This window comes from Enterobacter sp. EGD-HP1 (assembly GCF_000733275.2).
Lineage (GTDB): Bacteria > Pseudomonadota > Gammaproteobacteria > Enterobacterales > Enterobacteriaceae > Enterobacter.
The window spans coordinates 1-98,248 of the sequence record NZ_AVOP01000008.1; the positions used below are offsets into that span (position 1 = coordinate 1).

The window sequence follows — 98,248 nt, forward strand, 5'->3', positions numbered from 1 at the left end:
GAATGCTTTTGAAACCGGCGATGATCTTGGAATTTTGCTTCACTTAAATGTGAGCGCTCCTCACTTCGCACCGCAGGGTCAGCTCCCACTAGGTATGTAAGATTGCGTTAAATATTCGAAGCCGCAGCAGCAGTTTTTTGTAAAAAAACGCTCTATTTAACATATTGTACGTTGCGAGAACCTGTGGTTTTTCCCAGATAAATGCATTTCACCCGTTTGAGAAAGTCGATATCCATAGCGCTGGCAGTCTCTGCAACAGTGTAGTTATTGCCAGGGCCACTTAAACGGATTCGCGTTTAAATGATGCATTGAAACTTCTTCTTTTCATTGAGGCTACTGTCATGTCCAGAGATGAGCATATTACCTTTGTTAAGGTGGCCAAATTATGTGGATCACTAAAGTTAGGCGCCAAAAAATTCTCGATGCCGATACCTCCCTCCCCTTCTCCGCGATTCTTAAAATGCTCAGATGACTAAGCGGAGGCCCCTCAAGAAAGTGCCAATTGCGATAACGGCAACATTCCTCATTTCGGAGAAATGTGCGTACCCGATCAACAGGACGTTGCAACGGGAAAATGAATGAAGGTGTGCGATAGCTCATTATTGAATCAGATATCGAGAAACTAGATGTTGCTTATAAACTCAAATCATTTCGTACTCACAGGCTTCTTTGCTTAAGTGATTTCATGATTCTATAATCATATAATCTCACACTCATTTAATCACAGAATCATTTACTGCAGCCTACACTTCGTAACGGACACAAGCTTGTTTGCCAATTACACTGATCGACCATAATAAACAAGTATGTTGGGTATTCTTTCATTTACACATGCGTGTTTTAGTCGACCGCGCAAGGCATAACGACAGTAGGGTCTCGATTCGGTAATAAAAAGCATCGTTTCTGTGATGCGAGCAATCTCTGAAATGTATTGCCCAAAATAATACTGATATGCTCATGTAATCACATGATTATATGAGCATATAAGCAATACCTTCTGATGCACTGACAGATGTAATGCTGCAAGTCACAGAATTAGTTATAACCAGGCCGGATCGCCGCCCATAGCTTTAACTAAACGACAGAGCATGGTATCACCACCCCTGACTCCCCTTTTATCATTTATTCAGAACCATGCCCTTGTGGCATAGCAACTCCACGTTATGCAAAGTTGCCGTAGTTGTGCTCAGGTAATTTATTTCCAAACACTATGATTGGTTTTTAACCACGGGATAACCTACGCAACCTATAGCGGCAGAAAGCTACCGTGACCAGAGCAAATCAAATCTTTTGATGCTATTGAATCCGAACAGCTTCTTACATATCCCCGCCATCTCATAGAGTAAGTGATTTACAACACAATCACTTTTACGCCGCAAATATGCCGCATGAAGTGGGTTCAAGAAAGAGCCTATACGCAAATATGACGCAAGAACAGATGTACAGCACTGGTAATGTTTGCTAAATTACAAATCATACTCAAAATTGCCGCACATATGACGCAAATGTGCGTATGTAAAATTTTCGGGAGTGAAACGATGAAGATTTTTATGGATGATGGCTCTACCAACATCAAAATGCTTTGGACTGATTCTGACGGCACCGAACGCCGACACATTAGCCCTAATAGTTTCAAACGAGGCTGGTCTGCAAGTTTCGGTTCAGGGAAGGTTTATAACTACGTTCTTGATGGCGAGAAATACTCTTACGACTTGGTTAGCCCTTCAGCTCTTGAAACGAACAATGTCTCCTGGCAGTACAGTCCTTTAAACGTTATTGCTGTGCATCATGCGCTTCATACCAGTGGCATTGCTCCTCAGCCAGTTGAAATCGTAGTGACTCTGCCACTAGCAGAATTTTTCGATACAGATGCGCAACCGAATATGGATAACATCAACCGCAAAAAAGAAAGCCTGATGCGCGCGGCTGAGCTTAATAAGCAAGCAGGTTTTATAATAGAAAAAGTAACGGTTCGACCTGAGTCTATCCCAGCAGGTGTTGGTCTGGCCGACGAACTAAGCACATCTCATTCTATGCTTATCATCGACCTAGGCGGCACGACCCTGGATGTGTCATTGGTTGTGGGCAAAATGACGGGAATCTCTCGTGTCTATGGTAACTCAGAACTGGGTGTTTCACTGGTAACATCAGCCGTTAAACAGGCTTTGGCTAGCGCAGAGACAAAAACATCCAGCTTTAACGTCGATAATCTGATCATTAATCGTCATGATGATGCTTATCTATCCGATAATATCAACGAGATTGAAGCTCTCGATGATGTCAAAAAGGCCATGACTCAAGCCATCTCTCGCCTGCAGCGCCGCGTTCTTGACGTTGTAGCAGACTTTGATGGTTATACACATATTATGGTCATTGGCGGCGGAGCACCGCTAATTGCGGACGCAATTCGCGATAACACTTCTATCCGGCAGGATCGCTTCTTTGTTTCGAACGACCCGCAGTTTGACTTGGTCACCGGGCTGAAGGCTATAGGATAAGAAATGAGGGGCTAAAAGCCCCCTTTTTTAGAGGAGGTCAACTTGACGGATAAAACTGAGCGTAAGGCTCCAGGACGTAAAAACACGTCTGCAGCAGAAGTACGTAAAGACATTCGTTTCTACCTTCGCCCGACAAAAGCTGTTAATGAGCAATACGCCGCTGACAAACTCAGCGAGTTGCCGGGTGAAACCCAAGATCACATGCGACAGTTTTCTCTTGCAGGTCTGGCGCTCGCTGAAGTCGATAGCCGACTGCCAGCAGTTTTGGCTTCAATGCTCAAGCCGGGAGTAACTGGTACAGAGATTGAAGCGGTTCTTAGAGCTTTCCTCAGCATGGACCTATCGCTACAGCCACAAGTAGTAAAATCCGAAGAGTCTTCCAAAACGATCGGCTCTGCCAGGAACCTACGCAACATGCTCCCAGACTAACCTCTAGCTGCTCGTCCAAGCTGCTCCCCCTATATGAGTAAAAGATTATATGATTACAAAATCATATAATCTTTTTATTCCATGCATACATGATTCCATGTTGCTTTGCTCATGCTCGCCGATTAATATTCACACATACGATGTGATTATGTATGCAAACACTCAAATGATTACATAATCATATAGTCAAACAATCATGTGAGGATGTATGGCTAAGATTATCGCGATTCTGAATGGTAAGGGCGGTGTAGGTAAAACGACGTCGACTATCAACATTGCTACGGCTATCCAGCGCAAAGGGTTCTCTGTTGCCGTCGTAGATACTGATCCCCAGGGGAGCATTAGTAACTGGTTCGATGAAGAGAAGTGTGCATTTGACCTGACCGAAGCGGCCAGCGAGAAAGAGGTCTACCAGGTACGCAAATCCCTAAAATCATATGATTATGTAATCATTGACGGTGCAGCCGCTATCTCCGCCATTTCTTCTGCAGCGGTAATGGTTTCCGATCTGGTCGTTATCCCTGTGACCCCATCGCCACTTGACTTTGCCGCATGCGGTGCAATTCTGGCAGTTATTGAGGCTCGTCAGGACTTACAACCGGTGGAAGCTCGCTTCCTCATCACCAAGAAAATTCCGCACAGCAAAATGCTTGCTGTCCTGAAAGACTCGATCGAAGACACTGGCGTACCAGCCTTCAGAACTTCTATCTCTCAGCGTCAGGCTTACGTAAAAGTTATGCTCGATGGCAGTACCGTATTCGATACGGATGACGGCGCAGCAAAAGGTGAGATTGATGTACTGACGAACGAAATTCTGGAGATTACTGCATGAGCAAGCCCGCTATGAAAATGAAACTTGGCCAGAACCGTGCCACGCCAGCCGCCGTTGACGCCGTAATGAAGCCGTCTGTCATCACGAAACGACTGCAGATGAACATCCCTGAAGATCTCCATAAGGAGTTCAAGAAGGCTTGCGTCGATGATGACGTTGAAATGACTGACGTTGTCACTAAACTGGTAAGGGACTGGCTGAAGGGCAGGGCATAAACATATACTCACATGAGTACATGAGTACATGAGTACATGAGTACATGAGTACATGAGTATTTAATCATAGAATTCTAGGGTGTTATGAATTTGAAATGACGGACGTCGTAACTAAGTTGGTAAGGGACTGGCTGAAAGGCAGGGCATAAAACATAATCTCACAAACACATAATCATATGATTATTGGATTATAGAATTCCTGAATCTTATGCTGTTAAGATAAAACAAAAGCCCCGACTAGCGGGGCTTCTGTTTATTCGTCTTGGGCTTCGAATAATTCTTCTATCGATTTGGTTGGATAGAAGAGGGCGTTACTATTTTCGCGCTTGAGCAGGATGAAGCCAAGGCCAAGGTAGAATTTTTTGGCGTCGTCGCTGAGAGCTTCAACAAACATTCCATGTATTCCTACTGCCTGGGATGCGTGATACACAACCTTCATGGCATGTGTTACAAGCGTTTCTCCATACCCTTGACGTTGAATGCTACTGTCAATTGCCAAACGCGCCAGCGTTACACTGGGAACGTTTTTATAGGGCACACGTTTTTGCTGAGTCTTGCTCGGGAAATACTCTTTTTCGAAGCAGCTCCCAGACAATGTGTAGTACCCCAAAACCCGAGGTTTTTCCTCTCTCGTGACGAGCACATAACCACGCAAAAACTTACCAATGTGTTGGCGTTTCAGATGGTCTGTGAGAAAAGTATTAAGATACTCTTCACCGCAATCGAAGTTGCTTACATCATACTCAACTTCCTCAGAAAAAATTTCTACCTTTAAACCTCCCATGTTATCACTCCAAATTCTGGAGACGCTTAGCAGCTTTTTTCAGTCGGTCGTTCGGTGCTGTCGCGTTACTGATCGCTTCCATAACCGCGTTCCATGACTCCTCGTTGAGGATCAGGCGGCGGTGCTGGTTAATAATTTCCGCTGCACGTTCAGAGGCAGTGCTAACCATGAACTGTGAAATTGACTGGTTAGTCATTGCCGCGGCTTCTTCGATCATGCTCTTATCGCCTTCATTTAATCTAAGATCGATGCGCTGTTTCTTCTGTGCTGACATGGTCCTTCTCCTCGAACACCCGTGATGTAAAAAGGGCGGTAAACTCCTTTTTACGTGCGAGCCGATTGCTCTTAAATTTGTCTAGGCTTATCACCTGTAAATTGCCAGAAATCAAAACATGTACGGCATTTTACCGTACATAGATAATAAGGGCGGTAAATGAAGCTATCAACTACAAGTAGTATTCAAAGGCAGCTATCGTACGAAATGTTGTAGTTGCTGTGACCAGCTCCCCGCTGAAGTAAATACCCAAAAAACCTCATTAGAACCTTAATGAACTGGAGATTTAATGGGATGTGTGATTTACGAAGGTGCTCGCAAGTTTTTTCGGAGTTGAAGTGTGTTTGTAAAGCGGTTGTGTTTGTAATCCGGATCACAGAGAGGCATGGAGCAGAAGTGTGTTTATAAATCGGATCGTGTTTATAAAGCGGATCGATAAACACAAACGTTGAGCGTGCTTATAAACCGGATTTTCAGACAGCAGGGGAGAGCTAAAGGTATGGATATCACTGCATTCGTGTTTATAAAGCGGATGACAGGGCTATTTGAAGGGCTTAAAAACCCTCCGTACTACGCCAAAACGTGACTTCATCCGCCTTATAAACACATGTTTGGGTTACTCGTCTTCGTCCTGGTTTTTCTTATCCGCTTTATAACCACCAGGCACTGTCTTGATATCCGGGCGTGGCGTCCGGCTAGCGATGAGTAAGTGCCATTCACCGTCACGCTTCACAACATCACCATCAAGGTAGCCAACAGCTTTCAACTCATCTATCGCCTTGTTAATAACCCGGTTCTGCTGGTTATTAGGTGAAGTAAGCATCAGACGCCGCTTTATACGAGCAAACGAAAGAGGAATCGGCTTCTCGGGCAAACTTTCCAGGAACGTATAAAGAGCCTGTGCAGTACCTTTGTTGGCCAACTGCCGGAGTATAAACATCTGAATAAGAACCTGCCGATCAAACTGGTAGAGCTCCCAAAGCGACTCATCCGCAATGAGTACCATCGTGTCTTTTACTTCATCCCACTTACCACGGCTTAACAAACCGGACACGACACCTTGTTTATCACTCTCGGACGATAAGCGGATCGTCGTCCCACGCAAGCGGGCCAGAGAGTCCGCCAGACGCGTTCTAAGGCTTTTATCCTTGTCCTTGGGGAGATAACCGCAAAAGGTCGCGAACTCGCTAAATGGGAGCTCTACAGTGTTTCCATTTAGGCCATATTTAGAGAACGCGAGGATGATCCCAACCCAAACCTTAAAATCAGTCTCCATAGACAGACGTGGGCCACTGATCCGAATGTCGGTATAACCTTCAGCCCGGGCCAGCTCCAGGCTTTGAAGTTCTTTGCTGGCATCAATGTTGATATTACCGGTATCCTTACCCTTGCGTTTCAAAGAGGGTAAGAATAGCCCGAGGCGCATCAAAGCAACTGGTTGGACGGTAGCGTTTTTTGTGGGGATGAGTTTCTTATTTTCCCCAATGACCTCTAACACTGTTTCGAGAGAAAGTTCCTGTTCTTTCTTAGACATAGAGCGTATATCCACAGGTGCGAGCGGCTACGATCTTGTTTCAGCCACGGATCCGGTTTGTAAACACAGTAAAACCGATTTATAAACACGTTCACCCGCTTTGTAAACACATTAATCCGGTTTACAAACATATTTATCCGCTTTATAAACACGTTTATCCGGATTACAAACACAAAAAATGGCTCTCAGACCAGAGCTGGCGCGGCTCTCAGCGTACCGGGATCTGTTTGGTACTATTAGGATCAATTTAGGATCTTTAAGGGATCTGATTATTGGATCTACATTGTGGATAATGTGAATAACTACAACGTAACCTTAGGAAACATCTAAGAATGTTCTGCATACCTAACCGATCTCCCTCATCACGCCAACTGGCCAACAGTGCTCTCTTCATTAAACGTAACTAAATGAAGGTGGTTTCACTTAGAAAATTACATGCAATATCATCACTATTATCCTCGACATTATCAGCAAAACCCCGTCTCGATTTCAGAGCATTTCACAGAGTTTCCCCCCTACAGATAGGTAGATATGTGTGCTGTGTTCGAGCTTATTACTGCAATCATTAGTTTAGTTGCAGTAGTCATGTTACTTATCAACTGGGTCCTGCAACAGGAAACCTGTTCGGTATAACGGCAAGGTTTCTCGCAGTTCTTCAGGACCGTTCTTTATTATTCTCTCGAACGAAATCTCCGTATCCTATCAAGGGTATCTATGGCATCTTTCAACCTTCCGGTGCGAGGTTCGTCGCTGAAGTCACTAATACCCGGTAAGTCTTTATCCCTCTTGTGTTGCAGATATGCATATTTTCGAGCCAAGCGCTCAATTACTTCACGCTGCTGGTTGCGGTACTGGTTGACCAGGTGAGTGCGTTTGTTAGCTGCGGCAGCTTTTGAAGCAGCTATGGCATGCCACAGTTGCTTGCTGGTGACAACCGGCGACAACATTTTCGACTTACCCTGAATATCTCTTTTTGTTGTTCTTGAAGATGTTCTCTTATTCTTAGCTCTGTCATTTTGACAAGGGGAGGGGTGCTCATTTTGACAGGGGGGGCACAAAGCAAAAACCTGATCTACCAGCTGCTTCAGCTTACGCACCGGTGACGAAATTTTTAGCCCTGCGCTTATCAGTTTTTCCTTCACGCGCGACACGAACGCCAGAAAGCCTGGTGTAAACCGATACAGATTAGCCTTCCTCGCGTTTGTACGTTCATCAACAACGACGGTACAACTCAAAAGACCGCGACTAACCGCCTCACGGAAGGCTCGGAGGACCGTTGAAACGCTGTAGCCAGTTTCCTCTGCGATCGAACGGTGCGATTTATGAATGAAATAGTCGCTGGTGCAGGCAGCAAGATTAGCGCATTGTGCCAGAATGTACCCAGTGCTGCGCGACAAGCGAGAATGCCCGACGACAAACGCCAGCTCGTAGCCGTTAAAGGCTGCTGAATTAGTAGCTCTGCTCATGTAAAACCCAATCTTCAAATCAAAAGCACTCAAGCCCCTGCCATAGGACAGGGACATGTCTATTACTGCGCGGAGAAAACGCTACAATCGCTTCTACAGTAGTAGTCCGGATCAGATTTGAAGACGCAGATGACCATTTTGCTGACAAGAAACCGCTCAACATAGCCGTATGCTCCCACTCCAAACCAGACAAAAGGGTTTTCTGGCAGAACAAAGCGGTTATGAACCACGATGAAAAAAGCTCTGAAGAGAGTATGTCCTGAAGAGACAATATGAGTACTATTGAGATCAATCATGCGGTAGCCCCCTGCGTGAACCAGTAGTTCACTGGTGGGCGCTCAGGCGAAAAGCGGGAAGAGAAGATGCACGGCGAGTCAGGAAGCTGTGAACGGGCTTCAGATTCGGTCTGAGCAATGACCAGGTGATAACGACGTTTCTGGCAAGAGTAGAAGCGCCAGATGAATTCTGGGTGAGTTTGGGTAGTGATAGTAGCCATAATGACAGTCCCCCTTAGGCAAATTTAAGGGTCACCGCCTGAGTTTCCACGCTCTGTATGGCGGTGACGCTGATGGGGGTGGAAATACCGGCTGCCCAAGGAGGTTTTGACCGGCCCGACCAAAGTCGGCCCCACCAGCGTCACCATAGATTCAATACAGATATCGATATGGCTGTGCGTAGTGGATGACACAAAAAAAGACGCTATGGCGTCTGTGTCGCCTCAGGCAATTTATCCGGGTTTCCACGCCCGTCCGTAGGATTTACTACGACATAAAAATCATAAACGCTACAATCAGTTGGATTCAAGTAGTTTTTTTCTTCCTTCTCCGAGCTTCATACAGGTTTAATCCATAATTCAGCTCTTCACTTCATCGAGAAAAACCAGACAGCCATGTTTTTTATTATTAATTAATCCCGCCACCACTTATCTCATGACGTTCTCAGAATCCGTCTTTCATTCGCCGCTGCACAGAGAGCCAGGTGAGCTCTTCCAGCCCATCAGGGACGATCCGTTCCGGATTGGTGTATATGGCATTTGCATCCCCGGTCAGCCACCAGGAGTCGGTGGCCCGGATACGTTCGGCCACCGTCAGGCCGTCCCAGGTAACAATTAGCCAGGTGTTCACGCTCCGCTCATCCGGAGGGCGGAGCCAAAGCCGTTGATGGCCCAGTGCGGTCAACGCACGCCAGACAGTTTCAAGTGAAACCGGGACGCGCTCGCTTTCATGGAAAGATGTGTTCATGTGTAACAGTCACTCTTGGTTATTTTTTTGTGACATCCATGATGATGAGCGTCGTTAAATTACCCAGTAGCAATCATTACCTGTGTGATAGCAAGCCAGGATATTGCCACATCATTAAATTACCGGGAGCACGGTTCTTGGTGATCCGACTTTTCTGCTATCTCATAGTTTCCAGAAGTGTAGCACGCTAACGGAATAAGCAAAGCGTCGCTTTGTGGTGTTTAGAGATGGAGAGTGGGGGAACACAACATATAGAATTAATCTCAGCTGACCGAGTGGCACATATTGTGTTTCTGCGCCGCAGCACGACGGAGGTGAGGAAGAAGATCCGGAACTACCTTTTTTCGTATCTGATGTCAGAAAAGGAGATATTATTTACCAGGTTCCAACAGTAATGGATTAGTGTTGTGTTGTATGCAATAAAACAGGCCGAACACTTCCCACCATCCATTATGCTCTCTGTGGTAAAACATACCGGTCTTTTAAAACAGCATCTTTTCCGGACGCGGATGAGTATCTGCCATAGATCCGGTCCGGGTCGAATGAAGCGTTCAACTGAGAGGCTGGTTCACCAGACAGATACTGGGATGAAATGCTGCGGGGACATGTTTCTGAAAGTGGTGATGAAGCGCATCGATGAGTCGACCGTACGGTGTCGGCTCCGGGCGGGCAAAATAGTAGCTGTCACCTGTGGCCACTGCCTCACCAAAAGGCAGCGCCAGAAGCCCATCGGCAATAGCCTGACGGTTCAGCAGGAGATCAGCGATCGCAAAACCATACCCGCTGACGGCCGCCATGCTGGCCTGTTCAAGGGTGTCGAAGATTTTCCCGCCATTTAGGGCGGCCTCTGCGGCTCTGACCACACCTTCAAGCCACCGCCGCCAGTCCAGGCTGTCATGAGAAGGGTGGATGAGCTCACAGCCGGAAAGGGAATGGCGCACTCGGTCAAGCAGGGCGGGTGCGCATACAGGCACAAGCCATTCCCCGAAAAGTATCCGGCTTATTGTCTCCGGTCCGAACTCACCTCTCAGGTTATATAGAAAATAGACATTACTCATACGTTAATATAATTCACTAATAGTAAACTATGTCTTAATTTTAACAGTATTTCAGTAAATATGTCAGGTCTCTAAAATGGACAGAACACCAAGACGAGGAATAAAGAATGAAACTGACTAAAGTTGCTTTATCGATTGCCCCCCTTGCACTTATCGCTTCTGTTAATACATTTGCGAATGACGTGGTTTCCCTGAAATTCAGTGATGGTCGCCCAGATGTGAAAGGCGTTGAAGCGGTAAATGCCGTCCTGAATCCTGTCGGCATCAATGTGACCACACTAGATATACCTGAAACTGCAAAACCTGTGCTGAAGGTATCTGACAAACGCGCGCTGACCAAACCCGAACAGGACCTCCTTATTAAGGAATTTTATCTGAACCAGGAGCAACTCCTTGAACAGGTCAGCATGGCAGGCCGAACGCCAGCAGTTAAAGGCGGTGGAGTGTTAACGGAAGAAACCGGCTTTGGTCCATACCCGAAAGTGTATGACATGAAAGCGATGGATCAAAAAACGCATAAAGCGGTACTGGAAAAATATGGGCGCATGCACGTGAACTCCGCCGATGACGGAACCGATGTTGATGAAGTGATGACTGTGGTCAACGGCGGTCCTTTCCGCTGGAGTTTCCCGCTTAAAGATGGATCCACCGTACGCTTTCAAGTTGAGAAAGTTGGGTTAAATGATAAGGCTGTCCGTGTGAGTTACCACGGTCTCGGCATGCATGCTGGTATGATGGATCCGAAACAGGGTCTGATTGTTGCCTTTATTCATGGCCCGAAAGAGTTCACCATGCGTTACAAGGCTGACGTGCCACATCAGGAACTACTGGGCACTAACCCATGGGTCGACTTTAGCGGCAATTATCCGGTTGTTCTGGAAAAAGTGAAATAAATGCCAGTTGCTGGTTAGGCTTAGGACCACTCTACCAGGTCGTTACGTCTGGCCTTTCATCTGAAGAAGACAGTTTATAACCTTTGCCTTTATTACATACGCAATTTTGAGGTCCGGAAAACAGAGAACATCGCGCTCTGTTTCCCGGGCCTTTTGCTACGTATGTTTCCAGTTAATGTCTTCCACTAAACCTCGTACGATGTTTGCGAGCCGATTTCCTAATGTTGGTAGGCCGTTACAGCTACCATTGCGGCCAATAGTAGGTCCTTTCGCGCCAGCCTTTGGCATACATGCAGGCATCAATGGCTGCGTTTCGAGCGGATTCATTACGATCTGTCTGCACCGTTTTTATTGATGGTTTCTTGTTATAACGGTAGCCCGATGTGCAATCCTTTTTATTCTTCTGACAAGGGATGTATTTATTCTCATAGCTAAATTCCACATCTCTCACCACATCGGGCGGGAAACGATCAAAGCCATGGCTGCGGCATTCGGCATATTCTGCTTTCCTGGTACTATCAGCAACTCCTGGTTTTTCCCACTGTGTGCAGGCTGTTATAAGCAATAACGGTAATATAATCAGACTACGGCAAATTTTCATAGTTATCCCAAACTCTTGCACTATTCCTGGTAGAATTGATTGAAAATTATTCCTTGCCAATGAGGCCCAATCCGAGTGGATACGAAATTAGGCCTTTTATGATTTAGGTTATCAGGCCCAAATTCTTCATCCATACTGGACGCGGCCCCGCTGGTATAATACCAGCAGGATTGATATTACGATGCGACAGATAGTAATGCTGATGGATGTGGTGCATGTTCAAAGTCTGTCGGAAGTTTTGCCGGGTCAGCAGATTCAGCATGTACCTGTACAATGCCTCAAACGACTGCAATGGCCTGATATTTGCCCGAAAATGTACTGCATACACGGTTTCGAATCTAACCAGTGACGGGAACAGGAACAGGTCGGATAAACTCAGTTCATCACCGAAAAGATACAATGTCGTTGTCAGCCTTTTGTCTAACGTTTCAAGCGCATCAAACAGAGCGGCAATCTCTCTGTCGTAATCTTCCTGACTGGCCGCAAAACCTACCTGATAAACACGACGGTTAATGTTAGTGTGAAGCCAGATGTTCATTTCCCCAATCTCGCTAGCAAACGATGCCGGTAACAGCTCTGTTGCATTGCGTGCCAGGCTTTTCCAGTCGGTGGCAAGCGCCGCTGCAAGTTTAGCCGAATCGTTACAGACGATTTTTTCCTCCTGCCGGTCCCACAGTACTGGCACCGATACCCGGCCGGTAAAGTCCGATGCAGTCCGTACGTACAGCGAACGCAGCCAGGCTTCGTGATTCACCGGGTCGGGGCTTTCGCTACTGAAGGCCCAGCCATTGTCATCCCTGACAGCGGCCACGGATGAAACTGAAATAGCGTCATCAAGTCCGAGGGACTTAATAACCAGCCACGGACGGTGAGCAAAGGGGCAGGCACCGGAGACATACAGATGATAACGTCCAGCCTGCGGCAAAATCTCATTTGTAAAGGTATCTTCATGAGTCAGGGCATCTAGTGACTTATTCGCGTACCAGATGCCGTTTTCAAGCACAGCCATTTTGTACCTCCATGAGGTTACGGTTAGGATCATCAGGATAGTTTGGTCTGGCATATACAATCATGACAGATATTCGTACCGGACATGCTCGCAGAGAGCAAAAAAGGCTGCATATGCAGCCAATTAAATCCTAGTAAAATCAGAGCGTAAAGTGATAACAATGATGAAGAAAGTGCATCAGAGCTGAGACTCGAACGAGCTAACTATTTCTTCCAACGCTGCTTCGGTTTCTGTATCAAAGCAGCCATTATTGAATTTCTGATAAAACTCACCCACGCTGTAAGTTCCTGCCAGCACGCATCCCCACCACGGCAAGAGTTCCCCTATATACTTCAGGTTGGTTGCACCACCATTTTTTCCTGGAGAGGTACTCAGTAACAGTACTTTTTTACCCTGTTCGCCAAAGAAGGACTCGCCCTGCTCACGTATACGAGACAACCAGTCGATCGCATTCTTGAGGCAGGCCGGCATCAGCCCGTTGTGCTCAGGTGATACAATAACCAGAGCTGAGCAGTCTCTTACAAGGTCTTTGAGCCTGATAACTGACTCAGGTAATTCGTTATTTTCTAGCCCCAACTGATACATTGGTAGCGAATGCTCATAAAGGCTGGTCAGGACTACCTCATGACGTGAGAACTTGGTAGTAATCCTGGAAGCCAGTTGCCAGTTAATGGACTCTTCCGGCGTGCTGTTACTGCCATTCAGGATGAGAATTTTTTTCATTATGTTCACCTTCATACATTACATGCCGATAATGTAATGATTTACCGAAAGTGTATAAAGATAAGCTGGGTGATAAGATAATTTACCTTCGGTGAATTAAAGTGGTATTTTATGAACAGAATTATGGCACTTAACGTTTTTCGCAGGGTGGTGGAACTGGGCACCTTTAAGGCCGCGGCTAACGATCTGCATCTCTCGCAGGCCGCTGTCAGTAAAAACATTAATGAGCTAGAGAATCATCTCGGCACTGCGCTGATTAACCGTACCACACGGCGGATGAGCTTAACGGGATCAGGGCAGGCCTATTACCGTCAGATTTGCAGTATACTTGATGCGCTTGAGTCAGCCGATCAGTCCGTCATGGCATCCTCGTTTTCCCCGAAAGGTAAGCTTAGGATCTGCGCCCCTATGTCGTATGGCCTTATTAAAATCAACCCGATTATTTGCGAGTTCAGGCACCGCTATCCTGATATTAGTACTGAAGTCTTCCTAAGTGATACTTATGACGATCTCATAGAAAAAGGCATAGATGTCGCCATAAGGGGAGGCGGTGTGCTGAACGATTCCTCTATGCGTTCTCGGCTAATCTGTACGGTCCCCCGGATCCTATGTGCTTCACCAGCTTACCTTAGTCAGGTAGCACCTGTTGTACACCCAGAACAACTCAAAGAACACGACTGCCTGCTCTACAGCCTTTCCTCTTCACCAAGAAAATGGTTTTTTACTCGGGATAACGAAAACATTTCCGTTGAACTCAGGCCGGCAGATTATTCGGTAAATAACGGGATTGCATTAAAGCAGGCGGCTGTTCATGCTCTGGGCATTATCCTTATCCCGGAGGCGTTTGTCCGTCAGGAGATAGCCTCGGGTGAACTGGTAGAGGTCATGCCGGAATGGCTGCCGGACGCCCATGCACTCTATGCGGTATATCCGTACCATAAGGAGCAGTCGCAAAACGTCCGACTGTTTATCGATTTTGTTGCTTCATCATTCCGGGAGCAGGAATCTCACATTTGAATGAAAAATTATATCATTTTTCGAAAACGCCGTCCCTTACGGTTAATTTGACGTCATCAGTTTTGGGACCGGACGGTATCCGTACACTCTCAGGTCACGGCAACATTTTAAGGATCTACAAAAAACAGACATTAGTATTTGCCCTCTATAGACTTTGTTATTGCATGCTTCAAATATCACCTGTTTTTAACAGTTTCAAATGTCACATCAAGTGGCATACAGAACAAAAGTGAAGGTGGTTTTTGGCGGGAAAAAGCATGCATGAATGAGTCCATACCCGTGATTGGCAGGCTGTATAAGTGAGCGCTTATTCACATTTTTTATGGTCGTATTCCTTTATCCCAAGATTCCTGGGCTTATTCTCCGGTGTTAAATGCTGACGCTTTTCTTCTTTAGCCGCGATTTAGTAATTGATTTTGAACAGTTTTACTGCCTAAATCCTTACGGATTTAACATACATCTTGTGTGGGCAGTCAAACTGTAGGGCAGGAGCGTCTACCGGGGCGGGGTCAGTCCAGTTAGCCAACTTACTGGCGTGAATACCGATAATTATTGGGTTATTTGTCATATTGGTCTGCAGAATATTAACTGCAGACCTTTCTCGACTATACGGGCGAGTGAACAGCTCCTCTGGAGCGTAGCACTGCCAACCGAATAACACGTAACAGCCGATAGGGTTCAAGCGGTACGCTTAGATTTAATCAGCCCCTGAGAGTTCTTTTTTGGCGACACGTGCCAGCTGTTTTTCTATCAGGGCTTCCAGCTCGCGTTTGTCATCTTCTGTTCTTAGCGCAACACGATTTCCGTCATACCTGCCTTGGTCGTCCAGTGCTTACTATAAAGCATCTAGTCAAATTCCAATTAACTTGGGAGGATGGGGTGGCTCCCAAACTGACGCAGTCTCGTGTAACTGAAGCTTTTACTCTCGGTGAAGCTTTTACTCTCGGCTGGAGGAGTAGGAAAATTTTCTGATTTGTAAACGGAGGGGCATTGTAAAGGGAAAAAAGACGAGGGACTCTACAGGCGACATCACATCCCTCGACGAAAAATTCTCAACTGATTATAGTTAGTAGAGAACGGGAAGGAGAATTTAGGATTTTGCTCTATAAAACGCAACGGTAAAATGTAAAATTTTAGTTAACTGGCTATAATTCAATCTACACCAGTTGCCTTCGTCCGGCTTGACCCACCTTTTGATTACCTGGTAAATTATGGCAATGGTGAATCCCCCTAAGCGGTGGGGCGTTCCAGTCAACAGCTGTCTGCAGGTATGCGCGCGGCTTTACTGGCCAGGGGTAAAGTCACCGGGAGGCACCCGGCACCATGACAAAAACTACAACCAGTTTGAAATTCCTTGAGAGCCTGCCATAAAACGCAGGCCTTTTTTATTATTTTCCAAACTGCAGCTACCCTTTAAGTTGTGGGAAGTAACTGAATGCCTGACGGTTATCCCTAACCGATAGTGAATCAGCCGATACAGCTTAATTCCTGTGCATAGGTCTTGCTCACACCTACCTTACAAATAGTCAACTCATTAGCCCGCCCTCAAAAGCGGGCATTTTTTTATTCTTAATACAGCCCCAGCGTACAGCTGGGTGATAGTTTGTATCGAATGGACAAAATAACTACTGTCATTTCCTACGGCGTATCGGTACTGGTTCAGGAGGCTTATTGACGGTTAATCACCCGAAGAGTGGGCTGCTACAGTTGTGTTCGGTAGTTTATTGTTCGGCCTACTCACCCTTCTAATCAATCTCTGTTTCCAAATCAAAGCAGGCCGTCGAAGAACTGCGCGAGCTGAATGATGTCCAATCTGCGCCACTCATTTTCGAACAGTTCATCACGAGAAAGAGAGTAATGCGCTGATGGCGGTGGTGGATCCGGGTGGGGCTGCTCCTGGTGTCACGGTGTAACCGTTATTGCTGGCCTGCCAGTCACTCTCGTTAAGAGTTGCTCAAAAGCCTGCAGCCTTCAGAGCGATAGCGACGTTCTGCGAAGGGAAAACTCTTTACAGGGGTAGGTGTTCTCCACCCAGATATTCAAATTCAATCAGGTTGCAGAACATGCCTGGAGGCTTAAATTTCTGAGCAACATCAGCATTGAAGAAACTGTTATCGAATACCGGGAGATTCTCCACCTGCGATTTGTCTGTTCCTGCTGACACTGCAGGTGTGCTGCTCGAATACGCGTACCGTTTACGTTCCAGCGCAATCCGCATCTATACCAGCGGACCTGACGCAGCCGATGATATTACCGATGCCGCCACCTCTATAGCATACTGCAAGGCTTTGTTATGGATTAAGCCGCTGCTGGCCGTGATTGATAAAGGCAAAAAATACCAGCCCGGCATTCGGCAGATAGAGCTTAATACAAAGAACCAAGGATGGCTCGTCCTTGAGCACACGGGTATTTCTGAACGACGGCTTTACCTGACATAGCAAAGCACCATTTAATTGTAGAAAAAACTCAATATTAAACAAGCGAAGCGCTGCTTTGTCACAATGCCCCGCAGTACTGCTGTCCAGATATGTTGAGGCGACGTAACATATATCCGGAAAGGTAAACGCTGGGCGTACCTCTCTGTGGTTCTCGACCTGTCCGCGATTAAGCCAGTCTGCACGGTAATGTCGTTCTCAACAAACAGCAGACTCACCATGAAAGCGCTGGAAATCGAAGGGGAAAAGCGTGGCAAGCCAGTAGGGGTAATGTTCCGCGACGATCTGGGCTGTCAATTTATTAGTCAGTAGCACCACTGTAGCGGTATCTGTTCAAGCAAAGTATTAGCCGACTATCTCAAGCTCAGCTAATAGCTGACGGTGGTGCTGTAGTTTCTGCATCGTTGAAATAACGCGGCATCAGATATCTGTTTTAGACATCGAGCCTGGATTTTTTCCGGGTGGCGGCTAGCACCACCTTACCCGGCGTATAAAAGCGATATTTGCACAGTTTTATTGCAGAAAAGCGCACTCACGCATCCAGGCCTGCGATCCGCACCAGATGAACGGTAAGCCACAGCAGCTCATTGCCACCGAGAGTCATATCGAGCTGTGCTTTGACATAATCGCGGATGAGCAGCGCGCACCGGTATGCCTCCGGATATTCCTTAATCACCTGCACCAGCAGAAAACTATCCCGCGTGCCGTCAAGCTCGCCATCTTGCAAACGCTGTAGGAAAAACTGCATATGGACCAGAAAGCGCGAGTAGTTAATCGAGTCAGTATCTATCTGATGTTTAAAGTGATATTGCACGAGATTAAAAATATCCTTGAGCATTTTGACCGACTGCATGGTTTGCGCCACGTCGTCGCCCTCGCTCTGGCCGTTTACGAGATGAAAGGCGATATTCCCTGCCTCCTCCTCAGGCAGTTCAATTCCGTAATGCTGGCGAATAATCGTCACTGCCTCACTGGCGATGCGGAACTGCTGCGGATAAAACCGCCTGACTTCCGGCAGCAGGCGGTTTTGAATAATAATCCCTTTGCGGATGCGTTCGATCGCAAAGGTGAGGTGGTCGGCTAGGGTAAAGAAAATTTGCTCGCGAACCTTGCTGGCAAGCTGCATATTGGCGCGGGAAATAATCATCGACGCCATTTCGATCACCACGTCAGGAATGGCGGAAAGGGCTTCAAGATAGCCGCTACGAGCGCTAAGCTCCTTGGTCACGAACAACTTCTCAATCTTCTCCGGGGCGATCTCATCCCCGGGTCTGCTGTTGAAGCCAATACCTTTTCCCATGACGATAACTTCCCTGCTATCGTCATCCATGGAGAGCACCAGGCTATTATTGAGAACCTTCTGAACAATCATCTCTTCGACTCGTCGTGGTTGCCGTTTTGCGCGATGACATCCTTATACCACCAGAAGCTGCGTTTGCGGATCCTTTGTAGACTCTTCAGGTCATCCTCGCCGCGATCGACATAAATAAAACCGTAGCGCTTGGCGTATCCCTGATGGGTGCTGACCACGTCAATAGCCGCCCACGGGCAGTAGCCCATCAACTCGACGCCGTCGGCTATCGCCAGCCGCATTTGCTCAATATGCGCCTGTAAGAAGGTGATCCGATACTCGTCGTTTATCGTCCCATCAGGCGCTAACTTGTCCGGCGCGCCCATGCCGTTTTCGCTAATAAGAATCGGCAGGCCATAGCGTTCACACACTTTGCGTAGCGTCAGGCGCAGGCCCACCGGATCAACCACCCAGCCGTAGGGGGTTTTGCCAACCCACGGGTTTTCTGCAGGACGATAAACGCCCTTTTCGCCCAGCATAATTTGCTGATCGCCGGCTCGGGGCGCTACATCTCCGTCGTCCCCCCGGCTGGCGGCAATTGTTGCGGTTGAGTAGTAGTTAATCGCTATAAAGTCCGGCTTCCCCTGCTGCAAAATCAGCGCATCTTCCGGCTGCACCTCCGGCGTGAGGCCCCGATCCTGCATATAGGCCCACGCCAGGGAGTTGTAGCGGCCATGCACCGCTACATCCAAAAAGCTCCAGCAGCGCAGCGTCTCCCAGTTATGCGCGGCAATGGCGTCCTCTGGTTTACAGCTTTCGGCGTACATCGACGTGGTATTTATCGCCGGACCTATGCGTATTCCGGGAAAATCACGGTGGCAAAAGGCGAAGATCTGCGCCTGTGCCAGCATCATATGATGGTTCTGCTGGTAAAGCTCCTTCTTGTCCGGTAGTTCGCGATCTGCCGGCACGCCAATCGCACCGGGATGGAGGATCATTGTGTTCTGTTCGTTAATGGTCAGCCAGAGTCGAACTTTACCGGCAAACTCGCTTAACAAGAGCCGGGTATAGCGCACGAACGCATCCCCGGTTTTACGGTTAAGCCAGCCGCCTTTTAGCTCCAGCGCCCACGGCAGATCGAAATGGTAAAGCGTGACGATGGGGGTAATACCATGGCGTGTCAGCGCGTCGATAAGGCGGTGATAAAACGCCAGCCCTGCCTGATTCACCGGGCCATCCCCGTCAGGTATCACTCGGGACCAGGCCACCGAAAAACGATAGGCCTTCAGCCCCATCTCCGCCATCAGCGCGACGTCTTCCTCCATCCGGTGATAGTGGTCGCTGGCGATGCGGAAGTTCGCCGTTCCCGGCGGATGGCTGAGCATGTCGACCACCGAGGGACCTTTACCGTCTTCATTCCACGCGCCCTCAACCTGATAGGCTGAGGTAGAGGCTCCCCACAAAAATCCGTCCGGGAATCGGCCTTGCTGTTGATAAATCATACCTGCGCCTCCTTAGCGGATTGCACCATCAGTGTCTCTCCGTAATCTACCTGCGCGGCGGCGCTCAGGCGCAACGAGTGTCGCTCGTCACCGTTGATCACAATCACCGGTGTAATCAGGTCATACCCGGCCTTTTCGATGGCTTTAATATCAAAATGGATCAGGGCTTGTCCGGCTTCCACCCTATCACCCACCTTCAGCGTAGAGCTAAAGTACTGGCCGTTAAGATTGACTGTGTCTATACCAATATGTATCAGCAGCTCAAGACCGCTGTCGCTTTGTAAACCCACTGCGTGGCACGATGGCAGAAACATCCCCACAGTGCCGCTAAACGGCGCGCAGAGTACCCCTTCCTCAGGACGAATCGCCAGCCCTTCACCCAGCAGGCCACCGGAAAATACATCATCATTCACTTCGCTGAGCGCCACCACCTGGCCACGCAGCGGGCTGAATACTTCAGTCTCCCCCTCACTTTTCGGGCTCGTCGCAGGTTGAGCCGTCTCGTTCACTGCATCTTGTTCCTCATGAACATCTTTAAAAGCTATAAACCAGGTCAGGGTAAAAGTCACAATGATGGCGATCGCGCAGGTCGCCAGCGCATGGACGATGTTCATCGGGTTCTCGCCGATAAACGCCGGCAGCGCCGCGAGGCCTGGCGATACAAACGCGTAGCGCACCAGCCCGCTAATCCCGGCGTAGATTCCGGCGCAGCCGCCGCCAATCATCGCGGCAATCAGTACGCGACGGGACTTGAGTAGCACCCCGTATAGCGCCGGTTCGGTGATTCCCAGCAGCGCGGTAAAGCCCGACGAAGAGGCTAGCTGGCGCAGGTTGCTATTTTTGGTTTTAAGCGCCACGCACAGCGTCGCTGCACCCATCGCCACGTTGGATGCCAGCATTCCCGGTCCGTTAATCATCTCGTAACCGCTTTTGCTCAGTTGGCCGGTGGCGATCGGCGTCATCGCCCAGGCAGTACCGGTAATGATCAGGAAGGGCTGCAGGGTGCCCATCAGCATCGGGATTAACCAGCTGGCATGGCGGTCGATAGCGCCAGCACCGGCGGCGACCAGATCGTTAAGCAAAATGCCCGCCGGGCCGACCACTACCAGAGCCAGCGGAGCGGTAATCAGCAGTATCAGCATCGGTTTAACAAAAAATTTAATAATCGATGGAGACACTTTTTCGGCAAAGCGTTCCACCCAAGACATCAGCCACACGGTCAGAATAATTGGCAGCACAGAACCTGCGTAATCTGAAAGCAGGACGTTGATGCCGACAAAATCGATCGCTTTACCAGCCGTGAGCATCTGGCCAATGCCCGGATGCAGCAGTACGCCTGCGAGGGTCATCGCCAGAATCGGGTTGCATTCAAATTTCAGCGATGCGCCGTAGGCCAGCAATACTGGCAGGAAGAAGAAGGCGGCGTCAGCAATGATATTCAGCAACTGATACGTCGAGCTGGTTTCGCTAATCACCCCAGTGAGTTTGAGAATAGCCAACAGCGCTTTAATCATCCCGGCACCGGTAATCGCGGGGATCACCGGGGTAAAGGTGGTCGAAATGACACTGATAATCCGCGCCACGATGCCAGCCTGCTTTGCGTTTTTATCGTCGCCTGCCGGGCCTTTTTTCTCCGGCAGCGCCTTATTCAGCCGGCGGTAAACCTGCTGAACTTCGTTGCCGATCACGATCTGGAACTGGCCGCCATTCTCCACGACGCTGATCACGCCGGGGAGACTGCCGATCTGCGCATCGTTTACCTTTGAGCGATCATTGAACTCCATACGCAACCGGGTAGCGCAATGGGTGAGCATGCGGATATTTTCCGCACCGCCCACCGCGTTGAGGATTTTGTCTGCTGTTTCGTTATAGTTCATAGTGTTCCCTGGTGTTGGGGCAAAAAAAAAGACCAAAATAGAGATGCTTTCCCTTGGCGGGATAGCATTTCTATTCTGGTCTTGCCTGCTTTCGCAGTAGCACGCCATCATAAAAATGGGGTATTTCGACGGATTATCTTAGCGCTCTTGAGTAATGACAATGGCGGCCGAACAAAAGTGTGAGCTGTATTAAGTAAATTCTTATGAGGGACTGCTGGAGTAGCCGATTGTTTGCGGGCATATAGCTACCGTTCCTGCGCAGCGATCTTAACCCCGGCCATCATCAATTGCCGCATCGAAAATTTTTACAAGCTTGCCACTCTTCAGGCAGGGAGCGATTAGCTGCTCGCGCATTAGCGCAAAGCCCAGTCCTGCCGTACGACTGCCAGTGGCAACAGGCTATTTTCAAAGAGCGGCCCTGCACTTAAATACCTGCTCAGAAACTGTTGATTCCAGTTCGTTCGGTCCTTGTCGCGCAGCGGTGCCCTCTATATCAGTTAGCTTCACTGTTGGTTTAGTGATTGGTGTGGCTCCTGAAATTATCAATGCATATGGTGCGATTGGTTGGATGACTGGTGCGTGTTCATGCAAGCGGCGTCAACCCGATTGATTATAATTTCCTGTATTTTTCTACCTACAGTTAAATCATGTAAACTACTGAAATCGATATGATGCTGATTGGTTATGTACTGGAATCAACATATCGGGCTGCGACGTTATGTCTGATGCTTACAGGTGGATCCTGGCATCATCTCTGGCACACCAAAAAATAATGCAAGGTCAAGTCATGCAGATGAATCCGCTTCTTCGGCTCATAATCGCCCTGACGGTATTGATGGCCATTTTATCTCTTTATCGGGAGGATAAAGGGCTCGCCTGGTTGGCTTTGCTGTGGAATCGCTGAACATTAGTAACCCAGAGCAGCATGACCGAAATACTGTCATCATTCCAGGTTCTTCAGTAACAGACGAAGCTGTACTACCCTGTTTTACTGTCACAAGGATGTATGTGGGACATTATCTATGACGATGTTATTTTAACTTTCTGCCTTAACTGCAGACAGGAAAATATGAGTTCATCTCGTTCATATGAAAGTAATAAATTACACTGTGTTGATTTATCTAGAATTTGCTGAGTGGGAGTGTGACCTGGATGGTTCTCTGGTGGCATTCTTGCGCTCAAGAGGTTATACATCTCTTTCATCCTCTTCTGTTCATATATGCAGGTCTTTGCCGGACATGAAGACCAGGTCATGTCAAAATCTGAATCCGTAAATGACGGTGCGGGGTATCTCATAAAGAGACTGCAAAAACTGTTTAAGAAGGTGATGCAGGATCATCATTTTTCCTGCCAAATTTCACTTGTCATTTCACCCACTGATGTGACCACAACCTATATTCCGCGAAAGCGCGGTGGGCTAAGGTGCTAAAAGAAACATCGGGATTTCCCGTGACAGATTCAAATCAGACGTGCCATCAGTGATGAATGGCCGTATCTTATTGGAAGGTATCGTCGGTTTTTGAACAAACGAAAGGCTTATCAGTATGATTTCTCATTTAGACCATTTTGTTCTCACAACCCGCGATATGCAGGGTTGTGTCGATTTCTACTCAGACGTACTCGGGATGGTAGTTGTTCGATTCGGAGCGTGCAGGACAGCACTGAGATTTGGTCAACAGAAAATCAATATCCATGAATACGGGCGGGAAATAGAGCCCAAGGCGCATCTGCCGGTGCCCGGTTCGCTGGATTTATGCTTTATTGTTCATGGAACAATTGCAGAACTGATTGCCCACCTCAATGCTCACGATGTTAAGATTGAAGAAGGGCCTGTAAGAAGAACTGGTGCCAGCGGGGAGATTGAGTCCGTTTATCTTCGCGATCCGGATCTCAACCTCATTGAACTGTCTGTTTACCTTAACGGCTAAGCGAGCGTTGCAGTCCTGTTTTCTGGAACTGGTCAGTCATTGTCAGGCCTACCCAACAGAATCAGTTATGGAACAATACGTCTCCGTAATTCCACGCCTTCACCACACCATCTGGGGTTTCAAGCAGTATCCGGCCTTCCGTATCAGTGCCCCTACAGATACCGGAAACTATCTGCGTTTTTCCTGCATCAAGAGAAATCTCAGTCATTTGATTAAGCCCTTTCATTCTCCCTTCATAGCAACTCCGCAGCACGCTGAATCCATAAGTTTTCCAGAGAGAAAAATAGTCATCCCAGCGATGTAACAGGCTATGGAGGACATCCTGAGCATCTTTATCCGTGAAGCCAGCAAGTCCCGCAGCTATGTTTTCCAGACCCAGATTATCGGCAGTCATGTTAATGCCGATGCCTACATAAATGGCTCTTGGATCGGCTTCAATCAGTGTTCCACTAACTTTTGCTCCATTTATCAAGATATCGTTCGGCCATTTTATCTGCACGTCAGCATCACGAATAATAAGAGAAAGCGCATCATGTATGGCTATCCCTGCGACGAGAGAAAGCGTAGGTAGTGATGTCCTGTCATCCGGAAGAGGAACAACAATTGTGACCGCAATGTTCCCTGGTGCCGAAATCCATTTGCGGTTGTATCGCCCTTTACCGGCAGTCTGCTCGCGTGCGGAAAGCGCGAAACTCACTTTCCCGGTATGCTGGACGATCCGTCTCGCTTCATTATTAGTACTGTCAACCGAGTCAATTGTTATCAGCTCTGTCATTCTCATCTGTTCCGATAATTACCAGGTCGCCAATCCTAACAAACTCACCTGAACAGAGAAACATAGGCGACATGACTGGTAACAAAGGTCATCAGTTCCTAGGGGGATTGGGGAGCATGGGGTGAGAATGTTTACTCTCTGAAAATGAATACTTTGCGCGCAACTTTGCTTCATCAAAAGGAGTAAGCCAGTATTTAACAACCTACTAAGATTTCTGCTGCTGGGGAGAGGGGGTTAAAAAACCTAATCAGTTATGATTTATGGTTGTCGTTGTCGTTACATTAGCATTGCATAGTGGTTATAATTCTCCTCTGTTTTTACTAACACAATACCTCAATGTTAAAGAAATTATATTTCACTCTACCTATCGTTGCTATGGCCGGTGCTGTCGTATTTTGGCTTCAACCTCACTACTCTGCAGAAGAGGAAAGCTACTACCGCTCGGTCTTCTGTACCATTGATCATAACGATCAGGAAATGTTCTTGCGTGACATGGAGAAACTTGTGGAAGCAGGGAATTCTGAATATGCACTCCGTCAGTATCACTATATTCCTGAGCTCGGTGAAAAAATGTTCAATACCTGGAAGGAGCTTAGTATCCAGGAAAAAAATGCTTTAAGGGAGGACCCACAGCAGTGTCTCGCTATCATGAGCGAGAGACAACGATTGTAAGTACCGTGTTAACGTCAAGCTGTAATTTTCCCTTTGAACCATTCTAAAATGTCCCCAGGAGATTTCTGGGGGAAATTTCATGATCAAAGAGACAGTTACAATGAGCCATAAGGAACTCGACAGGCTTCAGAGTATTCAGGAGCCAGTCAGCCGTCACATCACCCAGGAACAAGCCGCGGTACGTATTGGGGTCTCAATCCGTTAGTTTAAACGCCTGTTGCATCAATACAGAAATGAAGGTCCTGTTGGTCTTATATTTCGCAGACGTGGAAAGCGTCCAAATAACGCTTTTACTCCCGCATTTAGAACGACGGTAATATCACTCCTCAAAGACCAGCTACGCTGGTTCTTGACCAACTCTTGCCTGTGCGAAATTACGCGAGATACACGGCTTGTCTTCATTTGTGGAAATTCTCATAAAGTGGATGGTAAAGGAGGGAATATGGTGTGAACGCCGTCGTAAACATGCCCGAATAAATCAACGCCGCATGCGACGTCCATCCTACGGTGAATTGATCCCGCCTCATTACTGATTTGAGGGCAGGGGGCCCAAATGCACACTGATAGTTTTTATCGATGATGCTATCAGCGCTCAGATGGTGCTGCTATTCGTTCCCACAGAAACAAACCTGGCTTACATGGAAACTCTTAGGGGTTACCTTAATGATCATGGCGTACCGTCCCGCTTCGCTTCTGGCACTGAGCGGACGTGTAACGGAGCTGAAGCTCTATTGTGAGCGAAGAGCGGACTTATCCGTAAAAGGCTTACCATCAGGAATGGAAGTTCACCCCAAAGGAAAACTCTCGGAAACTTTCTAGACAACCTTTTCCCGAGCATTTAGCCTGAATTAAAATTTTAATATCTTTCAGGCTAGTTCATTATGAAAAATGATATCAGAACCCTCGACCTTAACCTTCTTAAGGCCCTTGATGCATTACTGGATGAGAGAAGCGTTACTCGGGCTGCACAGCGCCTCTCCCTGACGCAGCCTGCCGTCAGTGGTATGCTTTTTCGCTTGCGTGATTACTTTGACGATCCACTCTTTGTTCGCACCAGCCACGGTATGGTCCCCACTATGCGGGCCAATGAACTTTCTGCGCCGGTAAAAAAAATCCTCACCGATATCGCTATCCTGCTGAAACCAAATAAATTTGATCCCATGACGGTGGAACTGACTTATACCATCGTCGCAACGGACTATGCACTTAAGGCTGTTGTCGTTCCGTTGATGTCTGAGCTGAAACAACGTGCACCGTATATTAAAATCGCCGTGCGGTCCGTGGACAATGAGCGAATGTATCAGCAGTTGTCTCGGGGTGAAGTTGATCTGGCTTTGGTAACACCGCAAACAACCCCCGAAGACCTGCATGGAAGAGCGCTCTATGAAGAACATTATGTCTGCGTAGCACGACGTCATCATCCTCTGGCTGCGAGTTCAAAAATGACGCTCGAACAATTTTGCAAGCAGGAGCATATTCTGGTGTCTTCGGACGGAAACTTCACGGGTGTTACAGATGAAGCACTGGCTAAGCTCAGTCTGACACGAAGAGTAGGGATGTCAGTTAATAGTTTTCAGGTGATTCCTGATATATTGCGAGTGACTGATATGATTGCTGTTGTACCTCACCGCATGGTCCTGGCTAACAACGATCTCATCATTCTCCCTTTGCCCCTGAAAGTTCCCGGCTTTACCAAGAGCATGGCCTGGCATGAGCGAACCCATCGTGATCCAAGTCATCAGTGGATTCGTGCTTTATGCGCAGAAGTAAGTCAACCTACCGCGCCCTGATATAATTTATCTTATTAAGAAGATAATGAATTACAATTCGCCTTATAACTCCATTGTGCCAATAATCACTGTCATCACGTTACTGCCGTAACGACAAACGTAGTGCACTCAACTTTAGCAAATGGAGAAATTTATGAACGCGATTAACTGGCCAGAAGGCTTTGTTCCCGGTTTTACCGATAACTTTGTTTCTAATGAAATGATCATCTCAGGTCTTAACGTCAATGATGTCTGGCCGCTCCTGAGTCAGCCATTGCTATGGCCGGAATACTATAAAAATTCCGCCGATGTGCGCTTTTATGACAACAAAGGTCCAGAACTGGAAAATGGTGTTCGCTTCTACTTCAGCACGTTTGGTTTCCCAGTTGAAGCACAGGTTGTGGAGTTTGTTCCACCCGCTGAAGGTAAACCTGCTCGTCTGGCATGGCACGGATGGGCCGGTGAAAAAGATACCGCTCAACGACTCGATGTCCATCATGCATGGCTACTGGAGGACCTTTCCGGTCACAGGATCCGTATCTTAACGCAGGAAACACAGAACGGTGTCCCCGCAAAAGATCTGGCAAATACCCGTCCGAACCCAATGCTTAATGGTCATCAGGAATGGCTTGACGGCCTGATTCGAGCAGCAAAGAAATAATAAACCGCTTTCCACAGCCATATCACTGAGGCTGCACTTCCCCGTAGCCTCAAGAATATTTTCCCGTTTGCTATTGCAATTGATTACATGTAAATCATGTAATCCCCTTTACTGGAGGCTAAAACGCAGATCTTGATGCTCAGGACACGCCTCTCCATTGGGCGCATTCGCCTGTCGGTGTGTGGTTCGTCGTGGGACTATAGGGAAGAGAAAAAGCGTTTAATAGGAGCAGAGGGATTACAGGTACCTTTTGGTGCGAGTGTATAGCGTTTGCTATACAATATCATTGTGATATGCTTGTAAAGCAATTGCTATACAAGGAGCACACTCATGAAATCAGATGTCCAGCTCAACCTCAGAGCCAAGGAGTCTCAAAGAGCACTTATCGATGCTGCTGCAGAAATCCTTCATAAATCACGCACGGACTTTATCCTTGAAATGGCGTGCCAGGCTGCTGAGAATGTGATCCTCGATCGTCGCGTATTCAATTTTAACGATGAGCAGTATGCTGAGTTTATCGATATGCTCGATGCGCCAGTCGCGGATGACGCTGCCATCAATAAACTCCTGGCAAGGAAACCTCAGTGGGACCTGTAACAGCACCAGAACCGTTATCCAGCACCCATCAACTAGCAGAGTTCGTCAGTGGTGAGGTTGTACTTGATGACTGGCTTAAACAGAGAGGATTAAAAAACCAGGCTCTTGGTGCAGCACGAACGTTCGTCGTTTGTAAAACAGACACTAAACAGGTTGTCGGTTTTTACTCCTTGGCCACCGGCAGCGTTAACCACGTGGAAGCAACGGGAAGCCTCAGGCGCAATATGCCAGATCCAATTCCCGTAATCATACTTGCTCGCCTGGCAGTCGATTTTTCATTCCGTGGTCAAGGGCTCGGGGCCGATTTACTGCATGATGCAGTTCTGCGCTGTTACCGTGCAGCTGATAATATTGGAGTCCGTGCGATTATGGTTCATGCACTGACTGAAGAAGCCAAAAGCTTTTATCTTCACCATGGCTTTAAGGCATCGAAAACTCAGGAACGGACTCTGTTCCTCAAGCTTCCGCAATAGATTCATTGGCAAGAAAAGGGATGTGGATGGTGATAAATTATTGATATTTAATCACATATTGACTACATTTAACATAATCTTTGTTATACGCACTAAAATTGTAACAGCAAAGTTGGAATGTCCGTTTTGGGGTAACTTAAGATGTCCGTCACGTAGATTCACCATCGAGGGGAACTGATGACGGCACACGCAGTTTGGATGAAGCTAACCGACTCAAGATCATTTAGGACGTTTTCGAGAGGCGTCTGACAACACAGATGGCAGCTCAGCGGCTTGGTATCTCCGACCATCAGTGCTGCTGTCTGCTTGCGGCGCGTTATCGCGAAGATGGTCCGCTTAGCTATCAAGCCGCCGTGGTAAATCCAGTAACACCAAATTGCCTCAGGGATTAGTAATATCCGCTTTTGGCATAGAGCGGACGGTCAAATTGACCACGACACTTCAACTAGTGAGCGACAAATATAGTTGATCCAATAGCAGAAAAGATAAGGCCGTGTTGCGGCCTTATTTATTAGCAAAGAATTTAAATGCTGTCTCCAACGAGACTTCCTAACATCTGTGTTGAATTCACGCATCAAGATCTATAGCGCTCTACTGTTACCAAAATACATGGTATTAATGTAATGAATAAGCCTCAAGCATCATCTTTATTTTCCTCTGCATTTGCATCATCCTGTTCCAGCGCCAGCACGGGAAGGCGTTTTTTGATGAATGAAGAACGGCGGATAATCTCAGGGAATTCCACCTGATTTTCATTAATGGCTTGGCTCACGGTCTCAGCTTCAGCCTTTGGCCAAGCGCTGAAAGTAAAATGCTGTGCGTTAAGCCACGAACGCAATATCTCATCACTTGAAGCAATACTGAACAGTGCTGCAATTGCTCGTCGTGAAGCTTTCCCTTCCGGTTCAGAAAACTTGATAACATCATGAAAATCGTGAATTACTTTTATCCTCTTTTCTTTAAGCGTGTCCACTTCCATAAGAACATCGTGGAGCTCTTTAAGTATTTCAGAGCGCTGCTCATCAACGAGACATGACCATATTAATCTTACGTTGTTGTTAGTTTTCAGCTGTGCTGCATCAATAGTCCGATACCAGTTCGCAAAGAGGTTGATACCTGTGGCCATGTGTAAGTAATTCCCAGATGACTCCATACTACGCAGGATAAGTATCCTATTTCTTTCTATCGCTTTAAAGGCACTATAGAGCTGCTCCTTACTAGAAAGGATATCCTTAATGATTGTGTATAGTTTTGCTTTGAATTTTTTGAAATGACTACTAGAAAAAATGTCCTCCAGAAATTCATGGCTTATTTGTGCTATATTTTTTTCATTTATACCGCTGAGCAAGTCATCTTCGCGGTCAATAATTGGACTCATGTAATCCACTTCACTTAATTCAGACTTTAGTAACGGGTAATAGATATTAACATAATCTACTGTGTCTATATAATTTAAGTGATTATTAATGAACAAAGACTTAATGGCTTCTTTTACATAGGGTGACGACTGAGTGTCATTCAGAGCATCCATTACGGCACTGAAACTCTGCATATAGCGGAAATAAAAAGAAAGATATTTAATGTAATTTTCATCATTTTCATAACCCTCACCGTAATCCGGTATTTCCGAATAATTTTCTGTTGCTACCAGATGTGCGACCATGTGAGCAGCGTATTCTTCAGGATAATTTTCGCTAATAACAATCTGTTTTTTTAAGCTGGAGGTTATTTGGGTGTCATACCACTCAGGGTTGAAAATAACATACCGGAGATCATCTATATTCTCATTGTTGCCAGAATTGCGGAGTAATCCCAATTTGCTAACTATATTTTCAGGTAAGTTCCCATCTTTGTTTTCGACTATATTTTCAATTGGCTTGCTTGACAATCCGAAGAAGCGGATGACGTCAGGATTGAAAATACCGTGCGATTCAGTTTGCAATAAGTGGCGAAGCATATTTTCCTGTTCTGCTTCCGAGAGAGAAATAGTGCTTATAGTTAGGTTGGATAGATTATTTATTTCATCTAATAAAAACGCACAGTAAAACTTTCCACTTACGTCATTCTCTAACAGGTTTAACAAGTTTCCATTAAATATTGCAGAATAAATGTTTGCCTCCTTAAGAAGGTCCGTGACGTAAACGTCGCCATTGTCTGGCCTTTGCTGCAGTTTATTCAATTCTGCGAGGACGTAATTTTTCTGCCTGACCAAGAAATCTTCGGTACCAAGGTAACCTTTTTCTTTTAAGAATTTGAGGCTTCGGCTGAACGATTCACGAAAATCTTCCCGCTCTGACAAAGCATATGACGCGTTGAGCCTATCAACGGCACCGGTTAGTTCCTCCCTGATTCTGGTTAATATATCGTCTGATAGTTTTATGACAGTTTCCATCCAGTCGTACATATTGAAGCGTCCAGCACAGCGCTGCCATGCGTGAGAGAATCCATACATGCACGCCAGCTTTTCGAGCGAATCAGCGTCATGGTTTTGAACCGCTTCGGTAAGAGGCGTGTCAAAGAGCTCCGTCCTGGCCAGTTTGCTGCTGGCCTGGAAGTGAATGCTCATTAAAAACTCGCTCCAACGTTGTGTGTCATGGTTGAATATCCTGCTGAGCTGTGCATGCGTCGCATACATTTTGTCCTCGTCAGGATTGTTTGGGGGCGAGTTTTCATTACGCGCCGGGATCCGAAGTAGGCTTGTTACCATCTGATCAGAATACCGAACTACAAGGATATACAGCGCCAGCAACACGTGCCGTAGTGGCTCCCCTGCCGGAACCGTCAGATCGAGAATATGAATATCGTTGACCAGTTTCTTGAGAAGTCTTGGTGTTATACGGGGATATTCCGACGGGCGCCAGCGCTCCAGCAGCTGAATGGACTCCGTGCAGGAGGTCTCATCATTTTCGCACACGGTCTGCTTCCACATTTGGCGGAAGGCATCCTGCCATCCTGCTGTGATTAGAGGCGGGACAGTAAACGTCACAGGAATTCGCTTGGCAATGAACTCCCGTCCGCTGTGTCCCTCAAGCTGGAGTGATTGAGCTACCTGTCGCGCCGAATAAGGCACAATAATGCGGAACTGCTTATGCGTGGTTCCCGCAATGAGCTCCATGTCGCTCCACAGCTCTTTGACCTTTTCCGAACTTATCCGATCGAGGTTATCAATAATAAGAATAAACTGAGCTTCAGCAGGAACAGTCGGTCTTTCTGTGAATCCAGAGAGGGCCTTGGTTAATTCAATGGTGCCAATTTCTCTGCTGACAAGCCATTTTTCCGCAATTGTATCCACGCTGTTTTGTTTAAATAAATCACCAACTGTTGTTATATTTTCCGGCTTCCCAAGTTTTTTATTTTTAGCAGAACTTTTAACCCAGAGAGCCCCTAAAAGCAACACAGGTGAAAGCAATGCTGAAAGTTCCAGAGCGACTACCCACCATGACGTAACCTTGCCGCTGACGAGGTAACTGTTAAGGTCAATAAGTAGATATCTTGCCATCTGGACAGCGAGTAACGAAAATAAAACGAATGAAACTGTCCACCAACTGAGCCGGCTGCTGACTTTTTTTTCATACTCAACGATATTCCCAAGCGCTTTGTTTTTGAGCGTCTCCAGTGAATTTTTATCTACTCCATCTCGTGCTTGGATCCCCTGGTGTATAACCTCAATCAAAGCCTTTTTAGTATTACCATGATGATATCGTTCTGCGTCAAATTCAATAAAGGTATAATTATTCGAAAGATACTTCTTAAGTAACTTAATTATCGTCGACTTTCCCGAACCTAATTCCCCTTCAAGACCAAGAATATTGATTTCTGATGTTTTTATTACCCTGGTCATCTTCAGTGCCACTTTTTTATGGGCTTTACCTCTGAACAAATCAGTATCTGCCGGATGTTCCTTCTGCAAAATAAGGGGCATGTGCTCTCCTTTGTGCCCTAACGTGGGCTAGTGAATAGTGTCAACAACGTATCAATGGTAAGACTCTCTTAACTTTTAATCATAATGTCATGCCTGGGAATGTTACTGAAGAATTTACTGCATGAGTGGAAGTGAGAGGCAACAACAATTGAAACTGGTTTATTTGTACGCTTTACTGCGCTTAGTAGCGTATGGGAACAGTTCAATGATTTATTCATTCTTATATCCATTTTATTTGATTTGAAATCACTGCTTTACTCACATCAGTTTACTTCAACTTTTTGGTTTTAAGAATGCCCTGATTCTATTTTTTCTTGACACGTAATATGAGCTATATGATTCGGTCACGTCATGTCAGATTACGATTGTCACTTCTACTTATTAAAATGTACGTTTGAAAAAGTAGACTTTCTACGGTACGCTCTGGTGGTATCATTTACCCAGATTTTTCACTCAGCGCGCCGATCCCTTTCCGGCCCGGACGGAGCCCGACATGATCCTGATACCCGACGACGAACCGGAGCTGAGTCTGCCCGCAGCCGTCATTCCACCCGGTGAGGAATTTCTGCCGGCGCTGTCTGGTGAGAACGCTTCGGTCAGTCCAGCCCGGGCCTACCTGCTTTCCCTCAATTCCCCCCGCAGTCGGCAGACTATGGCCTCGTTCCTCAGCATAGTTGCCGGTATGCTCGGCGCCACGTCCCTCGATGCCTGCAGCTGGGGCAGCCTGCGTCGCCATCACGTGATGGCCGTGACTGAACTGCTGCGCGATACCGGCCGGGCCACGGCCACCGTTAACACCTACCTGTCGGCGCTCAAGGGCGTGGCTAAGGAAGCCTGGATGCTCCGACTGATGGACGTCGAGAGTTTTCAGCACATCCGGGCGGTGCGTAACCTGCGCGGCAGCCGTCTCCCGCGCGGCCGTGCCCTGCCGCCGGAGGAGGTCCGTGCGCTGTTTGCTGCCTGTGAGGCCGATGATTCCAGTATCGGCATCCGCGATGCGGCGATGCTGGCCGTCATTCTCGGTTGCGGTCTGCGACGATCGGAGGCCGTTGGGTTGGATTTGCGTGACGTTGTCACAAATGAGCGAGCGCTTCTTGTGCTGGGTAAGGGAAACAAGGAGCGGCTGGCCTACATGCCGGCCGGTACCTGGCAGCGGGTGCAGAAGTGGGTTGATGAAGTTCGGGGAGAAAAAGACGGGCCACTGTTCACCCGAATCCGCCGCTTTGACACCCTGACGGACGACCGTCTCACCGATCAGGCGGTTTACCATGTTCTGCAGGTACGCCAGCGCCAGGCCGGGATAGCGAAATGCGCGCCGCACGATTTAAGGAGAACCTTTGCCACCGCCATGCTGGATAACGGCGAGGATTTAATCACGGTAAAGGATGCGATGGGCCACGCCAGCGTCACCACCACCCAGCAGTATGATCGCCGCGGCGAGGCGCGCCTGCGCACAGCTCGTGACCGCTTGGATCTGATATGAACTTAACAACATGTTAAGCGATTAAGCTTACAGGACATAAGATAAGGGTGCCCGCAGACTGCGCGATTTCTGGAATGGTGCCACAGCGGAACTTTCGTTAACGTAGGTCTGCCGGTTGCCCTGTTTCCCATTCTGAGCCGGGATGGTTTGGACCTGCAGGGTGACCGGCGATCTTTTTGCCTTCATTCAAGCTCTTTCCTCAAATGGGTACGAGGGTTTCTCCTCACGATCCTGGTTTGCTTAACCTAACAAGTATTCGGCTTTCTCTCGTGTGTTGCTGAAGACGTCGTATTGTATTCCTGACACGAATTACTAACCCAGCTGCTTTAATAAAAAACACTGCTTCGAGTTATAGTCATCGTCTGAGCATCTCGATTCAGACCAACAGTTTACCCGCCATTAAATCCTGTTGAAATCCCGCTACATAACGGTAGAAAAATATCAAATTGATAAGGCAATGAATTGCTTTGTTAATTTAGTTTTAAAAGTTTATAAAGCTTCATGGTAGTGAGGTTTAATAGGCATTTGAACCGTAAAAATTAGTAATGACAATTAATTACGCTACTAAACTAAACGAAATCTGTTTATTTTGTATTTTGACTATTTTCAGATTTGGATGATACTATTCTTATATCGTTTCAGTTCATCAAGTCCTCCGAACAACGGCGTTCCTGCCAATCCTGCTTATCGAGGTTTATATAAAAACATTATTAAGGCTATATAATTTACTGATAATTATAACAATCCTATCTATCCCTTTGGCTGCATACGCAGGGAAATCCTCACGAGTCGAGTTTGAAGGAAACATAGTGACAGATACGTGCCAGAGTGTAGTAATTAATGAAAAACTAAATGTTAGCTGTTTTATTAAAAATATAAAAATATCTTCATCAATAGATTACCCTCCCTCTAATGAACTTCTCACCTCATTGAAGTTAAAGGAAAAAAGTGGATTAATTCAATCTGTTACATATAAATTCCTGAACAAAGCAAAAAACATCAGGCTTGCCGAGATTAATTACCTTTAAGCCTTCCTTAAATAATAGAGGTTATTATACACTGTGTTTGTCCCAGAGTTCGTATTTTCCTCTATTAATATACGCCTTAAATCTGCTGAGCTAAAAAGATAGTACTCTATATATGAAAAATATATAGACATATAGTCTTCTACTAAATCTATTAAGTTCTGGTTTACTGTGATGTCTTTTTTACTTATATCTTTAATGTATCCATCTTTTTCCAAGCTATTAACTAATCGCAGAACCTGCGTTCTTGAAACACTAATCTCGAACGCAAGTTGGTTGATTGTGCTGTTAATCTGCATATTATTAAAAGCTGATTTCATATACAAATACAGCAACAGAGAACGGCCGCCATCTTTATCAATATAATAATTAATTTTAGTGTTTATCTGTTTATATGTAACACCTTTCAATAAAGGAACAGATACACCATAAAAAAAATCCTGCAGAAAAGATCTAGACGCAATAGCCTCCATATTGAAATTATATTCAGGATGTAAATCTTTTAACGGTGCGATAACCGTATATATATAACTCTTGAGGTCTTTCAATCCCTTTTGCGTTATTACCAGTTTTACGTTTCTCCTGTCATCAGAATCTCTTTCTGTATCTATGCGTCCTGATGCCTTAAGCAGTGAAATGACAGCTATAATACTGTTCTGACTGGATATAGAATTAATCTCACAGTAATTTTTTATATCTTTAATAGATTTAATGCTGCCACTAAAAATAAAGCAGCAAGTCATCAGTATGATATTGAATCTACTTTCATTGAGTATGTGCTTAAAGAATGCAGGCTGTAACTTCAATAGCGCTTTATCATTTTCATAAAATTTTTCTATAGCATTGAAAAAAGTTTCACGATTTCTTATCGTGGCCGCATTAGATATAATGGCTTGTTTTATTAATTCAGCTGACATAATTAACCTGCTAAAGATATGCCGGGTTTTAAAAATTCATTACTCTCCTGAATAAACTGGTCCATAGCCTCCTCTTTGAGTGGTTTGCTGATTAATGCTCCCTGAAAGTCCAGTACAGAAAGATGACGTAAGCAATTTATTTTTTCAATTCTATCAATGCCTTCCGCGATACATTTTCTGTTGGTTAAAGAACAATAATGCTGGAGAGACTGTATTAATGCTAGACAATCGAAGTCGTGCAGAGAGTCATTCACTGCTGAAATATCTATTTTATATCCATCAAACTTAACATCTCTGACAGGGAAAAATGCACTTTTAGCTGAAAAACAATCATCAAGAAATACACGATAGCCCATGTTCTGTATTGAGTTGATATTATCAATTACTTCAGGGTGATGTTCGAAGGAAGTCTTTTCATTAATTTCGAGAACCAGACTTTTACAGGTCTGATTAGTCAACGACGAGCGAGCAGCGGCGAGCATATTCACTAACCCCTGCTCATGAATCAACTGGTTAGGGAGGTTCACAGAGAAATAATACCGCCCCTGATACCTTTTTATCATTTTTATAGCATGGCGGAGCGCAAATGCAGTAAGTACCATCCAGGGGTACTTACTGCGCAATCCTGGAAGAAAATCACCAGGATATTTTATGGCAGTATCTTCGACCCATCTGACCAGCAGCTCAAAACCCTGCAGTCTGAGATTGTGGTTAACTATTGGCTGAAAAACCATAAAAATATCATCTGCTGCAACAGCATTTACAAAACGTCTTTCATTTTCTGATAAGCAATTAAAATGCCTGTCACAAATGATCCCGGATGTTTGATCTGTGGCCAGCGTTTCTATTCCCAAGCGTTTAAATTTTTTCATGCCAGTCAACCTGTAGTTGTATAGTGATTTAATACTTAGCCCTGTTTCAGATGCCTGTGATCTCATATCTTTGCCACGATAAACATTAATCAGTACCTGTAATTCGCGACTGCTCATGCCTTTGGACGTCATTTTGCCCATTACATTTTCAAGAAATGCATTACACATTAAACAGGTATGTATTGTGCTTCCCCTTTTTAGAAGTTTATCCACGTTCTCCATGGTACAACTGACAGGTGCAATGATAAAATCAATACGTCTGAGTATCTTCTTTTTTACATTAGCGGTTAATGTTTTAGCGATAAGCAATGCAGACGCATTTGTCACAAATACTACGGTAATCCTATTTTCACTTTCATTTAAGACTTTAATTATCTCATTTAGAGTCGAAAGAAAGCTAGGTTCATGCCTGGGCAAATGAACGACCGCCGCTTCAGGCAGCCATGCATCTTTTGGCTCAACTTCAGTCGAACCTTCACTTCTAATGTTGAAATATTCTCTAATGCCATTTTTGAAAAAAGCACATTCCGAAATAACAATGCTGACATCCATTTTAGTTTCTCCGCCATTTCAAGATTCAACGATGACGTTATATGTAAATATAAGTCAATGAAGCTTTCCGGCACAATTAAATTCGTAGCACTAATTGGTTTTTTTTGTGTCCATTTTATATGGGACTTTATGTCAGCATCGTCTGTTTTTTTATCTGGCTCACATATTAACCGATATGTCCGTTAGTTCGCCTCCGTCCCCAATAAGTGTGAATATAAGTCTGGCTGGCGAATCTACCATGGAATTCTCATGTATGCTGACTTCTGCATGTGGCGGGAATGTTAACATTCCATTTTTTACAGAATGTACTCTATTTTCCTTATCCAAATAGCTGATACTTGAAATAGACAGATAGTTAGCTGAATGATTACTGCATTTCAGTAATCCTTTTATCTGCAGTGCACATCGTAACTTCGCCAAACTTTCAGCCGGGGTAGTGGTGACTAGCGCAGGTCTGTAAATAATTTTAATTTGCGTGTTCATGGTAACAAGAACACTGTTTTCTTTATCCATTCTTGTATCGGGCGGCATTTCATAAATATTCAGCCAAAAAAGTGACTCCCGGTCCTGAGCCAGTGATGTCTCATTTTTTACTATACGAATGCCTCTGACATCACCCGTTTCAAGTCTGAATACCGGAGGAAGGATGATAAAGGGAATGTTCTTCACATCTGGATCGCCTTCTCCATTATCGGCCCAGGTCTGCACAACTACCGGGTAAGAATTGGTATTTACCAGCATCAGGCTCTGCATCCTGTCAGAGGCATTGAAAATGACTCTTGACTGAGATGGCATTACGCCAGAGTGAACGGGAGATACTAACATCCAAAGCATCAAACTGATTATGATTTTATTCATTGTACCTGCACCATTACCGTCGCAGTGGATTTAACTTTGCCGGCTACAACTGTCTGGCCATCTATTTTTTTGAGCGTGGCGGTGAAGTTATAGCTGTAATTGGTATATCCGCTACTGGAACTGCCAACCGGTGTCGCATTATTCAGTACAGGATACCAACCCGCTGCATTGCCCGAATGGTTAAGAATATCCATGCCCTGCTCGCCAATGAGAGTTAGTGCTGTACCCGGCGCACTGCTGTATGAGATTGCGATCCCCACGCCTTTTGCCATTCCCGTCGCCTGATAGTTATCAGACAGCAGTAAACTGACGCCATTGCTGCTGTTTACCAGTCCAAGACCCTTGGCTGCTGTAAATGCCCCGCTTGATACCTGGAATCCTATTGCGGTCTGGCCGGAATTCGCGGTTGTACCTGAGGTAACTGAATTACTGCATTCAACCGTTACATTAAAACCCGCTGTGCTGGTCAGCCCCTTATTTAAATCACTTACTGAAATCGTTGGCAGAAGCACCACTGGTGTAGCACTTCTGGCGACACAGCTTGGTGAGTTGTAAAGCGTGTTGACAGACCTCATGCCATAACCAAATCCGTTATCAACTCCCCAGAAACGGTAGTTAGTGTTACTGTCTTCGCCTATGTTGTCATGGGTAAGGCCAGGGCCGACCAGCTGAATATAGGAATTCGGCTGTATGCATGAATAATTGACGCCGGTCGGTGTTCCTGTGACAACGCCGGATGTACCCCTTCCACAATAGGCTGAACCAGAACCACTCCCGGGAGGAATAGTACTGATGCGATATAATTCCGCCTGAAGAGCAGGTACGTCCTGCAGACGAATATCTATCTTGGCTGAGTTAGATGCGTTAGTGGCATAGGTCGTAACCGGAACTTTGGCCCAGTAACGGGTCAGCGTTACGCCACTCATTGTCTGTTTTATACCGACATAAGCGAAGTACGTTGCATACACATCCGGTATGCCGTCCTGTGCTCCTAGATCCCAGTATCCACCGACCCTGTCATCACCATTCGTTGCCGCAAGAAAATAAATATTCGGCAAATCTGTTAAATCACATGTCCATAGAATGGTCGACGCCGTTGCACCACCAAAGGTGTAGTTTGTCGGTGGCACGGTAATTGACCCCAGCAGGGTACGAACTGGCTGAAAGTAGGTATCCGTTAAATTGATGCGACCAAAAGGTATCAGTGCCGTCCTGTTATCTTCCGTCTGTGACGCACCTGTGCTCTTACAGGTTGCCCAGCTCCCGAAAGCGCTCAGAGAAAGAAGCAAAACTAAAAGTGTACGTATCATCCTGTCAATTCTCTTCATGAAACACCTCCCTGCCGGTTGCTGCATGTTGCGCTGAGGTTCACTATCTCTGCGTTTATCTCATCTTCGCTGAGAGTGTACGGTATGTAACATTTTTTACCGTTACCCCATTCAGCCAGAAGCTCACCGCTGGTATCTGGCACCCTGACATAGACCTGGCCTCCCTGCCCCGTAATTCCGATCGCCTCGCCTTGTTGATCGTAGACTTGCGTCCCCATCGGTAGGATATTCCCCTCCCGGGAAGTAACCGTAATCAGCAGGGCTGTCCCTGTCCGCGTTTTAAAACTGACGTTAACAGCAGCACCGGCGACAGGAACAACTCTTTTCTGGCTGTCTATGATTTCTGCATGTCCCTGCATGCCTTTGGGATCAAGAGAAATATTGTTATAACGGTACGGCGTTAGTGCCGGAATTAATGCATAACCATTATTGTCGATAACCGTCTGGTCAGAGCTGAATATACGGGCCCCCTCGGCACCTTTTGCCTCGACAATTGCAAAGGTATCACCCAGATAAGGGCCAAAAGTCACACCACCCGCATGTACGGCTAACGCCCCCTGCGCGTTGGCCGAAGTTTGCCAGTATCCCTGTCCTTTCGAAGCGCTTGCAGCCAGCGACGCCTTTGGCAATCTCCGCTGTAAACTGCCGCTGAATACGTTCTGCTGGTACTTTTGATCCCGAATGGCGGTAATGCTGTAGCTGGTTGTCTGATTGTCATCTGCCATACCTGAAGCACTTGCCTGATATTGATCCCCCCCACTGTTGCTGTGGTTATAGGATGTACTGAAACTCACGGGACGCGGGCTGTCTGAGAATAGCGGTATAGAGAATGAAACAGCTGCAGCATTTTCAACATGGCCACGATCGTTATAGGTTCCGACGCGTTGTCTTGTTAAAGCCACGTTCATACTGATGTTCCGACCAAGCATTTTGCTGAAACCCAGCTGGTATTGCGTGTCCCGCGACCGGCCGTCACGATAGGACTGAGTGGCGGCATTAATATATGATGTACCAAAATCACCGAGCGTCTGGCTCAGCGTCAGGTCCCATCTTTCGCGTTGACCGCTGGTATAATTTAACCATTCATTGCCTGTATATATTCTGTTCCTGTCACCTAGTACTGAAAGCAGATCGCGATAGCCGGCAGTAGAGTATCTGTAGCTGGCAAGTGACAGGTTTGTACCGGTAGCACTGAAGGTTTTGCTCCATGACAAATGACTCATCCATCCCTGACTGGTCCTGTCGTCACTCAGTTTCGCCGTGGAGTAAGTTGCATCTGCACCAATTGCCCCGATTCTGCTGGCATGGACACCGCCAAAAACATAAGCCGTGTAATTTTTTGCCATGCGTAACCCACCGTTTGCAGTCAGCGCATTAGTTATCCCTCTCTGGTAGATAAAATCACCAAATTCGGTAGTCACATCCGTATCGCGTACTCTTCCGAGCGCTAAGTTATATTTCGACATGCCGGGACGTATTGACTCAGGTAAAGCTGAGAAGGGGACGGAAAAGGTTTTTATCGTGCCATCAGCTTCGGTAATAACAACAGTCAAGTCACCATTACCACCAGTAGGATAAAGGTCATTGATTTCAAATGCGCCTGGTGGGACGGTTGTCTGATAGATATCCTGGCCATTCTGACGTATGGTCACTTTCGCATTACTTGACGCGATACCTTTAATCAGCGGGGCGTAACCTCTTTGCGACTGAGGAAGCATCTCTTCAGCGGATGAGAGGTTTAATCCGTTATAGCTCATGCCAGAAAAGAACTTACCGTTGGTAATCAGCTGGCCAGCCATCAGCTGAGTGTTGAAGGCTGGCAGCGGACGCTGTACGTACTGGCGTACGTTATTCCACTGATATCCCGTCTCTTTATTCCAGTTAAGGTTGCTAATCTGCCGGTATTGCCATGAGGCAATATTGATGCCTCCGTTTAAGGAAAGCCACAAAGAATCCAGGTTGCTGCCACGAGAATCTGAGTAGGACACGTGATAATAGTTAGATACATAGTTCAGGAAACCCACGTTGTTCCCTGTCTGGAATTTATCGGGATTGACGTAATCCTTTGGTCTGCTGAGCAACATTGCCTGAGGTACTGAGACGTTTAGTTTCAGTTCAGAAAGGTTTGTCCGGGCAACAATTGCTGTTGAAATGTCGGAGGTAATGAGACAACTTTTTGTATTTTTTGAGACCGTCAAATTCTCTTTGAGTCCGATATCAGATATCAGATTCTTTGGCAGGCACGGCAACACACTATTGTCATGCGTAATATAAGGGACTGTGTAATTTCCTAACAATTCATTGTTGATATAAACATCAAGTTTATATTCACCCGCAGCTATCGCGTTAGGGTTCTTAAGAGACTCAAGAACAGATTGATCGAAGTTAGTACCTTTAAATAGCTCAGCATCAAAAATATATTCTTCTGAGCTTACCTCATCAGATGCTGTGGCAGAGAAAGATATCACTGAAAGATTTACGATTAAGAGCGTTATGCTTAGTAAAGATAACTTAGTAACCTCTTGAGGCACTTTACAAGTGTCTTTCCTTAATGACATCCGCTCCATAGTCATTCACCATTATCAGTTTGATTGTCGTCCCTCTCAGTGAATGTATTCCATCCGGAAGAGACCATTTAACCTGTGAATCAGGATCTAACATTACGCTCTTGGCCAGTGATATATAACGGCTGCCTGACTTCAGTTCAGCACTTCTGACATTAATAAAGTAACCCGTTGGGTTTTTAACCCGTAATTCGCTTCCAGATGCTGAGAATTCCATTTTGTCATACGCATCTTCCGCTTCTCCGCCCAGACCTGCTGGCCTGTAGAAAATTTTCACCCTGTTAGTGATGGCAAGAACTAACTGGTTCTGGCTTTTCTGCTCAGGTGTGACCATAGGCAATTGTGTGAAACTAAGATAAAAAATCGATTCTCTGTTCTGAGGTAAGCGACTCGTATCTTTCGTAATTAACCTCACAGATTGTCCTGTTTCTCTCTCCATTCGAAATACAGGTGGTACAATAATAAAAGGTGAATGAGAATCAGGTTTACCTTTATCATCCGTAATCTGCATCTGAACAACATAAGGCTGACTATCAGGGTTTTTCAACTGAACAGTTTTCTCTTTATTGTTGAATGGCACGATCACTCGAGTACCGGTCATTACAACGTTTGCATTTGCGCCCGCCATCATGCCAAACGCTGCAAAAAAAAGAATTATTGGCCTGATTTTCATATACCACCTGCTTAAGCTGGCTGCACCGAAATGCAGCCAGTGATGTCATCAAAGGTAACTGATGCTGTATTCTGCAACAGAGGTAATTTTACCGGGAGTGCCCGCGCTTCCCAGTGAAAAATATTGCGCGCCGAACTCGTAGCTCGCAGTATTTTCTCCAGCCGGTAGTACCAGTCCTGTAACGCCGGTTACACCATTAAGCGCAATCGCAGTACTTCCACTGGTCCCCCCGTTGAGCAACTGAATACCAAACCCTGTCGCGGCATTTGCACCTGTGAGAGTGTTCCCCAGCACGCCATAGGTTGTGTCAACGTTATATCCGAGGAAGTTAGTTTTAAGCGCAGTATCAGATGATCCGGCAGTGCAACCACTCACGGTAACTTTGAATGGTGTTAATCCTGCAGTTTGACTTGCGGCAAGTGTCGCACCGAAGTCCTTGACTGATACAGTTGGTAAAAGAACGACAGCATTTGTGGTTCCGTTAATATCCACTGTACAGGTTTGCTCAGTAACTTCCCCCTGGAAAGTGACTGTAGGTGCCGCTTCTGAAGCAAACGGAATGAGTGAAATAACGGCTAATGGTAAATATTTATTCAGTGTAATTTTCATGGCAATGTCCTATTGATGAATTTCACGGATTCCTGAATATAAGACTAATTTACTAGGATTAAGACTCAAAAGAAAATGTCTACTTAAGAGTTTCATGTGAAGCAAATCATTCTGCTTTGAATAGAGTATGCGCACTGGTTTAATTTATGTCAATTATGCACACAAAATTGTTCATTTTTTTCAGATCAGCTTAACCTCTTGATAACTAAGGGTTATATTATATATACTTACACAAGAAAAAATATTTGTGTAGGTTTTTTGTTTTTTTATTGATAATTTGTTAAAAAAATGATCTAAATAATAAGTAAACTACCATATTTGGTGGTTATACTAATTATGGAAAAAGGACTCCCTGCCAAATAAAGATAATGACTATCATTCAAGTTAATATTCGGCTTTACAGCAATGGCTGAATGTTTTTGTATTATCTGGACTGACCCCGCCCCGGTAGACGATCCTGCCCTATAGTTTGAGCATAGGAGGAGCGTATAGGCACACCACGATTTACACCTGAATTTAAGGAAGAAGCCGTCCGTCAGATAACAGAACGCGGTTATTCCGTTGCCGAAGTATCCGACCGTCTGGGCTTTTCTGCTCACAGCCTCTACAAGTGGCTACGGGCTATCAAACCTGATAACAGCGAACAGCATGCCCGGGATTTACTGGAAGCCAAAAGCGAGATCCTGAAACTCCGGGCGCAGCTAAAACGCACCGAAGAAGAACGGGATATCCTGAAAAAGGCCGCGCGGTACTTTGCAAGGGAGCCCGACTGAAGTACCGCTTTATCAATGAACACCGCACTGTATGGGGTGTGATGACGATGTGTCGGGTACTGAATGTCGCCCGGGCCGGTTTCTATGCGTGGCTGCACAACCCGGTCTCGGCGCGTGATAAAGATAACCAGCGTCTGCTGATGCTTATCCGCGACTCATATTCACTGAGCGGAGGCGTATACGGTTACCGGCGGGTTCATGGCGACCTGAACGAAATCGGGGAAACCTGCGGCAAAAACCGGGTGGGTCGTATTATGCAACAAAACCGGATCAAAGCCGTACGCGGCTATAAAGCGCCGCGTCGTATCGCCGGCCGGCCTTCAGTGGTTGCCCCTAATCGCGTGCAGCGGCAGTTTACTGTTGTCCGGGCCACTCAGGTCTGGGTTACAGACATCACTTACATCCGCACCTGGCAGGGCTGGCTGTATCTGGCGGTGGTTATCGACCTCTTCGCCCGTAACGTGGTTGGCTGGTCGATGAAGCCCACTCTCTCTCGCGAACTGGCTCTTGACGCGCTGATGATGGCCGTCTGGCGTCGAAAACCGGACGGTGAGGTTATCGTACATAGCGATCAGGGCAGCCAGTACGGCAGTGACGACTGGCAGCGCTTCTGCCGGGCTAATAACCTGGCCCCGAGCATGAGCAGGCGTGGCAACTGCTGGGATAATGCGGTGGCCGAATCGTTCTTCAGTTCGCTGAAAAAATAGCGGATCAGAAAACGCATCTATAAAACCCGGGATCTGGCCCGGGCCGATATCTTCGATTACATTGAAGTGTTCTACAACCGGGCTCGGCGGCCTCAGTCCGGAGGCCTTCGAACAGGCCTCATCGTGAGGACAGAATTTGTCTACGGGCGTGGGGTCAGTCCATTTTCGTTACCAAACTGCCCACTAAAGAACGGGTATATGAGGTGTTATCGTTAACCTTCTGCCTGTCCATGATGACGAACTGGCTGGCTACAGGGGCGTATCTGTGATTTTATAAGCCCATAATGACGAAGGCGTTTACAGTTGTACAACATCTCATCAGCAGCATTCAGCATCACATCCAGGTCTGCCATAAGGCTTTCGCAACTGGCAGTACCGACACTGCCGCTCAGATGAATCGTCATACCTGGCAGCTCAAAGGGCTGCTTGAGGCTTGTGTCAATTTGCTCTCGCAGCACATCAGACTCTTCCACATGACTTAAGATATTTTGCAGCACGACGAACTCATCCCCCCCAATCCGGGCAACTGTTGCCCCTTCAGGAACTATTCTTTTGAGTCGATCTGCAACAATTTTAAGCACCCTGTCCCCTGAAGCATGCCCATGGTTATCGTTGACATCCTTGAAGCCATCAAGGTCAATACAGTGAATGGCGATCAGTCTGCTTTTCAGTATCGTTCGTCTAAAGGCCTCTCTTAATCCCAGCCGGTTAGCCATTCCCGTCAGGGGGTCATTACGAGCAAGGACTTCCATATCCAGACGCATGCTTATATTACGCACCGAATTGCGATGGATATACATAACACTATGGATCCCTCCTAGCAGGAAGAATAGAAAGATTACTGAAACCATCCGATGTGAGGTTTCTCCCATCATGAAGGTACCGATAATGGCTGGAATCGTAGCTATCACCATGGCTGTACTGGCGATAACCGGCCGCGGAGCCAGACGCGTTGATACACCTGCGCAATATCCGAATAATAGCGCTGTGGCCAATAAGTGCAGTTGAGAGTGAGTAGATAAAAACATGAGCGAAGCTAAAAGACTTACTGATGATGAAACAGTTACTGTCATGACGGTATGGGCAAGTTCCCAGCGTTTTGATTTATCCAGTCCCGGTAATTCAGATGACAGACGAAGCCTGTGCATCTGTAGCAATATTATGATCACTTTAGCAATTGAGCCTGCTCCTCCCATCAGGGTACCAAGCAAAATAGGAATACTTCCCTGAATCCAGAAGGCATAGCTACCAATGATAAGAAGGGTGATTCCCATCATACTGGTCGGGATAAGCGTGCGTGAAAGTTCGGCAACTAGAGCCCTGTAGACATCCGGTGATTCTTTCCTGATAAGTCTCATAGATGTTCCTTCTTCCATTCCATCGAACATAACCTCAATGACATCAGCTTTTCAGGCAACTAACGTTGCCACAATCCGAAGTTTATCGAGAAGGGGGTTCTTAATGATCAAGCACAATCTGCTTACCATCATAAGTCAGAATATAGCCGACCTTTTGACCCTTAGTAGCGGGTTTGTAACATATGATTCATAAGATGTAGCGTATTCACTTCATTCAACACAATCCCCATATTAGTTTGCAGAGACTATTGGATGGGGATATAAATGTGAACGGACAAAACAGATCATATGGTCATCAACTTTGTTCGCGATATCGATGGTAGCTTCAGCCTTTTCCCGACACGATCGCGCGTACAAGCTCGAATTTGTGATATTTTGCAAGATACTCGTTGGCATTCCAGTAGGGTACATTCTTAAGCGCACCGGCTTGGACTGCAGGTCGAATCAATATATGAATGTGTTAAACATCTTTTGCCATGATTGTACGCTAAGAGCTTGGTAAGTTATCATACTGGTTTGTATATTTGCCGTTTAGTTTTGGTTTGCTAAGGTATGCCTGTTTTAAACCATTAATCTTTGAGGACCTCATGTTTTGCGATGAACCTCCTTCGGGAATGACCATAGTAGACTGATTACCTTTAAAAGAGTTCATTAAAGATAATCAGATCTCAGGTTATGATTATCTTTATATCGATGCATGTGTGTCGAGGTGAACTATGCTTTTCAAATTACTCTATCTTCCTACAGCTTTAAATGCCGCTGATCGCTATTACTTTTCTGACTATGAAATGGCGATTCGTCATAAAAATCAAAAAACAAGAATATCATTGCGTGTCTTTGTATCCGGACTCATGAACCGTTTCACCCAAAAAAAACAGGATGCTATTAGATCGCATATTGATTCAATCTTACCATAACCTCTTTTTCCGCACAGCCTCCAGCTTAAATGCTGTAGGCTGTGTTTGAAATACGAGCTAAACGTATATTATTAATTCGCGCACACAGGAGATGCTTCATGAAAAAAAATGTCAAATATGAGTTTCATCACCTCGGAATCCCGGTCCAAGGCAGTGAGGACCAGGGCGTATTCAGTGAAGTCGCTGGAATGTATACCACCGACAATCCCGGCAAGTTCCGTATACAGTGGCACAGATTCACAGAGAACTCGACTCTACACCCTCTAATTAAAACCGTACCCCATGTTGCATTCAGGGTTGATAATCTTTCTGAGGCGATAAAAGGCGAAAGCCTGCTTCTGGGACCCTATGAACCTATTGATGATTACTTCGTGGCGATCATCAATGATAGTGGAGTTCCAGTTGAGTTCATTCAGACTACACTGTCGGATGATGAATTGTGGCGACGAGCACGTAGTGGTGAAGGCAAGTTGTACCGGGGATAAATCTTTCGTTATTTACTTTCTCTGCATGCAAACATTCATGTTGTCATTCCTGACGACGTAGTCTTGCTTTTCACCGTTAATGAACTGAGCTGACTGAAGAAATCTTATCTGACTATTCTTGCGGATGTCTGAAGAGGGTTATATTAGCGTTGCTATCCTCCTCTCTTACAACCCCCGATGATTAACATACCAAGATGTGATTAATATTTTCATTAGTAACGAGAGGGTATCTCTATTTAGAGGCGCTTTACCGACGAGTAGATCATCAAAATCCTCTCCTCTCAGAATAAGTAAAATTTCATCCCCTTAGTATAAAAGCCTTTAAGGGGGGCCATCATTACAAATTTGAAGCGAAACAAACTTAGAATCTCATAGCGATACTGGGTTGCGCAGTAACCTGATGCACCATTCTCACCTGCTTAATGCATTAAGGGGTTCCCCAGAATCAGCGAAATTTCTTCAACACAGTCTGAATCAGACAACCAGTTTATACAGGTCAATTATCTCATTGCTGCACTGGAAGGTATAATGTTCGTTCTGCAAAATGTGCTGATTGAGCACCGACGATATCTGGTAATGGCCTCAGTCTCCCTGCCATTCACTTAGAAAAACAATCAAGCTGCGGGCTCCAATATTTTACCTGTTATACAATGAAATGCAGATGTACAGAACGTAAAGCAATCCATTCAGACCTAGCCAAGATACCGGCATTCTTCTCCTTCTTGCCCCACAGAATAGCCATAATGCGGCGACCAGTGTGATTACAATTCCTGTAAGAACTTCCGAACGAGGCTCCCAGGGAGTCAGCGTGATGCCAATTGCAGGCAACAGTGTCCCCTGAAATACCATCGCCCCCGTAATGTTCCCGACCGCAAGTGTGTCTTTGCCACGACGAATCCACAGAATACTGTTAATTTTTTCCGGCAACTCTGTGGCTATCGGGATAATTATCAGGGACAACAGTAAAGCCGAGATCCCCAAATACTCTGAGGCACTTTCTACACCACTGATAAACCAGAAGGCCCCTGCCAGAAGGATGCTGATACCCAGAATAACTTGCAACAGGATGACGGGTAAATTTTCGGATCGTACCACTCGGGATATATACAATGACTGTTGTGCCTCCGTTCCTGCCCCTTCCTGAACCAGATGACGGGATGCTTTGATCGTCCGATAAACATAGAGAAAATACAAGATGACCAGCATCAGGCTGATGATTTGGCGGCACTGCGACATGCTGTGCGGAATGAACATGGCCAGTGAGGCAAAAGTGAAAGCAATCAGGAAAAAGCCCGTATCGCGTCGGAATCCCCCCGGTTCAGGGCAAATTTCCCCTCTAAGACCGCGTTTATCGATAATGGCTAATCCCATTAGAAAAACTGACAAAGTAGACAGCATCAGGGGAGCCCCAAGAATCGCACCAACACCGATCTCTTCACTATGATTCGATAGGGTCGGGCCGGTGATAATGGCCAGTAGCGGTACAATTGTCTCAGGCAAAGCGGTCCCTACAGCCGCTAAGATGGAGCCCGTTACCCCCTGTGATAGACGTAATTTCTGCCCGAGATGCTCGAGGGCGTTTGTAAAAAATTCGGCGGCGATCAGGATGATGACCAGTGAAAAAAGTAGCTCAGCAATTGAAGACATCATAATTACAATACTCAGGGATATACGGTTATGACTGATCCGGAATATATCCGGCTTATTGTTACTTACCGCCAGGCCAAAGAGACCCTACTATGATGGCTGGGCACAGCGGCTTTTATAATGATCCTTTGGCTGTCGAACCGTTTACAGATCACCTGTAACGAGACAGCATACTGCCACAAGTTATCGATGAGATCAAAAAAACACTTGTATTTCAACTGTTTATAGCGTGTGCTATGTTTTATTCCCTTGGCTATAACAGTGAGTAGATTAAGAGGGAAATGTGGAAACTGAAGCGTGCTTAATGAAGCCCTGTTTGATGTTACGTTGATGCGGCGCTAACTCCGACGAACGGGTCATCGGTATTCTTCTTTAGGCATGTAGGGTTCAGTTTGGATATCGAAAATTATTGTACGTTAAAGTGATTTTTTATAGCCCTCTCTGTGGTAAAGGGACTTGACCACGTTGACAGGCCGCTATGAGCGAAAAGCGGACGGTAATGTCAATTTCACTCAGGATTCTATATCTTCAGAGACTATCACTGCCTAAACATCACAATTTAACTGTCTCATGCATGGAATAAGACAAATGAACATAAGTACAAGATTAGCTCTAATAACTGATATAGAAGGTATTTTTGAAGTCAGGACTTCTGTTAAAGAAAATCATCTCAGTCGAGAAGAAATGGAGCAGATGGGAATCACCGAGATCGTTGTCACCGATATGATTGAAAAAACTCGTTGCGCATGGGTTGCCGTAGATGACAGAAAGGTGATTGGTTTCTCGATGATTTTGCCAGATGAAGGATGTCTTTTTGCAGCCTTTGTTCTCCCTGAATATGAAGGTAAAGGTGTAGGTCGCAGCCTGGTTGAACTCTCTGAGCAGGAATTATTCAAACATCATAAGACAGCTTGGCTTGAAACCGACAAAAACAGTCGTGCGGCAGGATTTTATAGGCGGCTGGGCTGGATTGAGAAAGGAAATGTTAGCGAATCCGATATTAGATTAGAGAAACTTCGCTACATTTGAGGAAGACCTCTTTCGTAAACGTTCGCTTTTGGCACGGAACGGACTGGCTGACTGGGCAGGGGCCACTATGAGAGAGGAGATGACACCCTTTTCCACAAAAAGTAGTATTGTTCTACAAGCAACTTTCATAATGAGGTTTTATGAAAATACGAAGGTTCCGTAATGGGGATGAAATCTCATTATTTAACGTGTTTTATTCCTCTGTACATACCATCGCATCACACTACTACACACATGAACAAATTGATGCCTGGGCCCCGGCAGAAATCAACCAGGAACAATGGGCCAGTCACATGAGGGAACTATGCCCTTTTGTTGTAGAGCTTGATGGTGAAATAGCCGGATATGCAGATCTCCACCCAAATGGGTACATTGACCATTTTTATGTCTCAGGAACCTATTCAGGACAGGGGGTAGGGACATTACTAATGAATTGCATTCATGAGGAAGCGAGGCAACATGGAACTAATGAGCTTACTTCAAATGTAAGTAAGGCTGCGGAAGCGTTCTTTCTACGGCACGGTTTTCATGTAGTGGAGAGAGGTTTTCCTATTTGCCGTGGAATTACATTAGAAAATGCACTTATGCGAAAACACTTGGCAAAATAATAAATAACCTGCAGCAGGCAGCATTGTTTGCCTGGTTGAGCTCAACAAACCAGTACAATGAATGTCTGCTCCTGGCACAAAGCGGACGTATCAAATAGAAAAATCCCGCAAGCACGTTACTACAGCTACGCAAATGAATGACCTGCCCGTAACAAAATACGCTAAAACCCGTTAATTTCAATCTTCCTTCAACAGGTATAACAGCGCATCCCCCGACACTTTACGTCGGTGCACGTCGTCATGGCAGACATTGCAGAGGGTAATTAAGTTATCCAGCGTATTTTCACCGCCGTCAGCGTGATGCTCTATATGATGCAATTCAAGAAACGTTCGGGGGTCATTTGCTGTTCTACGGGCGTGCGACCAGCTGCAGTTCCGGCAAGAGTGATGATCACGCTCAAGGACGGCTACACGTACCGGGTCAGGGATTTTGCGGTCATGTACCTCAGCCTGACGATCTTCTTCGAGCAAATATGCGCCCACTTGAAGCTCCGGTCGGCCTGAATTCCTGGTGGCAATCGGCCAGCCCTCTTCGGTACGCAACTCGCGTGTACGGCGGGCCCATTCCTTACTGTCGTTCGCAAGATAACGTAACTCTTCGCCCGTTACCGGGCGACCAACGTTTTTACGCAGATAGGAGAGAATTTTGTCTTTCGTCGAAAGCTTACTTCGACGCAGAACATTAGCCTCATTCCAACGCAGAGCGGCCTCCCTGTCCTGTTCCGTCGTCATCAGCGTATAGACATCCGTTTTAAGGACGGTCGTTGTGCGGGCCTGGAGTTCCTCCAGTTTTATCTCATCTTGTTCAATCATTTCCTTCAGCGTGGTACCGCTTAACACGGACCAGCCAAACTGAACCCGAAGCTCTCTTATCCGCCGCGCATACTCGCTTATCCCGGCCACTACCATCAGTTCATCACCGTGAATGATGAGGCGGGGATATTTGAGGAGGTAAGCCAGAATGCGGTCGCGTGCCGAATTGCAGCCCTCCTCATGCATCAGAGAGCTGCCGAGATCCCGCAGTAAATGATTGGCCGGGATGAGAGAGAGGACCTGTTCTCGCAGGGAGTCATCCGCGAGCCTGTATTCAAAATCGGTAATTAACGCCAGAAGCTGTTTACGCAGCGTTTCCGGTTCGCTCTTCTTCGATCTTCTCGCCATGTTGAATCTGATATTCCATTAAAGTAAGCACATAGTTCGCAATCTTTTGCGCAAAGACTGGCGGAACCGCGTTTCCAATCTGACGTGCGATCTCGGTTTTTGATCCCAGGAAAACAAAATCATCCGGGAAACTCATCAGGCGCGCCGCTTCCCGGTGCGTAATAGGACGATGAGCTTCAGGGTGGAGATAACGCCCTTTCTCAGGTTTGAAGAACTCGGTGCGGATCGTTACGGAAGGACGTTCCCACCACAGCCGTCCAAACAAATCCGTACCACCGGACGTTTTTTTGATCCAGCAGGCAGGCGTAATATCGGGTCTGTTTTTTTGTAAGTCGAAACGGTTCCCGCCCACAGGCACAGCGCGATAACGTTCCTGAGACAGTGCTGTCGGATTTCGCCCAAAATGCAGATCTAAGGGCGGAGGCAGATCGCGCACTTCTGTGCCGACCGGCTCAGGTAAATCACCAATGAATTCTCTGACCGTCAGCCAAGCAGGAAGATCTCCAGCTTTATCAGGATGCTGGTGCGAAGGCGCAGGGGGAAACGCAGGAATCCCCACCCGCACAAAACGGTCTTTCTTAATGCCAATCGCAATAGCACGCTTACGCGTCTGAGGGGCACCATAATCTGCCGTATTCAGCACAGAAGGGTTGAGAAGCATAAAGCCCATACTCTCCGCACGTTCGCAGATGTCCTGGAATTCATCACTGGTTAACAGACCCGGGACATTTTCCATCACAAAGACTGAAGCGCCCGATCGCTCAATGATATCCATGTACGGTTCCCACAGAGCGCGTCGATGATCCCCTTCCCGGTTCTTATTGAGTAGACTGAACCCCTGACAAGGCGGCCCACCGATAACAACATCCGCTTCTGGCACGGTATTTTCCGTGATCCACTCTTCTATGTTGGCGACCATGCCATGCTCGCCAAAGTTGGCGTTGTACGTTCTGATGGCCGCCTTATCATTGTCCAGAGCCAGAACGCTTTCGAAATGAGCACCATTCTTCCCTTTCATGAAACCGCAGGACAAGCCGCCAGCGCCACAAAACAGATCAATGACCTTTAATTTATTGGTTTTACTCATTCAGATAGTATCCCGCTTAAGTCTCGACAGATAAGTGTATCATAAAGAGAATCTGTATGTATGCACAGTACCACCTGTATAAGATACTTCAGAAGAGGTGTAAACACGCGTATGGACTGCACGCAGTCATAGGAACACTGACTTAACTTAACGATGCGTGGTTCATGTCTAGTAATGAACCATAACGTTCGGCTGCAAAATTTGGCAGTGCTCATCACCTTCGCTGGTGCGTTAGCATGTACCCCTGATGCCTTTCACTGATATTAACTTCAGGTGCTATGAGAGAGGTTCTGCTCGTGTCGAAAGGCCTGACGGGTCAAGGAAGAGATGTATGAACGAGGAATTTTCCAGAAAAAGACTGCTTCAGGGCATTATCTTTACCCTTCTGATTACCTTTGCAACCGGGATGGGGAATGTCTTATCGGCTTATTTTATGCTGAATGTGAAAAAGCAGGAAGTAGAAGATACTCAGCTTGCGGAAGCCAGACGCCGGGCGACAGAGCTGCATTGTCTAAAGCTCCAGGAAAGCGCCTCACTGGCTGCAGAGATTGTTTTTCGGGCAGATCGGGGCTATCCCAATAACGTCTCCTTGTATGAACTAATGTATGAAACGAGCACTCCGGCTAAGCGTGTACTCGACGATCAAATCAAAGAGGAACAAAAAAACTTCGAACATCAGGTCTTCGGTTTGCTTCCCTATCTTCAACCTGACGAAGCTCAGGTAATGAAGCAGGTAACTCTCCAGCATTTTATCGTTACGGCCATGCGGACCAGTAAGGTTCCTGCCGAACATCGGACATCCCCTGCAGAGGGCGGATTCGATTTCAACAAGGAAATGCAGAAGCTTCGTGATGGAGGGGACTTCATGGGTCAGGTATTCAGGGAAAGATGTATGCGTATCAGGTAAGACGGAGTTGCGGCATGAATGAACCCAGTTTTTAACGCTACAGAGTGGAATTACAAGGCCATGAGCGAGCCCTTAATGACCCACTTCCTTAATAACCTCGAACCACCGGATCTGGCAGTTATTGCATCGTAAAGGCCTGGCAACGGATCGTCTGCCGTTGCTCCACCCAACCTGACGTGTTCAATGGATTTCGTCATGGACGCGCTGGCCACCGGCCGCAGGATCATGTGCCTGACCTGTGTGGTCGACTTCACGAAGAAATGTCTGACAATTATCACTGCATTCGGGATTGCAGGCGTTCAGGTCAAGCGTATTCTGGACAACATTCCGCTGTTTAGAAGTTATCCGGCGACGATAAGAACGGACCAGGGGTCGGAATTTAACTGCCGCGCGCTCGAACAATAGGCTTTTGAGCATGGTGTGGAACGACGACTTATCCAGCAAGGTAAGCCAGTGCAGAACTGATTTATTGAGAGCTTTAACGGTCGATTTCGCGATGAATGTCTGAATCAGCACTGGTTCAGCGTTATCGTTTACGCGAGGAAAATCATAATGACTAGCGGCAAGATTATAATAAGTGCTGTCAACATTCGGCACTCAATTATCAGACGCCATCAGAGTTTGCAGCACGGCGGCGAAATTTAAAACATGAAGAAAAAATATATTACTAACTGAATAATGTTTTTAATACAGGTGGCAGGTCACCAAATGATGCTGAAAAAAAACAGGCATTCATCCATGCCTTGGTGATTACCAGAAGCCCGCGGACATAGGCTAGAAGTGTTTTATTAAGTACGTGATGGGGGTCAGTGAAGATTTCGGGACTTCCGGCATTAATGTACTGGGACTTCCTTCGCATGTCGGATGGTGTCGGGCCGGACGTCAGCTATTTGCCATCATTCCTGATTCCGGTGAAAGTATGACTATCAATGGGATAGCTCACGAGCGTATTGGTCAGATAGTGGGCTGCGTAAACATTTTTGAACCTACCTTTGGCTACCTGACCCGTTTCAAACATGCTGGTACTGATGAAACTGATTATCAGGTGCACTTTAGTACCGAAGCGATTGAAGCATTCACTCAGGATAGGCTCTCAGGTGTGTATAAAAATGGCTGTTTTGCCGGAGAAATCCTCCAGATGCAAAACTATGATATTCCACTTGTTGATAAACATCGTATTGACATCATAGAAGTGTAATGCGAAACGCCGTTATGAGGCCCATTTGGGCCTCTTCTGAAAAGGTACTATCATGAATGTTCTAGTTTCACCTCAGTGGGTTGCGGATAATCTGACAACAGGTAGCATTATCGTACTGGATGCCACACTGAAAAAAACAGTTAACGCCACGAATGCCACCCCTGGCGGGGTTATTCCTGGTGCGCTATTTTTTGATCTGGAGAATGCGTTTTCAGCACCGGGTTCAGCGCTACCTCATACCTTTCCGGCTTTCCCCTTTATGTCGTCACAGCTGGCAGAACTTGGTCTGACCCCTGCGTCAACCGTTGTGGTTTACGATCAGCAAGGGGTCTATTCAGCTCCACGTGTCTGGTGGATGCTAAAAGTGATGGGAATAAAGAATGTGTATTTACTTGATGGGGGGCTACCTGCCTGGGTCGATGCAGGTTTCATGGTATCCGGTAGCCATGCATTACCGGTGGCAGGACAGAGCCAGCACTTTCAGGGTCAGCCGGAACAAATCGTTCATAAAACCAGCGTACTTCAGAATATAGCCAGCCCTCAGTTTATCGTCGTTGATGCACGACCTGCCGCACGCTTCAATGGGCAACAGGCTGAACCGCGGCCTGGTTTACGATGCGGACACATTCCGGGTTCCGTAAACATTCCCTTTACTGAAGTGCTGACAGATGGAAAATACCTGTCTCCTGCGGCACTGGCTGCTCTTTTTTCCCGGGAAGGGCTAAGCAATCAGAGGGAACTGGTGTTCAGTTGTGGCTCTGGTGTGACGGCTTGCATTGTTCTTCTGGCGGCTTACCTCGCTGGCTTCCCGGATTTAAGGATTTATGATGGCTCCTGGGCTGAATGGGGAGCTGATGAGGAATTACCGGTTGAATCACATCGGATCGGCTGATGACAAAAATAAATATATCAGTTTCGCAAACCGGCCAGAACGCCGTATTACATACCATGCTGGCAGGTACTTTCCTGTCCAGGGCAGGGTATTTTATGACATGGCCCTATTTGTCGGTAGTACTCTACCGACAATTTGGGCTGAGTGCATCATTGATTGGCGTCATCTTTTTTATGACGTCGGCTTCCGGTTTGCTAATTGGGGTGTTCGGTAGTTATTATTCTGACCGATTAGGACGTGAGCGGGCGCTCGTGGCTAGCCTGCTCCTGAGTGTGGCGGGATTTGCAATGATGGCATACTCAAACCATCCGGTGGAGTTTGTTATCGCGATGACCTTTATCGCTACAGGTCGGGCTTGTACAGAATCATTCAGTAAGGCGATGATCGGTGATCATGTCAAGGACATCAGTCAAAGGTAGCGGTTTCAGTATATTCGATATTATATCGTGAATATTGGCACTGCTCTGGGGCCACTGGCAGGTACATTTGCCCTGGCAACACCGAAAGTAAACATATTTATTTTTTCATCTGTGATTTACCTTGTTTATGCCATCATGCTGATGGGTATTATCGGAATTTTTCTGGTTGAAAGGAACAATGACAGAAAACTAACACTAGGTATAATTTCTTCGCTCCATATTGTTTTCTCACAGAAGTCATTTTCAAAACTTTTAATGTGTTATTTTCTGGTGATGTTTATTTATGTTTCTTTTGACTCCCCGTTGATTCAACTTCTCACACGTCTACACTTTCCTGACCTCACATTCACTATCAGTACCATTTTTATGACAAATGCTGTAACCGTGATTGTCTGTCAGTATCCTGTTTTATTGATTTTGCGGAAATTTAATGCAAAGGGAAAGATCATTCTTGGTATCTTATTTATATCAACGGCTCAACTTTGCTTCGTGATGGCATATTTTGACATACTGGCACTCATTGTCATTGCTACATTCATCCTCAGTATAGGTGAATTGATAACGATGCCGGCTTTCAGCGTTGAAGTGGACAGACTGGCTCCTGAGAATCTCAGAGGAACGTCTTTTGGGCTCATTAATCTGACATCTCTGGGAACATCATTGTGCCCGTTATTCTGTGGATTTTTCATTGATGCTGAATGGGGTTATGCCATGTTTCTCTTTCTTTTCTTCACGGGACTAATATCAATATTCCTTTATTGCTCCGTAGCTGAAAGGACATCTGATAGACAGGTATGATGCTTATTGTAAAAGGTAAGTTTCGGGTAGGATTATGCGAAACCTAGAGATGACCGTCTGAGTCGCCACGGCTTAAATAGAAATCTTTTTGGTTTGCAGATAGCCTCCGACTTCCGCTTTTGGCACAAGGCAGACGCCCATTCTCAGGCGAATGTGTTGCCCTTGCCAACAACCGAATCGCTTGCTACGCAACTATAGTTTTATATTATAATTTTCGTCATTAAATAAATTATAATAAATTGATTTTATAAGATATCTTTCAGAATCTATATGGCCAGCACGAATTGCATGCTCTAATGTTTCAAATGCCAGGGTATGTGCGGCTTCAGCAAACATCTTAGGCCAACCCCTACTCAGCATAGACAGTCCTTTAAGGATTCTTATGTGAATCTCCTTCATACCGGCACCATCGCGCACTACAGGTGAGAAAAAGTCTTCCAGTAGATCGTTATTCTGAAGTGGTGCCACATGTATTGAAGGATATTTCACTTCGATTTCGTCAGATTTATTCTGCGCGTAAGCAGAAAGTATACGAACGCCTCTGCCTATGACATCAATGGCGGTGCCAGGATCGTTCACTGCGGGGGAAAGGGCCCGGCAGGCTATTTCGGCCATGACGCTAAGACAAAATCGGGGATCCTGAGCAAATGAACGTACATCCGAGACAATAATCGTCTCAAGTAAATCGGTGCTGATTGATGACTCCAGGCCCTTACTCAGGTACAACACTGGCATGGACGGATGTATGAAACTGCCTGGCTGCGCCACAAGATATACATGACGGGGATCATTAGCCAGCAGCTTGCTGAGTCTCTCCATATCAATATATTCAACATAGCCAATCTTCTTCGGATAAACTGCAACTGTCCCTTTTGGCTGTTCATTGCTCTCATGCCATGGATATCCGCCGAGACAGGGATTTCTGGCTCTCGCAATAAATGTTTCAATGGCCGCCTGTTCTACTTTTGCAGTCGTCTCACCTACCCTTCCCAGAGAGGTCAAATGCTGTATCCAACGAAGCAATGTGATGAGGATGAGGGCAATGACAACCAGTGTGACAATGAATAAAATGACTCTACCCCTTCTCCGTAGGCTCCCATATTGAGGGCAATAATTCCTACCAGACTAAAGAGAAAGGAACCGATGAAGGTGGCCAGCACATTTTGTGTGGTTACGTCTTCAACAACTAAACGCGTTGCTCTGGGAGTCACATTAGTAGTGGCTGAACCGTAGGCTGTGACCATGATACTCAGTGAAAAAGTGGTCACTGCCAGCATACTTGATGCCAGTATGTTCAGAATGTTATCGACTGCTTCCGCACCAACCTTCACGGAAATCGACTCAGGTATCATTGATTTAAAAAGAATTGATAAAAGGGCCGTTATTATCGCGACAATTGCGAATAACGTTGCCCTGAACCATAGTTTTTTAAATGTTTGCTTCAGAATCCATTGCCAGCGTGAAATCATACTGCATTCCCTCATATTGTGGCCAAGATAAATAAATGCCGCCTCACAGGACGGCATTTTGATATCAACGAACCAGGTGCAGGAAGTGCAGATGCTTTTCATACTGGTCCAGTATGTCATTAATAAGCTGTTCCTGGTTCCAGCCCATCACATCATAATTTTGACCGCCTTCTTTTAGATAGACCTCAGCGCGATAATATCGATGTTGCTCAGCCTGCTGCTCATCATTATCCATCGCAGCCAGTGCGAAAGTCGGTGAGTTATATCCACGAAGCCTTACTTCATAAATGTAATTCAGCTCGTTGCCTAAATCGACTTCAAGTCGAATACGATCGTCGGCACCATCATTTATATGACTTATCGTCCCCTGTTTGTTCAGTTCTTCCTGAACCAGCGTCATGGCAGGTTGGATAACATCGTCCATAAAACGTTTCACAAGAGAGCGTTTCGGCAGATAGGCAATATTACGCAGCCTTCTCTGCCACGGAATAGGATTACGTGCTGCCGTCGGCGCAATGGTCGCCATACTCAGACTTTCACGCTTGGTCAGGTCACGACGGAGCGCTTTTAACAGACCGTATATTGATATCAGTAAGATCATTGAGAAGGGCAATGCGCTCGCTATCGTTACGGTTTGCAACGCACTCAGCCCCCCTGCGATCAGCAGGGCAATAGCAACAACGCCCATGAGCGATGCCCAGAAAATTCGCTGCCAGACAGGCGTGTTAGCGACGCCGCCAGACGCCAGAGTATCAACAACCATTGCTCCCGAGTCAGCAGACGTTACAAAGAAAACAATAACCATCGCCATTGCAATAAATGACAACACAGACGAGAACGGGAAATGCTCCAGGAAATTAAACAGCGCCAGAGCAACATCCTGTTGGACGGTATTTGCCAGGTCAGTGGCGCCCTGGTTCATGATGAGATAGATGGCGCTGTTTCCAAACACCGTCATCCACATGAGTGTAAAACCGGCGGGAACAAACAACACGCCAGTCACGAACTCACGAATTGTCCTGCCACGGGAAACACGTGCGATGAACATACCTACAAACGGCGACCATGAAAGCCACCATCCCCAGTATAATAATGTCCAGCCCCCCAGCCAGTTACTTGACTTCGGTTCATACGCGTAAAGGTTGAACGTTTTACTCACCAGTTCCGACAGATAACCCCCCGTATTTTCCACAAATGACTTCAGCAGAAGCACAGTGGGACCCAGGCACAGGACCAGCGCCAGGAGCAACACCGCCAGGCCCAGATTAAGCTCAGACAGGATGCGTATTCCCTTGTCCAGGCCGGACACCACCGAAATCGTCGCTAACCCCGTGATGACCACGATCAGAATGACCTGTACCGTTTCATTGATGGGCACGCCGAAAAGATGGTTCAAACCGGCATTCACCTGCAATACACCGTAACCCAGCGATGTCGCAACGCCAAAGACAGTGCCTATCACGGCGAAGATATCAACCGCATGGCCTATAGGCCCGTAAATGCGATCGCCGATAATGGGATAGAGTGCAGAACGCAGCGTTAAAGGCAGACCGTGACGGTAACTGAAAAAGGCCAGAATCAGCGCCACGATGGCATAAATTGCCCATGCGTGCAGACCCCAGTGGAAGAACGTCAGGCGCATGGCTTCCTTCGCTGCCGCAACGGTCTCTGGGGTGCCGACGGGAGGCGAAAGATAATGCATCACAGGTTCGGCAACGCCAAAGAACATCAGGCCGATCCCCATCCCTGCCGAAAAAAGCATCGCAAACCAGGAGTGATAGCTGAAATCTGGCTGCGCATGGTCCGGACCCAGCTTGATATCTCCGTAACGTGAGAGTCCCAGGAACGTGACGCTCAGCAAAATCAGGGCCACAGCAAGGATGTAGAACCAGCTGGCATTCGTGAAGATTTGTTGCTGCAGTAATTTAAAATTTTTGTCGGCGACATCCGGGAATACGGCGGCAAAGGCGACAAGAAGGAAAATTAACAAAGCAGAGGTAAAGAAAACCGCTTTGTTAATCTGGCTTTTGAACTGCTTTGGGACAGTATCATTTTCACTCATACTTAAACTCATTGCATTATCAAGTGGAAATATAAAAGTACAATGGTAACAAAATGTACGCAAGGTTTCTGACCAAAATTGGGTTTATTTACCCTTTGCATGCGGATGATATTTTTTACTCGATATAAGTGGTTTTTATTCTTGAGGCACAAATTGGAACAGTGTTGTAAAAATAAAAAAAGATGCGTGATATGAAGAAGAATTCTACGCGATTCAGTCTTAAATTTAGTGTATTTTTTTAACTGTTAAAGGAGACTTGAATGACAGTAAAAAAGCAGGAACTTATCGCGGCAGGATTTACCAGTAAGGATGTCGAGCGAATCAAACGTTACCAGGCGACGGGGGAATCGCAGGAGAGGGTTCTGAAAAATCTGGCCGGTTATTTCCTGTCAGTAGCCTGGCTTACCGGCGGGATGACAATGATCACCCTGCTCACCGCGATCTTTGGCAGCGCCAGCCATGTTATCTTCTGTGTGGTTGCCGTCGTCTTTCTGCTGATTGTGCTGCTCTTAGTGATGCCTGTCATACTTGGCTATAAATCATGGAAGCTGATGAGATCACAGATCAGCGACTTCGGTCATCACTGGTAAGGATTTCCAGTACCACCTTAGCGCTCCCCCCATCCCATAACCTTCATCGTCAATTTACCCAGAGACATGGTTTCCACCTTGCGGTAATACTCTCCGGGAAGATAACGGAAAAGACGCCAGGCCTCAGCTTTACCGGTCAGCCCAAACATCCCATAAACAGCCAGCTGTAAGCATGGTTGCAGTAAAGATCCCCAAGCCAATATCGAGACTATCCCCTATAAATTCTGCAATGGACATCGCGACGTCCGCCAGGATCCCTTCTGAAGCCGGCTCATTCAGGAGCTGACGTGCAGCTTCCGGTAAGGGAATCCTCAACCAGAACGGTACCGGCAAGCATGCCAACAGGCGTCATGATGGTGATCATGGCACCTCCTTAACGCCGGCAAGTACAACCTTAATTCCGGATATTAAATATCCGACTATTTTATTCTGCACTGGTACATATTGAATTTCAGAGTAGATCCGGGCATAGCCAGTTTTCAGTATGCGCGACTGTTCAAGGAGGTACTCATTCTCAGCTCGTAGGTTTTTCAGGTAGCCAATGCATTCTTCATCGTTTTAAGCTCGCCTCGCCGCCTCAAACTGTTGCATGACAACCTGTCTTACTTCATCCACGAATTTCAGCCGGGTCAGTGAATCACTGAGATGCATGGCCGCGACCACATTTGCGGTATGAACAAGCTTCCGGGCTTTCAGATTTATCATCATATCAGCCCACTGATGTCGACTTTATCTTGGAAAAATCGCGATATCCATTAAATATTCCTTATCTTTCTTCAGGGCTAGAGTCCATTAACCGGCCTTTCTCAATTTTTTGCAGTTTTTCAACCTTTTCTACCTGTTCTGGTAGCTGATGAGCCTATAAGACTATGAAAAAATCAAAATGATTTCGCATCTGCAAAGCAGTGTGTGTATCAAAAGCCTGGTATGCTTTGGACGCCTCCTGCCGGAGACGTCCTTTTTTGGAGCGTGCATATGGCGGATGAAAAATCCCGGATATTATGTAATCATGAATATCGAAAACATCTGAACAGTTTTCACTTACAACGAATTTGACACATTTGAGGACACTTCTTCCCCTGGGCGGTGTCCTTTTTTTTACTCTTTCAAAGCAAACAGCAGCATGTCCCGGTTAAATTCGATTCCGGTATCATCGTCTTGGTCGAAGATACGCACTACCTGCGACACTATTTCTGATACACGGTCATTAAGGCTCAAAAAATAGTCTGCCAGCCAGAACATCAAATACACGGCACATCATATAGCTGGTTTGTATCCTGAATGAGAAATGAAATAAGGTTCATAAATCAGTACGATATATTTTGACTTAACACAAACTGTCTCTAAACTTCCGGTATAATAACAGCAAGTATGCTTACGGCAGGGAGTGATGTCACCCTGCCGTTTTTTTTAAAAAGTGTCCGTGGCCGATTGAACGTGCAGGAGCTGCTTATACTCGCCGGCAGACACATTAGCTCCGCAGGACCAGTCCTGTGATAATTAGGTCAGGTTCTAACATCGGGGCAGGTATTTATCTCGGGTAACATGATCAGAGCTGCCACGCTACCACAAGGATGTCCTTATAGTGAAGATCGCTTACCTGAGAGCTATCAAGGCTATGGCGGGGGAAAGTTTAGGCACATCAATTCCGACACGATAACTGCTAAGCTTGTTTTTCCAGTACAGCATTGCTGCATAATAGTTACAACATACGACAGCTTACAAAAAGGTCTTTCCGGCCCTTCGGGCCGGGCGGCGGCGCTTTTCAGGGGAGAGGTGTGCAGTGTTGTTACCGCTGTGCACGGGGGACGATAAATAGTGAAGAGGGGCTGTTTGTTTCAGAATGGCGCAGGGGTATCAGGTGTTGAGATATTAACTCTTAACGTATGTTGTAACTAATAATTGCCTTTTTATCATGGTGTCCGGTCCTCTCTTACTAGTGCTGGAGCCGAACTAAGGATCAGGAGAGAGTCGAAAAAACGGGGCAGCCGACTTGCGCCCTGCCCCTTCTGAACCATTACTCGCCAAATCGGGCCAGCAACTCGTTTGCGGCCAGCTGGCCAAGTGCATTCGCCGCGAAGGGGCTGTCACCCGTCAGTACGTTACGATCTTTGTGTACAGTTCCCTTGATGTCGCTATTGACAATGTTCATCCCCATTTTCTGCAGGGCCTCACCGAAGTACCAGGTCAGATGCCCCGGCATATATCCCATCGCAGGGGTTTCTTTGTCGGCACTGTCAGGGAAGGCGCACACCGAATAACCACTCAGCGGATTATCTCCATGGCGCAAGGACAGAAAAGCGGCAGGGCCATGACACAGTGAAATGAGGACACGATCTGCCTGCATGGCCCAGCGTAGGGTGTCCGCCACGTCCTGGCTCCCGGGCAACCCTATCAAGGCGCCATGCCCGCCCGGAATGAAGACCGCGGCATACTCATTGTCTTTCGTCAGCCGGCTGACAACATCAGATAGTTTTTGCGGGATCCTGAATTTCGACTGCGTCTCCCGAAAGAAAGGCATAATACGTTCATCTTCACGGGGCATCGCCCAGTACTCGAATTTTGCCATCTGCCCCGATAGGGTGGCCACGTCAAAATCGAACCCAGCGGCCCGCAAATGATATAAGGGCAAAAGGGTCTCAACGGGATGGTTTCCCGTAGAAAATAGTGCCCCGGTATCGGTTGGCAGATAGCGTTCATCCGCTGCAATCACGAGTATCTTTTGGCTGCCAGTATACCGCTTCAGATAATCTGCCCCGCTGAGGTCGGAGACAGGGCTGGTAAACTGACTGAGCGAATACGAGGAGGGAAAAAAGGCATTCTCTTCAGCAGGATCAATTTGTGGCTGTTTACGGGCATCGTCAGTCATGGTTCATCCTCATCCGGAAAAATGAAAGCAACCTGCCTTAGATATAAGGACATTCCTGTTGTCCGCAGGCGCCTGAGACTGCTAAGCGTAGCAGTCCTGGCAGTACTGATAAGGGTAAATAATCCGCATTCTGCAACCTGTCACCCCAGCGTGTCACATTCTGTCCGGATTCCGGGCAGACGGTTTAACGTAAGCTTACTTCATCTCGGAAGGAGAAATTCGCCCCGGCTATTAACACCTGAAATACGTATGACAGCCATCAATACGAAAGGCAGCACATTCCCCTATGCGATGAAGCAGGGTATATGGCCATCGCGAGGTCGAACTCGCATGCTAAAGAGGTTGCTGATACAGAATAGCTCGTAATTCTGTGCACTACCGAACGTTTTACTGCTTACCGCATCTTCAGCGTGCCAGCGAAGAAGAATGCCAGACTAACTGAGGTTTCCTGACCCGACGATAATGCCGTCAACTTTAAATATTATGTTTATCTTTTATTTTTACGCGCCAACGCCGGTAACATTCTTACAAGCGTATTGTCGCGCACAACGTAGTGATGGAATAACGCTGCAAGCGCATGAAGGCCAATAAGAAAATATCCTGCATTGGCGATCAGTTCATGCCATTCCTTCAGACTGTGCTGAGTATTTTTGTTGGCTACCGTGGCTACTGGTAGTGTTATTCCGAAGAATGACCACGTCACCTGCCCATAATAAAGGGAGGCGAGACCAAGAGACGGGAGGACGAGAAACATCAGGTACAGCAACCCGTGCGTGATTTTTGACGCTACCTTCTGCCAGCGGGGCGGAGGAGGCAGAATATCGGGATCCTGATGGGTGATTTTTAAAATGACTCTGCCTGCCATAAGCAGCAGGACAGTTACCCCTGCCGTGTAGTGTACGGCAGCCATCGTCGCGCGTGCCGTGCTGCCTTTTGGAGCAAAACCTTTTAACTCCATTGCAGCGTATGCCACCACTATGGCTAAAAAAACCAACCAGTGGAAAATTATCTGACTTCTGGAAAATGCACTTTTCATTACGAGCACCCACGTGGATGTTTTTATCTTTTTTAAAGATTATTCCTTAAGAATACCTTAATAAAGAATCCCCCATCAAAAATCACGAAAAAATAAATCGCTCTTAAGGTTTCCATAATATTTATGCCTCACATTGATAAGACTCTAATAAGAGGTCTCACCATGCGAATCATGTCACCTTACACACTTAAATGGCTTCACGGCGAAGACGAACATAATGAAATTTCTGCGTTAATTCGTGAAAATTATCATCGGGTTTATCACGCCTCGATCTCCCGTTGCATGCCTTGGCTTATCGGCCTTTACGATGTAAATGGTGAACTTAAGGCTGCCAGCGGGGTACAGGTTGCCTCTCAGGGCCCACTCTATCTCGAAAAGTATCTTGAGGATTCCATCGAGACGATTCTATCGTCACGTATCTCACAGCCCATTCCTCGCGCCACCATTGTTGAAATCGGCAATTTTGCGGCGTGTGACGGTGCCAGCGCTCGCATAATGTTTGCGGCCCTGTGTCAGGTCCTGACCGAATACAATTTTTCATGGATTGTTTTTACCGGCACGAAAAAAATCCGTAATACCTTCCATCGCCTGAATTTGCATCCAGTCGCCCTGATGCCTGCAGATCCCGCTCGCCTAGGAAAAGCAGCCCATGAGTGGGGTAAATATTACCAGTACGATCCGCAGATTATGGCCGGTGAATTAGCAGGCGGTCACACAGTACTGACCCAGGGCAGTCTGTTGATGACGTTGGTCAGTTCGCTGCCGGAGGCCCCCTGGCTTAATCTATCGGGAGAACATCATGTTTCTTAATGCGCTGAAGCAGCAGGCGCTTCGATATCCGGATAAAACGGCGCTGAAGGGCGAGAACAGAACGTGGAGCTGGGGGCAATATTTTGAGGCCGTCACGCATGCCGCCACGCAACTCAGCTCACTGGGTATCAGCAGGCTGGCGCTTGAACTCGATAATGGCCCAGAATGGGCGATTATCGATCTCGCCTGCCTGTCCGCAGGGATCGTGATTGTGCCTGTCCCGCCTTTTTTCTCAGAAACGCAAAAAGAATGGGTGCGTGCTTCCGCTTCAGTTGATGCCCAGATCGGCGGGGAAACGATGTCCGGATGGCGCAGACACGCCTTTCCTTTTGGTCGACTGCAGATAAGGCCATTACCTGCCCCATCCCCCTTGCCAGTGGGCACGGCCAAGATCACCTATACCTCCGGTACAACGGGCGAACCCAAGGGTGTCTGCCTGAGCCTGAATGGGATGTTCTGGAGCGCACAGACACTGGCTGACGCGCTGGCTCCGATCGCCCTCAAAAGGCACCTGGTCAGCCTGCCGCTCAGTATTCTGCTTGAGAATTTGTGCGGTATCTATATTCCCTTACTGTTGGGTGCAGAGACAGTAATACTACCGACCGCGCGGACAGGCTTTGAAGGGTCCAGTCAGTTCAATCCCCAATGCTTTTTACAGGCATTAACGGCATGGGCACCGGAAACCCTTGTTCTGGTACCTGAAATTTTACGCCTGCTGGTTCATCTGCATCAGACGGTTCCAGAGAGCACGCGTTCCTTGCGTTTTGTCGCGGTGGGGGGCGGGAAAGTGCCGACGCCAGTAATGGAGCTTGCAACACAGTCGGGCTTGCCCGTTTTTGAAGGGTATGGGTTGTCAGAGTGTGGTTCCGTTGTCGCGCTGAATCTGCCCGGCGCGGTAAAAAGGAACCGTGTCGGCAGACCTCTGCCCGGCATCCACGTGACCGTCGCTCGCTCAGGGCAGCTGAGCGTAATCAGCCCTGCCAATGCCCTGGGGTATTTAGGGGAGGAGCCAGCGGGGCCGGGAGTGGACACAGGCGACCTGGCAACAATTGATGAAGACGGGTTTATCCACATAACCGGACGACAGAAAAACGTTCAGATTAACGCATATGGCCGTAATTTTTCCCCGGAATGGCCTGAAGCAGAAGCGATGGCATGTCCCGCCGTACGCCGCGTGGTGATTTTTGGTGACGGTTTGAGACACAACATTGCGCTGGTCGATGCTTTTGATGGTCAGCAGGAGCTGGCGCGTCAACAGCTCATGCAGATATCCGCACGCCTGCCTGACTATGCCCGGTTCCATCGTTTACTGTTTACCAGTGAAATATCCTCTCCCGCGATGGTCACGGCTAACGGCCGCCCTAAACGAAACGCCATCTGGCAGTCCCTGAAACACACCATTCTCGCATACAGTGAGGAGGAAGACCTATGAGCTTTTATCAGGAATTACAAAACCAGACCTCAGCCGAACGTCAACGCTTACTTGCCTCTCCGGCCATTGCGCGCTGTAAGGCGGGCGATATCTCGCGGGATATGTACATCGCCTTTTTGACGCAGGCGTATTATCACGTCAGCCATACCGTTCCTCTGTTGATGTGTGCCGGCAGCCGGCTTCCTGCATCGCATGAAGCCGTACGCGGCGCAATTGCAGAATACATTGATGAAGAATACGGGCATCAGGAGTGGATACTCAATGATATCCGCGCCTGCGGGGGGAATGCGGAGGCCGTCAGAAACGGCGTACCGGGACTGCCCATCGAAATGATGATCGCTTATCTCTACTACCGTATCGAGCGGGTCAATCCGATGAGTATCTTTGGCATGGTGCTCGTTCTGGAAGGAACCAGCGTATCCATCGCCTCAACCGTTGCAGCGCAGCTGGAGAAGACGCTGACCCTGCCGGAACAGGCGACAACCTACCTCCGTTCTCATGGCGAACTGGATCAGGGGCATCTGCAATTCTTTGCCTCTCTGATGGATTCAGTCACCGACAAGAGCGATCAGGACGCAATCATCCATACAGCGCGTCGCATTTATCATCTCTATGGTCAGATGCTCGATCAGCTGGGAGAAAGCACTCATGAACCTGCTTAACAAAACTATTCTGCTTACTGGCGCCAGTGGGGGAATCGGTCAGGCGCTGGCAAGAGAGCTGGCCCAGAGAGGCGCGAGGTTGTATCTCGTCGGACGCAATGAAAAGGCAATGTCTCTGCTGCAGAATACCCTTCCGCATCCGGATAGGCACAATACCGTACTGATGCAGAGCTATTCCGACGACGAAATTTCGGCGCTGGCCGACCGGCTTTCACAGAATGGCGGACTGGATATTCTGATCAACAATGCAGGAAGTAGCCGTTTTGCCCTGTTTGAACAGCAATCCTTTGACGACATCCGCGAACAGATCCGCACCAATATCGAAATCCCGGCCCTGCTGACTCGGGCCTTACTGGAAATAATGAATGCGCCAGGTATCGTACTGAATATTGGTTCAATTTTTGGGGAAATTGGTCATCCAGCGTGGAGCGTCTATAGCGCGACCAAGGCTGCGACACACCGTTTTTCCGAAGCCCTTGACCGGGAGTTACAGGGAAGCGGTATTACCGTTCTTTATGCTGCGCCGCGTGCAACGGAAACTTCACTAAACAACATTCATGTTAATGCCCTGAACAAAAAACTGGGAAACAACACTGACTCGCCGGTGCAGGTGGCAACCCGGCTGGTGCGGCTGCTTGAAACGGAACAGAAACGGTATCGTTTTGGCGTAATGGAGCGTCTGTTCGTCAAAATTAATGCCTGGTTTCCCAACGTCGTCGACGGCGCGTTAGGAAAAAAACTGCCTGTCATTCAGGAGTTCGCCCGTAAATCCCTGAAAGGAGAAAACAAATGAGAACCCTGAATGTACTGCTGATTATGACTGTTTTTCCGACTGCCGCCTTCGCGGAAACGTCATTAGAGAACTTACAACACGACTGGTCTGTGTGCCAATACCAAACGCTGGAAGCCAAAAAAGAAAACTGCTTTAGTTCACTTAGTCAGAAAGCCCATCAAGCAAGCCAGTTAAAAAACAACACTAACGCCCCTCTTTTGATTTGGAGCGCAATAATTGATAGTAGCTGGGCTGGCGCCAAAGGTGGTCTGGGTGCTCTGAGTCTGGTTAAAGAAGCCCGTAATAACCTGGAGAAAGCGATTGAAATTGATCCCAACGCTCTTCAAGGTTCAGCCTGGACAAGCCTGGGTGCTCTTTATTACCAGGTCCCCGGTTGGCCAATCGGTTTTGGGGATAAAGACAAAGCTGAGGAGATGTTGAAAAAAGCGCTGGCCATCAACCCTGAGGGTATCGACCCTAACTATTTCTATGGTGATTATCTTTTAAAAGAGAAAAAAACAGATCAAGCCAGGCTCTATCTAACAAAAGCGCTAAAAGCACCACCTCGTCCGGGGCGCGAAATCGCTGACAATGGTCGCCGCCATGACATTGAGAGAGACCTGGCAAGCATTCCATAGAAACAACATCGATAAATCTTATACCGTTCAGCCTTCAAGGGCTGGACGGTAGATGCTTCTAAGTTCAGTCGGACAGCTTTGCGAAGTACCCCGCAGATTTTTTTAAGATGTCCCGTTCATCAGCAACCCGCTTCAGCTCTTTCTGAAGACGGCGGATCTCGGCCTGAGCATCTGACTGTTCTTTATTAGTGAAAGAAAACGGAGCGTACTTCTTTCTCAAGGCATAAAGGCTGTGGGTGATGATATCGAGGCTTATTGTAACGTTGGAAACAGAATAACTACGATCAACAACCTGTTTGACTGCTTAAACTTCAAACTCTTTGGGATAACGATGAGCGCTTTTTTTTTAGTGTCTGTTAAACCTGTGGAGATTCACGGACCACACCATTTAATGAAGGCATCATTGATAATGTCGAGACAGTCATGCTAAAAAAATGTATAAATTTTGTTTTTCATCGACGATAAACAAGGGATGTTAATGATTGAGATTGAGGAAATAAAAATAAAGTATCCCGGCGAAGATGCCTGGCAAATGGGTGACAGCCCGGAACTCGCTAGTGAGCTTGCGGACCTGATCAAAAAAGGGATTAAAACTGCCTCTTGCGGATCTTTTGCCTCTTTCCAGCAGGAGGAGTCTGCCCCGAAAATTGGGAGTTATAACATTATTCTTGATGGCCAGAATGTTCCTGTCTGCGTTACCAGACTGGTTTCAATGCGGTTGGTACGTTTTTGTGATGTGACTGAGGCGTTCGCCCGCAAGGAAGGTGAAGGCGATTTAAGCCTTGAATACTGGCAGAAAGAGCATAAGAGATTTTTCACCCGCGAAGGTCATTTTTCTGAAGATATGGAATTGATCGCAGAAGAGTTTGAATTGGTTGAGATAGTGTAAGACAAGGTAAACGGACTAACGTTGTATCCCCCTTACGCCACCCTTGAAAAATTGGGTGTAACTTCCCCTGAAGCGCTTCGTCTTAGGCTCGAAAATATTGCTGATAATGAACGCTTGCCCTTCAAAGAGGCATTCCTAAGTGATTAAGATGCTGAGCTTGAGTCGCCCAGGATTGCAGCGAAGAATCTCCGTGGTATGTCTGATTGTTACAAGATTAAGCTCTCAGCTTCAGACTATCGTCTTGTATATCAGGTCATAGACGAGAAAGTTGTCGCCTTCGTGATTTCTTTTGGAAAAAAAAGAACGCTCAGAAGTATATAGCGAAGCGATCAAACAAATTCTCAGAAACAAAGCATGGCGTCTCTGTTTCGCTGTGAAGGAACACTTATGCTTTGCGTTGACACTCTGATAAGGGTAAATAATCCGCTTTCTGCAACATTTCTCCCGTACTCCGCCAGATAAGAGGCCCATTCAAAAAAAGTACAGGAAAATACTACCTCTCCATTTGACGACATTAAAAGGCACCATAAATTATGGTGCCAATGGATCTTTAAATAACAAAGTTATCAGTCATCTGCTTCAGAGACCTGGATTGTTCACTGAGCGACTGAGATGCGGCAGCAGACTGCTCAACGAGCGCAGCATTTCCCTGCGTCACACCGTCCATTTGTGTAACAGCGGTACTGATTTGCATAATCCCCTGCATTTGCTCTACTGAGGCCATAGAAAGACTATCCATTGACTGTGCCAGTGAAGCAACATTGGTTGCAGCACGTAAAATTGTCTCTGCTGTCTTAGAGGCTACAGAAACGCCATTATCGACATTATCGACTGCGTTCTCAATTAAGGAGCCGATTTCTTTTGATGCACTAGCGCTTCTCTGCGCAAGATTTCTCACTTCTGTGGCGACAACAGCGAAACCTCTCCCATGCTCACCAGCGCGTGCAGCTTCTACCGCAGCGTTCAATGCAAGTATATTTGTCTGGAAAGCAATCCCTTCAATGACACTCGTAATTTCCTTAATTTTAAGTGCATTTGCCGATATTTTTTGCATCGTTTCGCTCATTTCACCAACAGCAGACTCCCCTTCCCGGGCCAGCTCTTCTGTCTTTCTGGCGGACATAGCCGTATGTTCAGCAATTTCTGTATTGTTGCGAACGGTCATTGTTAACTGCTCCATACTGGCAGCTGTCTGTTGCAAAGCAGCGGCCTGTTCCTCAGTACGGGAAGATAACTCCATATTGCCCTGCTCGATTTCCCCGGCCGCAAGATCGACTGAAGAAGCAGTGATTTTGATTTCAGTGACGAGCGATTTTAATCTCTGTTGCATGTTATCAAGAGCCATGAGCAGCTTGCCTGTTTCGTCCATTCGGTCGATTGTAATAACCGATGTAAGATCACCCGACGCGATGGTATCAGCCGTATTCACTGCATGCTTTAATGGATTGAGAATACTGCGTGATAACAAGGTACCCGCAAGAAGCGCGGTGACAGCGGCTGCGAGCAAGCCAATAACAATCATCATTCGCGTTTTAAAACGCTCATCAGCAAGGCGTGCCTGCCGCTCTGACATGATGCTATATTCATCACGCAGCGCTTCATTAATAACGTCACGGATACGATCCATTTGAGCTTTGCCGGAGTTGTGTTCAAGTCCAGAGATGAATGAATCCATATTGAGCGACCCTTTTGTAACTTCGTTCCTGTTCTGGATTAACGGAAGGGCAAATGAATTTTTCCATTCATCTTCAAGCTGAGAAATTTTTAAAAATTTATTTTGTTGTGATTGATTATCACTTGTGAGTGTTAAGAGCTCACTTACTCCGCGTCTAAACGCCTCATCCCCCTCAGAAAATGGCTGAAGAATATCCTGTTTACCCGTGAGTGCGAATCCACGGATGCCTGTTTCCATATTAATGAGGTTCTCTGTAACTGTGCGCAGATTATCAACAACTTTATAGCTGTGGACATTAAGTTTGCTAACAGCCGTTACCCTGTCGAAGCTCATGTAGAGCAATCCGCAGACAACTGTCATCAATACAACTATCACGCCAAATGCCATGGTAAGCCGGGTGCTGATATTGAGATTTTTGAACATTATTCTTCCTTAATGATTAGCATATGTTCATCTTCAAGAGATGAATGTAATAACGGCTTAATTTTTGTGGTTAATAAGAAAATGCAAATATTTTCCCACAGCAATGCTAATCGGCAGGTGAACCAATTTCTTTAGTGTTTAAGTAAATTAAAAAAACATCAATTACAGTGTGGCTATAGATATTTAGCCCAACCCACAAAAATCAGATACAAACACTAAATGCAATTAGATTGTAATATTTTTGAACACCTTTATCTTTTTAGGATTACTCTAGTGTCATTATCTCATTAACTTGTGTTCTCAACAGAACCTTTTTAGGCTTAAGTAACGATCATTTACCCTTTTTAAAGGTGCAGCTCGATGAAAATCACATTTATATTTAAAATATATTTTTTATAACTTTTTTAACTTGCAATTATTTTAAATTCGCCATACTAAATAAAAGCCATTACTCATTTCAAAATATGTCAAAACGAATCAAAATGCAACATTCCTTCAGCCTTGCCTGAGTAAGTACACAGTGCAGACCCTTTAATTGTCTGTAAGAAATCCTCATCTACCATCAGCCTCCATCCCATTAAACTTAGCTTCAAGGTTTACATGCTGCAGCCTTACGGCAGATACACTCCCAGATCACTTATGGAAAGGCCTTGTTTGTTCGGTAAATAAGTATCACTCAAATAATGTAACAGCTATTAATGTACTCCACTTCCACGCCAGACATCACTGATGGTTTCCACAGCCTCTTACCTGTACAGCCTCTTAGTATTTATTCACAAGCATCCGAAAGTGATGCTCTCGTTCGACGTTCTCGTGCAAGTGTGCTTCACCACAATGGTTCTGGCTTTTTATGCCTCAATACCCTACGTTGCAGGGAAGCATGGCCCGTCTTCCAGTAGCAGTGCGCCCCGTAATCCTGGGGCTTCTCCACAACTAATAAGGTTTTAACTGAATTTTAGCACCCAACAAATTATGAGCCGTCTTAGTATCCAGTTCTGAAGTTCTCCGGATTAATTTCAATACAACAGCTATCACCTTCAGACGGTTATTGCACCTCTACATTAATCATTAAAAAATTACACCCTCCGTTATAAACTAAATTATTTAACAAGGAAACCTAATAAAAAGTCCATCCTTGAAAATATCTTAGCTGAAACGATTTTTTTATATTTTAACCCCACCCCAACAAAACACACAATTATATCAATCAGTTAACTTATGGTTTCAGATTATTCTTGCGACAAGGGTGATTTTTCTCAAATATAATAGAATTTTTTATTTCAGAATAATAAAAAACCATAACCAATTGACTTTAAAGATAAAGATTTATAGAAGCGGTGTATGTAACCCTACAGACAAATGATCTATTTACTCTGGCTTACACGATCTTTCACACCAAAAGCATGATCTTAGACAAAACAATTGACTGAAAGCATTGCTTCATAAGAGAACTTTCAACCATGTAAAATGGAATCCACAACAGTATACTGGCGATATTTTGGCTATTTACAGAGAGTGTGACACCGTACTAGCATATCCCTGACAACCTCATGCTCTTTTAAAAGTTAATAGCAGCAACTAGCCGTAACCCAGGGCTTGAGGAGACGACATTTTCAGGGGCGAGTGAGATCGCGCTGCGCCAGTTGACGGTAAGAAACTCTATTTTGTACCTGTAGCTTTATCTAACATCTTTTTTAAAGCATTAACAGCATCAAGCGCTTCTTTTAAAGGTTTAAAATATGGATTGAAATCAGGATTGTTTTTGTTCCTGTGTATCAACAGGATTTGCTCTGCAAAATCATCATCCACCGTATAAAAATAGGCTTCTGGATAGTTCAGCGCCTTAGCAATCTGCACCACAAATTCAAAAGGCGGTGAGTGTCGACCTGATTCGTAATTTGAAATCTGCGATTTATCACTGACAGCTTCCACGTTAGTTAACTGCAGGAATTTCTCCTGAGACAAACCAGCTCTATGTCGTGCTGCTCTTAAACGTTTGGGAACCATCATCTTAACCTGTGATTTGCTTCCGGCAATCATATGGATATCGCGCGCCCGTGTCGGTAAAATAATATTAACTAAATATAATTTGTTTAGATTATTTCAACAACGGATGTATGATACCCGCACGCAACACACGCGTTAGCTCTCTAGAACCTGACAGCAGATCAGCCGTGACCCGCGTCTAGAGGAGATTAATGGTGTGCCCGCATCTTCTGAGCCTTCCTCTGCATCGTTAAGCCGTCTGATCCAAGCCTTCCTTGTGCTCCCGAATTCCGACGGATTACTTATGCAATGGAGAAGTAGATATGACTATGCAAAAGGTTCGTATAAAAGCCCTGAAAAATAATAAATTTGCGATAATGGCCGGTGACAAGCGCCTAAGTTGTCGCAGAGATCGCATTTCATCAGCCATCAACTCGAGCTGGACCACAAAAGAGCTACCAGAGCACACGAGAGAATTGCTGATTGAGCGCGCGTGTCTGAGAATGGAGATTGCTATTATTACTCAAAAAGAACAGGGGAAGAAAAACTCTAAATCCTCGGTTCTGATTGCGAAAAAGCTAAAACGAATTGATTTAATTACTCAACAACTTAATGACCGGGAAAAACATGTTGAATGAAGACGAAAATATAGAACATACGCATATTGTATATTCAGTTAAAAACATAGACAAACCAACCTTAACTAAAATCGGAGTGGCTCTTATTGACACCCAAGGGAAGTATATTCTTGATATCAATAAAGACTATGCAAATGGTGATATTTTACTCTATAGAAAGAACAATGCATCTACGACTTAGAAACTGAACACAAGGTCAATTCTTTCTTAGGTCGAAGGTAACGAAGCTATCTATAACATCGAAACTAAAAAGCTCCATGGTGAAATGAAAATTTGCTGAAGGATTACTATGTTAACCACTGCCGCGCTGTTCCAGCTCGCCATGCAGTGTGCCCCCGCCGTTCACCCCGATACCATTCACGACATTACCCGTACCGAATCTGGCTTAAATCCGTATGCCATTGCTGAAATTGTTCCGGTAAAGGGCGGCAGGAGCCGCGTTATTTCTCATCTGCCAACGTCGAAAGACGAGGCGTTAAAAATTGTGGAGGACATTAAGCAGAAGAAACACCGTTATTCGGTGGGACTGATGCAGATAACCAGCACTAATTTCCCGCAGTTCGGCGTCAGCGCCGAATCCATGTTAAATCCGTGCGACAACATGAGTGTTGCCGCGAAAATCATCACCGACTGTTATCAACGAGGAGGCACCTTACAGCGCGCCCTGAGCTGCTATTACTCCGGCAACTTTGAAACCGGTCAGCGCCCGGAAAGCGCGTTCGGCAACACAAGCTACGTACAGCGTATTGGCTACGTTGTGCCCTCAACGCGGGCAGAACGGCAGGCAATCTCTCCAGCATCCGAGAAAGCGCCCGCCGTCCCGTCCGACAACACCGTTTACCCGGACAGCGTCATACGTGGCGTTATACCGGCACTCGACACAACACTGACCAGCGTACCCGCTTATCCGCCAAACGTCGTGCGCGGCGGCCTCGCTGTGTCTTCTGATTAAGGAAAAATCATGACTTTTCGTACCATCAAAAACGCCGCAACCCGCCTGATGGCCTCTCTCCTCGCCCTGCCTACCGTTCCTGCACTGGCGGCCAGCGCCGACCAGGCATTTCAGAAGGGCAGCGACGCCATTAACTGGGTATTCATCGGCCTCACCAGTATGTCGGTCGTCACCATTAGCTGTGCGGTGGCCTTTATCGCCTACAAGATGCTGGTTGACGGAAAGGCCTGGCACGATCTCCAGCGCGTTTTCTGGGCGGGCGTCCTGCTCGCCGGGGCGTCCGGGTTCGGTGCCTACTTCTCGGCCTAAGGAGGCAGCATGACCATCCTCAACAAGGCGCTGACCCGACCGGCGGCGCTGTGGGGGGTCCCGCTTGTCCCCCTGCTGTTCACCCTGTGCATCCTTACCCTGGCGGCCGTCTGGTCACGCTTTTACTGGCTTCTCCTGCTGCTCATTCCTGCCTTTATCGAGCTGAGACGCCTGGCAAAAGAGGACATTCATTTCTTTGACCTGAAGTTGCTGGCGTTTAAAACGCGCGGCAACCGCGCGGCAACCCGGCATTTCGGGACAAAGGCGCTTGTCGCAAACCAGTACGACGCCATTGACGTTACGGAGTTTATAAAACATATGCGGCTCAACGAGAGTATCCCGCTGTCCCGCTATCTCCCCTGGTCTTCCCACCTGCACGAGCAGGTGGTGAAGAACAAAAAAGGTGACTTTGTCAGCACCTGGGAGATCGGCGGCACCATTTTTGAATGCGAGGACGAGCATTACCTCGCCACCCTGGACATGCAGCTCAACAACGTTATCCGCTCCTTTGAGGGGCTGCCCTTTACCTTTTATACCCACCTAGTGAGCGACGAATTTACCGACTCGCTTGAGTGTCAGTCCGGGATTGCGTTTTCAGACGAGATAGCGCGCCTGTTCTACGCCTCGCGGAAGGACAAACCGTTCTACCGCCGCCGCCTCTTCTTCACCGCCTGCTTCAATCCGCACACCGGCATCGAGCGGGCAGCCATGAAGCAGAAGTCTCTGGGCGAACGCAAAACCCTCCTCGACAACGCACTGCAGGTGATGCTGGAGTACCAGGAATCGATCGGCACGGCGCTGTCGCGCTACTCGGCGCGGCCGCTCGGCACGTATGAGGAGAACGGCAGGGTGTTCTCCTCTCAGCTCGCCTTTTACAACTACCTTATCACCGGCAGGTGGCAGAAAGTCCGGGTCACGCGCACCCCGTTCTATGACGTGCTCGGCGGCACAGACATCTTCCCCTCCACCGACATTGGCCAGGTCAGCCACATCGACGGCCAGAGTTACTTTCGCGGGCTGGAAATCAAGGATTACGGAACTGAAACCGTCACCGGGCTGTATGACTCGCTCCTGTATGCCCGCTGCCGGTACGTGCTGACGCAGTCCTATACCTGCATGGGCAAAGATGAAGCGCGCGGCTGCATCCGCACGATCGAGAAGCGTCTGAAGTCAGCCGAGGACGATGCGGTGTCCCAGCAGGAAGATCTGAAGGTTGCCCGCGACATGCTTCAGTCCGGCATTATCTCGTTCGGCAGGTATCACCAGACGCTGATTATCCGCGCCCCGACCAGCGAGGAGGTTATCCAGGACACCAACACCCTGGCTGATACGCTGAAGGATTTGGGGTTCATCATGACCCTGTCCCGCGAGTCGCTGACGGCAGCCTACCTCGCGCAGCTGCCGGGCGTGTATGACATGCGCCCGCGCCTGGTGCCGGTGAGCAGCCTCAACTACGCCGAAATGGTGTCGTTTCACAACTTCCACCCGCACAAGCGGGACGGGAATGCCTGGGGAGAGGCGATTGCCGTGGTGCCGACCCCGTCCGGGGGCTGTCAGTACGTCAGTCTTCACAACAGCCAGGCAGACGTGGACGAGTTAGGCGAGAAGCCGCCGGGCAACTGTATGCTGCTCGGCAGCACCGGGACGGGTAAATCGACCCTGCTGATGATGTTTCAGCACCTGATGCAGAAATACCGGCGTCCTGAGTCGTTTGCGCCGGGGGCGACGAAAAAGCGCTTCACCTCAGTGGTCTTTGATAAAGACCGTTCGGCGGAAATGTCGATACGCCTCCAGGGTGGCTCGTACTTCCGTTTCCGTTCAGGCGAGAAAACCGGCCTTAACCCCTTTGCGCTCGCCCCGACGAAGCGTAACCGCAACTTCCTAAAGAAGCTGATGCGTATGATTTGCACGCGCGACGGCAAACCGCTCGACCCGCGTGACGAGGAGCGTCTTAGCGAGGCGGTAGATACCATCATGCTGGACTACCCGCCGGAGCTGCGCCGCAACGGTATCACCCGCATTCTGGAAGTGCTGCACGAAGCCCCGACGAAGGACGCGCGGATAAACGGGCTGCGCATCCGTCTCCAGCAGTGGGCGCAGGGCGGAGAGTTTGGCTGGGTCTTTGATAACGACGTGGATACCTTTGATATCGACAATATTGATAATTTCGGCATCGACGGCACGGAGTTCTTGGACGACAAGGACGTGCGCAGTCCGCTCACCTTCTATCTGCTTTACCGCGTGACCAGCCTGCTCGACGGTCGGCGTCTGGTCATTTTCATGGATGAATTCTGGAAATGGCTTCAGGACCCGGAGTTCTCAAAATTCGCCCTCGACATGCTGAAGGTTATCCGAAAGCTCAACGGCATTTTTTTCCCGGCCACGCAGTCGCCGGAGGAGATGTGCAAGCACGAGATCTCGGCGGCCATCATCGAACAGTGCAGCACACGGATCTTTATGGCGAACCAGCAGGCTAAGGAAAGCGACTACGTGGACATGCTGCGGGTGCCGAAACCGGTCTTCGATATTGTCACCACGCTCGACCCCTATGCCCGCCAGATGGTGATCATGAAATCTCCGCTGCGGCGCGGTGACGTGCGCCCGTATATCGCGCAAATCACCCTCGACCTGTCCGGGCTGGGGCGCTACACGAAGCTGCTCAGTGCCAGTGCGGATAACCTGAAAATTTTCGACGAAATCTGGCTGGAGGGAATGCAGCCGGAGGACTGGAAAGACGAAATGCTGAGGCGTGCCGTTTAATCACAAGAGGATAACACCATGAAGCTGAAAACCACCCTGGCGGCGCTGAGCGTCGCCTTATGTCTCTTTCACACCCCGGCTCAGGCCGGTATTCCCGTGTTCGATGAAGTTGCCAACGCTAACGATATGAAGCAGTGGGCTGAGAAGCTCCAGCAGTGGCAGCACACCGTCGAACATTACCAGGCGCAGATGAACGCTTATAAAGAACAGCTGGCGGCGGCCACCGGCATTCGGGACGTGCAGGCATTCCTGAACCAGGCGAAGAATCTGACAACTGACATTAAAAATCTGAAAAACAGGGGGATTTCGTTAAACGACCTGTTGACGAACTCCGGCGGGTCGTATGCTGGAGAACTGAACAGGTTGTATGACAAATACAAGCTGTTCGACAGCTGCCCTGAGAACGCCAGCGAGGCGTACCGGGACAGCTGCAAGCAGATGCTCCTGAATCAGGCGGTGTCCGTCGAGGACACCTCGGATATTCAGGAAAAAATTGACGACACGCTGCGCGATATTACCGATCTCGCCGGTCGCATTGAGAATGCGAAGGACAGCAAGGAATCGCAGGATCTGGCGAACGTGGTGGCCGCGCGAAGCATCCAGCTGAACGCGCTGACCTCACAGTGGGAAATGTCCGTCAAACAAAGCGAAATGCGCAACCAGCTGCTTGCCGAACAGCGCCGCAAGGCGCAGGCCGAGCAGATGCGCACCGCTCCTATCGCAGACCTTAACTGACAGGTGACCCCATGAAACTGAAGACACTGACCTTTATTGTACTGGCCTCCGTGGCCGCGCTGACCGGCTGCGAGGATAAAACCTCCGTGGAGTGGTATACGGCACATCATGACGACATGCTCAAGAAATATGAGGAGTGCCTGAACAATAACACCTGGCAAGCCGAAGATTGCGCGCACGCAAATACGGCATACAAAATTGAGCGAGATAAGCCGGATGTTATTGTGGAACATAATGAAATTATCAAACGCTATAACAATAAATGACGTTACCAAAAAGTAATGCTCATTTTCGACATGGGGACGCACTATGAGCGGAATTTTTGTCGGACTAAACAGCCACATCATGGAGGGGTTTGACAGCGTACTGAACGGCGTGGCCGCCACGACGGGGGGATGGATGGCGCATCTGTTCTCCGTCGCGGTGCTCTCGCTGTACATCACGTGGCGCGCCTACCAGACGATGGCAGGCAAGCTTGTCCGCCCCTTCGAGGAGATCGTCTGGGACGTGAGCCGGATGCTCATCATCATGATTTTCGTCACCAACGCCGGAGGCTATCTCGATCTGGTTTCGGATGCCATCACCGGCCTGCGGGACGGCTTCAGCGGCGATGCATCCATATGGACGCGGCTGGATACGGTCTGGGATAAATCTCAGAAACTTGGAGAAAAGCTTTATACATACGATACATCGACTTACGTTCCCCTAAAAGGCGTATTGGCGCAGTTCCTAATCTGGGCAGGCGTAGCGTTACTGGTTGGCATCACTGCCATCATCAACCTGATCGCCGAACTGGTGATGCTGTTGATGCTGGCAACCGCGCCGATCTTTATCTATTGCCTGATGTGGTCATGGTTCCGGGATATGTTCAGCAACTGGCTCAGAATTATTCTGGGCTGCATCCTTACCTCCCTGTTCAGTGGCATCGCCCTGACGGTAGTGATGAATTATCTGGACTACATTCTGGCGGGCGCCACAAACGCATCGGAGGCCAACTACCTGACCCTGGCCGTTCAGGTCTTCCTCGGCACGGCGGGTGCGGCTGCCGTGATGGTGCTGACCTGGAAACTCGCCGAGGCGCTCGCAGGGGCATCCGCGCAGGGTGCCGCGCAGGCACTCGCCGCATCGGGAATAGGATCAGGTCAGAAAATCGTCTCCAACACAGCGGGTAGCGTGGGAGATAAAGCCTCACAGAACCTGAACAGCACCGGCAGCGCAACGGCCTCCACCGCCTCCCGCACCTCCGGCGATGCGCGCAGCCGCAGCCGCGCCGCCGTTCAGAGGATGCAGGAACGCTATCAACGATAACCCCGCATGACTGAATCCGGCGGGACGCCGCAACGGCGTCCTGCGGCTTCGTCACGTCTTTCATAACAGGAAATCACCATGAAATACGGCATCACGCTGCTGATGCTGTGCCTGCTTGCAGGCTGTGCACAGCGAAATACCTCACTTCCGCCCGTGTCGGGCAACCCCGAGCCGGTCAATTCCCCGGCCATTATTCAGGAGTTAACCCCTCATGTCTGAACTTACCGCCAAAGCCCTGAGCGACTCGCGCTCGTTTGAGAACGCCATTCTTGAGCGGGATCTGCGCATGAAAAAGGCGGGCTGGATCTTGGCGGCGCTCGCCGGGCTGCTGCTCGTCTGCGCCCTTTCCGCCCTTATCCTGCTTCTGCCGCTCAAAACCACCACCGTGGAGCTGTACACACTCGACCGTCAGACCGGGCGCATCGAGCGCGTCACCACCGTCGGCGAGGACAAGCTGGACACCTCCGAGGTGCTCAATCTGTCGCAGTCTGCAAGCTACGTGAAGCGCCGCGAGGGGTACAACTATTTCGCCCTTCAGCAGGACTACAGGGAGACGCAGATGTTCAACAGCGACGCGGTCAACAAGGAATATCTCGACTGGTTTGACAGCCCCGATGCCCCGGACGCCGTTTTCCAGAAAGCAGCCTATGTTGTCACGGTAGAAATCCTCTCCAATGTGCCCTCAGCGGGCACCGGCTCCAGCATGGTGGAGCTGATGCGCATTAAGCGCACCATTCGAAAGGTCAAGGACAACACCGAGACGCACGATTACTGGACGATTCGCATGACCTACCGCTATTTCCCGCAGAAGAAAATGACGGCCTCCGAGCGCGAGGTGAACCCGTTCGGCTTCACGGTCACCAGTTATCAGCGGTTTAAGGAGAAAAGCGATGAATAAAGTGCTGATGTGTGCCCTTCTGCTGACCGCCGCGTCAGCATGGGGTGCGGCGACACCGCGCGGCAGCGCCTATGACAGCCGCATGCAGAACATCCCCTACAACAGCCAGAACACGACGGTTATCAACACGAGGGCGGGCTACATCACGACGCTGGTTTTTGACGCCGACGAGGAGGTGATCACCGCCACGGCCGGTTTTCCGCAGGGCTGGACGATCACGCCCGACCGTAACCGCGTGGGGATTAGCCCCGCGCCGGTGAAGCAGCCGGTCACGGATGCGGACGGCAAAACCGTCCAGAAGATTTTCACCCCCACACAGCAGGACTGGCAAACCAACCTGTTTGTGACCACCACGAAGCGCGACTACAGCCTGATGCTGAACGTGATCGACAGCGACCGCGAGGCGGGAAACCTCGCCTTTGTGGTGCGCTTCAGCTACCCCGACGACACACGCAGGCAGAACGACGCCGCCCGCCTCGCACGTCAGCAGGAGCTTCAGGCCGCGCAGGAAAAAGAGCGCATTCAGCTTGCCCTGAAGAAATCCACCGCGCCGCGCAACTGGAACTACACCCGCAGGGTGGCGGCAGGCTCGGCGTCCATCACCCCGGATTTTGCGTATGACGACGGGCGGTTTACCTATCTCGGCTTTTCCCCGCAGAAGCTGATCCCGTCGCCGACGGTTATCGTCGGCGGCAGCGAACAAGTGATCACCCCGACCTTCAGCACCGAGGGCAACTACCGGGTGATGGTGCTGCGCTCGCTTTCCCCGCGCTTTGTGCTGCGCTACGGCAGCCAGGTCGTGGGGATTGAAAACGGCAGTTACGGGAAAGTCACCGTGGCGAACGGCAGCACCGTCTCACCGGACGTGAAACTGGAGAGCAAATGATGAACGAACAGGAAGACATTAAAACCGCCGCCGAACTGGAGGCGGAAGCACGCGAGCGGGCGCGGGCAGAGATTGACGGCGACAAACCCGCCGCAGGCGCGGTGCAGCCCGGACAGCCGCAGGTGGTGCAGCACGCGAAGCGACGTAGCCACCGCACGCTCGTGCTGGCCGTTATCAGCCTGGTATTGCTGGTCATTATCGCCACCGGCGGGGATTATCTGATGGGGAAACTGAAGGGAGACGGCAGCGCGTCGCGCGCCAGCCGTGAACCGGAAGCGCAAACCACCTCCCCTGCCCGCGAACGCCAGAACATCGGACGGGATCTGAACCCGCTGGGGCAGCTGACAGACAGCGCCGGGCAGGAGAAGACAGAACCGGACGATACCGCCGCGTCGCCGCCCGAATCGCAGGCCCCCGTAACGTTTGACAAGGTCAGCGCCATGGCAGAAAGCGGCACGGTGAGTACTACCAGCGCCCCTAAACGCACGACAGGCAGTAACGCACCGTCAGCGGGCAGCGCGTCCGCGCCGGGCTCTGCGACGCCAGCAGGACAGGCGCAGGATAACGGGCTGGCGCGCATCACCGGCGTGAAGCGGCTCGGTCTCGATCCGGATTTGTATATACCGTCCGACAGACATATCCCCTGCGCGATGATGCAGCGCTTCGTTTCGGACGTGGGCGGGCGTTTCAAGTGTCTTATCAGCGAGGACGTTTACAGCGCCAGCAATGCCGTGACCCTTATCCCGGCTGGGACTGAAGCGCGCGGCCTGTACCGCACCGGAACGCTGAAAAACGGGCAGGGGCGGCTTTTTCTCGCCATCACCGAGCTGCGCACGCCTGAACCCGGACGCCTGGTGATTCCGATGGCTGACAGCCAGGCCGTGGGCGCGATGGGCGAGAACGGCGTCGCGGGCTGGATAGACAATCACTGGCTGGAGCGGATAGGTAATACCCTCCTGCTCGGTTCGGTACAGGATATTGCCGCAGCGGCCTCCGGCTCGTCACCGGGCAGGGATCGCAACACCGACTATACGGAGAATACCCGCGCGGCCACGGCGGAAATGGCAAAAACGCTGCTGGAAAACAGCATCAACATTCCGCCAACGATGTACCTCAACCAGGGGGATGTGATTGGCCTTGTCACCGGGGCGGATATTGATTTTTCAGACGTCTACAGACTGCGCATGAGGTAAGCGATGGACGATAACCTGACTGATACCCCGTCAGAGGGCAACGTCGCGCTGTCACACCTGCGCGACCTGCTGTTCGGGGACTACCTGAGCCGGGAGGGGCTGACGGAGATCGCCATCAACCGCCCCGGCGAGATCCACACAAAAATTAACGGGCGCTGGGAAATGCACGCCTCGCCGGTCACGCTGCGCCAGTGCTCGTCCTTTGCCAGGGCGCTGGCCGTGTGGAATAACGACACCATTGATGATACCTCGCCCATCCTCTCGGCCACGCTGCCGACCGGGGAACGCTGCCAGATAGTGGTGCCCCCGGCCTGCGAGCGCAACACCATCTCGATCACCCTGCGTAAGCCGGATTATTTCCAGCGCACGCATCAGTCGTACATCGATGACGGTTTTTATGATCGGGTAAAGGGTATTGAGAAGGTGGTATCCAGAGACGACGAGCTTAGCGCGCTCTATCAGAGCGGGAATATCCCGCTATTTATGGAAAAGTGCGTCGAGTACGGCAAAACGCTGTTTGTGGTGGGGGAAACCGGTTCGGGAAAAACCACTTACATGAAGATGCTGCTGCGCTACATCCCGGACTGGCTGCGCCTTATCACTATCGAGGACAACCCGGAGCTGAAGTTTTACAGCCAGAAAAACTACGTTCACCTGTTCTATCCGGCAGACGCCGGGGAGGGAGCGATCGTCACCTCCGATCGACTGGTGCGCGCCATCTACCGTATGAACCCCGACCGCCCGCTGCTTGCCGAAGTCCGCGGGCGCGAGGCGTGGGATGCCCTCAAGCTGATTGAGTCCGGGCACGAGGGGTTTATGTCCTCCCTTCACGCGGGTAGCCCGCGCGAGTGTATCTCCGGGCTGATTGACCGTTGCTATGAGCACCCGGCGTGCCGTGGCATGCCGGTTGACGTTCTGCTGCGCAAGGTTCTGCACTGCGTTGACGTTATCGCGAGCGTTGACGTTCACGGCAACGTGCGCCGCATGAACGACGTTTATTTTAAACCCCTGCACATGCAGGCCATGAAGGAGAGTTTCAATGATGCTGCCTAAACTGACCGGCCTGACGGCGCTGGCCGTCCTCCTGGCGGGCTGCTCCTCGCCGCCGGAGCCTGCGGCCGTTAACTGGTCGCAACCGGCGCAGCCGGTAACGGCCACCCTGCCGGTATGGGAACCTAACCGCCTGGTCGTGGCCTCGTCGGTAACGGAGGGGCACTGGTCGCAGGTGCTTGCCCACTTCCAACCCGGCGGGGTTTACCCGGCCACACAGTGGTACGCGGTGGCGCACGCCTCGCGGGCGGTAGTGAACGCCCCGGACGGCCAGCGCTACTTTGCGGCCAAAACATGGTTACGTGATGGCGGCTATCACGGGATCGTTGAGTATCGTCCCCGCCCCGGCTGCCTGACCTGCAACACGTCGGAAATTATCTTCTACCGATAACGGCGGTAGGTGTCTGAGTCCTTCAGACCGTCACCGGCGTTAAACAACCACCGGGCGTTAGTGCCCTTATCCCCTCAGAGGAATGAATCATGAAGCATACCGTAATCACGGCGGCGCTGCTGTGCGCCCTCGCCTGCCCGGCGTTCGCTGCCGACGGCCAGAAAGCCGACCCGAACGATCCGTGCGCGATCGTGCTGTGCCTGGCCGGAAAGCTTGACGGCAGCAGTCCCGCCGAATGTGACCTGATGTATAAAACGTTCATGTCAGTTAAGAAGAAAAACAAGCACGGCTTTCTTCCCGGCCACACGTCGGACGCAAGAAAGAAAATGCTCAATCAGTGTCCCTCAGCTGACAGCGGCACAATCAATAAGATCATCTCTAAATTCGGCCGCCTTAGCGGCTGGTAATGATTAACGGCAGATAAAAGGCGCATATCAGCGCCTTTTTTTATGCCCTCTATTTAATTCCTTTGGACAGTAATATGAAAAACTCACTCAAAGTATTAACAGCATTAATCATGCTGTCGATTTATCCGGCAACATCGCAGGCTGCCACTGAGAGCGCCGCAACAACCATCTTAGGTAATGGTGCATCCACATCAGGAGGAGGAGCCAGCACGGCAATCGGTGGCGGTGCGTCAGCCGTAACAAACGGGACGTCACTTGGTTTTCAGGCAAACTCCTCAAATACAGGCGCGGTGGCAGTAGGTACGCAGTCATCGGCGTCGGGTGTAGGTTCTGTCGCCACCGGCGGTAACAGCTTAGCCAGCGGTGATTATTCGATTGCGGCCGGATTTCAGGCCGGGGCGACGGGTACGGGCAGCCTTGCTTTGGGTTCTCAAAGCAAGGCTCTTGCCGATTCCGCCACATCTGTGGGCAAGGGTGCAGTTGCGAACAAATATAACTCCGTTGCACTCGGTGCGGGTTCTGTAACGGATCGGGATAACTCGGTTTCCGTGGGCAGCGCTGGCAATGAGCGCCAGATAACGAGTGTTGCAGCAGGTACAGCAGACACCGATGCCGCCAACGTCGGCCAGCTCAATTCTGCAATAGCCGCAGAGCAGGCCGCCCGTGAGGCAGGTGATGCCGCATCGCTGGCCGCCGCCAACAGCTACACCGATGCATCCAGCGCCAGCATGCTGAAACAGGCCAACAGCTACACCGATGCATCCAGCGCCAGCACGCTGAATCAGGCCAACAGCTACACCGACAAATCCAGCGCCAGCACGCTGAAACAGGCCAACAGCTACACCGATGCATCCAGTGCCAGCACGCTGAACCAGGCCAACAGCTACACCGACGCATCAAGTGCCAGCACGCTGAACCAGGCTAACACCTACACCGACGCATCCAGTGTCAGCACGCTGAACCAGGCCAACAGCTACACCGACGCATCAAGTGCCAACACGCTGAACCAGGCTAACAGCTACACCGACGCATCCAGCGCCAGCATGCTGAACCAGGCTAACAGCTACACCGACACAGCCACCGCCGCTGCGGTCGATAAGTCGAAAGACTACACCGACACGGCCACCGCCGCAGCGGTCGATAAGTCGAAAGACTACACCGACACAGCCACCGCCGCTGCGGTCGATAAGTCGAAAGACTACACCGACACGGCCACCGCTGCTGCGGTCGATAAGTCGAAAGACTATACCGACACGGCCACCGCCGCAGCGGTCGATAAGTCGAAGGACTACACCGACACGGCCACTGCCGCAGCGGTCGATAAGTCGAAGGACTACACCGACACAGCTACCGCCGCAGCGGTCGATAAATCGAAGGATTACACGGATCACCGCGTTGATAACCTCACCTCAACGGCAGTTGAGCAATCCAACAGCTATACCAATGAAAAGTACGACCAGAGCATTAACTACGCGCAAAACGCAGCGAATCAGGCTGAAAGCAATGCTGCCAGCTATACCGATAATCGCGTCAATGCGTTAAGCCACTCGACTAATCAGCGATTCAAACAGCTCAATTCAAAAATTGACCGTGCAGAAAAGCGTCTCAATGCCGGTGTTGCCGGTGTTACCGCGATCGCGTCGATTCCGTATGTCGCGGAAAACTCATTTTCTTACGGTATCGGCCTGGGTAATTACCAGAACGGCAACGCGATTGCTGGCGGCGTCAATTACAAAACATCCCCGAACACCAACGTAAGACTCAATGTTTCATGGGATTCATCCAGGAACAGTGCGGTCGGCATTGGATTTGCCGGGGGCTGGTAAATGAAGCCCGGATTTATTTCTCCCCCTTGGGCGCATACGCGCGGTGATTCCGTAAGCGCCCTGAACCTTATTAACCGCGCGGAGAAAAATGCGGCCTGCGGCTGCGGGCTGCATTACGAGATCTACCACTACCGCGTCCTGGACGAGCTGCAAAACGTACTAACGAAGCTAAGCGGCGATGATGCGGCAATCTTTCTGGAGATTGCCGCATCACAGGGTTTTCGTCTGGATGCCAGCGCCATCAATGACGCGCATCAGGCGTACTGCGTAACGCGATCCGAAATAAGAAAGGAACAGGAATAATGAGACTATTTATCGCCGAAAAACCCGCCGTTGCGACCGATATTGTGAAAGCCCTCGGCGGCAACTTTACCCGCCACGACGGTTATTTTGAATCCTCCACCGACATTGTGAGCTACTGCGTCGGCCACGTGCTGGAAATGGTGCCCCCGGAGACGATTAACCCGGCCTATGCCACCTGGTCGCTCGACACCCTGCCGCTGAAGCTGTACCCCGTTAAGCTTCAGCCCAAAGTGAGCGTGGCAAAACAGGCCAACACCCTGGTGAAGCTGATCCAGCGCCCGGATATCAAAATAATTGTCCACTGCGGTGACCCGGACGACGAAGGCCAGCTCCTCGTTGACGAGGTGCTGGAGTTCGCCGGTAACACGCGCCCGGTGAAGCGGGCGCTGATTAACGACAACACCGCGCCAGCGGTGAAAAAAGCCATCAATTCCCTGCGCGATAACAGCGATTTTCGTGGGATGTATCTGAAAGCCCTGATGCGCAGCGCCGGTGACGCCATTTTTGGCTTCAGCATGAGCCGCTGCTATACCCTGAAAGCCCGTGATAAAGGCTATAAGGGCACGATTTCGGTTGGCCGCGTCCAGACTCCGGTGCTGGGTATGATTGTGCGCCGGTGGCGCGACAATCAGGCACACAGCGAAGCGTTTTACTACCAGCTCGCCGGGCAGTTTGTCAGCGGCACGGACGTCGTCAGCGCCCGCTGGCAGACGTCCGAATACGCGCCGGTTGACGATAAAAAACGCCTGACGGATAAGGCCTGGGCAGAAGGGCTCGCCAGAGCGCTGGCCGGAAAACCGGCCAGCGTGCTCGCGGCGGCCACTGACCGGGGAAAAACCACAGCCGCCCCGCTGCCGTTTAACCTTCTGCGCCTCCAGGTGCATATGAACCGCAGGCATAAACTGACCGCGCAGCAGACGCTCGATATCACGCAGAAACTCAAGGACGGTAAATACATTACCTATAACCGCTCCGACTGCTCGTATCTGTCCGACGAACAGTTTAACGACGCGCCGCAGGTGGTGGCGGCCTTAAAAACGCTCGACGTTTTTAACGGCCTTGCCACCGATACGGCGCAGAAAAGCGCGGCGTTTGACAGTAAAAAAGTGACCGCCCACACCGCCATTATTCCGACGACGAACATGCCGGATTTAAGCCGCCTTACCGACAGGGAAAAGGAGGTTTATCTCGCCATCGCGCAGTTTTATCTCGCGCAGTTCGTGGCGAAAAAGCGCTATGACGAGGCGATCGCGGAGATCAAATGCGGTGACGAAATGTTTAAAGTCTCGGCGCGTAAAACCACGGACGCGGGTTTTACGGCGTTCCTTAGCGATGCGGAGGAAGACGACGACGAGGACGAAAACAGCAGCGCGTTTGAGGCTATCAGTCGTCTGCAAACCGGGGCGACATTAACCTGCCGCGAGGTGGTGATTTCCGAGAAAAAAACCAAACCGCTACCGCTGTTTACCGAGGCAACCCTGCTCGCTGCCCTCGTTCGCGTGGCCGATTTTGTCGCCGATCCGCGCATTAAAAAACTGCTCAAGGAGAAGGATAAGGACAAGAAAGACGAACACGGCGGCATCGGCACTCCGGCGACCCGCGCGGCCATTATCGAGACGCTGAAAACCCGCGATTACATCACCGTGGAAAAGGGCAAATTCATCCCGACCGCCGCCGGGCTGGCGTTAATTGATGCCCTGCCCGATTCGGTGACGCAGCCGGATATGACCGCCGTGTGGGCTGAAAAACAGGCCGCAGTTGAAACCGGCGAAATGACCATTGAGCGGTTTATTGATGGTCTTTACGCGGAAGTATCCCGCCTGGTTGAGAGCGCCGATATTGCCATCAGCGCGGCGGAAACACAGCCCGCTAAAACGGCGCTTAACCGCCTCGCGGTTAAATGCCCGTCGTGCGGAGCTGAGCTGGTTATGACGCCGAAAACCTGCGCCTGCACCGGCTGTCAGTTCAAAATCTGGCTGGAAGTGCGCGGCAAAAAGCTGACGGCAAAACAGGCCGAAACGTTAATCGGCAAAGGCAAAACCGGCGTTATTAAAGGTTTTAAATCGAAGAAAAACGACGATACCTATTCGATGATCGTCACCCTTAAAAATCCGCAAACCGGTGAACTCGGTTTTGAATATCCACCCCGCGATCCGCTGAAAGGATTGAACGTATCTGTACCGAAGGAGCTGAAATTATGAACCGTATCCAGGACGAATTAACCTCAGAGCGCGCGCTGAAAAAGTTTTTACGTGAAAGTGATTTCACCTTTCTGGAGAAGCTGAGCGCGCGTATTTCAGCGGCGCTTGATGAAAAGCGCGCGGAGCATATCAAGCAGGAAAATCAGCGCCGCCTGCGCGAGGAAAAGCGCAATGAACTGCTGGCGCTCATTGAATCGGAAGGTTTTTCGGCGGCGGAACTGGCGGGCAATTCAGCCGCGCCATCGTCGGCAAAAAGGAAACCGAAATACCAGTATGTTGAGCACGGCGTGCGTAAAACATGGTCAGGCGTGGGGCGTGTACCGGTCTTTATTCAGCAGGAACTGGACGCCGGAAAAACCCTCGAAAGCTTTTTAATAGGTAACTCAAATGAATAGTTTCGCAAGAATTATCATCATCGCATCTCTGGCAGCCACAACGGTTTTATATTTTTGCTTTTTAAGGTGAGCAGCAACCTGCTCAGTCGCGCTGGGTGTGACGCTTTTCAGGCTGCGAAGATTTGCGAGGCCGGGGATTCAATTTTGAAAAAATTGCTAATCACCGGACCGTAAAATCAGCGCAGTGGTGAGAGGCGAGTAAATTCAATTTCGAAGAAATTGCTAATTTGCGTCGCCGAACCCACTTTTGAGCGCTCACCCCAAGTGAGCCGAAAAAAGCCGGGGGGGGCCGAATAAATTTTGCCGCCCAAGCGAGCAAAAAGACGCGCCCACGCGTCGGTTTATTTGGGGGGCTTGCCCCCCACACCGTCGAGCCTAAGTCTCCGGCCAAAAGCCGGTAGCGTGGCGCGACCACCCCCTAAAAAGCCTAGTTTCCTTTTAATTCGCTTTGTGAGGAACGAACAAGGCGAAGAAAAAGGTCAAAACAGGCGTCTTTTAGGGGGTGGTCGCGCGTAGCGCGCGACGGTGTGGCCTCTTTTGACCTTGGGGGTTTTGGCCGGGCGTTCAGCCAAGACATTACCCCCATGCGACATGCAGTAAGGGCGTCCAGCCCGCGCGGAATGCCGCACGCCGTTAGATCGCGGGAGTATACCTCCTGCGATCATGGCCGCTTCGCGGCCACCGCCTTTTTCCCTTTTCTCGCCTCATGCTCTCGCCTCACCGGCTCGCCACATACCTCTCACCGAGAGTATGAGGCGAGCCGGTGAGGCGAGAAACGCTTAAGGAGAATATCGTGATATTCGACAAACTGAATCATTTGCTGTCGCCGATAGCAAATGCCGTCCTGGCTTTTATTGCTTTTTTGCAGGCGCATCAGCTGGCGTTAGCGCTGCTGTCAGGCGTCATGCTGCCTTTTATATTTTCTGCGAGACACGGCGGGCAGGAAAAGCCGACGTTTCTGCAAAGGATCTTAATTCTGCTTTCTATGATCTGTTTTGTTTTCGGCACGATAGCGCCGGTGGCCGTCTGGTTTTTACAGCGCATTTATGGCCGGGAAGATATCGCCAGCCCGCCGCTGCTGAGCTGGACAATGGCGCTGCTGTTTACCGTCGCCGGGTTTATTCTGCATGTAATTTTACGGCGTCTGATCTCGCCTGAATTTGACAAGGTCAAACGCGGCATGGTGAAAAAAACCAGCATGGAGCGCGACCGCAGAACCGACGTTCGCCGGGTAAAAGAGATTTTACCCGTCTCCACCGAATACGATCCGATGGATTACATCGATCTGAATAAGGGTGTTTTTATCGGGCTGAGCCGCGAAGGCGAGCCGCAGTATATTCCGTTAAAAGAATGGCAGACCCAGCACGCCGACATTATCGGCACCACCGGTGCCGGTAAAGGCGTCGTAACCGGTATTCTGCTTTATCAGAGTATCCTCGCCGACGAGGGCGTTTTTATTCTCGACCCCAAAAACGACGAGTGGGCCCCGCACCTGTATAAAAAGGCGTGCGCGGACGCCGGAAAACCCTTCGTGCTTATCGACCTGAACAAGCAGGAATACCAGATGAACCTTATCGACGGCATCACCGCCGATCATCTGGAGGAATTATTCGTGGCCGGTTTCAGCCTGGCGGAAAAAGGCGAGGCGGCAGATTTTTACCGTATCGACGATCGCAAGGCGGCGAGAACGGCGGCGCAGTTCGTGAAGAATAATCCGGGCGCGACCGTGCGGGATATCTATAACGGCGATTATGTCCAGGGCATCGGCGAAACGATCAAAGCCTTTCACGGTAAAACCGAGGAGCTGGCGATGCTCAACAGCATTAACGCGCCCGGCGGTTTTGCGCTGAAGGAGATTTTCGACAAAGGCGGTTGCTGCTACATCATCGGCTCAATGCGTAACTCTAAAATCATTACCGCGCAGCGCATGATTTTAGTTCGCCTGTTCCAGCTCGCGGAATTACGCGACCGCGTCGCGGGGAATATCCGCCCCATCGCCATCTTTAAGGACGAGGTTAAATATCACCTGTCAAAACCTGCGCTCGAAGGGTTAGGCGCGGCGCGCGATAAAGGCGTTCATATCTTAATGGCGCACCAGTCGATTGCCGACCTGCGCGACTGTCCGGCGGATTTAAACGGCGACGCCGTTGTGGGTGCGGTCGTGGAAAACTGCAAGTTTAAGCTGGTTTATAAACTTCAGGATCCGGACACAGCCGAATGGATTGCGCGCATGTCCGGCACGATTTTAGTCGATGATGAAAGCCGGAAAGTCACCACCACGGCAGTGCTGACAGAAAAAGTCGATAACGAGCGCATGCTGCGCCAGGCGGAAAGCTATTACATCGACAGCAATATGCTCCAGAACCTGCCGAAGTTCGTCAGCTATATCTTCAGCCAGAACGCGCTCGCGTTCCCGTCGTTAATCTCACCGCTCAAGGTTAAAAAAGCCCCGCTGGAACTGTATTCCCTGCCGCCGGTTGCAGCGGCTACCGTGGCTGAAGTTAAACCGGTACTGGATCTGGATTTTGATACGACAGCTCCGGCAGTTCCGGCAGTTCCGGCACCTGACATTTTTCCCGACAGCACCACGGCCACCAAGAAAACCCCAGTACCGCCAATTCCCTCACCTCCGGTGCAGCCTGACGAGGAGTGGCTGATGGCATCACAGTCCGCCCAAAATGACGAAGTACATTCATTGCTGGATTTATAAATTTCAGGAGGCTTTATGCTCTTAATGAACAATACCGAACGCCGAGAACGTAATCATGAAAAAATCCGCATTCTCCTGAATTTTTTGAAAGAAGAAACTTACAGCGACTTCAACACACTAAAGTTATTGTTTGATTTCAAAAATCATAAATCAGTCTATGCATTGTTAAATAAGGTTGAGAAGATGGGACTGATTCAAAAATACGTATACGAATCCCATTCTTTAAAACTCTCAATCTGGGGCATTACTGCCGACGGTCTGGCCGTGATCCTGACAGACGACGATAAGGTGATGCCCGCCCGCTTTGAACCCTACCGCCTGACCGGCTGGTCACTCGACCATCACCTTGATAACCAGCTCGCGCGCCTGACGCTGGAGAAGAACGGCGCGACGGGGTGGATTAACGGCGACCGTTCAACTTTCCTCAGTCAGTACAGCGTCAAACACCGTCCCGACGGGCTTATCAGCCTGCCGGACGGCAGGCCGATCGCCGTTGAAACCGAGCGACGCATTAAAACAAAGGCGCGCTATCAGTCCATCATGGCGAGCCACCTGCTGGCTATCAGCGATAAAAAATGGCGGTACGCGTTTTACGTCGCCCCGGACGAGGCGAAAAAGCGCGCCCTGAAGATTATTTTTGACAGCATTACCAGCGTGATCGTGAAAAACCAGCATGTACCACTGGAGGCAAAACACCGCGATGTCTTTCGCTTTTATACCCTCGACGAACTGAAAAGCCTGGAGCTGGACAACTATGCGTAAAACCGCCCTTCTGGTGATGGCTGCCGCCCTTTTTGTGCCTGTTTTCTCCACTGCTGCGCCCGTCCTGACGGCGGGTTTTTCACCGTCTGACGGGCGCCCTGCCCTTGAGGTCGTGATCGGTGCCATAAACAACGCCAGGCAGAGCATTGACGTCGCGGCCTACAGCTTCACCAGTAAGCCGGTCGCAACGGCGCTCGCCGGTGCTAACCGGCGCGGCGTGGCCGTGCGCGTGGTGGCCGACAAAAAGGCCAACAGCGACCGCTACACTGCCGTGACGTATCTGGTAAACCAGGGCGTACCGGTTCGCCTTAACGGCCGTTACGCCATCATGCACAACAAGTTTATGGTGATCGACGGCAAAAACGTCCAGACCGGATCGTTTAACTACACGGCCAGCGCCGTTTCGCGCAACGCGGAAAACGTGCTGCTGATCGAGGATGCGCCGCAGCTGGGGGAGGCGTACCAGCGAGAATTTAAACGCCTGTGGGATGAGGGTACCCCTATGAATGCCCGGTACTGAATCAGCCCCGTCTGCGGACGGGGCTTTTTTTTACTCCACTTCCAGCCAGGTTTTACGCCCTTCAAGGTGCAACGCTTTCAGCATGGCGATCACGTCTTCATCTGAGCGACCGCCATAGTTAAGTCGGGTCTGCTGCCCTTCAAAATCCACCACAATAATGGTGTCCAGCGTCACCGACAGCAGCTCGCGGAGATCACGTAGCATCTGCCCTGTACTGCGTGAATGCATGCACTGGGTTATCCGGTTGGCCGCCTCCTGGCACAATCCCTCTACGGCCTCGCGGTATGCCAGACGCAGATCGAGGTTGCCCTCGATGTCGCTGATCAGTTTAACCACCGCCGTTTTGACGGTTTTGATTTCAGGAAATTTCGTTTTTGGGGAGCCTGACTGCTCCAGCGGGGATACGCTGGTCGCTGGTACAGCTTTAGGGGCGGTTGTCGGGGTGTGCAGTTTCATCGTCATGGTCGTTTCTCCGTCAGTATGAATTTCGTCTTCGTATCGCCTGACGGTTCGGCCTGCCCGGAGTCGTTCTGGTCAGCAAGGGCGCGCAGCGTGCCATTTACCCTTGCTGACCAGGTTGTGACGGGGGACGATTACCGGAAGCTGATACGCAGGAGAAAGGCATCACAGGAGAAAATGACGATGTGCACACACGGACTTACCGCCCCTTTAGCTGCGGCGGCGAAAGCCGTTACGTCATTTTTTACGTAAGATATCGCGCCGTTACGTATCCCGGATACGTAGCGGCTGCCGCCTGAAAAAGGGTTCATTTTTTTTGAATCTCTCCGGTTTATTTTTCCGTGCTGGCATCAGCAGTAGGACATCCTGCAGCTGATGCCAGCCGCGTTACAGAATTTTAAAAAACAGCGACTTATATAATTCCCTCCCTAATTCTCTCTCTTTCAAAAATTCTGAAGCCCTGCACCGCAGGGCTCCAGCTGTCAGCAGTCCATCAGCCAGCGGTGCGCTTTTGAGGCCGCTGCCGCCGCTTTAAAGATGTAGCGCTTGTCTCCCTTCAGGGCTTTCAGCCAGGACGCGATATAGCTTTCATGCTGCACCTCTCCCGTAATCCCCAAATCCGCCATCAGAAACGCGCTGCCCAGCTCGGCGATCAGTTCCTCAAACGCATACGCCTCAGAGCCAAATTTATTGCCTTTTTCACGATTGAGGCGGGACGCTGCACCCGTCCAGTGAACCAGCTCATGCAGGCCGGTGGCGTAGAAGTTCGCCGCGTCCGCGAAGCGGAACCGCTCCGGCAGGACGATTTCATCGGTGCCCGGACGATAGAACGCCTTTACGCCCTGCTCGGTGATTTTTGCCCCGCTCCGGGTCATGAGTGCTTCCGCCTGCGGCAGCGGATCGAAACCGGCAACCGGCTGCGGCACGCTCTCGATGCTCAGGCCGTCGATTTGCTCCACGTTAAACACGGTAAAGGCTTTCAGCATCGGGATTTTTTCGATTTCCCCGTCCTCGTCCTCTTTCTCCAGCGTCTTGTAAAAGATGGCCGTCGTGCCGTATTCACCTTTACGAACCTGGCCGCCCAGCTCCTGCGCCTGTTTGTAGGTCAGCCAGCGCTCGTCCTGAAAACCCTGTTTTGCCGCACTAAACCACAGCAGCATGATATTAATTCCGCTGTATGCCGTGCCGGTGCTGAAGTTGGCCGGTAATCCCGCCGCTGCGCCGTTGCGAACCCACGGACACACCCACGGCTTAACGCCGCTTTCCAGGGCTGCAATGATGCTGTCCGTTACTGTCTGATAAAGGTCTGTTTTTACCGCGCCCGCGCGTGCTTTGCCCCTGGAAAATTTCGTTTTTGAGGAGCCTGACTGCTCCAGCGGGGATACGCTGGTCGCCTGTGCAGCTTTAGGGGCTGTTGTCTGGGTGTGCAGGTTCATCGTCATGGCTGTTTCTCCGTCAGTATGAATTTCGTCTTCGTATCGCCTGACGGTTCGGACTGCCCGGAGTCGTTCTGGTCAGCAGGGGCGCGCAGCGTGCCATTTACCCTTGCTGACCAGGTTGTGACGGGGGACGATTATCGGAAGCTGATGCGCAGGAGAAAGGCTTCACAGGAAAGAATGACGATGAGCACACCCGGACTTACCGCCCCTTTAGCTGCACGGGTGAAACTGCCCTTCAGCGTCAGGGAGTACGGATAAAAAGCACTGACGACATCAGTGCTGCCTTTGTGCGCGTGGTGTTACACTACCGCTGCCGGTCAGTACGCCCTTCCTGAAACCGGGGGCGGTTTGTTTTCGGGGACGTTCTGACCGGCACGCCCCCATCACTTGCAGTAGTTTCACCGTCCTTTATGCCGTAAATATACACAGCATAAGGAGGTGAATCTGATGCCACGACGCTATGAAATTGACGCTGCCTGGCGTGCGGCCATCACCCGTGAACAGGATGGCCATCAGACCGTCACAACCGCTGCCTTTGTCCAAGATCTGCACAAGTTCAACTGGCACTGGACGCCCCGCCGGGCGAACCAGTGGATAGAAACGTATGTGTCGGTCTACATTTCTTTTAAGTCCATTTTTTCTTTTGGCTTTGCACCTTCCTCAGTATCACAAGTTATTTTCAGAAAAGTGTTTCGCAAAGAGAAACGCGCGCTATAATGTTTCCTGTCGAGAAACAGGGAATCAATAATGATAAAAAGTTTCAAGCACAAAGGGCTACAAAAGCTCTTTGAGAACGACGATCCGAGCGGAGTACAGGCAAAGGATGTGGAGAGAATAAAAATCCGGCTCCTGATGTTAGACGAAGCGACGACAACAGAAGATTTCCGCGCCTATCCAGGGTTCAAATTTCACCCACTGAAAGGCGATAACAAGAATCTTTATGCGATCACCGTTCGGGCGAACTGGCGAATCACCTTTGAGTTTATCGATGGTGATGCCTACATACTGAATCTGGAGGACTACCACTAATGACGATGTTCAACCCCCCACACCCAGGGGGATTGATTACCGAATACCTGAAGGATAACGAAATCAGCTTACGCGCCCTTGCCCGTAACCTCGACGTTTCCCCTTCTGCGCTGAGTAAAGTCTCGGCTGGTAAAGCGGCGATCAGTCCTGAAATGGCACTGAAACTTGAGGCCGGTTTAGGGATTGCAGCTCGACTCTGGCTGGCAATGCAAGCGACCTATGACCTTAGCCGCGCCCGTAAGGAGATCGACCTCTCCCATGTGGTGCCGGTTACAGTCAAAAGTGACGTAGCGTAGACTAATATAAGCCCTTATTAGAGCTTCATCACTGCTCATAGAGGAAGCTCCGCTAAAGCGGGGCTTTTTTTATTCACGCAAAAGATTGGTTCGTTGCTGAGGCTTTGGATTTTGGCTGGTCGAAT

General features: G+C 48.8%; 87 protein-coding genes and 13 pseudogenes. 62 read left to right on the forward strand and 38 right to left on the reverse strand.

Annotated features, from left to right (window positions below; all coding sequences use genetic code 11):
* Window positions 1–1,538 precede the first annotated feature (1,538 nt).
* From parM to N037_RS07440, 4 genes are all read left to right on the forward strand, one after another.
* Window positions 1,539–2,498 (forward strand): plasmid segregation protein ParM domain-containing protein, encoded by a 960-nt coding sequence (gene parM / locus N037_RS07425; protein WP_032640124.1) that lies wholly within the window; start codon window positions 1,539–1,541, stop codon window positions 2,496–2,498.
* 42 nt (window positions 2,499–2,540) lie between these two features.
* The gene (locus N037_RS07430; protein WP_032639996.1) at window positions 2,541–2,927 is read left to right on the forward strand and encodes a plasmid partitioning/stability family protein; all 387 of its coding nucleotides are present in this window, start codon (window positions 2,541–2,543) and stop codon (window positions 2,925–2,927) included.
* 208 nt (window positions 2,928–3,135) lie between these two features.
* Entirely contained in the window at window positions 3,136–3,759 is a 624-nt protein-coding gene (gene parA, locus N037_RS07435; RefSeq protein WP_032639997.1) for a ParA family partition ATPase, read from the forward strand.
* 11 nt (window positions 3,760–3,770) lie between these two features.
* Window positions 3,771–3,974: a plasmid partition protein ParG gene (locus N037_RS07440; RefSeq protein ID WP_032640126.1), complete on the forward strand. Its 204-nt coding sequence runs from the start codon at window positions 3,771–3,773 to the stop codon at window positions 3,972–3,974.
* A gap of 253 nt (window positions 3,975–4,227) precedes the next feature.
* Here N037_RS07440 and N037_RS07445 read toward each other — a convergent pair whose 3' ends face one another.
* The 8 genes from N037_RS07445 to N037_RS07470 all read right to left on the reverse strand — a co-directional run bounded on the left by N037_RS07445 (window position 4,228) and on the right by N037_RS07470 (window position 10,331).
* Window positions 4,228–4,758: a GNAT family N-acetyltransferase gene (locus N037_RS07445; RefSeq protein ID WP_032639998.1), complete on the reverse strand. Its 531-nt coding sequence runs from the start codon at window positions 4,756–4,758 to the stop codon at window positions 4,228–4,230.
* 4 nt (window positions 4,759–4,762) lie between these two features.
* Window positions 4,763–5,032, reverse strand: coding sequence for a type II toxin-antitoxin system TacA family antitoxin (locus tag N037_RS07450; RefSeq protein ID WP_032640000.1), 270 nt, complete (start codon window positions 5,030–5,032; stop codon window positions 4,763–4,765).
* Window positions 5,033–5,648: 616 nt separating this feature from the next.
* A complete protein-coding gene (locus N037_RS07455) occupies window positions 5,649–6,566 on the reverse strand; it encodes a RepB family plasmid replication initiator protein (protein ID WP_050511221.1) in 918 nt (305 codons plus the stop codon).
* Window positions 6,567–7,237: 671 nt separating this feature from the next.
* The gene (locus N037_RS07460) at window positions 7,238–8,089 is read right to left on the reverse strand and encodes a Replication protein repL (protein WP_231686672.1); all 852 of its coding nucleotides are present in this window, start codon (window positions 8,087–8,089) and stop codon (window positions 7,238–7,240) included.
* Between the two features lie 5 nt (window positions 8,090–8,094).
* Window positions 8,095–8,328: a hypothetical protein gene (locus tag N037_RS23595; protein ID WP_072163909.1), complete on the reverse strand. Its 234-nt coding sequence runs from the start codon at window positions 8,326–8,328 to the stop codon at window positions 8,095–8,097.
* Entirely contained in the window at window positions 8,325–8,528 is a 204-nt protein-coding gene (locus tag N037_RS23600; protein ID WP_072034156.1) for a host cell division inhibitor Icd-like protein, read from the reverse strand. The genes N037_RS23595 and N037_RS23600 overlap by 4 nt, the downstream gene beginning before the upstream one ends.
* Window positions 8,529–8,970: 442 nt before the next feature.
* Window positions 8,971–9,156 carry a hypothetical protein gene (locus N037_RS24815; protein ID WP_156369715.1) on the reverse strand — a complete coding sequence of 62 codons (186 nt, stop codon included), beginning with the start codon at window positions 9,154–9,156 and terminating at the stop codon, window positions 8,971–8,973.
* A 668-nt stretch (window positions 9,157–9,824) separates the two neighbouring features.
* The gene (locus N037_RS07470) at window positions 9,825–10,331 is read right to left on the reverse strand and encodes a LysR substrate-binding domain-containing protein (RefSeq protein WP_050511222.1); all 507 of its coding nucleotides are present in this window, start codon (window positions 10,329–10,331) and stop codon (window positions 9,825–9,827) included.
* Window positions 10,332–10,438: 107 nt separating this feature from the next.
* Here N037_RS07470 and N037_RS07475 point away from each other — a divergent pair, with 107 nt between their 5' ends.
* Entirely contained in the window at window positions 10,439–11,224 is a 786-nt protein-coding gene (locus N037_RS07475) for a hypothetical protein (RefSeq protein WP_032640004.1), read from the forward strand.
* 241 nt (window positions 11,225–11,465) lie between these two features.
* Here N037_RS07475 and N037_RS23605 read toward each other — a convergent pair whose 3' ends face one another.
* From N037_RS23605 to N037_RS07485, 3 genes are all read right to left on the reverse strand, one after another.
* The gene (locus N037_RS23605) at window positions 11,466–11,825 is read right to left on the reverse strand and encodes a hypothetical protein (protein WP_072163910.1); all 360 of its coding nucleotides are present in this window, start codon (window positions 11,823–11,825) and stop codon (window positions 11,466–11,468) included.
* Between the two features lie 103 nt (window positions 11,826–11,928).
* Complete coding sequence (locus N037_RS07480) at window positions 11,929–12,834, reverse strand: glutathione S-transferase C-terminal domain-containing protein (protein ID WP_032640135.1); 906 nt, start codon at window positions 12,832–12,834, stop codon at window positions 11,929–11,931.
* A gap of 177 nt (window positions 12,835–13,011) precedes the next feature.
* Complete coding sequence (locus tag N037_RS07485; protein WP_032640006.1) at window positions 13,012–13,557, reverse strand: NADPH-dependent FMN reductase; 546 nt, start codon at window positions 13,555–13,557, stop codon at window positions 13,012–13,014.
* A 123-nt stretch (window positions 13,558–13,680) separates the two neighbouring features.
* Between N037_RS07485 and N037_RS07490 the strand changes: the two genes are divergently transcribed.
* The 4 genes and pseudogenes from N037_RS07490 to N037_RS25155 form a co-directional block, all read left to right on the forward strand.
* Window positions 13,681–14,574, forward strand: coding sequence for a LysR family transcriptional regulator (locus N037_RS07490; RefSeq protein ID WP_231686674.1), 894 nt, complete (start codon window positions 13,681–13,683; stop codon window positions 14,572–14,574).
* 1,603 nt (window positions 14,575–16,177) lie between these two features.
* Window positions 16,178–16,379, forward strand: a pseudogene (locus tag N037_RS23610) (phage holin).
* A gap of 113 nt (window positions 16,380–16,492) precedes the next feature.
* Window positions 16,493–17,012 (forward strand): annotated as a pseudogene (locus tag N037_RS07495) (hypothetical protein).
* A 96-nt stretch (window positions 17,013–17,108) separates the two neighbouring features.
* A pseudogene (locus N037_RS25155) lies at window positions 17,109–17,318 on the forward strand (IS3 family transposase); the annotation flags it as partial.
* Window positions 17,319–17,541: 223 nt separating this feature from the next.
* Here the strand turns inward: N037_RS25155 and licT are convergent.
* The 4 genes and pseudogenes from licT to N037_RS25160 all read right to left on the reverse strand — a co-directional run.
* Window positions 17,542–18,381, reverse strand: a complete 840-nt coding sequence (gene licT / locus N037_RS07500) for a BglG family transcription antiterminator LicT (RefSeq protein WP_032640010.1) — start codon at window positions 18,379–18,381, stop codon at window positions 17,542–17,544.
* Window positions 18,378–19,802: a glycoside hydrolase family 1 protein gene (locus N037_RS07505; RefSeq protein WP_032640012.1), complete on the reverse strand. Its 1,425-nt coding sequence runs from the start codon at window positions 19,800–19,802 to the stop codon at window positions 18,378–18,380. Before N037_RS07505 ends, licT begins: the two co-directional genes overlap by 4 nt.
* Window positions 19,799–21,679: a beta-glucoside-specific PTS transporter subunit IIABC gene (locus tag N037_RS07510; RefSeq protein ID WP_032640013.1), complete on the reverse strand. Its 1,881-nt coding sequence runs from the start codon at window positions 21,677–21,679 to the stop codon at window positions 19,799–19,801. Before N037_RS07510 ends, N037_RS07505 begins: the two co-directional genes overlap by 4 nt.
* Before the next feature lie 273 nt (window positions 21,680–21,952).
* Window positions 21,953–22,158, reverse strand: a pseudogene (locus tag N037_RS25160) (LysR substrate-binding domain-containing protein); the annotation flags it as partial.
* A 1,065-nt stretch (window positions 22,159–23,223) separates the two neighbouring features.
* Between N037_RS25160 and N037_RS07520 the strand changes: the two are divergent.
* Entirely contained in the window at window positions 23,224–23,607 is a 384-nt protein-coding gene (locus tag N037_RS07520) for a VOC family protein (RefSeq protein ID WP_032640018.1), read from the forward strand.
* A 61-nt stretch (window positions 23,608–23,668) separates the two neighbouring features.
* On the opposite strand, the gene N037_RS07525 is transcribed toward N037_RS07520, so the two are convergent.
* On the reverse strand, window positions 23,669–24,382 hold the full coding sequence (locus N037_RS07525; RefSeq protein WP_050511223.1) for a biotin--[acetyl-CoA-carboxylase] ligase: 714 nt from the start codon (window positions 24,380–24,382) through the stop codon (window positions 23,669–23,671).
* 336 nt (window positions 24,383–24,718) lie between these two features.
* Here N037_RS07525 and N037_RS07530 point away from each other — a divergent pair, with 336 nt between their 5' ends.
* The 7 genes and pseudogenes from N037_RS07530 to N037_RS25165 all read left to right on the forward strand — a co-directional run.
* Window positions 24,719–25,054 (forward strand): hypothetical protein, encoded by a 336-nt coding sequence (locus N037_RS07530; RefSeq protein WP_032640024.1) that lies wholly within the window; start codon window positions 24,719–24,721, stop codon window positions 25,052–25,054.
* A 79-nt stretch (window positions 25,055–25,133) separates the two neighbouring features.
* Window positions 25,134–25,734 (forward strand): annotated as a pseudogene (locus N037_RS07535) (helix-turn-helix domain-containing protein); the annotation flags it as partial.
* Window positions 25,735–25,935: 201 nt separating this feature from the next.
* Window positions 25,936–26,844: a LysR family transcriptional regulator gene (locus tag N037_RS07540; RefSeq protein WP_032640026.1), complete on the forward strand. Its 909-nt coding sequence runs from the start codon at window positions 25,936–25,938 to the stop codon at window positions 26,842–26,844.
* A 133-nt stretch (window positions 26,845–26,977) separates the two neighbouring features.
* On the forward strand, window positions 26,978–27,484 hold the full coding sequence (locus N037_RS07545; RefSeq protein WP_032640028.1) for a polyketide cyclase: 507 nt from the start codon (window positions 26,978–26,980) through the stop codon (window positions 27,482–27,484).
* A 330-nt stretch (window positions 27,485–27,814) separates the two neighbouring features.
* A complete protein-coding gene (locus N037_RS07550) occupies window positions 27,815–28,081 on the forward strand; it encodes a type II toxin-antitoxin system TacA family antitoxin (protein ID WP_032640030.1) in 267 nt (88 codons plus the stop codon).
* Window positions 28,069–28,554 carry a GNAT family N-acetyltransferase gene (locus N037_RS07555; RefSeq protein ID WP_032640032.1) on the forward strand — a complete coding sequence of 162 codons (486 nt, stop codon included), beginning with the start codon at window positions 28,069–28,071 and terminating at the stop codon, window positions 28,552–28,554. Before N037_RS07550 ends, N037_RS07555 begins: the two co-directional genes overlap by 13 nt.
* Before the next feature lie 194 nt (window positions 28,555–28,748).
* Window positions 28,749–28,972: pseudogene (locus tag N037_RS25165) on the forward strand (ISNCY family transposase); the annotation flags it as partial.
* A 216-nt stretch (window positions 28,973–29,188) separates the two neighbouring features.
* On the opposite strand, the gene N037_RS07560 reads toward N037_RS25165, so the two are convergent.
* Window positions 29,189–32,476, reverse strand: a complete 3,288-nt coding sequence (locus N037_RS07560; RefSeq protein ID WP_032640033.1) for a P-loop NTPase fold protein — start codon at window positions 32,474–32,476, stop codon at window positions 29,189–29,191.
* Between the two features lie 493 nt (window positions 32,477–32,969).
* Between N037_RS07560 and N037_RS07565 the strand changes: the two genes are divergently transcribed.
* Window positions 32,970–33,959 (forward strand): tyrosine-type recombinase/integrase, encoded by a 990-nt coding sequence (locus tag N037_RS07565; RefSeq protein WP_032640036.1) that lies wholly within the window; start codon window positions 32,970–32,972, stop codon window positions 33,957–33,959.
* Window positions 33,960–34,983: 1,024 nt separating this feature from the next.
* Here the strand turns inward: N037_RS07565 and N037_RS07570 are convergent.
* The 7 genes from N037_RS07570 to N037_RS07600 all read right to left on the reverse strand — a co-directional run bounded on the left by N037_RS07570 (window position 34,984) and on the right by N037_RS07600 (window position 43,357).
* Complete coding sequence (locus N037_RS07570; protein ID WP_032640038.1) at window positions 34,984–35,901, reverse strand: MarR family transcriptional regulator; 918 nt, start codon at window positions 35,899–35,901, stop codon at window positions 34,984–34,986.
* A gap of 2 nt (window positions 35,902–35,903) precedes the next feature.
* Window positions 35,904–37,325 (reverse strand): EAL domain-containing protein, encoded by a 1,422-nt coding sequence (locus tag N037_RS07575; RefSeq protein ID WP_050511224.1) that lies wholly within the window; start codon window positions 37,323–37,325, stop codon window positions 35,904–35,906.
* A gap of 159 nt (window positions 37,326–37,484) precedes the next feature.
* Window positions 37,485–38,183 carry a fimbrial biogenesis chaperone gene (locus N037_RS07580; RefSeq protein ID WP_049000243.1) on the reverse strand — a complete coding sequence of 233 codons (699 nt, stop codon included), beginning with the start codon at window positions 38,181–38,183 and terminating at the stop codon, window positions 37,485–37,487.
* Window positions 38,180–39,511, reverse strand: a complete 1,332-nt coding sequence (locus tag N037_RS07585) for a fimbrial protein (protein WP_032640039.1) — start codon at window positions 39,509–39,511, stop codon at window positions 38,180–38,182. Before N037_RS07585 ends, N037_RS07580 begins: the two co-directional genes overlap by 4 nt.
* Window positions 39,508–42,078 carry a fimbria/pilus outer membrane usher protein gene (locus tag N037_RS07590; protein ID WP_231686675.1) on the reverse strand — a complete coding sequence of 857 codons (2,571 nt, stop codon included), beginning with the start codon at window positions 42,076–42,078 and terminating at the stop codon, window positions 39,508–39,510. The genes N037_RS07585 and N037_RS07590 overlap by 4 nt, the downstream gene beginning before the upstream one ends.
* Window positions 42,044–42,748 carry a fimbrial biogenesis chaperone gene (locus N037_RS07595; protein ID WP_032640041.1) on the reverse strand — a complete coding sequence of 235 codons (705 nt, stop codon included), beginning with the start codon at window positions 42,746–42,748 and terminating at the stop codon, window positions 42,044–42,046. Before N037_RS07595 ends, N037_RS07590 begins: the two co-directional genes overlap by 35 nt.
* A 48-nt stretch (window positions 42,749–42,796) precedes the next feature.
* Window positions 42,797–43,357 (reverse strand): fimbrial protein, encoded by a 561-nt coding sequence (locus N037_RS07600; protein ID WP_032640042.1) that lies wholly within the window; start codon window positions 43,355–43,357, stop codon window positions 42,797–42,799.
* A gap of 488 nt (window positions 43,358–43,845) precedes the next feature.
* Here N037_RS07600 and N037_RS24575 point away from each other — a divergent pair.
* A pseudogene (locus N037_RS24575) lies at window positions 43,846–44,964 on the forward strand (IS3 family transposase).
* Window positions 44,965–45,049: 85 nt separating this feature from the next.
* On the opposite strand, the gene N037_RS07610 reads toward N037_RS24575, so the two are convergent.
* The gene (locus tag N037_RS07610; RefSeq protein ID WP_032640043.1) at window positions 45,050–46,195 is read right to left on the reverse strand and encodes a GGDEF domain-containing protein; all 1,146 of its coding nucleotides are present in this window, start codon (window positions 46,193–46,195) and stop codon (window positions 45,050–45,052) included.
* Between the two features lie 716 nt (window positions 46,196–46,911).
* Between N037_RS07610 and N037_RS24820 the strand changes: the two genes are divergently transcribed.
* Both N037_RS24820 and N037_RS07615 read left to right on the forward strand, forming a co-directional pair.
* Complete coding sequence (locus tag N037_RS24820; RefSeq protein ID WP_127334653.1) at window positions 46,912–47,112, forward strand: hypothetical protein; 201 nt, start codon at window positions 46,912–46,914, stop codon at window positions 47,110–47,112.
* Window positions 47,113–47,210: 98 nt separating this feature from the next.
* Window positions 47,211–47,597, forward strand: a complete 387-nt coding sequence (locus N037_RS07615; RefSeq protein ID WP_032640044.1) for a hypothetical protein — start codon at window positions 47,211–47,213, stop codon at window positions 47,595–47,597.
* 636 nt (window positions 47,598–48,233) lie between these two features.
* Here N037_RS07615 and N037_RS07620 read toward each other — a convergent pair.
* On the reverse strand, window positions 48,234–49,247 hold the full coding sequence (locus N037_RS07620; RefSeq protein WP_032640046.1) for a sodium:calcium antiporter: 1,014 nt from the start codon (window positions 49,245–49,247) through the stop codon (window positions 48,234–48,236).
* A gap of 585 nt (window positions 49,248–49,832) precedes the next feature.
* On the opposite strand from N037_RS07620, the gene N037_RS07625 reads away from it, so the two are divergent.
* Both N037_RS07625 and N037_RS23625 read left to right on the forward strand, forming a co-directional pair.
* Window positions 49,833–50,273 carry a GNAT family N-acetyltransferase gene (locus tag N037_RS07625; protein ID WP_032640048.1) on the forward strand — a complete coding sequence of 147 codons (441 nt, stop codon included), beginning with the start codon at window positions 49,833–49,835 and terminating at the stop codon, window positions 50,271–50,273.
* Window positions 50,274–50,413: 140 nt separating this feature from the next.
* Entirely contained in the window at window positions 50,414–50,881 is a 468-nt protein-coding gene (locus tag N037_RS23625) for a GNAT family N-acetyltransferase (RefSeq protein ID WP_072163911.1), read from the forward strand.
* A 177-nt stretch (window positions 50,882–51,058) separates the two neighbouring features.
* Here the strand turns inward: N037_RS23625 and N037_RS07630 are convergent, their stop codons facing one another.
* A complete protein-coding gene (locus tag N037_RS07630; protein WP_032640050.1) occupies window positions 51,059–52,042 on the reverse strand; it encodes an HNH endonuclease in 984 nt (327 codons plus the stop codon).
* Window positions 51,999–53,129 (reverse strand): DNA cytosine methyltransferase, encoded by a 1,131-nt coding sequence (locus N037_RS07635; RefSeq protein WP_032640051.1) that lies wholly within the window; start codon window positions 53,127–53,129, stop codon window positions 51,999–52,001. Before N037_RS07635 ends, N037_RS07630 begins: the two co-directional genes overlap by 44 nt.
* A 331-nt stretch (window positions 53,130–53,460) precedes the next feature.
* Here N037_RS07635 and N037_RS07640 point away from each other — a divergent pair, with 331 nt between their 5' ends.
* The 5 genes and pseudogenes from N037_RS07640 to N037_RS07660 all read left to right on the forward strand — a co-directional run bounded on the left by N037_RS07640 (window position 53,461) and on the right by N037_RS07660 (window position 57,343).
* On the forward strand, window positions 53,461–54,036 hold the full coding sequence (locus N037_RS07640; RefSeq protein ID WP_032640053.1) for a hypothetical protein: 576 nt from the start codon (window positions 53,461–53,463) through the stop codon (window positions 54,034–54,036).
* A gap of 127 nt (window positions 54,037–54,163) precedes the next feature.
* Window positions 54,164–54,707 (forward strand): annotated as a pseudogene (locus N037_RS07645) (integrase core domain-containing protein); the annotation flags it as partial.
* Between the two features lie 128 nt (window positions 54,708–54,835).
* Window positions 54,836–55,234, forward strand: coding sequence for a hypothetical protein (locus N037_RS07650; RefSeq protein ID WP_231686676.1), 399 nt, complete (start codon window positions 54,836–54,838; stop codon window positions 55,232–55,234).
* Window positions 55,235–55,286: 52 nt separating this feature from the next.
* Window positions 55,287–56,126, forward strand: a complete 840-nt coding sequence (locus tag N037_RS07655) for a sulfurtransferase (protein ID WP_032640057.1) — start codon at window positions 55,287–55,289, stop codon at window positions 56,124–56,126.
* A gap of 56 nt (window positions 56,127–56,182) precedes the next feature.
* A pseudogene (locus tag N037_RS07660) lies at window positions 56,183–57,343 on the forward strand (MFS transporter).
* Window positions 57,344–57,541: 198 nt separating this feature from the next.
* On the opposite strand, the pseudogene N037_RS07665 reads toward N037_RS07660, so the two are convergent.
* Window positions 57,542–58,812, reverse strand: a pseudogene (locus N037_RS07665) (DUF2254 domain-containing protein); the annotation flags it as partial.
* A gap of 64 nt (window positions 58,813–58,876) precedes the next feature.
* Window positions 58,877–60,874, reverse strand: coding sequence for a BCCT family transporter (locus tag N037_RS07670; RefSeq protein ID WP_032640059.1), 1,998 nt, complete (start codon window positions 60,872–60,874; stop codon window positions 58,877–58,879).
* Between the two features lie 260 nt (window positions 60,875–61,134).
* Between N037_RS07670 and N037_RS07675 the strand changes: the two genes are divergently transcribed.
* The gene (locus tag N037_RS07675; protein ID WP_032640061.1) at window positions 61,135–61,464 is read left to right on the forward strand and encodes a hypothetical protein; all 330 of its coding nucleotides are present in this window, start codon (window positions 61,135–61,137) and stop codon (window positions 61,462–61,464) included.
* Between the two features lie 17 nt (window positions 61,465–61,481).
* On the opposite strand, the gene N037_RS25170 is transcribed toward N037_RS07675, so the two are convergent.
* The 3 genes from N037_RS25170 to cybB all read right to left on the reverse strand — a co-directional run bounded on the left by N037_RS25170 (window position 61,482) and on the right by cybB (window position 65,369).
* Window positions 61,482–61,613, reverse strand: coding sequence for a DUF4225 domain-containing protein (locus N037_RS25170; protein WP_231686677.1), 132 nt, complete (start codon window positions 61,611–61,613; stop codon window positions 61,482–61,484).
* A 1,868-nt stretch (window positions 61,614–63,481) separates the two neighbouring features.
* Entirely contained in the window at window positions 63,482–64,333 is an 852-nt protein-coding gene (gene hchA / locus N037_RS07685; RefSeq protein ID WP_032640063.1) for a glyoxalase III HchA, read from the reverse strand.
* Window positions 64,334–64,820: 487 nt separating this feature from the next.
* On the reverse strand, window positions 64,821–65,369 hold the full coding sequence (gene cybB / locus N037_RS07690; RefSeq protein WP_032640141.1) for a cytochrome b561: 549 nt from the start codon (window positions 65,367–65,369) through the stop codon (window positions 64,821–64,823).
* 162 nt (window positions 65,370–65,531) lie between these two features.
* Between cybB and N037_RS07695 the strand changes: the two genes are divergently transcribed.
* Genes N037_RS07695 through N037_RS07715 form a run of 5 tightly spaced genes read left to right on the forward strand, consistent with a single transcriptional unit; the run spans window position 65,532 to window position 69,683 of the window.
* On the forward strand, window positions 65,532–66,179 hold the full coding sequence (locus tag N037_RS07695; protein WP_032640143.1) for a thermostable hemolysin: 648 nt from the start codon (window positions 65,532–65,534) through the stop codon (window positions 66,177–66,179).
* Window positions 66,169–67,611 carry an AMP-binding protein gene (locus N037_RS07700; protein WP_032640065.1) on the forward strand — a complete coding sequence of 481 codons (1,443 nt, stop codon included), beginning with the start codon at window positions 66,169–66,171 and terminating at the stop codon, window positions 67,609–67,611. The genes N037_RS07695 and N037_RS07700 overlap by 11 nt, the downstream gene beginning before the upstream one ends.
* Window positions 67,608–68,273, forward strand: a complete 666-nt coding sequence (locus tag N037_RS07705) for a TenA family transcriptional regulator (protein ID WP_032640067.1) — start codon at window positions 67,608–67,610, stop codon at window positions 68,271–68,273. Before N037_RS07700 ends, N037_RS07705 begins: the two co-directional genes overlap by 4 nt.
* Complete coding sequence (locus N037_RS07710; protein WP_032640069.1) at window positions 68,260–69,066, forward strand: SDR family oxidoreductase; 807 nt, start codon at window positions 68,260–68,262, stop codon at window positions 69,064–69,066. Before N037_RS07705 ends, N037_RS07710 begins: the two co-directional genes overlap by 14 nt.
* A complete protein-coding gene (locus N037_RS07715; protein WP_156369716.1) occupies window positions 69,063–69,683 on the forward strand; it encodes a tetratricopeptide repeat protein in 621 nt (206 codons plus the stop codon). The genes N037_RS07710 and N037_RS07715 overlap by 4 nt, the downstream gene beginning before the upstream one ends.
* A gap of 57 nt (window positions 69,684–69,740) precedes the next feature.
* Here the strand turns inward: N037_RS07715 and N037_RS23630 are convergent.
* A pseudogene (locus tag N037_RS23630) lies at window positions 69,741–70,023 on the reverse strand (transposase); the annotation flags it as partial.
* A 138-nt stretch (window positions 70,024–70,161) separates the two neighbouring features.
* Between N037_RS23630 and N037_RS07720 the strand changes: the two are divergent.
* From N037_RS07720 to N037_RS23645, 3 genes and pseudogenes are all read left to right on the forward strand, one after another.
* Window positions 70,162–70,572: an ASCH domain-containing protein gene (locus N037_RS07720; protein ID WP_032640072.1), complete on the forward strand. Its 411-nt coding sequence runs from the start codon at window positions 70,162–70,164 to the stop codon at window positions 70,570–70,572.
* 21 nt (window positions 70,573–70,593) lie between these two features.
* Window positions 70,594–70,716 (forward strand): annotated as a pseudogene (locus tag N037_RS23640) (type II toxin-antitoxin system RelB/DinJ family antitoxin); the annotation flags it as partial.
* Window positions 70,717–70,728: 12 nt separating this feature from the next.
* Window positions 70,729–70,915 (forward strand): annotated as a pseudogene (locus N037_RS23645) (type II toxin-antitoxin system RelE family toxin); the annotation flags it as partial.
* Between the two features lie 207 nt (window positions 70,916–71,122).
* Here the strand turns inward: N037_RS23645 and N037_RS07725 are convergent.
* Complete coding sequence (locus tag N037_RS07725; RefSeq protein ID WP_032640074.1) at window positions 71,123–72,670, reverse strand: methyl-accepting chemotaxis protein; 1,548 nt, start codon at window positions 72,668–72,670, stop codon at window positions 71,123–71,125.
* A gap of 1,659 nt (window positions 72,671–74,329) precedes the next feature.
* Window positions 74,330–74,680 (reverse strand): helix-turn-helix domain-containing protein, encoded by a 351-nt coding sequence (locus N037_RS07730; RefSeq protein ID WP_231686678.1) that lies wholly within the window; start codon window positions 74,678–74,680, stop codon window positions 74,330–74,332.
* A gap of 299 nt (window positions 74,681–74,979) precedes the next feature.
* Between N037_RS07730 and N037_RS07735 the strand changes: the two genes are divergently transcribed.
* The 22 genes from N037_RS07735 (at window position 74,980) to N037_RS07840 (ending at window position 94,900) form a co-directional block, all read left to right on the forward strand.
* Window positions 74,980–75,294 carry a hypothetical protein gene (locus N037_RS07735; RefSeq protein WP_032640076.1) on the forward strand — a complete coding sequence of 105 codons (315 nt, stop codon included), beginning with the start codon at window positions 74,980–74,982 and terminating at the stop codon, window positions 75,292–75,294.
* Window positions 75,284–75,475, forward strand: a complete 192-nt coding sequence (locus N037_RS07740) for a hypothetical protein (protein WP_032640077.1) — start codon at window positions 75,284–75,286, stop codon at window positions 75,473–75,475. Before N037_RS07735 ends, N037_RS07740 begins: the two co-directional genes overlap by 11 nt.
* A 108-nt stretch (window positions 75,476–75,583) precedes the next feature.
* Complete coding sequence (locus N037_RS07745; protein ID WP_032640079.1) at window positions 75,584–76,246, forward strand: lytic transglycosylase domain-containing protein; 663 nt, start codon at window positions 75,584–75,586, stop codon at window positions 76,244–76,246.
* A 9-nt stretch (window positions 76,247–76,255) separates the two neighbouring features.
* Entirely contained in the window at window positions 76,256–76,555 is a 300-nt protein-coding gene (locus tag N037_RS07750; RefSeq protein WP_032640082.1) for a TrbC/VirB2 family protein, read from the forward strand.
* A 9-nt stretch (window positions 76,556–76,564) separates the two neighbouring features.
* Entirely contained in the window at window positions 76,565–79,315 is a 2,751-nt protein-coding gene (locus tag N037_RS07755; RefSeq protein ID WP_032640085.1) for a VirB3 family type IV secretion system protein, read from the forward strand.
* Between the two features lie 18 nt (window positions 79,316–79,333).
* Window positions 79,334–80,050, forward strand: coding sequence for a type IV secretion system protein (locus tag N037_RS07760; RefSeq protein ID WP_032640087.1), 717 nt, complete (start codon window positions 79,334–79,336; stop codon window positions 80,048–80,050).
* Between the two features lie 11 nt (window positions 80,051–80,061).
* Window positions 80,062–80,316 carry an EexN family lipoprotein gene (locus N037_RS07765; RefSeq protein ID WP_050511225.1) on the forward strand — a complete coding sequence of 85 codons (255 nt, stop codon included), beginning with the start codon at window positions 80,062–80,064 and terminating at the stop codon, window positions 80,314–80,316.
* A gap of 43 nt (window positions 80,317–80,359) precedes the next feature.
* On the forward strand, window positions 80,360–81,358 hold the full coding sequence (locus N037_RS07770; protein ID WP_032640089.1) for a type IV secretion system protein: 999 nt from the start codon (window positions 80,360–80,362) through the stop codon (window positions 81,356–81,358).
* A gap of 78 nt (window positions 81,359–81,436) precedes the next feature.
* Window positions 81,437–81,577, forward strand: a complete 141-nt coding sequence (locus N037_RS25045) for a hypothetical protein (protein WP_032640091.1) — start codon at window positions 81,437–81,439, stop codon at window positions 81,575–81,577.
* Window positions 81,570–82,256, forward strand: coding sequence for a virB8 family protein (locus tag N037_RS07780; protein ID WP_032640093.1), 687 nt, complete (start codon window positions 81,570–81,572; stop codon window positions 82,254–82,256). Before N037_RS25045 ends, N037_RS07780 begins: the two co-directional genes overlap by 8 nt.
* The gene (gene virB9 / locus N037_RS07785; protein WP_032640095.1) at window positions 82,249–83,142 is read left to right on the forward strand and encodes a P-type conjugative transfer protein VirB9; all 894 of its coding nucleotides are present in this window, start codon (window positions 82,249–82,251) and stop codon (window positions 83,140–83,142) included. The genes N037_RS07780 and virB9 overlap by 8 nt, the downstream gene beginning before the upstream one ends.
* On the forward strand, window positions 83,139–84,335 hold the full coding sequence (virB10, locus tag N037_RS07790) for a VirB10/TraB/TrbI family type IV secretion system protein (protein ID WP_032640097.1): 1,197 nt from the start codon (window positions 83,139–83,141) through the stop codon (window positions 84,333–84,335). Before virB9 ends, virB10 begins: the two co-directional genes overlap by 4 nt.
* 3 nt (window positions 84,336–84,338) lie before the next feature.
* Window positions 84,339–85,388 carry a P-type DNA transfer ATPase VirB11 gene (gene virB11, locus N037_RS07795; protein ID WP_050511226.1) on the forward strand — a complete coding sequence of 350 codons (1,050 nt, stop codon included), beginning with the start codon at window positions 84,339–84,341 and terminating at the stop codon, window positions 85,386–85,388.
* The gene (locus tag N037_RS07800) at window positions 85,375–85,776 is read left to right on the forward strand and encodes a cag pathogenicity island Cag12 family protein (protein ID WP_032640099.1); all 402 of its coding nucleotides are present in this window, start codon (window positions 85,375–85,377) and stop codon (window positions 85,774–85,776) included. The genes virB11 and N037_RS07800 overlap by 14 nt, the downstream gene beginning before the upstream one ends.
* Window positions 85,777–85,865: 89 nt before the next feature.
* On the forward strand, window positions 85,866–86,183 hold the full coding sequence (locus N037_RS23650) for a TrbM/KikA/MpfK family conjugal transfer protein (RefSeq protein ID WP_032640101.1): 318 nt from the start codon (window positions 85,866–85,868) through the stop codon (window positions 86,181–86,183).
* Between the two features lie 290 nt (window positions 86,184–86,473).
* Window positions 86,474–88,009, forward strand: a complete 1,536-nt coding sequence (locus N037_RS24580) for a YadA-like family protein (protein WP_197278572.1) — start codon at window positions 86,474–86,476, stop codon at window positions 88,007–88,009.
* Window positions 88,010–88,312: a hypothetical protein gene (locus N037_RS07815; protein ID WP_032640103.1), complete on the forward strand. Its 303-nt coding sequence runs from the start codon at window positions 88,010–88,012 to the stop codon at window positions 88,310–88,312.
* Entirely contained in the window at window positions 88,312–90,513 is a 2,202-nt protein-coding gene (locus tag N037_RS07820) for a type IA DNA topoisomerase (protein ID WP_032640105.1), read from the forward strand. The genes N037_RS07815 and N037_RS07820 overlap by 1 nt, the downstream gene beginning before the upstream one ends.
* Window positions 90,510–90,908, forward strand: a complete 399-nt coding sequence (locus N037_RS07825) for an H-NS histone family protein (protein ID WP_032640107.1) — start codon at window positions 90,510–90,512, stop codon at window positions 90,906–90,908. Before N037_RS07820 ends, N037_RS07825 begins: the two co-directional genes overlap by 4 nt.
* 793 nt (window positions 90,909–91,701) lie before the next feature.
* A complete protein-coding gene (locus tag N037_RS07830; protein WP_032640110.1) occupies window positions 91,702–93,618 on the forward strand; it encodes a type IV secretory system conjugative DNA transfer family protein in 1,917 nt (638 codons plus the stop codon).
* 15 nt (window positions 93,619–93,633) lie between these two features.
* The gene (gene mobC, locus N037_RS07835; protein ID WP_032640112.1) at window positions 93,634–94,380 is read left to right on the forward strand and encodes a MobC family replication-relaxation protein; all 747 of its coding nucleotides are present in this window, start codon (window positions 93,634–93,636) and stop codon (window positions 94,378–94,380) included.
* Window positions 94,373–94,900, forward strand: coding sequence for a phospholipase D family nuclease (locus N037_RS07840; protein ID WP_032640114.1), 528 nt, complete (start codon window positions 94,373–94,375; stop codon window positions 94,898–94,900). Before mobC ends, N037_RS07840 begins: the two co-directional genes overlap by 8 nt.
* A gap of 30 nt (window positions 94,901–94,930) precedes the next feature.
* Here N037_RS07840 and N037_RS07845 read toward each other — a convergent pair whose 3' ends face one another.
* Together N037_RS07845 and N037_RS07850 are read right to left on the reverse strand one after the other, a co-directional pair.
* Window positions 94,931–95,362, reverse strand: coding sequence for a hypothetical protein (locus N037_RS07845; protein ID WP_032640116.1), 432 nt, complete (start codon window positions 95,360–95,362; stop codon window positions 94,931–94,933).
* 479 nt (window positions 95,363–95,841) lie between these two features.
* Window positions 95,842–96,801 (reverse strand): ArdC family protein, encoded by a 960-nt coding sequence (locus N037_RS07850; protein WP_032640118.1) that lies wholly within the window; start codon window positions 96,799–96,801, stop codon window positions 95,842–95,844.
* 444 nt (window positions 96,802–97,245) lie between these two features.
* Here N037_RS07850 and N037_RS25175 point away from each other — a divergent pair, with 444 nt between their 5' ends.
* The 3 genes from N037_RS25175 to N037_RS07865 are packed head-to-tail and all read left to right on the forward strand — an operon-like array spanning window position 97,246 to window position 98,123.
* Window positions 97,246–97,515 (forward strand): hypothetical protein, encoded by a 270-nt coding sequence (locus N037_RS25175; RefSeq protein WP_231686679.1) that lies wholly within the window; start codon window positions 97,246–97,248, stop codon window positions 97,513–97,515.
* 30 nt (window positions 97,516–97,545) lie between these two features.
* Complete coding sequence (locus N037_RS07860) at window positions 97,546–97,827, forward strand: type II toxin-antitoxin system RelE/ParE family toxin (RefSeq protein ID WP_032640120.1); 282 nt, start codon at window positions 97,546–97,548, stop codon at window positions 97,825–97,827.
* Entirely contained in the window at window positions 97,827–98,123 is a 297-nt protein-coding gene (locus N037_RS07865) for a HigA family addiction module antitoxin (protein ID WP_032640122.1), read from the forward strand. The genes N037_RS07860 and N037_RS07865 overlap by 1 nt, the downstream gene beginning before the upstream one ends.
* The last annotated feature ends 125 nt before the right edge of the window (window positions 98,124–98,248 follow it).

What these genes read in the sequence shown, in the direction of transcription:
- parM (WP_032640124.1), top strand. Translation starts at nt 1,539, where the DNA reads ATGAAGATTTTTATGGATGATGGCTCTACCAACATCAAAATGCTTTGG.
- parA (WP_032639997.1), top strand. Translation starts at nt 3,136, where the DNA reads ATGGCTAAGATTATCGCGATTCTGAATGGTAAGGGCGGTGTAGGTAAA.
- N037_RS07440 (WP_032640126.1), top strand. Translation starts at nt 3,771, where the DNA reads ATGAAAATGAAACTTGGCCAGAACCGTGCCACGCCAGCCGCCGTTGAC.
- N037_RS07445 (WP_032639998.1), bottom strand. Translation starts at nt 4,758, where the DNA reads ATGGGAGGTTTAAAGGTAGAAATTTTTTCTGAGGAAGTTGAGTATGAT.
- N037_RS07450 (WP_032640000.1), bottom strand. Translation starts at nt 5,032, where the DNA reads ATGTCAGCACAGAAGAAACAGCGCATCGATCTTAGATTAAATGAAGGC.
- N037_RS07455 (WP_050511221.1), bottom strand. Translation starts at nt 6,566, where the DNA reads ATGTCTAAGAAAGAACAGGAACTTTCTCTCGAAACAGTGTTAGAGGTC.
- N037_RS07460 (WP_231686672.1), bottom strand. Translation starts at nt 8,089, where the DNA reads ATGTCCCTGTCCTATGGCAGGGGCTTGAGTGCTTTTGATTTGAAGATT.
- N037_RS23595 (WP_072163909.1), bottom strand. Translation starts at nt 8,328, where the DNA reads ATGATTGATCTCAATAGTACTCATATTGTCTCTTCAGGACATACTCTC.
- N037_RS23600 (WP_072034156.1), bottom strand. Translation starts at nt 8,528, where the DNA reads ATGGCTACTATCACTACCCAAACTCACCCAGAATTCATCTGGCGCTTC.
- N037_RS07470 (WP_050511222.1), bottom strand. Translation starts at nt 10,331, where the DNA reads ATGAGTAATGTCTATTTTCTATATAACCTGAGAGGTGAGTTCGGACCG.
- N037_RS07475 (WP_032640004.1), top strand. Translation starts at nt 10,439, where the DNA reads ATGAAACTGACTAAAGTTGCTTTATCGATTGCCCCCCTTGCACTTATC.
- N037_RS23605 (WP_072163910.1), bottom strand. Translation starts at nt 11,825, where the DNA reads ATGAAAATTTGCCGTAGTCTGATTATATTACCGTTATTGCTTATAACA.
- N037_RS07480 (WP_032640135.1), bottom strand. Translation starts at nt 12,834, where the DNA reads ATGGCTGTGCTTGAAAACGGCATCTGGTACGCGAATAAGTCACTAGAT.
- N037_RS07485 (WP_032640006.1), bottom strand. Translation starts at nt 13,557, where the DNA reads ATGAAAAAAATTCTCATCCTGAATGGCAGTAACAGCACGCCGGAAGAG.
- N037_RS07490 (WP_231686674.1), top strand. Translation starts at nt 13,681, where the DNA reads ATGGCACTTAACGTTTTTCGCAGGGTGGTGGAACTGGGCACCTTTAAG.
- licT (WP_032640010.1), bottom strand. Translation starts at nt 18,381, where the DNA reads ATGATTGTTCAGAAGGTTCTCAATAATAGCCTGGTGCTCTCCATGGAT.
- N037_RS07505 (WP_032640012.1), bottom strand. Translation starts at nt 19,802, where the DNA reads ATGATTTATCAACAGCAAGGCCGATTCCCGGACGGATTTTTGTGGGGA.
- N037_RS07510 (WP_032640013.1), bottom strand. Translation starts at nt 21,679, where the DNA reads ATGAACTATAACGAAACAGCAGACAAAATCCTCAACGCGGTGGGCGGT.
- N037_RS07520 (WP_032640018.1), top strand. Translation starts at nt 23,224, where the DNA reads ATGATTTCTCATTTAGACCATTTTGTTCTCACAACCCGCGATATGCAG.
- N037_RS07525 (WP_050511223.1), bottom strand. Translation starts at nt 24,382, where the DNA reads ATGACAGAGCTGATAACAATTGACTCGGTTGACAGTACTAATAATGAA.
- N037_RS07530 (WP_032640024.1), top strand. Translation starts at nt 24,719, where the DNA reads ATGTTAAAGAAATTATATTTCACTCTACCTATCGTTGCTATGGCCGGT.
- N037_RS07540 (WP_032640026.1), top strand. Translation starts at nt 25,936, where the DNA reads ATGAAAAATGATATCAGAACCCTCGACCTTAACCTTCTTAAGGCCCTT.
- N037_RS07545 (WP_032640028.1), top strand. Translation starts at nt 26,978, where the DNA reads ATGAACGCGATTAACTGGCCAGAAGGCTTTGTTCCCGGTTTTACCGAT.
- N037_RS07550 (WP_032640030.1), top strand. Translation starts at nt 27,815, where the DNA reads ATGAAATCAGATGTCCAGCTCAACCTCAGAGCCAAGGAGTCTCAAAGA.
- N037_RS07560 (WP_032640033.1), bottom strand. Translation starts at nt 32,476, where the DNA reads ATGCCCCTTATTTTGCAGAAGGAACATCCGGCAGATACTGATTTGTTC.
- N037_RS07565 (WP_032640036.1), top strand. Translation starts at nt 32,970, where the DNA reads ATGATCCTGATACCCGACGACGAACCGGAGCTGAGTCTGCCCGCAGCC.
- N037_RS07570 (WP_032640038.1), bottom strand. Translation starts at nt 35,901, where the DNA reads ATGTCAGCTGAATTAATAAAACAAGCCATTATATCTAATGCGGCCACG.
- N037_RS07575 (WP_050511224.1), bottom strand. Translation starts at nt 37,325, where the DNA reads ATGGATGTCAGCATTGTTATTTCGGAATGTGCTTTTTTCAAAAATGGC.
- N037_RS07580 (WP_049000243.1), bottom strand. Translation starts at nt 38,183, where the DNA reads ATGAATAAAATCATAATCAGTTTGATGCTTTGGATGTTAGTATCTCCC.
- N037_RS07585 (WP_032640039.1), bottom strand. Translation starts at nt 39,511, where the DNA reads ATGAAGAGAATTGACAGGATGATACGTACACTTTTAGTTTTGCTTCTT.
- N037_RS07590 (WP_231686675.1), bottom strand. Translation starts at nt 42,078, where the DNA reads ATGGAGCGGATGTCATTAAGGAAAGACACTTGTAAAGTGCCTCAAGAG.
- N037_RS07595 (WP_032640041.1), bottom strand. Translation starts at nt 42,748, where the DNA reads ATGAAAATCAGGCCAATAATTCTTTTTTTTGCAGCGTTTGGCATGATG.
- N037_RS07600 (WP_032640042.1), bottom strand. Translation starts at nt 43,357, where the DNA reads ATGAAAATTACACTGAATAAATATTTACCATTAGCCGTTATTTCACTC.
- N037_RS07610 (WP_032640043.1), bottom strand. Translation starts at nt 46,195, where the DNA reads ATGAGACTTATCAGGAAAGAATCACCGGATGTCTACAGGGCTCTAGTT.
- N037_RS24820 (WP_127334653.1), top strand. Translation starts at nt 46,912, where the DNA reads ATGCTTTTCAAATTACTCTATCTTCCTACAGCTTTAAATGCCGCTGAT.
- N037_RS07615 (WP_032640044.1), top strand. Translation starts at nt 47,211, where the DNA reads ATGAAAAAAAATGTCAAATATGAGTTTCATCACCTCGGAATCCCGGTC.
- N037_RS07620 (WP_032640046.1), bottom strand. Translation starts at nt 49,247, where the DNA reads ATGATGTCTTCAATTGCTGAGCTACTTTTTTCACTGGTCATCATCCTG.
- N037_RS07625 (WP_032640048.1), top strand. Translation starts at nt 49,833, where the DNA reads ATGAACATAAGTACAAGATTAGCTCTAATAACTGATATAGAAGGTATT.
- N037_RS23625 (WP_072163911.1), top strand. Translation starts at nt 50,414, where the DNA reads ATGAAAATACGAAGGTTCCGTAATGGGGATGAAATCTCATTATTTAAC.
- N037_RS07630 (WP_032640050.1), bottom strand. Translation starts at nt 52,042, where the DNA reads ATGGCGAGAAGATCGAAGAAGAGCGAACCGGAAACGCTGCGTAAACAG.
- N037_RS07635 (WP_032640051.1), bottom strand. Translation starts at nt 53,129, where the DNA reads ATGAGTAAAACCAATAAATTAAAGGTCATTGATCTGTTTTGTGGCGCT.
- N037_RS07640 (WP_032640053.1), top strand. Translation starts at nt 53,461, where the DNA reads ATGAACGAGGAATTTTCCAGAAAAAGACTGCTTCAGGGCATTATCTTT.
- N037_RS07650 (WP_231686676.1), top strand. Translation starts at nt 54,836, where the DNA reads ATGGGGGTCAGTGAAGATTTCGGGACTTCCGGCATTAATGTACTGGGA.
- N037_RS07655 (WP_032640057.1), top strand. Translation starts at nt 55,287, where the DNA reads ATGAATGTTCTAGTTTCACCTCAGTGGGTTGCGGATAATCTGACAACA.
- N037_RS07670 (WP_032640059.1), bottom strand. Translation starts at nt 60,874, where the DNA reads ATGAGTGAAAATGATACTGTCCCAAAGCAGTTCAAAAGCCAGATTAAC.
- N037_RS07675 (WP_032640061.1), top strand. Translation starts at nt 61,135, where the DNA reads ATGACAGTAAAAAAGCAGGAACTTATCGCGGCAGGATTTACCAGTAAG.
- N037_RS25170 (WP_231686677.1), bottom strand. Translation starts at nt 61,613, where the DNA reads ATGTTTGGGCTGACCGGTAAAGCTGAGGCCTGGCGTCTTTTCCGTTAT.
- hchA (WP_032640063.1), bottom strand. Translation starts at nt 64,333, where the DNA reads ATGACTGACGATGCCCGTAAACAGCCACAAATTGATCCTGCTGAAGAG.
- cybB (WP_032640141.1), bottom strand. Translation starts at nt 65,369, where the DNA reads ATGAAAAGTGCATTTTCCAGAAGTCAGATAATTTTCCACTGGTTGGTT.
- N037_RS07695 (WP_032640143.1), top strand. Translation starts at nt 65,532, where the DNA reads ATGCGAATCATGTCACCTTACACACTTAAATGGCTTCACGGCGAAGAC.
- N037_RS07700 (WP_032640065.1), top strand. Translation starts at nt 66,169, where the DNA reads ATGTTTCTTAATGCGCTGAAGCAGCAGGCGCTTCGATATCCGGATAAA.
- N037_RS07705 (WP_032640067.1), top strand. Translation starts at nt 67,608, where the DNA reads ATGAGCTTTTATCAGGAATTACAAAACCAGACCTCAGCCGAACGTCAA.
- N037_RS07710 (WP_032640069.1), top strand. Translation starts at nt 68,260, where the DNA reads ATGAACCTGCTTAACAAAACTATTCTGCTTACTGGCGCCAGTGGGGGA.
- N037_RS07715 (WP_156369716.1), top strand. Translation starts at nt 69,063, where the DNA reads ATGAGAACCCTGAATGTACTGCTGATTATGACTGTTTTTCCGACTGCC.
- N037_RS07720 (WP_032640072.1), top strand. Translation starts at nt 70,162, where the DNA reads ATGATTGAGATTGAGGAAATAAAAATAAAGTATCCCGGCGAAGATGCC.
- N037_RS07725 (WP_032640074.1), bottom strand. Translation starts at nt 72,670, where the DNA reads ATGTTCAAAAATCTCAATATCAGCACCCGGCTTACCATGGCATTTGGC.
- N037_RS07730 (WP_231686678.1), bottom strand. Translation starts at nt 74,680, where the DNA reads ATGATGGTTCCCAAACGTTTAAGAGCAGCACGACATAGAGCTGGTTTG.
- N037_RS07735 (WP_032640076.1), top strand. Translation starts at nt 74,980, where the DNA reads ATGACTATGCAAAAGGTTCGTATAAAAGCCCTGAAAAATAATAAATTT.
- N037_RS07740 (WP_032640077.1), top strand. Translation starts at nt 75,284, where the DNA reads ATGTTGAATGAAGACGAAAATATAGAACATACGCATATTGTATATTCA.
- N037_RS07745 (WP_032640079.1), top strand. Translation starts at nt 75,584, where the DNA reads ATGTTAACCACTGCCGCGCTGTTCCAGCTCGCCATGCAGTGTGCCCCC.
- N037_RS07750 (WP_032640082.1), top strand. Translation starts at nt 76,256, where the DNA reads ATGACTTTTCGTACCATCAAAAACGCCGCAACCCGCCTGATGGCCTCT.
- N037_RS07755 (WP_032640085.1), top strand. Translation starts at nt 76,565, where the DNA reads ATGACCATCCTCAACAAGGCGCTGACCCGACCGGCGGCGCTGTGGGGG.
- N037_RS07760 (WP_032640087.1), top strand. Translation starts at nt 79,334, where the DNA reads ATGAAGCTGAAAACCACCCTGGCGGCGCTGAGCGTCGCCTTATGTCTC.
- N037_RS07765 (WP_050511225.1), top strand. Translation starts at nt 80,062, where the DNA reads ATGAAACTGAAGACACTGACCTTTATTGTACTGGCCTCCGTGGCCGCG.
- N037_RS07770 (WP_032640089.1), top strand. Translation starts at nt 80,360, where the DNA reads ATGAGCGGAATTTTTGTCGGACTAAACAGCCACATCATGGAGGGGTTT.
- N037_RS25045 (WP_032640091.1), top strand. Translation starts at nt 81,437, where the DNA reads ATGAAATACGGCATCACGCTGCTGATGCTGTGCCTGCTTGCAGGCTGT.
- N037_RS07780 (WP_032640093.1), top strand. Translation starts at nt 81,570, where the DNA reads ATGTCTGAACTTACCGCCAAAGCCCTGAGCGACTCGCGCTCGTTTGAG.
- virB9 (WP_032640095.1), top strand. Translation starts at nt 82,249, where the DNA reads ATGAATAAAGTGCTGATGTGTGCCCTTCTGCTGACCGCCGCGTCAGCA.
- virB10 (WP_032640097.1), top strand. Translation starts at nt 83,139, where the DNA reads ATGATGAACGAACAGGAAGACATTAAAACCGCCGCCGAACTGGAGGCG.
- virB11 (WP_050511226.1), top strand. Translation starts at nt 84,339, where the DNA reads ATGGACGATAACCTGACTGATACCCCGTCAGAGGGCAACGTCGCGCTG.
- N037_RS07800 (WP_032640099.1), top strand. Translation starts at nt 85,375, where the DNA reads ATGATGCTGCCTAAACTGACCGGCCTGACGGCGCTGGCCGTCCTCCTG.
- N037_RS23650 (WP_032640101.1), top strand. Translation starts at nt 85,866, where the DNA reads ATGAAGCATACCGTAATCACGGCGGCGCTGCTGTGCGCCCTCGCCTGC.
- N037_RS07815 (WP_032640103.1), top strand. Translation starts at nt 88,010, where the DNA reads ATGAAGCCCGGATTTATTTCTCCCCCTTGGGCGCATACGCGCGGTGAT.
- N037_RS07820 (WP_032640105.1), top strand. Translation starts at nt 88,312, where the DNA reads ATGAGACTATTTATCGCCGAAAAACCCGCCGTTGCGACCGATATTGTG.
- N037_RS07825 (WP_032640107.1), top strand. Translation starts at nt 90,510, where the DNA reads ATGAACCGTATCCAGGACGAATTAACCTCAGAGCGCGCGCTGAAAAAG.
- mobC (WP_032640112.1), top strand. Translation starts at nt 93,634, where the DNA reads ATGCTCTTAATGAACAATACCGAACGCCGAGAACGTAATCATGAAAAA.
- N037_RS07840 (WP_032640114.1), top strand. Translation starts at nt 94,373, where the DNA reads ATGCGTAAAACCGCCCTTCTGGTGATGGCTGCCGCCCTTTTTGTGCCT.
- N037_RS07845 (WP_032640116.1), bottom strand. Translation starts at nt 95,362, where the DNA reads ATGACGATGAAACTGCACACCCCGACAACCGCCCCTAAAGCTGTACCA.
- N037_RS07850 (WP_032640118.1), bottom strand. Translation starts at nt 96,801, where the DNA reads ATGACGATGAACCTGCACACCCAGACAACAGCCCCTAAAGCTGCACAG.
- N037_RS25175 (WP_231686679.1), top strand. Translation starts at nt 97,246, where the DNA reads ATGCCACGACGCTATGAAATTGACGCTGCCTGGCGTGCGGCCATCACC.
- N037_RS07860 (WP_032640120.1), top strand. Translation starts at nt 97,546, where the DNA reads ATGATAAAAAGTTTCAAGCACAAAGGGCTACAAAAGCTCTTTGAGAAC.
- N037_RS07865 (WP_032640122.1), top strand. Translation starts at nt 97,827, where the DNA reads ATGACGATGTTCAACCCCCCACACCCAGGGGGATTGATTACCGAATAC.